The sequence below is a fragment of the Streptomyces wuyuanensis genome, from assembly GCF_900103455.1.
In the GTDB taxonomy this organism is placed as follows: Bacteria; Actinomycetota; Actinomycetes; order Streptomycetales; family Streptomycetaceae; genus Streptomyces; species Streptomyces wuyuanensis.
This window is the reverse complement of sequence record NZ_FNHI01000022.1, coordinates 57,672-159,146: the sequence shown is the minus strand read 5'-3', so window position 1 is coordinate 159,146 and position 101,475 is coordinate 57,672. Positions and strand designations below refer to the sequence as shown.

Below are 101,475 nucleotides of genomic sequence, written 5' to 3'. Positions count from 1 at the left end.
GGGCGGCAGGGGGCCGTGGGCCGGCGGGCGCGGTGCTCGCGGCGCGGAGCCCGGAACCCGCGCCAGTGGCCGGGCCCTCGCCGGGAGGGCCGTCGACCCCGGCCGGTAGGGTCGCGCCATGACTGCCGCCGAGCCCACCATCCTCGCCACCTCGGGCGGACACCGCGTCGGCGACCGCACGAGAGTGGCGTTCGGCTCGCTGGTCCACCACGCCGTCGAACTGTCCGGGGTCCACGGGCGCCGACCCAGGATCATGTACGTCGGCACCGCCATCGGCGACGCCGAGCACTTCGCCTTCCGCATGGGCGAGGCGGCCCGTGCGGCCGGCTTCGACCTGACACCCCTTCATCTCTTTCCGATGCCCAACCTCGACGACATCGAGGGCGCCGTCCTGGACCACGACGTCGTCTGGGTCATGGGCGGTTCGGTGGCGAATCTGCTGGCCGTGTGGCGGGTCCACGGACTCGACACCGTGCTGCGCCGCGCCTGGCGGGCGGGGGTCGTGCTCAGCGGGGTCAGCGCGGGCTCGATCTGCTGGTTCCGGGGTGGCACCACGGACTCCTTCGGACCGGAGCTGCGCCCGCTCACCGACGCCCTCGGATTCCTCCCCTACGGCAACGGCGTGCACTACGACAGCGACCTCGGCCGCCGGCCGCTGGTGCACCGCCTGGTCGCGGACGGTACCCTTCCGGTCACCCACTGCACCGACGACGGGGTCGGCCTGGTCTACCGCGGCACGGAACTCGTCGAGGCCGTCAGCGAACAGCCCGGCAAGGGTGCGTACGTCGTGCTCCGGGAGGGGGACAGGGCGGTCGAGGAACGCCTCACCCCGCGCCGGCTGCCCGCGCCGCGTTCCTGAACGCGCCCTGCCGTCGCACGTGCCGCGGCCCTGAACGCGGCCCCGGCCGGGCCGGCGGCGGCTACCCGCCGCGCGCGGGGGAGTGCGCGCGGGGGACTGCGCGCGGCACGCACGGGTCCGGCGGGCACCCTCCGTACGCGGGAGCGGCGTGCGCCGGTCAGGGCCGTACCAGGGCGCCGCGGATCTCCGCCGTCAGGGCGGCGGCCGAGGCGACCGCCTCGGGGCCGAGGCCGCGCAGGGCCGCTTCGACCCGGGGGACGAGGTCCGGCGGGGCCGCGGGCAGGGCCGCGGCGGCCGCCAGCGCGCCCTTCTCGTTGAGGCACCAGACACGGTGGTACGCGTGGAGGGACTGCACGAGCACCCCGAACGCCCTCGACAGGCACAGCCCGGCGTGCAGTACGTCGCCGCCCGGCGCCGACTTCGCCGCGGCGGCCACCGAGAACTCGGCCTCCCACGCCGCGCCGACCAGGGCCGCGCGCAGGGGTTCCGGATAGGACGCCGTCTCCGTCCGAAGCGCCGTCACCTCGCCCGCCGGGTCGGCGAGGACCCGGCACAGGGCCACCTCGCCGGCGTACGCGGGCGACCAGAACCCCAGCGGGTGACCGGCCTGCACTCCGACCTCGTAGCGCCCCGCCCGGCAGTCCGCCCAGACCCGCTCCACCCGGTCCAGATCGCGCAGGATCCAGTCGACGCCGGCCCCGTCCACGGTCAGCCAGGCGCCGCCGTTCACCCACGGCCCCCAGCCGCCGGGTCCCGCGACCTCCACGGGCCCGCCCGTCAGCTCCGCGGCGAGCCGGGCCAGGGCCGCCACGTCGACGCCGCCGCGGTAGTAGACGCCCAGGTCCCAGTCCGAGCCGGGCCGGTGCGTGCCGCGGGCCCGGCTGCCCCCGAGCACCACGGCGCGTACGCCCCGCACCTCCGCGAGCCGAGCGGCCATGGTCCCGATCACATCGTCCATCGCCGGGGAACCTACCCCCGGCGGCGTTGTCGGTGCGTGCGAATATCCTGGATTCCTTGGCCACCGGCTGACGAAGGAGTCCCAAGGTGCCGTCGATGCTCGATGCCGTCGTCGTGGGGGCGGGACCCAACGGACTGACCGCAGCCGCCGAGTTGGCCCGCCGTGGGTTCTCGGTCGCCGTGTTCGAGGCCCTGGACACCGTCGGCGGCGGCGCCAGGACCGAGGAGCTGACGCTCCCGGGTTTCCGGCACGACCCCTGCTCCGCGGTGCACCCGCTGGGCGCGGGCTCGCCCGCGTTCAACGCCATGCCCCTCGCGCGGTACGGGCTCGAATGGCTCCAGCCGCCGCTGCCCATGGCCCACCCGTTCGACGACGGCACCGCCGCCGTCCTCTCCCGCTCCGTCTCCGAGACCGCCGCCTCGTTCGGGCCGCGCGACGCGGGGGCGTACCGCCGTCTGGTCGCGCCGTACCTCGGCAGGTGGGAGACCCTCGTCAGGGACTTCATGTCCCTGCCGCTCAGCGCCCTGCCGCGCGATCCGCTCACCCTGGCCCGCTTCGGCCTCGACGGGCTTCCTCCCTCCACCTGGCTGATGCGGCGTTTCCGCGACGACCGGGCGCGCGCCCTGTTCGCCGGGCTCGTCGCCCATGTGATCGGCCCGCTGACCGGGATCGGCACCGGCGCCGTCGGCCTCGTCTTCGCCCTCGCCGCGCATGCGGTGGGCTGGCCGCTGCCGCGCGGCGGCTCGCAGTCGATCTCCGACGCCCTCGCCGCCTTCGTACGCGACTGCGGCGGCACGATCCACACGGGAACCGAGATCAAGCGTCTCGACGACCTGCCGCCGGCCCGCGCCTACGTCTTCGACACCTCGCCCACCGCACTCGCCCGGATCGCGGGCCTGGGCCGGGTCTACGACGGCTACCGGTACGGAGCGAGCGTCTTCAAGATCGATTACGCCCTGGACGGGCCGGTCCCGTGGACCGCCGAGGCACCGCGACGCGCCGGGACCGTCCAGATCGGCCCGAGCAGCCGCGAGATCGACACGGCGCTGCGCCAGGCTTCCGGCGGCCGCGTGCCCGGGACACCGTTCCTGATCACCGCCCAGCCCACGCTGGTCGACCCCTCCCGGGCCCCCGAGGGCAAGCACGTCTTCTGGGCCTACGGTCACGTCCCCCACGGCTGGGAGGGCGACCTCACGGACGCCATGGAGCGGCAGATCGAGCGCTTCGCCCCCGGCTTCCGCGATCTCGTGCTCGCCCGCGCCGTGGCCGGTCCTCCGCAACTGGCGGCACGCAACGCCAACTACGTCGGCGGCGACATCGCGTGCGGCGCCGCGAGCGGCCTCCAGCTGCTGCTGCGCCCCAAGCCGACGCTGTTCCCGTACCGGACCCCGCACCCCGCGGTGTTCCTCTGCTCGTCGGCGACCCCGCCCGGTCCGGGTGTGCACGGGATGCCCGGGCACAACGCTGCCAAGGCGGTGTGGCGGCACCTGCGCGCCGGCGACCGCTGAGCCACTGCCGTCCCCGAGGGGCGCCCACCGGCCGGCCGGGGCGCCTGTCGGCAGGCCGGGCCGTCGTTCGACGGGACGGGACCGGGGCGGCATGATGAGGCCATGACCGGTCGTCCCACGATCACGCTCGTCCGCGGTGACATCACCGAGCAGGACGTCGACGCCGTCGTCAACGCCGCGAACTCCTCCCTCCTCGGCGGCGGAGGGGTGGACGGGGCGATCCACCGGCGCGGCGGGCCCGAGATCCTGGAGGAGTGCCGGAAGCTGCGAGCCTCCCACTACGGAAAGGGCCTGCCGACCGGTCAGGCGGTCGCGACCACCGCCGGGAGGCTCCCGGCCCAGTGGGTCATCCACACCGTCGGCCCGGTTCACAGCCGCTCGGAGGACCGCTCAGAGCAGCTGGCCTCCTGCTACCGCGAATCCCTGCGGGTCGCCGACGAACTCGGAGCCCGCACGGTCGCCTTCCCCGCCATCTCCACCGGCATCTACGGCTGGCCGATGGACGACGGCGCCCGGATCGCCACCGAGACGGTCCGTGGCACCGGGACGGACTCGGTGGAGGAGGTCCGCTTCGTGCTCTTCGACGAACCGGCCTACGAGGCGTTCGCGGCGCACACGCGCTGACCCCCGCCGCCGCGGTGCGGTCTGCACCGGGGCCGGGCACCGGGGCCGGGCACCGCGGCGGGGCCGCGGACCTCCGCCGTGGGGGTCCCTCCGTTGGCCAACGCGGGTGACCGCGGCATGCCCTGACGGCGTGGCCCGGGCGTCCGGCGCCGACTCTTCCGATCGTCCGGTTAACGTCGGGCGTATTCGATGACGTTCCTCCCGGGGGAGTCTGATGCGCCGTCTCATCGCAGGACTGACCGTGCTGGCCGGCCTCGCCTCCTGGCCCTGGATCGGCGCGCAGGCCGCACCCGCCGCAGGCGGAGCCGTCGAGCGGAACCCCGGCCGAGGCACCAACATCCTGATCGTCGGCATCGACAGCCGCGCCGGTCTGTCGGCCGCCGAGAAGCGGCGACTGCACGTCGGCGGCGAAGGCTGCGACTGCACCGACGTGATGATGCTCGTCCACCTCTCAGAGGACCGCCGGCGCGCGAGCGTCGTCTCCATCCCCCGGGACAGCTACGTCCAGTACGCCACGCCCGAGGGCACGGCAGGGGAAGCCCCGCACGGGAAGATCAACGGGGCCTTCAAGATCGGCCGCGGTCCGCTGGCGGTGCGTACCGTCGAGAAGGTCACCGGCCTGAGCGTCGACCACTACCTGGAGACGGACTTCACCGGATTCGAACGGGCCGTCGACGACCTGGGGGGTGCGACCGTGTGCACGGACAAGCCCCTCAGGGACGAGAACTCCGGCCTCGACATCACCACGGGCACGCACCACCTCGACGGGAACAGGGCCCTCGGCTACGCCCGGGCGCGGCACCTCGACCCCCCGGGGGACCTCGGCCGGGTCCGCCGCCAGCAGCGCATGCTCGCCGACATGCTCGACGGGCTGACCGTCCGGGGAGCCCTGGCCGACCCCGTGAGGGCGGCGGACACGGCACGCCGGCTGCTCGGGTCCGTTCGCACCGACGAGCGCACGGGCATGAACGACCTCATCGGCATCGGCTGGACGCTGGGGCGGCTGCCGGCGGACCGGACGGAGTTCGCCACCGTTCCGATCTCCCACTTCGACCACCGCGTGCCCGGTGTGGGCTCCACGCTGCTCTGGCACGAGTCGCGCGCCAGGGCCCTGTGGGAGGCGCTGCGCGCCGACCGCCCGATCACCGGCGACACCCGCATCCTGCCCGTCCCCGAGACCCGTGCCGAGACCAACCCGGCCGGGATCAGGGTGCGCGTGGACGACGCGAAGGTCGCCACGGCGCTGGAGCGCAGCAGGTTCGTCGTGACGGACACCTCGGCGTCCGCCCCCGCCGTGCGGCCGGCGGGCCCGGCGGTGATCACCTTCCCGGCCGGACGCGAGGCCGACGCGGCCACCCTGGCCGCCGCCCTCCCCGGCGCCCGCCTCCGGTCGGCCGACCGCCCCGACGCCGTATTCGACGTCACCGTCGGCTCCGAGCCGGTCGTGGTCAAGACGGTCACCTACGACCGCAACGTCGCCGAGGGCGCGCCGGTCACCGCTGACCGGCTCCGCTGCTCCGGCTCGCCCGCACCGGCGTCGGACACGGCGCAGCACGGCTGACGCCCCTCACGGGGTCCGCGGGCGTCAGGCCCGAGGCATCCGGGACCCGGTCCGCGTGCCCCCGGCAGTCACCCGGGCCGACCGGACGTCCGCCCCGAGCACCCGAAGCGCCACGATCGCCGGGCCCGGCACGCCCGCGGAACCGGGCACCCCAGCCCAGCGCGGCGGGGCGGGTCGCGCACGGATCCGAGCCGCAGGCCCAGAGGCCCCGGACTCGTACGCCCGGGGAACCGGGCACCTCCGCCGGCAACAGTCCCACAGCCCCAGGGTCCGCACGCGCGGCGCGGCGCGGTCCCGGCCCGGACGCCGTGGCCCGTCCGCGGTGATGTCGTTTTCTCGCCAGCACCGCCCCTCACCATGCACGATGCTGGACCCATGCCTTCCGACGTGCACACGTCCATGCACACCGACACCGAGCGCTGCGTACGGGCCGTACGGTCCAGGGACGCGCGGTTCGACGGGTGGTTCTTCACCGCCGTGCTGACGACCCGGATCTACTGCCGGCCCAGCTGCCCCGCCGTGCCGCCCAAGGCCGAGAACATGACCTTCCACCCCAGCGCGGCGGCGTGCCAGCAGGCCGGTTTCCGGGCCTGCAAGCGCTGCCGTCCGGACACCAGTCCCGGATCGCCGGAGTGGAACGCCCGCGCCGACACCGTCGCCCGTGCGATGCGCCTGATCCAGGACGGAGTCGTCGACCGGGAGGGCGTCACCGGCCTCGCGGCCCGGCTGGGGTACTCGACCCGTCAGATCGAGCGGCAGCTGCTCGCCGAGGTCGGCGCTGGACCGCTCGCGCTCGCCCGCGCGCAGCGCGCCCAGACCGCGCGGCTCCTCGTGGAGACGACTTCGCTGCCCATGGCCGACGTGGCGTTCGCCGCGGGCTTCTCCTCGATCCGGACCTTCAACGACACCGTCCGCGAGGTGTTCGCGCTCGCCCCGGGCGAGCTGCGGACCCGAGCGGCCACCCGGCGAGGCGGGGCGCCGCTGCCGGCCGCGCCCGGGGCGCTCACGCTCCGTCTCCCGTTCCGTGCCCCGCTGAACCCCGACAACCTCTTCGGGCATCTGGCCGCGACCGCCGTCCCCGGCGTCGAGGAGTGGCGCGACGGCGCGTACCGCCGCACTCTCACGCTGCCGAACGGGCACGGGATCGTGTCCCTGGCCCCGCGCCCGGACCACATCGCGTGCCGGCTGTTCCTCACCGACCACCGCGACCTCACCTACGCCATCAGCGTCTGCCGCCGGATGCTCGACCTCGACGCCGACCCGGTCGCCGTCGACGACCAGCTCCGCACCGACCCGCTGCTCGCGCCGCTCGTGGACAAGGCGCCGGGGCGGCGCGTGCCGCGCACGGTCGACGCGGCCGAGTTCGCGGTACGGGCCGTCCTCGGCCAGCAGGTCTCCACCGCGGCGGCCCGCACCCACGCCGCCCGGCTGGTCACCGCCCACGGCACGCCCGTCCAGGACCCCGAGGGCGGCCTCAGCCACCTCTTCCCCGGTCCCGAGGCCCTGGCCGGCGTCGACCCGGAGACGCTCGCGTTCCCCCGCAGCCGGCGCACCACCCTCACCACCCTGTTCGGAGCCCTCGCCGACGGCACGCTCCGCCTGGGCCCGGACAGCGACTGGAACGAGGCCCGCGCCCGGCTGTCCGCGCTGCCCGGCTTCGGCCCCTGGACCGTGGAGGCCATCGCGATGCGCGCACTCGGCGACCCGGACGCGTTCCTGCCCACCGACCTCGGCATCCGGCACGCCGCCGCCGGGCTCGGACTTCCGTCGACGCCCGCCGCGCTCACCGCCCGCGCCGCCGCCTGGCGGCCCTGGCGCGCCTACGCCGTCCAGTACCTCTGGGCCACCGGCGACCACCCGATCAACCGTCTCCCCGCCTGAGGAAGCCGATGCGCCGCACCCACACCGTCACCGACAGCCCGTACGGCCCGCTCACCCTCGTCGCCACCGACTCCGGGCTCAGCGGCCTCTACATGACCGAGCAGCGCCACCGTCCCGGCGAGGAGACCTTCGGCGACCCCGATCCCCGGCCCTTCCGCGAGGTGATCCGCCAGCTCGACGCCTACTTCGCGGGCGAACTGAGGGAGTTCGACCTCCCGCTGCACCTCGCGGGCACGACCTTCCAGCGCACCGTATGGGAGCAGTTGCTGCGGATCCCGTACGGGGAGACCCGTACCTACGGCGAACTCGCCGGCGCGCTCGGCAACCCCGGTGCCTCCCGAGCCGTCGGCCTCGCCAACGGGAAGAACCCCGTCGGGATCATCGTCCCCTGCCACCGGGTGATCGGGGCCTCGGGCGGTCTGACGGGCTACGGCGGCGGGCTGGACCGCAAGCAGCGGCTGCTGGCCTTCGAGCGGGGCGTCCCCGACGACGGGCTGTTCTGAGAGCCGGGCCGGCGGCCGTACCGCCTCCGGTACCGCCGCCCCGCCCGGCCGGGTCCCGTCCCGCGGCCTGCCGTCAGCGCAGCCGAAGCAGCAGCGCGGGCAGCGCCGAACCGATGGGCTCGCGCACGACCTCGTCGGCCAGTTCGTCGTACGGGGTCGGCTCCGCGTTCACGATGATCAGCCGTGCTCCGTGCTCGGCCGCGATCCCGGCCAGCGAGGCAGCGGGCTGCACCTGCAGGCTGGAGCCCACCGCGACGAACACCTCGCAGGCCTTGGCGATGCCCATCGCCTCCCCGAGCACCACAGGGTCGAGACGCTGTCCGAACATGACCGTCGCGGACTTCAGAATCCCGCCGCACGACGTGCACGCCGGATCGGCCTCCCCGGCCCTCACCCGCTCCAGCGCGTCCTCCATGGAGGAACGGGCGTGGCAGCCGGTGCACACCACCGTCCGTGCGGTGCCGTGCAGTTCGAGCACCTTGCGGTCCGACACGCCCGCCATCTGGTGCAGCCCGTCGACGTTCTGCGTGATCACCCGGAGCGCGTGTCCGCTGCGCTCGAACTCGGCGATGGCGAGGTGCGCGGCGTTCGGTTCGGCGTGCAGGACAGGGCCGTCGAGGCGCATGCGCCAGGAGCGCCGGCGGATGTCCGCATCGGACATGTAGTGCTCGTAGGTGACCAGCTTCTCGGCCTCCGGATCGCGCCGCCACAGGCCGTTGGGCCCGCGGTAGTCGGGGATGCCGGAGTCGGTGGAGATACCGGCTCCGCTGAGAATCGCGACCATGGTCATGTCGCGAGCGTACGCAGCGGACCGCGGTGCGGGCGACTGCAATTCGCCCCCGCGGCCCCGGCCCGAGCGCGCCCCGGCCCCGGCCCGGCGCCGTCCCCGGTTCGCGCCGCCCTGATCCGCCCCGGCCCGCACCGCCCGCAACCTGCCCGGACCGGATCTTCCACGATCCGCCCGGTTCAGCCCACCGGCCGTCCGTCGACGAGTTCGACCGGAGCCGTGCCCGCCGTCAGCGCGTCCAGCGCGGCGAGCACGCGCAGGCCGAGGGAGCCGAGCAGATACAGGGTGATCTCGTGCCGCTCCACCAGCTTCCACGAGACCAGCTCCTCCTGCTGGAGCCGGATCGCCGAGAACTGCCCGTCGTCGAGCACCCCGCCGTCGTAGACGTACGCGACGATCGGCGGCCGCCCGGAGCCCCGGACCCAGTCGACGGCGAGCAACCGCCCCGGCTCGACGTCCAGGCCGATCTCCTCGAGCGTCTCCCGCCGCGCGGCCTCCCGGGGCGTCTCCCCGGCGTCGGATTCGATCGTCCCGCCCGGAAGCGCCCACCCGGGACGGTAGTTGGGCTCCACGAGCAGGACCCGCCCGCCGGCGTCCCGCAAGAGGGCCGCGGCCCCGGAGAGAACGCGCGGCAGGGCGGCGACGTAGGCGGCGTAATCGTAGGTGGTCACTCCGGAAGCGTAGACGGCGCCCGAGGACCGCCGATCGTGAACCGTCGGGAACGGGCCGCGGGCGGGACGTGCCGGACACGGCCTCACAGGGCAGTACGCCTGGGCACGGCCGGCCGGCCGGCGGATCGGCGGTGCCTACGGGCCGCCCGCCCGCGCGCGGGCCGATGCGGCGTCGCGAACTGCCGCCACCGTGTCGGCATGGCCCGCGCCCAGAGTGCGGGTCCAGCCCGCCGCCACCGTTCCGAACAGTTCGGCGGCCTCCTCCCAGCGCTCCAGCCGGGCCGTCGTGTGCGCCAGTTCGCGCAGGGTGACGAGAGTGTCGGCATGCAGTGGGCCCAGTACCTCGGTGCGGGCGCGCCAGGTCTCGCGCGCCACTCGGTACGCCTCGCTCAGCCGGCCCATCGCCCCCAGCGTGGAGGCGAGGTCGTGCCGGCACCGCATGGTGTCCTCGTGCGTGCCGCCCTGCACCCGCTCGCGCTTGGAGAGCACTTCGAGGTACTGCGACAGCGCCTCGCTGTGGCGGCCGAGCAGCCCGAGCGCACGGGCCGCCTGCTGGCGGGCGTCCAGCGTGCCCGTGTGGTCGGAGCCGAACACCCGGGCCCGGTCGCGTGCGACGTGCCGGTAGGCGTCGAGGGCCTCCGCGTTCCTGCCCAGCGCCAGCAGGGCGGAGGCGTGCTCGTGGCGGGAGGCCAGAGTGGCCTCGTGCTCCGCGCCCAGGGACTCCTTCCGTGCGGTGACGGCGTCACCGAGCATCCGCAGGGCGAGTTCGGCGCGGCCCTCGCGCAGCAGCGTCACGCCCCGGGCGTGGCGTTCGTCGTGGTCCCAGCCTCGGGCGGGCCCGCCGCCGAAGGGAGCGGGGCTGAAGGCCACGGGCGGTCCCCCGCCGTGGTGGAGCCGGGCCCGGGGTGCGGAGAGTTCGATCGTGTACGAGGGGTCGAGCAGATCCACCAGCGGGCTGCGGCCGGTGTGCTGGGCCACGAGCACATGGACGCCCGCGCAGCCGCTCAGGGCCCTGACCTCGTCGGCCAGGGCGAAGAAGGACTCCTCGGTGCCGGCGATCCGGTCGAACGAGTCGAGGACCACGAGGAGCCTTGGCAGGCCCGCCGCTCGGGACGCGGTCCCGCGCCGCCCTCGTTCCTTGAGCAGCAGGGCCGTCAGCTCCCGCAGCCGCGCGGGCCGGCCCCCGACGGTGTCGCACCAGACCACGTGCGGCAGCGCGGCGAGCGGGGAGCCGGGCAGCGCGCCGTCGTGGCCGGCGTACACGACCGTGAGGGTGTCCGGGGAGCCGGACTCGGCGAGCCGCCGCACGATTCCGGTGAGCACGGCCCGGCGTCCGGCGTCCGTCCCGCCCCGCACCAGGCCGTGCGGGCCGATGCCGCCGTGCTCCGGCCCGTTGACGTCCAACGGGACCGGCCGGCCCTCGTCGTCCCGGCCGAGCGGGACGGCGGGGAGCCCCGGGCGCGCGGGACGCGTCGCCGGGTCGAACGCCCAGAGCAGCTCGTCCGCCGACGGGCGGGCCGAGGGGTCCTGGGCGACGCAGTCGGCGAGCAGCGCGGACACCTCCGCGGGCACTCCCGGCAGCGGGGGAAGGGCGGTGCTGGAGAAGGACGTTCCCCATTCGCCGGTCACGGCCGCGAGGAGCAGCGCCCCCACCGCGTACATGTCCGAGGCCCGCGTGGGCCCCTCGGGGGAGCCGGTGAGTTCGGGCGCCTCGTACTCGACCGGCTGGAGGAACCTCGCCCGGTGCGGGCTGTGTTCGCCGTCCACGGACGCGACCATCCAGCCCGTGACCCGTACGTCGTCGCCCGCGATCAGCACCGAGCCGGGCAGGAGCGTGCCGTGCACCAGGTCCTCCCGGTGGGCCTGTGCCATGGCGGCGGCGAACTGCCGGCCCACGGAGAGGAACCGCCCGGGGGAGAGGACGCCGTTGCGGGCGCGGAAGGTGCGCAGGGTGGCGGCGGGCTCGCCGGTGGCCGGGTCCGTCACGCACTCGGTGGCCAGCCAGCCCGGGCCGCTGCGGGTGCTCACGCCGAGGAGCCGCGGCGCGTGCGCCGCGCCGAGCCGGATCAGCGCCTCGGCCTCGGTGGTCAGCAGGTGCACGGCCGTGTCCCGGTCCAGGGCCTCGGGGACGCGGAGCAGGACGTACGAGGCGTGGTTGCCGGCCGTGCCCAGGAAGAGGCCGATCCGCGGCCAACCGCCGACCCTGCGGGCGACGAGCCGGTAGGGGCCGGCGGAACGCGGTTCCTCCGAGGGAGGACGCGAGACCCAGTCGGTGCCGGGCCGGTCGACGAAGGACGGCAGGACGGGGGCCGGCGCCCCCGCGGGGCTCGGTGCCTCCTGCGGCTGCGGCTGCGCGTCCGCACGCGCCGGGGCCGCCGTGCGGGCCGGTGCGTCCGCAGCCGGTGCCGTGCCGTTCGCCGCCCGGGCGACGGCCGGGCCGGGGCCCACCGGACTCGCGGCGGCCGGTGCCGGCATGCCGAGCCGCCGCAGCAGCCGGGCGTCCACCCAGCCGAACGGCCGAGCGCCCACGGCCACCGTGTCCGGGCCCGAAGGGTGCGGCAGCCACGCCGGGAACCCGGCCGCACCGTCGACGAGTTCGGCCATGCGCCGGGTGACGGCGCGGGTGGCGCGCACCAGGTCCGAGGGCGGGACCGTGTCCAGCAGGATGCGCCGGGCGTCCTCGGCGAAGTCGAAGCCGCGGTGCTGCGGCAGCAGATCCCGTTCCGGCCGGTCGGCCCCGCGCATCAGCCCGCCGAGGAACACCTCCGCCAGATGGCCCGTGTCGACGTCCGGTCCCACCGCGTCCTGGACCAGCCGCATCGCCGGCACCGACACCGGCGCCACCGCGGCCAGATGCGCCGCCAGCCGGTACGCCTGGGGGGACGCGGCGTCGCGGAACCGCAGCAGGCCGTCCCCGCCGCCCGAGCGCGTCGCGGCATAGGGACGCGCCGGTGCTCGCGGCGCCAGCAGCGGCAGCACCACCGAGGTCCCGGACGAGCCGACGAGCCGTGCCCAGGCCCCCACCGAGTCGGGGTCGGGCGCCAGCACCGGCACGGGAACCCCGCTGTACGGGGCGAGTTCGGGCGGCAGCACGGGATCGGCGACCCGCCAGGTGCGGTTGGCCGCGCCGCGGCGCACAGTGGTGACGCGCCAGGGCTCGGCGCGGATGCCCGAGCCTTCCCACAGACGCCGCGGGAGGGCGTGCAGCACGGCCGTCGGGCCCAGCGCGGCGGCCCGTTCCAGGGCCCGGTGCATCCGCCCGTCCCGCCAGGCCGGCCCCACACCGTCGCTGACGGCGAGCAGCAGGGTGTGGCCGCAGGGGTCCGCGACCGCGGTGAGCGGGAGGGGCGCCGAGTCCGGGGCGAACGGATGGTGGCCCAGCACCGGGGCGTCGGCGCTCCTGCTGTCGAGCGAGTACACCCGGATGTCGCGGAACGCGCCGCTGCGCTCCAGCAGCCGCCGGGTCTCGGCGGCGAGACGCTGCCACAGCAGCATCGACACCCCGTCGTCCACGAGGAGCGCCAGGTCGAGCCAGCGGGTCCGGGCAGGGCGCAGCACCACGTCCGGAAGTCCCGTCTCGGCCATGGCGGCCACCGTGGCCGGCTCGTCCAGCTCGTCGGTCCGCCGGTCGGGCCGAAGCTGTTTCAGGGGCCGGAGCGCTCGGCCCAGGCGCAGCTCCGTGGACGCCAGCGCCCGGGCCTCCGGGGCACGCACGGGCACGGCGGGGCGCGGGGACATCCCCTCGGACGCGTCCGAGCGCAGCGGGCCCGAGCCCCGCGCGTCCGGGGCGCCGTGCAGTCCCGTGCCCGAAGGCGCGCCCGCCGGCCGGCGCGGAACGGTGCCGCCTCCCGCGTCCGGGGTGCCGTTCGTCCCGGCCGGCGGCGGTCCTGCGCCGGGCGGAGCACCGCCGGAGTGCGCCGCCTTGCCGGGCGGCTCGGCCGTGCCTTCGCCGGAGGGAGGCGCGGGGGACTGCGGCCGGGAGCCGGCCGCGCAGGCGAGGGCCGACGACGCACCCGGGGGCAGCCGGTCCGCCAGCCACAGCGCGTCCAGCAGCTCATCGTACGCCAGTTCGATCCCGCTGTCGCCGAGGATGCCCCGCAGCTCCCGCCACACCCGGCTACACCGTCCCGCCGAGCCGGTGCAGCACGGCGTCCAGCAGCCCGTCGGCGTCGAGGTCGACCCCGCCCCTGCGCAGGAACACGGCGTTCAGCAGCTGGTCGGTGGCCAGCTCCCCGCGTCCGCGCCGGGCCAGGAACGCGTGCAGCAGCTCGTCCGCGCCGTCCGGCGCGGCACCGCCGCCCAGATGGGCCCGGACGATCTCCAACAGCCGCTCCTCGTCGGGCTCGGGCAGGTCGAGCCGGATGCAGCGGCGCAGGAACGCGGGTGGGAAGTCCCGTTCGCCGTTGCTGGTGATGACGACGACGGGGAACTCGGAGCAGCGCACCCGGCCGCGCACCACCCGGGTCCGCGCCCGGGGGTCGGCGGTCAGCACGTCGACGGCGGCCTGCTCCTCGGGGAGCCGCGCGAGCTCCGGGATCTCGAACTCGCCCTCCTCGAAGACGCCGAGCAGATCGTTGGGCAGGTCCACGTCGCCCTTGTCGAGCTCGTCGACGAGCAGCACGCGCGGCCGGGAGGCGGGGACGAGCGCCGTGCCCAGCGGACCGAGGCGCACATAGGAGCCGATGTCCGGCTCACCGGCCTCCTCCCCCCGGTCGCGGCGGAGACCGGTCTCGCGCAGCCGGCCGATCGCGTCGTAGCGGTAGAGCGCGTCCTGGAGCGTGGCCCGGCTGTTGACGTGCCAGCTCAGCACCCGGCCGAGCTTCAGCTCATGGGCGACGGCGTACGCGAGCGACGACTTGCCGGTCCCGGGGCGGCCCGTCACCAGGAGCGGTCGGCGCAGATGCAGCGCGGCGTTGACCACGTCGGCCTCGGCGTCGCCGATCAGATACGGCAGCGGCCGCGGCGCGCCCGTGCCCCGTGCGGCCCCGGCCGCGCCGTCGAAGCGCCGCCACGGCGGGGGCTCGGGGAACGTCACCTCCCGGGCCCGTCCGTCGCCCCGGAACAGCCGCCAGCCGTTCGTCTCCTCGCCCTGACGCCCTGTCATCGGATGTCCGCTCCTTCCGCGGGATCGAGCAGTTCCAGCCCGCCGGGCAGCGGGAGTTCGGTGTCCTCCCACACCAGCGACGGTCGTGCGCCGCCGGGGTCGGGGGTGCCGTAGCGCTCCGCACGGAAGTGCCGTACGCGTTCGGGGAGCTGGTGCAGCGGACCGGCGGGCGCGACCGCGTCCAGCCGGTGCGCGTGCTCGTGCCCCTCCGCCCGCCGGTCCCAGAGCACCACGGGTACCCCGACGGCCAGGCACAGCTGCACCAGCCGCTCGCGGTCCCCCCGGGGGCCGTGCACCACGACCTGCGCGGTGTCCCGGTGCGTGCTCGCCAGCAGCGCGTACACCCGCTCGGGGGAGGCGGTCCGCTCGTCCACCACCAGCGGGCCGGCGTGCCCGCTCTCCCAGCGCCGCCGCAGTTCGGCCTCGCGGCGCGGTGCGCGGGCGCTCACCTCGGGGCAGCGCATGGCGACGCGGTACGTCACGCCCAGCGGCACCCCCGCCAGGAACTCGAACGGGCTGCCCGCGTCCCACTCGTCCACGTCGAGTTCGAGTCCGTCCCGGCCGACGACGACGTCGATCTGCTCCACGAGCGGCCCACCGCCGTCCGCCGCGCGCTCCGCGGCCTCGCGGATCAGCCGGCCGATCTCCGCCGGGCTCCGGGGCCGGTCCGCCGGAACGAGCCGGGCGGCCGTGCCGTCCCCGCGCACCTCCCACACCTCGCACCGGAACCGTCCCTCGTCGTCGGCCGGCGCGCCACTGAGTTCCGCCACCAGCCGGACGACGGGGGAGGGGCGGTGCGCGGCCCAGGCAGCGGCGTCGCCCCGGCGCTGCGAGAGCGCCGCCCGGTGCACGCCGAGACGCCCGGCGACGCGGTCCGACCACTCGGTCAGCGACCGGGCGCTGCCGGGGGACGCGCACGCGGCCGCGTACTCGACCAGTTTGAGCAGGGCGGGGACCGGCGCGGTGCCGTCCGGGAGCGGGCCGCCGTCGCGGTAGGCCTCCAGTTCGGCCACGACCGGGCCGATGCCGTCCGGTGACAGACGGGGCGCGTCCAGCGCCGCGGGCAGCGGTGTGTAGCGCAGGGCCTCCCGTGCCGCGCGCGGCAGCAGCGTCGCGTCGGCCGCCACCACACTCGCCAACTCGGCGACGAGGGCCCGGTGTTCGTCGACCGACAGCAGCCGCGCCCCGGCCAGCTGGCCGGCGATCAGCAGCCGGTCCAGGCTGTCGCGGCCCGTCCCCGGCGCGGCCGCGGCCGCGAGCGACTCGCTGAGCGTCGCCAGCGCCCGTTCCTCGGCCGCCAGTACCGCGGCCAGCTCCTCCACCGACGGGGCGGAGTCCCCGGCCGGTGGCTCGTACCCCAGCGCCGCGGCGAGCGCCCGGGCGTGCTGGGCCCGGCGCACGGGATCGCCCAGCAGCCGCCACAGTTCGGCGGCCAGTGCGCCCAGTGCGGGGTCGTCCCGGCCTGCCGGACCGTGTACCGCGCAGTCCGCGAGCACCTCCGCAGCGCCCGCCCGCCGCAGCTCCTCCTGCACGGTCCGCCACGGCACCGCCCAGCTGCGGCGCACCGTGTCCTGGGCCCCCAGAGGCCGCCCGCCTTCCGGGAGCACGTGCGCGACGACCAGTCCGACCACGGTTTCGTCGGACAGCGACCACAGCGGGCCGCCGCTGAACCCGGGGCCGATCGCGCCGCCGGAGAGCTCGCCGTCCAGATAGCCGACGGCGTCCTCCTGGAACTTGACCGTGGTGTCCGCGAAGGCGATCGCGGCCCCGCCGCCGTGCCAGGCCCTCAGCGCCTGGCCCTCGGCCATGTCACGCCAGACCACCGGGCGCGGCCCCGGCGGGGCGGGCTCGGTCAGTTCGAGTACCGCGAGGTCTCCCCGCCACACCGCCGTGGACGCGGCGGGCCGGGGCGGCACCCACACCGAGATCCTGGCCGCCCGGTGCTGGGGGCCGGGCCCGCCGTGGCCCGATCCGTGCAGGGCCACGGTCAGTTCGGCCGTCTCCGGCGTTCCGGTCTCGTAAGGGCCCCGTCCGAGCGCGTCGTTCACCACATGGGCGCAGGTCAGCACCCGGCGCGGGGACAGCAGTGCCGCTCCGCCCGCGGCCGCGCGCCCGTCGGCGTACAGCACCGAGAGGCGGGTGGCCGGGGCGGTCGGCCGTGTGAACCAGCCCATGGATCAGTGCTGCCGCTCCCCGGGCTGCCAGGTGGCCGACACCGTCATGGTGGCCTTGCCGTTCGCCCCGACGATGCCCAGCTTGAGGTCCTGGCCGATTTCCACCCCGAACGCGACCGTGATCTCGGACGGGGGGTTGCCGGCCCCCGCCACCGCGGAGTGGATCTCGTCCAGCAGTGGCCCCATCGGGCTGAGCGCCGTCCGCAGCGCCTCGGTCGCACGGGCGGCGGCCCGTCCCTCCCCGCCGCCGCGTGCCACGGGCACCACGGTTCCGAATCCCTCCGGGAGATCACCGGCGTCCGCGGGCCCGGGCGGCACGGCCAGTGCCTCACCGGCCCCGGACAGCTCCATCCGCACCTGCGAACCGTCAGTCAGTGCAACATCCATGTACTCGGGCACCCGGCCATTCTCCCGGTCGGGGGCCGCGCCGGGAGGTATTTTCCGGTCAGGCTGAGGCCAAACGAGCGGTCCGCTCGGCGAGTTCACCGATTCGAGTGCCGTCGAAACCGAACACGGCACTGCGCACGCGGTTCTCCAGCGGCCGGGTCCACTGCGGCGGAATGCCGGCGGCACCGCACAGCACACCGGCCACCGAGCCCGCCGTCGCCCCGTTGGAGTCGGTGTCGAGCCCGCCGCGCACGGTCAGCGCGATGGTGGAGGTGAAGTCCCCCTCGCCGTACAGCAGTCCGGCCGTGATGACACCGGCGTTCGGGACGGCGTGGATCCAGCCGAGGCGTCCAGTCTCCCTGTCGAGTTCCTCCAGCGCGGAGGACCAGGACACGCCCGCGTCGTACAGCGCCGTCGCCCGGCGGACGGTCCGGGCGAACCTGCTGCTCGCCGGAATCACGGCGAGGCCCGCCTCGATCGCCTCCCGCGCGTCGGCGGCCGTGAACGCGGCGGCGATCAGCGCGGCCGCCCACATCGCCCCGTACACCCCGTTGCCCGTGTGCGACAGCACCGCGTCCCGGCGGGCGAGCGACGCGGCACGCTGCGGGTCGCCCGGGTTCGTCCAGCCGAAGACGTCGGCGCGGATCAGCGCACCGATCCACTCCTGGTACGGGTTGTCGTACGTGGCCGTCAGCGGCGGCTTCAGCCCGGCGGTGAGATTGCGGTACGCGGCCCGCTCGGCCGTGAAGGTCTGCAGGAACGGCAGCCGCAGCAGCCACAGTTCGCCGACCTGCTCGGTGGTGAACGCGAAGCCGTGGGTCTCCAGCAGGTGCAGACCGAGGATCGCGTAGTCCACGTCGTCGTCGCGGCAGCTGCCGTGGATCCGGCCGCGCACGCACTCGCGCCACTCGGGCCGCAGCTCGAAGTCCGCGGCCCGGCCGGGAGGCGGCTCGGGGAGGTAGTCCGTGAGCGGCAGCGCGCCGGTGGCCCGCAGATAGCGGTCGATCCGGTCGCGCGTCCAGTAGTCGCCGCGCTCGACGGGTTTGCCGAGCATGTTGCCCGCGATCCGGCCCAGCCAGCCGCCGAGGATCCGGTCGGCGGTCGTCGGTCCCTGGGACGTGCCTGGAGGCGTCATGACTCGGGTGTACCCCGCCGGGGCTCAGGAACCGGGGAGGCCCGTCCGCAGCACGCCGGGGTAGTGCCGGTTGTACATGATCCCGAGCACGTTCCCGAACGGGTCCACGACCGACGCCGTGACGAAGCCCGCGCCGTGCTCCGTGGGTGCCTGGTGCGCCCCGGCGCCCGGCGACAGCAGCCTGTGGGAGCTGTCCAGCGTCCCCTCCAGATCGTCGACGTGCCGGTGGACGATCGCGCCGCCCGCCCCGGGGCGTGGTAGCGCGGGGCAAAGCGGCTGTCGGTGATCCCGAGCTCGTGCCGGCGGTCGCCGAGCCGGAACTCGACGTAGCCGGGCCGCTCGAAGAACGGGAGAGTGCCCAGCAGCTCCGTGTACCACTCCCGCGCCGCGCCGAGATCGGCCGCCCGGAAGCCGACGGTGGTGAGTCCTCGCCGCACGCCCTGCCCTCCTTCCCGGGCCTCCCCGGTTTCCGGGATTCCCGCGGTTGCTCCACTGCGCCGCAGGCCGGGGGCCGTATAGGCCAGTTTCCGTCCGCTTTAAAAACGGGGCTGCTGCGGATAGGGTCGGGTCGGCGCGACTGCCTGTTCGAAAGCAAGGGATTGATGGTGGCGGACGGAGCAGTTACTGCCCCACGCGTGCTCGTGGCGGCGGACAAGTTCAAGGGCTCGCTCACGGCCGTGCAGGTCGCGGAGCGGGTGACCGCGGGGTTGCGGCGGGTCGTCCCGGGGCTCGCGGTGGAGACCCTGCCGGTCGCCGACGGCGGGGACGGCACCGTCGCCGCGGCCGTCGCCGCAGGGTTCGAGCGCCGTCAGGCCGAGGTGACCGGCCCGCTCGGTGAGCCCGTGACGGCGGCGTACGCGCTGCGCGGCACCACCGCGGTGGTCGAGATGGCCGAGGCATCCGGCCTCCAGCACCTGCCCGACGGCGTCTTCGCGCCGCTCTCGGCGACCACGTACGGCTCCGGCGAGCTGCTGCGGGCCGCCCTCGACGCGGGCGCGCGGACGATCGTCTTCGGTGTCGGCGGCAGCGCCACCACGGACGGCGGCGCGGGGATGCTCGCGGCCCTCGGCGCACGTTTCCTGGACGCGGACGGCGAGCCCGTCGGCCCCGGCGGCGGCGCGCTGATCGACGTGGCCACAGCGGACCTGTCCGGGCTGGACGCCCGCTTCGAGGGCGTCGAGCTGGTTCTCGCCAGCGACGTCGACAACCCGCTGACCGGGCCGAAGGGCGCGCCCGCCGTCTTCGGACCGCAGAAGGGCGCCTCGCCCGAGGACGTGGCCGCCCTGGACGCGGCACTCGCCCACTACGCGTCGGTCCTCGGCCCCGAGCAGGCCGAACTGCCCGGCGCCGGCGCGGCGGGCGGCATCGGCTACGGCGCCCTGGTCGCCCTCGGCGCGGGCTTCCGGCCGGGCATCGAGGTCATGCTCGACATCCTCGGCTTCGACGACGCCCTGTCCCGGGCGACCCTGGTCGTCACCGGCGAGGGCTCACTCGACGAGCAGACCCTCCACGGCAAGGCCCCGGCCGGTGTCGCCGCGGCCGCCCGCGCGAAGGGCGTCGACGTCGTCGCGGTCTGCGGCCGGCTCGCGCTCGGCCGCGACGCGCTCGCCGGCGCGGGCATCCGCCGCGCCTACGCGCTGCTGGAGCTGGAGCCCGACCCGGCGGCCTGCATGGCGCAGGCGGGCCCGCTGCTGGAGCGGGCCGCGGAGTCGGTCGCGAGGGACTTCCTCTCCTGACCCGGTCCGGCGCCCCGGGCCCCTCGGAGCCCCCGGTTCACCTCCGGGGGCTCCTGTGTTTCCGCGGGCGGAAGCGCCGGATGGGGCACGGCGGGTGCCGGGGGAGGCGCGGCAGGGGGGGGAGCGCACGGCGATTGGCCGAAAGACGGCCCTTGGGGACCCGGGCTGTTCCCACGATCTGTACCCACTCCCCGGCGCTCCCTAGCATGTGCGTCCTACCCGACCCGATTTCCCATTGACGTGATTGAGGACTGGATGCAGAGCGAGTCGTGGAGCCCGGACGCCATCGACACCAAGGTGCCCAGCGTGGCGCGTATGTACGACTTCTTTCTGGGGGGCGACGACAACTACCAGTCCGACCGCGACGCCTGTGAGCAGCTGCTGAAGCAGGTGCCCAGTACCAAGGTGCTCGCCGTCAACAACCGCCGCTTCCTGCAGCGCGTCGTCCGCACGCTCGCCGAGGACTACGGCATACGGCAGTTCGTCGACCACGGCTCCGGCCTGCCGACGCAGAACAACGTCCACCAGGTCGCCCAGCGCGTCGACCCCGAGTCACGGGTGGTGTACGTCGACAACGACCCCATCGTGCTCGCGCACGGCCGTGCGCTGCTGGAGGAGAACGACCGCACCGCGGTGATCCAGGCGGACATGCGGGACACCGACGGCATCTTCGGCCATGAGGAGACCACCCGGCTGATCGACTTCGGCAAGCCGGTCGCCGCGCTGTTCGTTTCGGTGATGCACTGCATCCCGGACGAGGACGATCCGGCCGCTCTGGTCCGCCGGGTCGCCGAACGCCTGGTGCCGGGCAGCTTCCTGGTGGTCTGCCAGCTGGTCAGCGACCGTCCCGAGATCCGCAAGTTCGTCACGGACTTCATGGCCGAGGCCACCGGCGGGCACTGGGGCCGGGTCCGTGAGGAGCACGAGGTGACGGAGTACTTCAACGGGCTCCAGATCCTGGAACCGGGTCTGGTGGAGGTCTCCACCTGGCGGCCGGACACCGAACTCGCACCGGTGCAGCAGACCGACGAGTGGATCGAGTGGGGCGGCGTCGCCCGGCTGGTCTGACACCCCTGTGCACGCGCGCGGCCCCGGGCGTGAGAGTCCGGGGCCGCCCGCGTGTCACGCCGCCAGTGCGGCGTCGGGCACTAGAGACGGGACAGCCGCTCCTCGATGAGGGCCAGGGAGTTCTTCGGGGTGAGCGCGCAGGCGCCGAGCCGGTCCAGCATGTCCCGGTACTGCTCGACGACCTGGGGCTTCTGGCTGAAGGTGCTGTCGGTCAGGTGCTCGATGTAGACGGCGTCCTTCAGATCGTTCAGCGCGAAGCGCAGATAGGTCACTCCCGTGCCGACGCCGACCGAGGCCGTCACGTCCAGAGGGGCGATCTGCAGCGTGATCCGGGGCTCCTGCATCATCGCCGTCAGATGCTCGAGCTGTTCGCGCATCACCTTCGGCCCGCCGACCGTGCGCATCAGCACGGACTCGTCGATGACCGCCCACAGCCGGGGCGCGTCGGGCTGGTCGAGCTGGCGCTGCCGCTCCCGGCGCAGCTCGACCCTGCGGTGCACGTCGTGGGCGTAGAGCCGGGCGGGCCCGGACTCGATCACCGCGCGGGCGTACGCGGAGGTCTGGAGCAGACCGGGTACGTAGAAGGGTTCGTACGTGCGGATCGTCGCCGCCGCGCCCTCCAGGGCGACCAGCGGGGCGAAGAAGTCCGACAGCACGTCGCTGAAGCTGCGCCACCAGTCACTCCGGCGCGACTGCTCCACGAGCCGCAGGAACTCCGCGACGCTCTCCTCCCCGCTCACCCCGTAGAGCTCGAGCAGGGCGACGGCGTCGGCAGGCTTGCAGCCGTGCCGGCCCAGCTCGATGCGGCTGGTCTTGGAACGGGAGAAGCCGAGGCGGACGTCGACGGCGGAGGGGTCGAGCCCGGCGGCCGCGCGCAGTTCGCGCAACTTGCCACCCAGGATCACCTTCAGGGCGGTCGGGTTGCTCTCGACCGCTCCCAGTGGCCCGGCGAACAACGACGGGCTCGGTTCTACTGCAGCCATCGTGCGCTCCTGCGGACTATTGAGAAGACGTCGACACTATCCCGTACATCAGTGTGTGAGCCACGGCGAACTGGACGGGGAGGCACCTATTTTCAGCCAATCACGTCATCGAATTCCCCGCCGCGCGCCCCGGCGACGAAGGCCTCCACCTCGTCCCGTGTGTAGACGAGCGCGGGCCCTTGCGGGTCACGGGAGTTGCGCACGGCCACCTGACCGTCGGGGAGTGCTGCCAGCTCCACGCAGTTGCCGGTGGCATTGCTGTGGCTGCTCTTGATCCACGTCACCGAATTCAGCTCCCCCGCCGGCATGCCATTCGTGAACTCCATGCCCAACAACCCCTCTTTGTTCGCACGTTCGTTCGCCCCGTATCTGGTCAGTGCAATCCCAGATGCAATTGCATTTTCGGGGCCGGCTCGACAATACTCGGTCAACACCGGCTGCCGCAGCGTCGAACACCCAGGCCTGCAGGGGGACATGACCAGTGACGATTCACATGTCAACCATCTCCACCACGACGGCCGGGCACGGTAGTCGGCGCGCAACACAGCAATTCGGCCCGAAACCGCTGCCCGACAGCCCTCGTGCCACACCCCAGGACCCCGTCCTGGAGGGACTTCCGCCACTCGGCGGGTTCGCTGCCTGCGGGCTGGACGGCAGCCCCCGGAATCCGTGCCAGGCGAGGCGGTTCGTCGCCCACATGCTGCACTGCTGGGAACTGCCCTCCCTCGTCGCCGACATGTCGGTGGTCGTCAGCGAACTGGTGACCAACGCCGTCCGGCACGCGCTCGTCGCCGAACCACGGGACACCTCGCCGGAGTACCCCCTGTGGCTGGGGCTCGTCCGCCACCCCGGGCACGTCGTCTGCTCCGTCGCGGACCCGAGTTCCGAACCGCCCAGGCAGCGCGACGCCGACGCCGCGGACCTCGACGGCCGCGGCCTCGAACTGATCGGCGCGCTGAGCGAGAGCTGGTCCTGGTCGCTCACCGAGCCCAGGGGCAAGACCGTGTGGGCGAGCCTGGTCCTGCCCGGCGGCGACTGAGGCCACGGGCGCGCCCCGGACCGCTCTCCGCCCGGACGGGTCTTCGATCCGCGGCGGTGCCGTGCCCGATCCGCTTCGGGCGGCGCTCGTACGGTCCGTCGGCGTCAGGCGGCCGTCGTGAGTCCGCCGCCGGTCGGGCGGCTCTCACGGGCCGTCGATGCCGCCTCCGCCGTATCACCGCGTGCCCGGAGGCCCGCGGCTTCCCGCCGGCCGCACAGAGGCCCCGGCCCCTCAGCCCCGGTCGGCCCCCGCCCCCGCCCCGCCCTCGGCCCCGCCCCCGTCCTCGGCTCCCGGTCGGCCCTCCTGCCCGGTCACCCGCGGCGGTCCGTACCTGTCGCCGCCGCACCGGGACCGGCCCTGCGCCGTGCGTCGTGCTCTGCCGCTTCGGCGAGCCGCGCGAACTCGTGCGCGGCCCCTCAAGCCTGTGCCTCCGGTCCGCCCCTCAGGCCTGTGCGCCCGGTCCGGCCCTGAAGGCCGCCGCCCCGGGCCGGGCCCCGTCGGCCGGTGCGCAACGGCCGTCCCCGTCCGCGGCCGGGGACGGCGAAGGACCCGGGGCGCATGCGCCCCGGGTCCTTCGCCATGCCCTTGGATGAACCGCTACGGAAGCTGCGCCGAAGCCCGCGCCTCACGCCGGTTGTCCCGGAAGGTGTTCACCCGCCGAGCAGTGGCGAACAGCGGGATCGTCGCCGCCAGCACGATCTGCAGCGCGCACCCGGTCTGCAGCAGCAGCTGGCCGCCCGGCGCGTCGAACGCCCACGCCGCGAGCAGACCCATCGCCCCCACGATCCAGCTGAGCATCGCGACCGCCAGCTTGCCCCGCGGCTTCGGGTACTCGACCCGGCTCACCATCAGCCAGGCGGCACCGATGATCGCGAGCAGCGTCGGGATGAACGGCAGCTCCAGCAGGACGATCGACACGACCGTCAGCGCGCCGAAGGGGCTCGGCATGCCCTGGAACATGCCGTCCTTCATCGTCACGCACGAGAATCTGGCGAGCCGCAGCACGACCGCCAGCAGCACCACGATCGCGGCCACCGCCGAGACCTTCTGGTGGGCGTCGTCGGCGACCATGCCGTAGACGAGGACGAAGTACGCCGGAGCCAGGCCGAAGCTGATCAGGTCGGACAGGTTGTCCAGCTCGGCGCCCATCGGGCTGCTGCGCAGCTTCCGCGCCACGAGCCCGTCGAAGAGGTCGAAGACGGCGGCGCACAGCATGAGGATCACCGCGGTCGCGGCGGAGTGCCGCGCCATGCCGCTCTCGCCGCTGCCGACGAGGTGCGGGATCAGAATTCCGGTGGTGGTGAAGTACACCGCCATGAATCCGCACGTGGCGTTACCGAGAGTGAGGGTGTCCGCTATCGACAGCCGCAGCGAGAGGGGCATCTCCTCCGTCTCGTCCGCCGCCCCTGAGCCGGGCTCGGTCGTGTCGACCCAGCCCGTCTGTGTGTCGGGATCAATCACGGTCAATGCGAGTCACCCCCGCGGTCGTGACCTGACCGACTTCGACGCCGGCCTCGACACCTTCCGGCAGGTAGATGTCGACGCGCGAGCCGAAGCGGATGAGGCCGATGCGCTCGCCCTGCTCGACCTTGGTGCCCTGCGGGATGTACGGAACGATGCGGCGCGCCACGGCGCCGGCGATCTGGATCATCTCGATGTCACCGAGCTCGGTGTCGAAGTGCCAGACGACGCGCTCGTTGTTCTCGCTCTCCTTGTTGAACGCCGGAACGAATCCGCCGGGCACGTGCTCGACGGAGGTCACCGTGCCGGCGAGCGGAGCGCGGTTGACGTGGACGTTCAGCGGGCTCATGAAGATGGCGACGCGGGTCCGCCCGTCCTTCCACGGCATGATGCTCTGCACCACACCGTCGGCCGGGGAGATGACCCGGCCCTGGGCGATCTCGCGCTCGGGGTCGCGGAAGAACCACAGCATGCCCGCCGCGAGTGCGGTGGTGGGCACGGCGATGGCCGCGGCGCGCTTCGACCGGCGCGAGCGCGCCAGGCTGAGCGCCGCGGTCGCGACGGTCGGGAGGAGCCACGGCGATGCTCCGCGCGCGAGGCGGACGCGGCCGCGAGGTGCAGAGGTTTGGCTGTGGGGCATGGATGACCTTCGTAGCGGATGATGCCGCGCTGGCAACAAGGGGGACGGCGGCTTTCTGGCGATGTTATCGGTTACGGGCCGCAACTGGGAAAGCCAGAAGCCGAGTCGGTCGGCCGGAAGCCTTCGGCAAAGGCTGCCGGAATGTGATCTTCTTCGCGGCCGAACCGACTCAAAAGCCCCATTCAGCCCTGGAACCGGTATTCCTCGAGGAGGCGGCGCCCGATGATCATTTTCTGGATCTCGGCGGTACCTTCGCCGATCAGCAGCATCGGGGCCTCCCGGTAGAGGCGCTCGATCTCGTACTCCTTGGAGAAGCCGTAACCGCCGTGGATCCGGAAGGCGTCCTCGACGACTTCCTTGCAGTACTCGGAGGCGAGGTACTTCGCCATCCCGGCCTCCAGGTCGTTTCGCTCCCCGGAGTCCTTTTTGCGGGCTGCGTTGACCATCATCGCATGGGCCGCCTCGACCTTGGTAGCCATCTCCGCCAGCTTGAACTGGATGGCCTGGTGCTGGGCGATCGGCTTGCCGAAAGTGTGACGCTGCTGGGCGTATCCGACACCCAGCTCGAAGGCACGCTGGGCGACGCCGCAGCCACGGGCCGCCACGTTGACGCGGCCCACCTCGACGCCGTCCATCATTTGGTAAAACCCTCGGCCGGTCGTGCCGCCGAGGACGCGATTGGCCGGAATGCGAAGTCCGTCCATGATGAGCTCGGTCGTGTCGACGCCCTTGTAGCCCATCTTGTCGATCTTCCCCGGGATGGTGAGGCCGGGCCGCACCTCGCCGAAGCCGGGCTCCTTCTCGACGAGGAAGGTCGTCATCGACTTGTGCGGGGCCGTGCCCTCCGGGTGTCCTTCGTCACTCCGGACCAGAACGGCCACGAGCGTCGACGTGCCGCCGTTGGTCAGCCACATCTTCTGGCCGTTGAGGACGTACTCGTCGCCGTCCTTGACCGCCTTGGACGTGATGGCCGACACGTCCGAGCCGAGCCCGGGCTCGGACATCGAGAACGCGCCGCGCACCTCGCCTGCCGCCATCCGGGGGAGGAAGTACTCCTTCTGCTCCTGCGTGCCGTGCTGCTTCAGCATGTACGCCACGATGAAGTGCGTGTTGATGATGCCCGAGACGGACATCCAGCCCCGGGCGATCTCCTCCACGCACAGTGCGTACGTGAGCAGGGACTCGCCCAGGCCACCGTACTCCTCGGGGATCATCAGGCCGAAGAGCCCGAGCTCCTTGAGGCCGTCGACGATCTGCTGCGGGTACTCGTCGCGGTGCTCCAGCTCGGTGGCGACCGGGATGATCTCCTTGTCGACGAAGTCGCGGACCGTCGACAGGATCTCCTGCTGGACGTCGGTCAGACCGGCGGTCTGGGCGAGTCGGGCCATGGCTACTTCTCCGCCTTCTTCGTGGGCTCGATCAGCTCCGGCCGGCCGGGCTGCTCGCCGCCGCGCTCCTTGATGTACGTCTCGGTGGGGACCATCACCTTGCGGCGGAACACGCACACGAGCGTGCCGTCCTGCTTGTAGCCCTTGGTCTCGACGTGGACGATCCCGCGGTCCGACTTGGACCGGGAGGGCGTCTTGTCGAGGACCGTCGTCTCGCCGTAGATCGTGTCGCCGTGGAAGGTCGGCGCCACGTGCCGCAGCGACTCGATCTCCAGATTGGCGATGGCCTTGCCGGAGACGTCCGGCACGGACATGCCGAGCAGCAGCGAGTAGATGTAGTTGCCCACGACGACGTTCTTCCCGAAATCCGTCGTCTTCTCCGCATAGTTGGTGTCCATGTGGAGCGGGTGGTGGTTCATCGTCAGGAGACAGAAGAGGTGGTCGTCGTACTCGGTGACCGTCTTCCCAGGCCAGTGCTTGTAGACGGCCCCGACCTCGAACTCCTCGTAGGTGCGTCCGAACTGCATCGCTTACGCCTCCGGGGCTTCGAACTTGGAGGTACGGGCCATGCCGGCGGCGCGGCCCTTGCCGGAGACCACCAGGGCCATCTTGCGGCTGGCCTCGTCGATCATCTCGTCGCCGAGCATCGCGGAGCCCTTCTTCCCGCCTGCCTCCGACGTGTAGTAGTCGTACGCGTCGAGGATCAGCTCGGCGTGGTCGAAGTCCTCCTGCGAGGGCGAGAAGATCTCGTTGGACGCCTCGACCTGGCCCGGGTGCAGCACCCACTTGCCGTCGAAGCCCAGCGCGGCGGCGCGCTGTGCGACCTCGCGGTAGCCGTCGATGTTGCGGATCTGCAGGTAGGGGCCGTCGATCGCCTGCAGGTTGTTGGCCCGTGCGGCCATCAGGATCTTCATCAGGATGTAGTGGTAGGCGTCCGCCGGGTAGCCGGGCGGCTGCTCGCCGACGACCAGCGACTTCATGTTGATGGAGGCCATGAAGTCGGCCGGGCCGAAGATGATCGTCTCGACGCGCGGCGACGCCTGGGCGATCGCGTTGACGTTGTTGAGGCCCTGGGCGTTCTCGATCTGCGCCTCGATGCCGATCTTGCCGACCTCGAAGCCCATCGTCTTCTCGATCTGCGTCAGCAGCAGGTCGAGGGCGACGACCTGCTGGGCGTCCTGGACCTTCGGCAGCATGATGCAGTCGAGGTTCTGGCCCGCGCCCTCGACGACCGTGACGACGTCCCGGTACGTCCAGTGGGTCGTCCAGTCGTTGACCCGCACGACGCGCGTCTTGCCCGTCCAGTCGCCCTCGTTGAGGAACTTCACGATGGTGTGCCGGGCCTCCGGCTTGGCCAGCGGAGCGCACGCGTCCTCGAGGTCCAGGAAGACCTGGTCCGCGGGCAGCCCCTGGGCCTTCTCCAGGAAGCGCGGGTTCGAACCGGGGACCGCCAGGCAGGACCGGCGCGGTCGCAGCCGGTTGACGGGGCTTGTCATGCGGGGACCTCCAGGGGGTCGAGCTTGTTCGCTTGACGGATCTCGTCGACGATACGTCCGATGATCTCCGTGATACCGAAGTCCTTCGGGGTGAAGACGGCGGCCACGCCCGCGCGCTTCAGTTCCGCGGCGTCGCCGTTGGGGATGATCCCGCCGACGATCACCGGGATGTCGGCCGCGCCCGCCTCACGCAGGCGCTCCAGCACGTCCGGTACCAGCTCGGCGTGCGAGCCGGACAGGATCGACAGCCCCACGCAGTGCACGTCCTCCGCGAGGGCGGCGCTGACGATCTGCTCGGGCGTGAGCCGGATGCCCTGGTAGACCACCTCGAAGCCCGCGTCGCGGGCCCGTACGGCGATCTGCTCGGCACCGTTGGAGTGACCGTCCAGACCCGGCTTGCCGACCAGCAGCCGCAGCCGGCCCGAGCCGAGTTCGTCGGCGGTGCGGGACACCTTCTCGCGGACCAGGGCGAGCGGCGTGCCCGCCTCGGCGGTCACGGCCACCGGGGCCGACGACACTCCGGTCGGGGCGCGGAACTCGCCGAAGACGTCCCGCAGCGCCCAGGCCCACTCGCCGGTGGTGACGCCCGCCCGGGCGCACTCGACCGTGGCGGCCATCAGATTGGCGTCGCCCGCCGCCGCGGCCTTGAGCGCGGCCAGTGCGTCCTGGGCGCGGCTCTCGTCGCGGTTGTCGCGCCACTCGTGGAGCTTGGCGACGACACGGGCCTCGTTCGCCGGGTCGACCGTCATGATCGCCGTGTCGAGGTCCGCGGTGAGCGGGTTCTCCTCGGTGGTCTCGAAGATGTTGACGCCGACGATCTTCTCGTCGCCGGCCTCGATCCTGGCCCGCCGCTCGGCGTGCGAGGACACCAACTGCGACTTGAGGTAGCCGGACTCGACGGCCGCCATGGCGCCGCCCATCTCCTCGATGCGCTCGATCTCGGCGAGCGACTCCTCGACGAGGGCGTTCACCTTGGCCTCGACGACGTGCGAGCCGGCGAAGATGTCCTCGTACTCCAGCAGGTCGCTCTCGTGTGCGAGGACCTGCTGGATGCGCAGCGACCACTGCTGGTCCCAGGGGCGGGGCAGGCCGAGGGCCTCGTTCCACGCCGGGAGCTGGACGGCGCGGGCGCGGGCGTCCTTGGAGAGCGTCACGGCCAGCATCTCGAGGACGATGCGCTGGACGTTGTTCTCCGGCTGCGCCTCGGTCAGGCCGAGCGAGTTGACCTGGACCCCGTAGCGGAAGCGCCGCTGCTTGGGGTTCTCGATGCCGTACCGCTCGCTCGTGATCTTCTCCCAGATGCGGCCGAAGGCGCGCATCTTGCACATCTCCTCGATGAAGCGGACGCCCGCGTTCACGAAGAAGGAGATCCGGGCGACGACGTCGCCGAACTTCTCCTGCGGCACCTGACCGGAGTCGCGCACCGCGTCGAGGACGGCCATCGCCGTCGACATCGCGTAGGCGATCTCCTGGACGGGGGTGGCCCCGGCCTCCTGCAGGTGGTAGCTGCAGATGTTGATCGGGTTCCACTTGGGGATGTTCGCCACCGTGTAGGTGATCATGTCGGTGGTCAGGCGCAGGGAGGGCCCCGGCGGGAACACGTGCGTCCCGCGCGACAGGTACTCCTTGACGATGTCGTTCTGCGTCGTCCCCTGGAGCCTGGTGATGTCGGCGCCCTGCTCCTCCGCGACCACCTGGTAGAGCGCCAGCAGCCACATGGCGGTGGCGTTGATGGTCATCGAGGTGTTCATCTGCTCCAGGGGGATGTCCTGGAACAGCCGCCGCATGTCACCGAGGTGCGAGACCGGGACCCCGACCCGGCCGACCTCGCCGCGGGCGAGGACGTGGTCGGGGTCGTAGCCGGTCTGGGTCGGCAGGTCGAACGCGACCGACAGGCCGGTCTGGCCCTTGGCGAGGTTGCGCCGGTACAGCTCGTTGGACGCCTCGGCCGTGGAGTGACCGGCATACGTGCGCATGAGCCACGGCCGGTCCTTCTGACGCTCTGTCATCTGGTGGACCTCTGACTCAGATGTTCCGGAAGCGGTTGATGGCGTCGAGGTGCTTGGCGCGCATCTCCTCGTCGCGCACGCCCAGGCCCTCTTCGGGCGCCAGGCAGAGGACGCCGACCTTGCCCTGGTGCACATTGCGGTGGACGTCGTGGGCGGCCTGGCCCGTGTCCTCCAGCGCGTACGTCTTCGACAGGGTGGGGTGGATCTTGCCCTTGGCGATGAGGCGGTTGGCCTCCCAGGCCTCGCGGTAGTTGGCGAAGTGGGAGCCGATGATGCGCTTCAGCGACATCCACAGGTAGCGGTTGTCGTACTCGTGCATGTAGCCCGAGGTAGAGGCGCAGGTGGTGATGGTGCCGCCCTTGCGGGTGACGTAGACGCTCGCGCCGAAGGTCTCGCGTCCCGGGTGCTCGAAGACGATGTCGATGTCCTCGCCGCCGGTGAACTCGCGGATGCGCTTGCCGAAGCGCTTCCACTCCTTCGGGTCCTGGGTCCGCTCGTCCTTCCAGAACTTGTAGCCCTCGGCGCTGCGGTCGATGATCGCCTCTGCGCCCATGGACCGGCAGATGTCGGCCTTCTGCTCGCTGGAGACGACACAGATGGGGTTGGCGCCGCCGGCCAGCGCGAACTGGGTGGCGTACGAGCCGAGGCCGCCGCTGGCGCCCCAGATCAGGACGTTGTCGCCCTGCTTCATCGCCGCGCCGTTCCGCGAGACGAGCTGGCGGTAGGCGGTGGAGTTGACCAGGCCGGGGGCGGCGGCCTCCTCCCAGCTGAGGTGCTTGGGCTTCGGCATCAGCTGGTTGGACTTCACCAGGGCGATCTCGGCGAGACCGCCGAAGTTGGTCTCGAAGCCCCAGATGCGCTGCTCGGGGTCGAGCATCGTGTCGTTGTGGCCGTCCGACGACTCCAGCTCGACGGAGAGGCAGTGGGCGACGACCTCGTCGCCGGGGTTCCAGGCGTTGACGCCCGGGCCGGTGCGCAGCACCACGCCCGCGAGGTCGGAGCCGATGATGTGGTACGGCAGGTCGTGGCGCTTGGTGAGCTCGGAGAGCCGGCCGTAGCGCTCCAGGAAGCCGAACGTGGACAGCGGCTCGAAGATCGAGGTCCACACGGAGTTGTAGTTCACCGAGCTGGCCATCACGGCCACCAGGGCCTCACCGGGGCCGAGCTCGGGAATCGGGACCTCGTCCAGGTGCAGGGACTTGCGCGGGTCCTTCTCGCGCGTGGTGAGACCCGCGAACATCTCGGTCTCGTCCTTGTGCACGGTCACCGCACGGTACGACTCGGGGAGCGGCAGTGCGGCGAAGTCGGCGGACGTGGAGTCCGGCGACTGAATCGCGTCCAGGATTTCCTTCACGGTGTGCCTCCGGCGAATGGGGTCTCCCCGGTCCTGGGACCGGGGGAGGCGTCTCGCGGACGAGAGCGCTGAGGGGAACGTCGGGGAGTGCTGCTGCTGTGGAGGTGTGCCGTCGGTTCGGCGGGTGGTGCTGGCAGCGCTGGTGTGCGCGGGAGGTTGCCTGTGACGCAGGCGTCCGGGCGCGCGAGCCGGGGGGCTTGCGGGGACAGCCGGCGTACGAGAGTTCTCTGCACGCCGGCCGCCCGGACAACTTCAACGTATGGCACGCCGTGCCAGCTCGCAAGACACTGCGTGCCAACAATTTCACTCGCACGCAATCTCGTCGTCACATATGAGCGATGATCGATCGAATTACACGCTGACCTGCGAAAACGTCGCACCCTGCCGCGGGTTTCGTCGCTTGGTGTGCGCGATCCCTACCGGTCGGTAATGGCCGTGTGGTCTATGTCATGAACGCGGCCTCCGGCCCTCGGTGTCACGCGGGCCCCTGGCTCCGTGCCGCGCTGAAGGGGCCGGGCCGCGGTTCCGGCGCGGACACCGCGGGGGCGCGCCGGGGGTGCCGGGCAAGGGCCGACCGCGGCACACAAGGGGCGGCGGCGCGGGCGGGCGGAACCCGCGGATGGCACGGGCGGCGCGGGCGGGCGGAACCCGCGGGCGGCGGCGGACCGGGGTGCCGGTCCGCGGAACTCGTGCAGCTCGCCGCCCTGTTGCCGTGGCGCCCGCCTCGGCCGCGCGGCGGACGGTCCAGGCGTTTCGGCGCCGTCAGGGAGTCGTGGGGGTGCCGGGCGGCTCGGCGCCGTCCCCGGGCCGGGGCTCGGACCCGCACCCGGCCGGGAATCCCCCGCCGGGTGCGGTCGGCACCGGCCGGACCTGCCGGGTCAGCGGCGGCGCAGCGCTTCCTCGATGGTGCGCATCACCTCGGGCAGCGGGGCGTCGGTGCGGGCCACCGCGACGAGGACCTCGTCGCCCGTCTGCACCTGCGCGGAGGCCGGAGCGCGTTCCGTCCCGGCTCGTTCCGTCCCGGCGCGCCCCGCGCCGATACCGGAACCGAACGTGTCGCGGACGATGGCGAAGGCGTGGTCGAGCTGGGCCTCCACGTCGCCCTGGCCGCCCGCCCGCAGCCATCGCCTCAGCACATGGTTGTGGGCGGTGACCACGGCGGACGCTGCAACCTCGGCGAGCAGCGGGTCGTCGTTGCCGTCGTGGTGGTCGCGCTCGTCGAAGTGGCCCAGCAGATAGCGGGTGAAGAGCCGCTCGTAGCGGGCCACCGAGGCGATCTCCCGCTCCCGCAGCGTCGGCACCTCGCGGGTCAGGCGGTACCGCTCGACGGACACCGCCGGCGACGCCGCGTACATCTTCATGACTTCCTTGATGCCCCGGCACACGGTGTCGAGCGGGTGCTCGTGCGCCGGAGCGGCGTTCAGCACGGCCTCGGCCCGCACGAGCGTGTCGTCGTGGTCGGGGAAGATCGCCTCTTCCTTGGAACGGAAGTGCCGGAAGAAGGTGCGCCGGGCGACCCCGGCCGCCGCGGCGATCTCGTCGACGGTCGTCGCCTCGTACCCCTTGGTCGCGAACAGCTCCATCGCCGCCGCCGCCAGCTCCCGGCGCATCTTGAGCCGCTGGGCGGCGGCGCGGCTCCCCGCGGCGCTCTCGGGGGCGTCGGACGTGACGGGCGCGGAGGAGGAGGTCCGGGCGGTGCGTCGAGGGGCGTCAGCGGGCTGGGACATGCCCTGAACGTACTGCATCCGCGCAGGGGACTGCGCCTCCAGGGGCGGGCCGCCCGCTCCGTCCAGCAGCCCGCCCCAGGCCCGGTGGCCGACGCCCGGGTCGGCGGCGTCACGGGCCGACGGCTGTCGCCCGGCGGCGCTCTCGTCTCGCGCAGCGCCTCCCCCGTGGCCCTCCGGGCACGGGAGGGGCACCGAGCGTTCTCCTCCGCCGTTCTGCCGGGCCCGGCTCTCGCCCCGCTCCTTGACCCGCGCGCCCCGCCGTCGGCCGCCTGCTCCGTTGGCGCGGCCGGAATCAGCGCCGGGCATATTCGCGGAAGCCGCGGCCCGTCTTGCGGCCGAGGCAGCCCGCGGCCACGAGGTGCTCGAGCAGCGGCGCCGGGGCCAGCCCCGGGTCACGGAACTCCCGGTGCAGCACCTTCTCGATGGCGAGGGAGACGTCGAGACCGACCACGTCGAGCAGTTCGAAGGGACCCATCGGGTATCCGCCGCCGAGCTTCATCGCCGCGTCGATGTCGTCGAGGGTCGCGTAGTGCTCCTGCACCATCTTGATCGCGTTGTTGAGGTACGGGAACAGCAGCGCGTTCACGATGAAGCCTGCGCGGTCGCCGCAGTCGACCGGGTGCTTCCTGATCCTCGCCGTCACCCCGCGGACCGTGGCGTGGACGTCGTCCGAGGTCAGGACCGTGCGCACCACCTCGACCAGCTTCATCGCGGGGGCCGGGTTGAAGAAGTGCATCCCGATGACGTCCTGGGGCCGCGAGGTGGCGCGGGCACAGGCGACGACGGGCAGCGAGGACGTCGTCGTGGCGAGGATCGCGCCCGGCTTGCAGATCTTGTCGAGCGTCGCGAACAGCTGCTGCTTGACCTCCAGGTCCTCCGCGACGGCCTCCAGCGCCAGATCGACCTCGGCGAACGCGTCCAGCGAGCCCGCCGGAGTGATCCGCGCCAGCGTCTCGTCCCGGGCCTCGGCGGTCATCCGGCCCTTGTCGACCGAGCGCGAAAGCGATTTGGCGATACGGGCCTTGGCGGTCTCGGCCTTCTCCTGGCTGCGGGCGGCGAGGACCACGTCGTAGCCGGCCTTCGCGAACACCTCGGCGATACCGCCGGCCATCGTGCCGGAGCCTGCGACGCCGACGGAGCTCACCGGGCGGCCGGCGGCGGACTCGGCGGCCTCCGGCGGCGTCAGTGCGTCACGGACGACCGTGCCGCTGTCCGGGGCCTCGTAGCTGTAGAAGCCGCGGCCCGCCTTGCGGCCGGTCAGCCCCGCCTCGCTGAGCTGCTTCAGGATCGGCGCGGGCGCGTGCAGCCGGTCGTGCGACTCGGCGTACATCGCGTCGAGGACCGTGCGGGCCGTGTCGATGCCGATCAGGTCGAGCAGCGCCAGCGGGCCCATCGGCAGCCCGCAGCCCAGCTTCATCGCGGCGTCGATGTCCTCGCGGGACGCGTACCTCGCCTCGTACATGGCCGCGGCCTGGTTGAGGTAGCCGAAGAGCAGCCCGTCCGCGACGAAGCCGGGCCGGTCGCCGACGGCGACGGGCTCCTTGCCGAGGTCGCGGGCGAGTGCGGTGACGGCCTCCACCGCCTGCGGGGCGGTCAGCACCGAGGAGACCACCTCGACCAGCTTCATCGCGGGGGCCGGGTTGAAGAAGTGCATGCCGAGGACCCGCTCCGGGCGCGCCGAGTCGGCGGCGAGCCGGGTCACGGACAGCGCGTTGGTGCCGGTGGCCAGGATCGCGCCGGGGCGGACGATGGCGTCGAGCTCCCGGAAGACCTGCTGCTTCTGCTCGTACGACTCGGGCACGACCTCGATCACGAGGTCGGCCTCGGCGGCCGCCTGGAGGTCGGAGAAGGTACGGAAGCGGGCGAGCACGTTCCGCCGCTCCTCCTCGGTCAGTCGCTCACGCTGCACGGCGCGTGCGGTGGACGCTTCGAGGGCGGTGACGGCGTGGCGTGCGGCGGTCTCGCTGACGTCGATGCCGATGACCTCACGCCCGGCCCGGGCGAGCACTTCGGCGATACCGGTGCCCATGGTGCCGAGACCGACGACGGCGATGGTGGAGAGAGGGGTGTCCATCACGGGACTCCAGGAGTGAGTGACGACTGAGGGAGGGCGTACGTGCCGCAGGGCGCCGATGGCGGTCCGCGTCGCGGACCGGAGGGGCGCACGGCACGCGCAGAGTGCGTGTCGCGATGAAGATGGCGACGGACCCTGTCCCGGAGTCACGCCGTACTGAACTGCCGAACCGACCGGCTCTCCCGGGCCGTACGGCCTGGGAGTCACCCCCGGGCGGCTGCGTCACCAGGCCGCCGAGAGCAGAGCGGGTGTTGCCCGCTCACTTGAGATTAACTGGCGGGTAACGAGCGCGCCAGCCCTGCGCGGATGTGATCTGTGCCGCGACCGGACGAATCGCGCATGTCGGAACGCCGGGCCGCCGCTCGCGACCCGGGCCGCGGCTTCCGGGGCGCCCACGGGGCGGGCCGGAACCGGCCGGCGCCGCGCCGACCCCCACGGGTGGCGATCCGCGAAGAGCCCCACCGGGGAGCGCGGGACAGCCCTAGGCTGCTCGCATGGACGCGGACCTCGAGGATCTGGCACGCCGCACGCGCCGCGAGCTGAGCGGGCCGGCGGACGAGGAACTGCACCGGCGGCTGACCGCCATCGCGGATCCCGACGCACTGGCGACCGTACTCACCCAGACCCAACTGCCCCTGTGGGCACGGGAGATAGCGGCCTTCCGGCTCGGCTGCGCCGGCGACCGCCGCTCTTTCGAGCCTCTCGTGCTGCTGCTCAACCACCGCGACCCGGAGCGCTGCCTGTCGGCCTCGTACGCCCTGGGCAGGCTCGGTGATCCCCGCACCGCGGCGGCCGCCGCCGCCCTCGCCACCAACGAACTGCGCGTCGCCTACGCGCTCACCCCCGTGCGGCTCCTCACGACCCTGCGCGCACCCGAGTCCGCGCCCGCGCTCATCACCGCCCTCGGCCGGAGACTCGTCCCCGGCGACCCGCACTGGCGCGTCGCCCTCGCCTGTGTGGAGGGGCTCGGCGCACTCGCCGACGAGCGCGCCCGTCCGGTGCTGGAGTCGGCCCTGGCTCATCCCCGCCTGTCCGCCGCCGCCTCCGCGGCACTCAGCCGCCTGCCGTAGCGGACCTCCGGACCCGCCACACCGTCCACCTCGAACGGCTCCTCCGCTCCGTCCGGCAGGAATCCGGCCTTCTCGTAGAAGCGGCGCGCCCGCGCGTTCTCCTCGAGCACCCACAGCAGCAGCGCGGGCCGGCCGTCCGACTCGGCGCGCGCCAGCAGCGCGTCCATCAGCGCCCGCCCGAGGCCCGTGCCGATCCGCTCCGGCCGTACGTACAGCGCGTACACCTCGCCGTCGGCCGTCGTCGTGCCCTCCTCGCGGTACGGCCCGTAGCAACCCCAGCCGGCCACCTCGCCGGCGTGTTCCGCGACCAGATGCACCACGCCGGCGGCCCCGGCGGCGGCCAGGTGGGCCCTGCGCCGCTCGGCGTCCTCCGACACGTCCATGGCGTCGAGGTACGACTGCGGCATCAGCCCGGCGTAGGCGTGCCGCCAGCCGCCGACCCGAACGGCGGCGACCGCCTCGCAGTCGGCGTCCGCCATCTCCCGGACGAGGATCCGCGCAGGACCCGCCGGGGCCGGTCGATGCCCGCCGGGGCCGCGTGGTGGTGTCCCGTGCGTGCTCATGGGCTCATCCTCGCGCACGACACCGGCAGCGCACCGCCCGGTCCTCCCAGCGGCGGCGCCGGACCCGACGGCCCTGGGCAACGCCCCGCGAGGACCGGGCGGCGTCGCGTCACATCGGCGAGGACGACCGGCAGGTTGCCGCGACCCGCCGGTGACGCCGACCGGTCAGTTGCGGTGACCGAGGATCCGGTGCAGCGCGGCACCGGCCCTGTCCGCGTCCGGCACACCCGTGCGCACCCCGGGCTTCAGCGGCTCCGGCTCCTTGCCCGTCGCGCAGTACGCGTCCGCCTCGCCCGTGAGCGCGGCCGGAGGGAGCTTCCCGGTGGCCAGATAGTCCGTCACATGGCGGTCCATGCAGGCGTTCCCGCTCAGCGAGGTGGCGTGGTTGCCGCCGCCCTGCTCGACGACGAGACGGGAGCCCCGCAGCTTGCGGTGGACGGTGACGGCTCCTTCGTAGGGGGTCGCCGCGTCGTCCGTGGCCTGGAGGATCAGCACCGGCGGCACCTTGTCGTTGGCGACGTCGGTCCGCCCGAGAGGCGCGAGGGGCCAGAACAGGCAGGGAGCGTTGTACCAGGCGTTGTTCCAGGTGGAGAACGGGGCCTTGGCGTGGGCCGCCCCGTTGTCCAGGCGCCAGGTCCCCCAGTTCCGCGGCCAGGCGGCGTCCCTGCACTGCACCGCCGCGTAGACGGAGTAGGCGTTCTCGCCCTCCTTGTCGACCGCGGCGAAGGTCCGGTACACCTCCACCAGCGGCCTGGTGTCCCGGCCGCGGGCGAACGCCGCGAACGCGTCGGCGAGGTAGGGCCAGAAGCCGTTGTAGTAGCCGCCCGGCAGGAAGGTGTCCTCGAGTTCGGACGGGCCGATCTCGCCTCCCACGGGCGCTTTGGCGAGCGCCGAGCGCATCGAGTACCACGCGGCCTCCACCTGGGCCGGGTCGCTGCCCAGCCGGTACGTCGCGTGGTGCTTCGCCACCCAGGCCGTGAACGCCTTGTGGCGCGCGTCGAATCCCAGATTCTGGGCCAGGTTCGCGCGGTACCAGACCTTGTCCGGGTCGACCACCGAGTCGAGCACCGCGCGCCGCACCCGCTGGGGGAAGTATTTCGCGTACACGGCGCCGAGGTAGGTGCCGTAGGAGTACCCCAGGTAGCTGATCCTGGCGGCGCCCAGGGCCTGCCGGACGAGGTCGAGGTCCTTCGCCATGCTGACCGTGTTCATGTGGGGCAGCAGCTCGGTGTGCCGGGTCGCGCAGCCCAGCGCGAAGGAACGGGCCCTGGAGAGGTTGGCCAGTTCGGTCTTCCGGTCGAGCGGCAGCGAGTCGGGGCGTACGGGGGCGAAGTGCCCGGGGCGGCAGTCGAGTGCCGGCCGTGACCGGCCCACACCACGCGGGTCGAAGCCGATCACGTCGTACTGCGCCGCCAGTCCGGCGGGCAGCGAAGCGGCCACGAACCCGGCGGTCTTCAGCCCGGACGCCCCCGGACCGCCCGGGTTGACCAGCAGGGGGCCCTGGAAGGTCTTCGACGTGTGCCGGATCCGCGAGAGCGCGAGCGTGATCTTCGTGCCCTGCGGGTCGCCGTGGTCCAGCGGTACCTGGAGCGAGGCGCATTCGAGCCTCGGGTGCTCCTCGGTCGCGCAGCCGGTCCACTTCAGCGCGGCCGCGCGCGGGGCCACGGGGCCCGCGGTCGCGGCGGACGGCGCACCGGTCACCAGTCCGGCCACCGTCGCCCCCATGGCGACCAGCACTCCTGCCCGTCTGTTCACATGTCCTCCCGGGATGGCGGGGCGCGCCCGGGCGGCAGAGCCCCGGGGCAGAGTTCCCCGATATCACCTGGTACGGACATGTTTCTTGAGGAAACGACCCGTTTGGTGAGGGTCCGTTCGGCTCCGGCGGCGCGACGGGCGCGTGCTGCGGAATCCCCGAACGGCGCTCAGAGCAGGGTGAGCTGGGTGGCCTCCGGCTCGGCGAGGAAAGGCTCGGCAGGTGCCGGAACGCGCCTCGGGGCGCCCCGCCGTGCCGGTCCGATGCCGAATTCCGCGGCCAGTTCGTGCACATGGCGGGTGATGCGCCGCTGGTACCACTTGGGGGCGTAGGCGCCCTCCGCATAGAGCCGCTCGTACCGCCGCACCAGATGCGGACGCTCCCGTGCCAGCCACGCCATGAACCACTCGCGCGCCCCCGGCCGCAGATGCAGCACGAGTGGCGTCACGGACGTCGCCCCGGCCGAGGCGATCGCCCGCACGGTCGCGCGCAGCTGGTCCGGGTGGTCGCTCAGGAAGGGGATGACCGGCGCCATCAGGACCGCGCAGCCGATGCCGTGGTCCGCGAGCGTGCGGACCACGTCGAGGCGCCGCTCCGGGGCCGGCGTGCCCGGCTCGACGGACCGCCACAACTCGCCGTCCGTGAAGCCGACCGACACGGAGATGCCGACCTCGGTCACGTCCGCGGCCTGCCGCAGCAGGTCGAGGTCGCGCAGGATCAGCGTGCCCTTGGTGAGGATCGAGAACGGGTTGGCGTGGTCGCGCAGCGCGCCGATGATGCCGGGCATCAGCCGGTAGCGCCCCTCCGCGCGCTGGTAGCAGTCGACGTTGGTGCCCATGGCGACGTGCGCGCCCTGCCAGCGCCGGGAGCCCAGCTGCCGGCGCAGCAGCTCGGGGGCGTTGACCTTGACGATGATCTGGCTGTCGAATCCGTGCCCGGTGTCGAGGTCCAGATAGCTGTGCGTCTTGCGGGCGAAGCAGTACACGCAGGCATGGGTGCAGCCGCGGTAGGGGTTCACCGTCCACTCGAACGGCATGCGCGAGGCCCCGGGCACCCGGTTCAGGATCGAGCGGGCCCGCACCTCGTGGAAGGTCATCCCCCGGAACTCCGGTGTGTCGAAGGTCCGTGTGGTCACGGCGTCCGTACCGAAGAGCGCGGCGTCCCCGGGCAGGGCCGCGCCGTCGGGGTCCGTGGCGTTCCTGCTGTTCTCGGCGAGATTGTCCCAGCGCATGGGCGCCTCCTCGGTAGCACTGACCACAGAATAGAACACCTGTTCCCTTGATCGCCGCAACCCCGATTTTGGGCGGCCGCCGCGGAGGTGATTGGCTTGGCCGGACCGCAGGAACCGAGTGCTGAAGGAGAAGCGATGGCGCAGGTCGAGGCCACGACGGAGCGGATCGTCGCGGGGGGCGCGGAGGCCGTGTTCGACGCGCTGGCCGACTACAAGGACACCCGCGCGAAGCTCCTGCCCGGGCACTTCAGCGAGTACCAGGTGCGCGAGGGCGGCGACGGCGAGGGCACCCTCGTCCACTGGAAGCTCCAGGCCACCAGCAAGCGCATCCGCGACTGCCTCCTCGAGGTGACCGAGCCGACCGACGGTCAGCTCGTCGAGAAGGACCGCAACTCCTCGATGGTCACCACCTGGACCGTGACGCCCGCGGGTGAGGGCCGCTCCCGGGTCGTGGTCACCAGCGTCTGGAACGGCGCCGGCGGCATCGGCGGATTCTTCGAGCGCACCTTCGCCCCCAAGGGCCTCGCCCGGATCTACGACGAGGTGCTCGCGAATCTCGCCGCCGAAGTGGAGAAGTGAGTTCCCGGAGCACCGCTCGGAGCGAGCGCCGATTCCCTCGGATGCCGGGCCCCCTGGCGTGGCCCGTCGGGTACCGAACCCCTCGGGCGCCGCCCGTTCGAACACCGGTGTCTTCGGTGCCGGTCCGCTCGAACGGCCGCCCCGTCCACGGGCGATGTGGTCCCGCAAGGCCCCGGCACCCCAAGCGGCTTCGCTCTGACCGGAGGTGAACTCCCTTCTTCCGGAGCCTCGCACGGGTCACCGGATCGAGTGGTTTTCCTCGTGGGCCCGCGGGGTCCCCGGCGTACTCGGGAGACAGGAAAGCGCCTGATGGGCGACTGTTGTGCGCCCCCGGACCCCATCCGCCCCATCCGCGCCCCCTCCTCGCGGCAAGCGGCCCGCTTGATCCCTCTTGGCGTGTAATGCGAAGAATGGCGCGGCGCAACCGCGACGAGGGGAGCAGTACGTGGGCGGGATCACTCTGGTGAAGGACGGGCGGACCGCCGGGACGGCCGGTCCGCCCGCACCCCCCGTGTCCCCCGCCCCCGGAGCCGGCGACACGGCCGCGCTCAGCCCCCGGCGGGTCCGTCTCGTGTTCTTCGGTCTGATGCTCGCGCTGCTGCTCGCCGCCCTGGAGCAGATGATCGTCGCCACCGCCCTGCCGAAGATCGTGGGTGAACTCCAGGGCCTGGACCGGATGTCCTGGGCGATCACCGCCTACCTGCTCACCGCCACCATCGGGCTGCCGGTCTACGGGAAGCTCGGTGACCTCTACGGCCGCAAGGGCGTCTTCCAGTTCGCCATCGTCGTGTTCGTCATCGGTTCGGCCCTCGCGGGCTGGTCCCGCACGATGGACGAACTCATCGCCTTCCGTGCCGTCCAGGGAATCGGTGCCGGCGGGCTGATGATCGGCGTCCAGGCGATCATCGCCGACATCGTCCCGGCCAGGGAACGCGGCCGCTTCATGGGCCTCATCGGCGCCGCCTTCGGGCTCGCCTCGGTCGCCGGCCCGCTCCTCGGCGGCTTCTTCACCGATCACGTGTCCTGGCGCTGGTGCTTCTACTTCAACGTTCCGTTCGGCCTCGTCACACTCGCCGTCGTGGCCGTCGTGCTGAAGCTCCCGAAGCCGCCCGCGAGAGCCCGCTTCGACGTCCTCGGCGCCCTGCTCCTGGCGGCCGCGTCCACCTGCCTGGTTCTGCTGACCAGCTGGGGCGGCACCGAGTACGCATGGGACTCGCGCGTCATCCTCGCCCTCGCCGCGGGCGCCGCCGGAACGACCCTGCTGTTCCTGGTCGTGGAGCACTATGCGCCCGAACCGGTCATCCCCCTGCGGCTGTTCCGCGACTCGGTCTTCAACGTGACCGGTCTCGTCGGGGCGGTGGTGGGCGTCGCCCTCTTCGGCGCGGCCAGCTACCTGCCCACGTTCCTGCAGATGGTCGACGGTGCCAGCGCCACCGAGTCCGGGCTGCTGATGCTCCCCATGATGGGCGGCATCGTCGTCGCGTCGATCGTCTCCGGGCACCTCATCAGCCGCACCGGCCGGTACAGGATCCATCCGGTGGCCGGCACCGCCCTCTCGGCCGTCGGCATGTGGCTGCTGTCGGGTCTGGAGACCGACACCTCCCGGCTCACCTACTCGGTCTGGCAGGCGGTCCTCGGCATCGGCGTGGGCATGGTACTGCCGGTGCTGATCCTGGCGGTGCAGAACTCCGTACCGCCGGCCGACCTCGGCACCGCCACCAGCGCCAACAACTACTTCCGCCAGATCGGCGGCAGCGTCGGCGCGGCCGTCTTCGGCACCCTCTTCGCCGACCGGCTCACCGACGCCCTGGCCGACCGCATCCCCGCGACCCCCGAGGGCATGCCCGAGGCCGAGGCCATCACCCCGCAGCTCGTGCACGCGATGCCGCCCGCCCTGCGCGACGGCTACATCCAGGCGTACGCCGACGCGATGCCGCGGATCTTCCTCTACCTCGTGCCGGTGCTCGTCCTCGGCCTGATCCTCGCCTTCTTCCTCAAGGAGAAACCGCTGGTGACCCACAACGCCCCCACGGCCGCCGAGCCCACGTCCGTACCCCATGCGCGAACGGCGCCCGTCGCCCCCGCCCCGGCGCCGGCCCCCAGCGCGGGAGTGCCCGTCTGCGGCACGGTCCAGCACCACGACGGCAGCACGGTGCCCCGCGCCGCGCTCACCCTCATCGACATCCGCGGACAGCAGATCGGACGCGGGGCGAGCGGCGAGGACGGGCGGTACGCCCTCAGCGTCCCCGGCTCCGGCTCGTACGTCCTCATCGCCGCGGCCGGCGGCCACCAGCCGCAGGCCGTGTCCGTCACCGTCGGCGAACGGCCGGTCGACCTGGACGTCGTCCTCGGCGGCGCCGGCCGGCTCGCCGGCAACGTGGTCACCGCCGACGGCAGCCCCGTGCGCGACGCCGCGGTGACGCTGACCGACGTGCGCGGCGAGGTCGTCGCGTCCACCCGCAGCGGCCGTGAGGGCGGCTACGTGATCGGCGAACTGGTGGCGGGGGAGTACACCCTCGCGGCGAGCGCACCGGCGTTCCGTCCCGCCGCGCTGCCCGTCAGCGTGCAGGCGTCCCGGGAGACCCGCCAGGACATCGAGCTCGCCGGCGGCGCGGTCCTGCGCGGGACGGTGCGCGCGGGCGGCGGGCGGCCCGTCGAGGACGCGCGGGTGACCCTGCTCGACGCCGCCGGGAACGTCGTCGACACCCTCACCACGGGCCCCGAGGGGACCTTCCGCTTCGTCGATCTGTCGTCCGGCGAGTACACGGTCATCGCGGCGGGCTATCCGCCCGTGGCGACGGTGCTGCAGGTCGCGGCCGGGGGACGCACGGAGCGTGAACTCCAGCTGGGGCACGAGGACCGCTACTCCTGACCGGCGGCCGGCGGGTGCGCCTGACCGGGCCGGCGTCGCCCGCCGTGCCCTGACCGCCGTGTCGTGACCGGCCGGTGCCGGGGCCGGTGCGGATGGCGGGGGAGGGCCCGGCAGGGCGGACCGCAGGTGCGGAGTTCATCGTTCCGCTTCGCGCCGCGGCGGCACCCGGCCGATTCGCGCGATGACCGGCGAGCCGTGCTCGCGGGGGCCTACTGTTGAGTCACTTGCCACGGATCCCGCGCCGGAAGGAGCCTGTCAGCCATGGACGGTGGCGTTCCGCCGGCCCCGCGGCGGCGGTCGGCGGCGGTCGGCCCGGCGGGCCTCGCCGTGGTCCTCGCCGACGGTGACGGCTTCGTGTCGCACTGGTCGGCAGGCGCGCGTGCGCTGTTCGGCCACGACGAGGACGTGGCCGTCGGTCAGTCCGCCATGGAACTGCTGCCCGTGGCCGGCGCTCTGACGTCCGACGCCCCGCCCGGCTCGGACTCCTCGCCCGCCCTGCCTCCCCCGGCATCCTCGCCCGCCTCACCCTTCTCGGAGTTCCCGGCGCGGGGGCGTGGCGCGCCCGGCGCCGCAGCGGACCCCTGTGCCGAGCCCGCTGTCTTCTATCCGGCGGCGGGGCGCGCCCGGCTCGGCGTGGGCGGAGGGCGGCCGCGCGACGAGCGGGTCGACGTCCTGTGGTGGGCGTATCCGCTCACGGGACCCGGGCCGGAGCGGCTGCTCGTCCTGGCGGCCGACGCGGAACGGTTCGCTTCCGGCGGCGCGCCCGGCGCGGGCGCCGGTGACGGCGAGGTGCGCATCGCGCCCGGGTTCGCCCTGCACACCGAGTTGCCCGACTCCGGCGAACTCGTCCGGCGGCTCGCCGGGATACTGCCCGGCATGGGGGTCCGGGACCCCGGCGGGATCGTGGACCAGGTACGGCAACTGGGCTGTCCCGTCGTCGAGTTCAGACGCCACGAGCGGGTGGGCTCGACACCCGACCGGGGCGTGCCGCGGTGCCGGTCCTTCGTCCCCGGCGGTGCCGGGTGAGCGCACCGGGGAAACGGCTCGGCGAGACTGTCCCGAGCCGACCGCGCTGACGGCGAAGCGGCTGGTGGGAGGCCGGAACGAGTGATGTCACCGGTCTGAACCACCGGGAGTTATCCACAGGGCTGGTCGGCGCGGCGGACGGCGCGTACGGTTCCTGGCATGAAGATCCTGATCAGCGCCGACATGGAAGGCGCCACCGGTGTCACGTGGCCGGCCGATGTGCTGCCCGGCACGCCCCAGTGGGAGCGCTGCCGGTCCCTCTTCACCTCGGACGTGAACGCGGCGGTGCTCGGGTTCTTCGACGGCGGTGCCGATGAGGTGCTCATCAACGAAGCGCACTGGAGCATGCGCAATCTTCTGCTGGAGCGCCTGGACGAGCGTGCCGAAATGCTGACAGGGCGGCACAAATCGCTGTCCATGGTGGAGGGCGTGCAGCACGGGGACGTGGACGGCATCGCCTTTGTCGGCTACCACACGGGAGCCGGTGCCGAGGGCGTGCTCGCCCACACCTATCTGGCGAACTCGATCACCGGCGTCTGGCTGAACGGCACCCGGGCGAGCGAGGGCCTGCTCAACGCGCACGTGGTCGCCGAGTACGGAGTCCCGGTGATCCTCGTCACCGGCGACGACCTGGCCTGCGAGGACGCCCTGGGATACGCACCGGAGGCCCGCAAGGTCGCGGTCAAGGACCATGTCTCGCGGTACGCGGCGGTCTGCCGCACACCCACGCGCACGGCCGCCGACATCCGCGCCGCCGCCAAGGAGGCCACGGCCCTCGCCGTCCGCCACGAGCCGGTCCGGGGCGGCCCGTTCACCGTGGAGCTGGAGTTCGACGCGGAGCACCTCGCCGCGGCCGCCACCGTCGTGCCGGGCACCGCCCGCAGCGGCGAGCGCCGCACCGTCTACACCAGCGAGACCATGTATGAGGCCATTCGCACGTTCAAGGCCGTCACGACGATCGTCTCCGCCGCGGTGGAGGAGCAGTATGGCTGACGTGACCCGCCGTCCCACCAAGACCGCCACGCCCACCGCACCATCCGACATCCCGCACATGGACAGGTCCCACGACATGACAACGGCCGCACCCGTCGACGACACCGCCCTCGACGAGGTGGTGACCTTCACATCCGAGCTCATCCGCATCGACACCACCAACCGCGGCGGCGGCGACTGCCGTGAGCGCCCCGCCGCCGAGTACGTGGCGGAACGGCTCGCCGCAGCCGGCCTCGAGCCCGTCATGCTGGAGCGCACACCGGGCCGTACGAACGTGGTCGCCAGGATCGAGGGCACCGATCCCTCAGCCGACGCCCTCCTCGTCCACGGCCACCTCGACGTGGTCCCGGCCGAGCCCGCCGACTGGACCGTCCACCCGTTCTCCGGCGAGGTCCGCGACGGCGTCGTCTGGGGGCGCGGCGCGGTCGACATGAAGAACATGGACGCGATGATCCTTTCGGTCGTCCGGGCCTGGCACCGCACGGGAGTCCGGCCCCGCCGGGACATCGTCATCGCCTACACGGCCGACGAGGAGGCGAGCGCGGCGGACGGCGCGGGCTTCCTCGCCGAACGGCACCCCGGGCTCTTCGAGGGCTGCACCGAGGGCATCAGCGAATCCGGGGCCTTCACCTTCCACGCCGGCCCCGGCATGGCGCTGTACCCGGTCGGCGCCGGTGAGCGCGGTACCGCCTGGCTGAAGCTCACCGCCCACGGCAGAGCGGGCCACGGCTCCAAGGTCAACCGATCCAACGCCGTCACGAGGCTTGCCGCGGCGATCAGCAGGATCGGTGAGTACGAGTGGCCGGTCCGGCTCACCCCGACGGTGCGCGCAGCCCTGTCGGAGCTCGCGGCCCTGCAGGGCATCCACGCCGACCTCGACGCACCGGACTTCGACGTCGACGCGCTGATGACCAAGCTCGGCCGCGCCGCCGCGCTGGTCGAACCGGTCGTGCGCAACAGCAGCAACCCGACGATGCTGGACGCCGGCTACAAGGTCAACGTGATCCCCGGCCACGCCGGCGCCTTCGTCGACGGGCGGATGGTGCCCGGCGGCGAGGACGAGTTCCGCGAGACCCTCGACCGGCTGACCGGACCCGACGTCGACTGGGAGTTCCACCACCGGGAGGTCGCCCTGCAGGCGCCCGTCGACTCCCCGACCTTCGCCAAGCTGCGTGCGGCGATCGAGCGCTTCGACCCCGAGGGGCACGTCGTCCCGTACTGCATGTCCGGCGGCACCGACGCCAAGCAGTTCTCGCGCCTCGGCATCACCGGGTACGGCTTCTCACCGCTGAAGCTGCCCGAGGGCTTCGACTACGCGGCGATGTTCCACGGCGTCGACGAACGCGTCCCCGTCGAAGCCCTGCACTTCGGCGTCCGCGTCCTCGACCACTACCTGAAGTCCGCATAGGGGGAGTTGGCATGGTACCCACCGGGGCCTACGGCACCTGGCCGTCGCCGATCGACGCCGCGCTCGCGGCCTCGCACGACGGCCGTCCCGAATTCGCCGGCGTCGTCGGGGACGAGGTGTGGTGGACCGCGCCGCGCCCCACCGAGGGCGGGCGCAGAGCGCTGGTGCGGCGGAGAGCGGACGGCTCCGAGGAGTCCGTCCTGCCCGCCCCGTGGAACGTGCGCAGCCGCGTCATCGAGTACGGCGGCCGGCCGTGGGCCGCCGCCGCCCGCCCCGACGGCGGTCCGCTCGTGGTCTTCGTCCACCACCCCGACCAGCGCCTGTACGTCTTCGAGCCGGACGGCGGCGACGCGCCGCGGCCGCTCACCCCGCTGTCCGCGGTCGGCGGCGGACTGCGCTGGGTCGACCCGGTGATGCTGCTCGACCGCGGCGAGGTCTGGTGCGTCCTGGAGGAGTTCACCGGCGATGCTCCGACCGATGTGCGCCGCGTCGTCGCCGCCGTGCCGCTGGACGGTTCCGCGGCCGAGGACCGCGCCGCCGTCCGGGAACTGAGCGACGACCGGCACCGGTTCGTGACCGGCCCCCGGCTCTCGCCCGACGGGCGCCGGGCCGCCTGGATCGCCTGGGACCACCCGCGCATGCCGTGGGACGGCACGGAGGTCATGGTCGGCGAGGTCTCCGGCACGGGACCCTTCACCTCGGTGCGCTCCGTCGCCGGCGGCCCCGAGGAATCGGTCGCCCAGGTCGACTGGGCCCCGGACGGCTCCCTCCTCCTGGTGTCCGACCCCGGCAACTGGTGGGAGTTGCGCCGCGTCCGGCCGGACGCCCTCGACAGCGACGAGCCGACCGCGACCGGACTGTGCGAGGGGCGGAACGAGGAGTTCGGCGGCCCGCTGTGGAAGATCGGCCTGCAGTGGTTCCAGCCGCTCGACAGCGGACTGATCGCGGTGGTTCACGGCAAGGGCGCCACGGCCCTCGGGATACTCGACCCGGAGACGGGCGAACTGGTCGACGCGGCGGGCCCCTGGACGGAGTGGGCCCCGACCCTCGCGGCGCACGGCACCAGGGTCGTCGGCGTCGCGGCCAGCCCCCGCACGGGCTACGAGGTCGTGGAACTCGACACCTGCACCGGCCGGACCAGCGTCATCGGTGCGGCACACGTCGACGCCGTGGACCCCGCGTACTATCCCGAGCCCCAGATCCGCACCTTCACCGGGCCCGACAACCGGGAGATCCACGCCCACATCTACCCGCCCCACAACCCGGACCGGATCGCCCCCGACGACGAGCTTCCGCCGTTCGTGGTCTGGGCGCACGGCGGACCGACCGGCCACGCCCCACTCGTCCTCGACCTGGAGATCGCCTACTTCACCTCGCGCGGCATCGGCGTCGCCGAGGTCAACTACGGCGGGTCCACCGGCTACGGGCGTGAGTACCGCAACCGGCTGCGCGAGCAGTGGGGCGTCGTCGACGTCGAGGACTGCGCGGCGGTCGCCGAGGCCCTCGCCTCGGAGGGCACCGCAGACCCGGACCGGCTCGCCGTCCGCGGCGGCAGCGCCGGAGGCTGGACCACCGCGGCATCGCTCACCGGCACGGACGTGTACGCCTGCGGCACGATCATCTACCCCATCCTGGACCTGATGGGCTGGGCCACCGACGAGACCCACGACTTCGAGTCCCAGTACCTGGAGTCGCTGATCGGCCCGCTCGCCGAGGTGCCCGGCCGCTACCGGGAGCGGTCGCCGATCGAGCACGTCGACCGGATCTCCGTTCCCTTCCTGCTGCTCCAGGGACTGGACGACCCGATCTGCCCGCCGGTGCAGAGCGAGCGTTTCCTCGCCCAGATGGCGGGGCGCGGCATACCGCACGCGTACATCGCCTTCGAAGGGGAGAGCCATGGCTTCCGCCGTGCCGACACCATGATCCGCGCTCTGGAGGCCGAACTCTCGCTGTACGCCCAGACCTTCGGCATCAGGCGCACCGACGTCCCCCAGCTCGAACTGAAGAAGTGAACCCATGCACCAGCACTCCGGCGCGGCGGCCCTGACCGCCCTGACGCGCCCCCCGCGCCTCACCCCGGGCTCAAGGGTCGCCGTCGTCGCGACGAGCGGTCCCGTCCCGGCCGACACCCTGGAAACGGGCCTGGACGTTCTGCGCGGCTGGGACCTGGACCCGGTCGTCATGCCCCATGTGCTCGACGAGCACCCGGCCTTCGGCCACCTCGCGGGCCGGGACGAGGACCGCGCCCGGGACCTGGAACAGGCGTGGTGCGATCCGGCCGTGGCCGCCGTGATCTGCGCCCGCGGCGGCTACGGCGCACAGCGCATGGTGGACCTCGTCGACTGGGCCGCGATACGCGCGGCGGGGCCGAAGGTCTTCGTCGGCTACAGCGACGTGACCGCGCTCCACGAGGCCTTCGCCGTCCGGACCGGGCTGTCCACCCTGCACGGCCCCATGCCGGCCACGGCCGCGTTCCTCAAGGACACCGCCACCCAGGACTCCCTGCGGGCCACGCTGTTCGAGCCCGAGTCGGTGATGACCCTCGGCCCGGGCACGGCCGGCGGCGCGCTCGTCCCGGGGCGTGCGAGCGGCATCACCCTCGGCGGCTGCGTCAGCCTGCTCGCTGCCGACCTCGGCACGCCGCACGCACGGCCCTCGGCACGCGGCGGTCTGCTGCTGATCGAGGACGTGGGGGAGGAGGCGTACCGCCTGGACCGGATCCTCACCCAGCTGCTGCGCTCCGGCTGGCTGGACGGCGTGGCGGGTGTCGCCCTCGGCTCCTGGGAGGACTGCGGACCCTACGAGGGGGTCCGGGCACTGCTCCTCGACCGGCTGGCCGGACTCGGCGTACCGGTCGTCGAGGAGCTGGGCTTCGGGCACGGTCCCGGCAACCTCACCATGCCCCTCGGGCTGCCGGCGGTGCTGGACGCCGACGCGGGGACGCTGACTCTGGAGGTCCCGGCGCTGAGCTGACGCCAGACGGCGCCGGACGCCGGGAGTGCGGCCGGTCCGGTGCCTGCGCGGCCCCCCCCGTGACGGTCGCGCAGACACCTGCCGGGCCGTGGCGCGCCGACGGCGCGCCACGGTCAGCCGAGGGCCGCGTATCCGGGCCGGACCACCTCGTCGATGATGCGGCGGCGCTCCGGAAGCGGCAGGAACGCGGATTCGACGGCCGCGACCGTGAACCGCTCGAAGACCTCGGGCCCGTAGCCGAAGGCATCGGCCATGTGCTGGAACTCGCGGCTCATCGTGGTGCCGGAGACCAGGCGGTTGTCGGTGTTGAGTGTCACCCGGAAGCCCAGGCGGCGCAGCAGGTCGATCGGGTGCGTCGTGTAGTCCTTCGCCGCGCCGGTCTGCAGGTTGGAGGTCGGGCAGACCTCCAGTGCGATTCCGTTGTCGCGGACATAGGCGGCGAGATGGCCGAGCGTCGCCGTGCCGTCGTCGTGGACCTGGATGTCGTCGGTGATCCGCACACCGTGGCCGATGCGCTCGGCGCCGCAGACCTGGACCGCCTCGTGGATCGACTCCGCTCCGACGGCCTCGCCGGCGTGGATGGTGAAGTGGCAGTTGTGCCGCTTCAGGTGCTGGAACGCGGGCAGGTGGTCGGCCGGAGGGTTGCCGATCTCACCGCCGGCTATGTCGAAGCCGGCGACGCCGCGGTCCCGGTGCGCGACCGTCAGCTCGGCTATCTCCAGCGAGCGCCGCGTGTGCCGCATGCCGGTGAGCAGGGCCCGTACCGTGATCCGGCCCCCCGCCCGCCGCTCGCCCTCGCGGAGGCCCTCGTTCACGGCGTCCACGACCTCGTCGAGGCTCAGCCCCCGCTCCTGGTGCTGCTCGGGTGCGTAGCGCACCTCGGCGTACACGACGCCGTCCGCCGCCAGGTCCTCGGCGCACTCGGCCGCGACCCGGAAGAGGGCGTCGCGGGTCTGCATCACCGCGCAGGTGTGGGCGAAGGTCTCCAGATAGCGCTCCAGCGACCCCGAGTCCGCGGCGTCACGGAACCAGACGGCGAGCGCGGCGGGTTCCTCGGTGGGCAGATCGCCGTAGCCGCACTCCCGGGCCAGCTCGATGATCGTGGCGGGGCGCAGACCGCCGTCCAGATGGTCGTGCAGAACGGCCTTCGGCGCGCGGCGGATCCATTCGGCGACGGGACCGGGGGCGGCGGCCGACTCTGCGGTGGAGTTGTCAGACAAGTGCATGCAGCGGGAGTGTACGCCACGCCGGAACCGGCTGCGGCCGCGGTCCGCCGCGCTGCCCGAGTGGGTGGGGGCGATCCGCCCGGCCGGGCTCCCGCCGCGGCCCGAGTGGTGGGCGCCCTCCCGGTCGGCTGTGCCGCCCCCGGTCCGGGGGGCGCCCCGCGGTCCGGCAGTCCCGTCGCGCGCCCGGGTGCCCACCCGGCCGGACGGCAGCCGCCCGCAGCCCGGTCGTCCGTGCCCGTCCCCGCGCGGCGGGCCGCGCCGCAGCCTCGTCCTCCGTGCAGGCGGCGCGCGGCGGACGACCGCGACCGGGCCCGGGGGAGGGGCGTCAGGCCGACTGGAGGACGGGCAGCGCCGGGGCGCCCGTCGGGAGCATGTGCTTGGCGGCCAGGATCGGGACGTCGGCCGACCGTACGACTTGGGTGACGAGTACGGCAGGGGTGTCGGCGGGGCGGTTGAGCTGGGCTCCGCGACGCCGGCCGAGCAGCGTCGCCGTGATGCCCGAGTGCGCGGTCAGCGGCACACCCCGGGAGGCCCCGGTCAGCACCGCCAGCATCGACGTCCCGGCGTCGTCGCCCGCCTGGCCCAGGGCCTGTGCGAATGCCGGATGCGCCCGTTCCAGGACGTCGTCGGCGGCCGCCCACTCCTGGCTGAGCGCGGCCGCGGTGCCCTCGCCCGACAGCAGCGACTCCCAGAAGCGCAGCTCGGCCCGGGCGGGGGCGAGCAGGTGCTGGGTGGTGAAGTCGGTCGGTTCCTCGACCGTCCGCAGCAGCGCCCGTACCCGCAGGGGCGAGGTACCCGCCGAGAGCTGTTCCTCGAGCGGCAGTACGTGCTCGAAGCCCCGGCGCGGCGGGCGGTCGTTGACGGTTCTGCCGACCCCGCGCCGCACCGTCAGCAGCCCGTCCTCCTGCAGGAGCAGCAGGGCCTCGCGGAGGGCGGGCCGGCTGACGCCGAGTTCGGCCGCCAGCCTCGGCTCGGACGGCAGCGTGCAGCCCGGCGGATAGGTGCCGTCGTGGATGGCGTCCGCGATCCGCTCGTACAGGACGACGACCGGCCTTCGCTGCTGTCCGCTGACTGCCACGACCCCTCCTCGGCGCACTTGTCAGGCTGCGTCCCGGATGCTCGTCCCGAGACGGCACGGGGTGACGTCGGCGCGGGCAGTGCGTGCCCCCGGGCCGGCCCGTGCTTCGCCAGGTGCGCCACGGCTGTCGCACACCTCGCATCCTGCCGCCCACCGTAATTCACAGCGAGAGGGCCTTGACGTTCTACGCACGTAGATTCCAGTCCGTTCGACGGCGCTTGTCTGACAAGCGCTGATCGCCGTCACGGGTCTGCTCGGCGTTCGCCGCTGCGTCCCCGACGTGCCGCCGGCGACCACCGGCGTCCGCTTCGACTCCCGCGGCATCGCCGCCCTCTCCCTCGGTCTCACCGGCGTGCTCGTAGGCCTCGCCCAGGGGAGCGCCTGGGGCTGGACCTCCCCGCTCACCCTCGGCTTCCTGCTCGGTGGCGTCGCCTCCCTGGTCTCCTTCGTCGTCTCGCAGAAGTCCGCCACCGACCCGGTGATCGACCTCGAACTCCTGGCCTCCCGCCGCGCCTGGCCGCTGCTGATCACCACGATCTGCACGCCTCCGCCGTGATCACCGCGGGGAGCGACGCGAACGGGGTCACGGAGGCGGGCTACCGCAACGCGATGTCCGTCGCGCTCGCCCTGCTCGCCGTCGGAGTGGTCACATCGCTGCTGATCCGGCGCCCCGGGCCCGCGACGGCGGTGGGGGAGCCGGGCGAGGAATCCGAGGAGCAGCCCCGTCCGGTCCTCAGCCACCACTGAAGGACGCCGGGACGCCGTGCGCGTCACCCGTACGGTCCGCTCCGCACCGCCCGTGGGACCGGGATACGTCCATCCTGGTCCCATGAGCCGCAAGGACACATCGACCGGGGCCAAGGCCCGCAGGGGAAGCGGCGCGCACGGCGGTGAGGGTTTCCGCGGCAGGCTCACCCCGGGCCGGATCGCCGCCCTCGTCGTCGCGGTCCTCACTCTGGTCTTCATCTTCGAGAACACCAAGGAAGTGGAGATCAGGCTGCTGATCCCCGAGGTCACGATCCCCCTGTACCTCGCCCTGCTGGGCACGTGGGTCGTCGGCGGTCTCTGCGGTGCCTACCTCTTCCACCGCCGCCGCCGGTGACCCGGGGCTAAGGGCTGCCCCGCAGTCCCCAGCGGGCGCGCGAAGACAGCCACGGCACCTCGCTGCGTAGTCGGATCGCCCGAATGCGCCCGGTATGAAGGCGACCCTCCGCCTTGCGGTGCACCGCATCCGACGCCGCGAGCTGATCCACCGGTGATTGCGGGACAGCCCGTAGCCTTGCGCCATGGCCGCAGCACCCGACCCCCCTCCGGACCCGCGCGACGCCACCGCCGACCACGCCTCCGGCTCCGAGGCCGCCTCGGGCCCCCGGGCCGACGTCGGCGCCGCCGTCGCGGTGGGCCGGAGGACCTTCATACGCCACTACCGCCTCGACGACGCTGCGGAGTACACGGCGCTCGCCCGTGAGAGCACCCGGCTGCACCGGCCCTGGCTCTTCCCGCCCCGGACCCAGGCCGACTACGTCGCCTACGCCCGCAGGCTGCTCGAGGACCCGTCCAGGACCGGCTACCTCGTCTGCGACCGTGCGGACGGCCGGATCGCCGGGTTCATCAACATCAACAACATCGTCGAGGGCGCCTTTCTCAGCGGAGCACTCGGATACGGGGCGTTCGCCCACGCCGCGGGCCGGGGACTGATGACGGAGGGCCTCGGACTCGTCGTACGGCACGCCTTCGGGCCGCTCGGACTGCACCGGCTCGAAGTCAACATCCAGCCCCGCAACCAGTCCTCCATCGCCCTCGTGCGGCGGCTGGGCTTCCGGCTGGAGGGCTTCTCCCCGGACTTCCTGTTCATCGACGGCGCCTGGCGCGACCACGAGCGCTGGGCCATCACCGCGGAGATGGAACTCCGCGCACCGCGGCCGGCTCCCGGCGCCGGGGACGCGAACTGACCGCCGGAAGCCGAACGACGCACCGTCCCGCCGGCCACCGTCCCCGCCTGCGCGGTGAACGCACCGCCGGTCCCGCCCCGGCCCGCGCGATGACCTGACGGTCGGAGCCCGTCCCCGACCCGCCCCGCCCGGACGCGGATTCCGGTGCGCCCGCACCGGAATCCGGTCACGATCTCGTCAAGTCCCGTGTGAGAGCGTTCTCCTCGCCCCCGGCCGTCTGCAAGCATCCCGTTTCGAAAGGGCTTTCGGGGGACGTACACCGTGTGTGCAAGGGGGACCGGTGGCGGGGTTCGTGCTTCTGCGTGCGCGCGGTCACCGGCTGCTGCTCGCTGCCGCACTGCTCGCCATCGTGCTGACCACCGCCGTGCTGACGACCCTCGCGGCCTTCGCGGGATCGGCCGGCGACGCCGGGCTCCGGCACGCGCTGCGGACCAGGGACGCGGCCGACGCCGCGTTGTTCATCACCTCGGACGACCCGGGCACGGACCGAGAGGCGGAGACGGCCGCCGCGCTCCGCGCGGCGCGCAGGACGTTCGACGGACTCCCCGTCACCCTCCGCCAGTTCGACCGCTCGGGCCCGTACGGGCTGCCGCGCGACCTGCAGGAGCCGGCCGCCCGCGCGGGCGAGCCGGATCTGGCGGAGTTCGGCGTCGCCGACCGTTCCCGGGTCCGGCTGACGGCGGGAGCGTGGCCCGCCGCTGCTGCGGACGGGGCGACCGAGGTCGCGGTGCCCGAAGCGGCGGCCAAGCGGCTGCGGCTTGCGCCGGGACCGCGGGTGATCACCCTCGCCGACCGGCTCGGCGGCCCGTCCGCGCGCATCCGGGTCACGGCGGTGTACCGCCCCGCCGACGCGGCCGACCCCTACTGGCGGCTGGACGAGCTGCGCGGACGGGGCGTGCACAAGGACGCGTTCACCACCTACGGACCGCTGCTCGCCGATCCCGCCGCCCTCGGTGCGGGCGGCGGGATCACCCAGCGCACCCGGTCCTGGCTGGCCACCGCAGACTTCGGGGCACTGCAGGCGGACGACGTCGAGACCCTGCGCACCGCGGCGAAGGCAGCCCAGGAGCACCTCACCGCTCAGGAGGCGCTCGCCCACGGGGCCACGGCCCGCACCTCCCTGCCCGGTGTGCTCGACCGGCTCGAACGGGCGCTGCTGGTGTCCCGCGCGACGCTGCTGATCGTCGCCGCCCAGCTGGTTCTGCTCGCCGCGTACGCGCTGCTGCTCGTCGCCCGGCAGCTCGGCGCCGAACGTGTGGCGGAGACGCAGGTGCTGATGGCCCGCGGCGCGTCACGGCGCCGGATGGGCGCACTCGCCGCCGTGGAGGCGCTGCTGCTCGCGCTGCCCGCCGCCGTGGCAGCCCCGCTGCTCGCCGGGCCGCTCGCCGGGCTGCTCGCCGGGCAGGGCCTGCCGGGCAGGCTCGGGCTGCGGATCGAGACCGTTCCGGCCCCGGCGCTGTGGGCGGTCGCCGCGACCGTCGCGGCAGGGTGCGCGGTGGCCGTGGCCGCCCCGGCGATCACCGCGTCCGGGGCAGCCGGCGGCCGGGCCCGCGCGCTGCCCGGCCCGCTGCGGGCCGGCGCCGACATCGGCCTCCTCGTCGTCGCCGCGGTGGCGTACTGGCAGCTGTACCGGCGCACTTCGGGCGCGGGCGCCCTCAGCGGCGACAACGAGGGCACGCTCGGCGTCGACCCGCTGCTCGTCGTGGCGCCGGCGCTGGCCCTGCTCGCGGGCACCGTGCTCACCCTGCGGCTGCTGCCGCCCGCCGCGCGCCTCGCCGAGCGGCGCGCGGCGCGCGGCCGGGGGCTGACCGCCTCGCTCGCGGGCTGGCAGCTGAGCCGCCGGCCGATGCGCGGTGCCGGCCCGGTGCTGCTGCTCGTGCTGGCCGTCGCGACGGGCATGCTGGCGATCGGGCAGGGCGCTTCGTGGGACCGCTCGCAGGACGACCAGGCGGACTTCCGGGCAGGCGCACCGGTGCGCGTACTCGGCTCCACCGTCCCGCAGTTCGGCCAGGGCGGCGCGTACGACGGCACGCCCGGGCTGAAGACCGCCGTACCGGCGGCGCGCAGCACCCTCGGGCTCTCGGCCGGGCGCCAGGCCACCGTCCTCGCCCTCGACACGGGACTCGCGGGCGACGGCCTGCGGCTGCGGGACGACTTGGCGGACCCGACACTCGTCGGACGTCTCACCGCGGACCGGCCGGCGGCCGGCGGCGCGGGGCGGGCGTCCGCCGCGCGGACCGGGGTGGTCCTGCCCGCCGGCACGGAACGGCTGCTCCTCGACGTCACGCTCCGCGCGGCCGACGACGGCCCGTACGCCCAGTCCGGCTCGGCTCTCACCGTGACCGTCGAGGACCGGTACGGGGTGCCCTACCGGCTGCAGGCCGACACGCTGCGGTCCGACGGACGGCCGCGGCGCACCACCGTCGACTTCGCAGCCGCCGCCGGTGCCCCGACGGGCCGTCCGGCCGGGCCCCTGGTGCTGACGGCCGTCGAGTTCGACGAGACGGGCCATCCCGACCGGATCGCGCCCAAGCGGTTCACCATCGGCGGGCTGCACGCCGTCGGAGCGGACGGCACCGTCCGTCCGGTCGCAGTGCCCGAGGGCCTCGGCTGGAAGGCCACGGCGACGCTGACGAGCGGGCAGCCGATCGGCAACAAGGCGGCGCCCGCGATCACTTCCGTCCGCTCGTCGACCTTGGCACCTCTCGATCTCGCCTACCACAGCGGCACGTCGGTCCCCTCCTTCGCATGGGGGGACGAGCGCACGGTGACGGTCCGTTCGGCGGTCGGCCGGACCGCTCCGCCGATGCCTCTCGCGCTGGCGACCGACCGGTTCCTCGAGGCCGGCGGCGCCGAGGCCGGCGACGTGATCGAGGTCCCCATGCCCGGCGGGGCCATCAGGGTCCGGATCGCCGGCGTGCTGCGGGGCATGCCCACGACCGGGCCCGGCGCGGATCCGGTCGGTGCCGCAGCCGGAACCGCGTCCGCCGGCTCCGCAGCGGCCGGCTCGTCCGCCACCCCGGCCGACGGCGGCGCGCTGCTGCTCGACCTGCGGGCCGTCAATCGCGTGCTCGCCACCCGCCCCGGAGCCTCGCTGCCGCCCACCGAGTGGTGGATGTTCCCCGAACCCGGCCGGGCGGGCCAGGTCGCCGCGGCGCTCCGGGACCGGGCGGAGAGCGACCCCGGCCAGGTACGGGTGCGCGACGAGATCGCCCGTGACCTCCACGACGACCCGCTGGGTGCGGGCTCCCGCTCGGCGCTGCTGGCCGCGGCGTTCGCGGCCTCCGCGCTGGCCGCCGTCGGCTTCGCGGTGAGCACCGCGGGCACGGTCCGCGAGCGCGCGCGGGAGTTCGCCGTGCTGCGGGCGCTCGGCGCCCCGCGCCGGATGCTCGCCCGGCTGCTCGCGGTCGAACAGGCCCTGCTCATCGGGCTGGCCCTGGCGGTCGGCCTTGCCATCGGCACAGCGCTGACCCGTGCGGTCGTCCCCCTGGTCGTGCTCACCGGGCAGGCCACCCGGCCGGTGCCGGGCGTCCTCGTGGAACTGCCCGCCGGGTGGGCGGCCCTGCTCCTCGCAGGCGTCGCCGCCGCACCCGTGCTGATCGTGGCGGTGCTGGCGCTGCGCCGCGGGGAGTCCCCGACGCCGCTGCGCGGAGGGGACGGCGAGTGAGGTGAAGCAGACCTCGGGAAGCGGCGCCGACGGCCGGCCGGGCACGACCGGAAGGGCGGGAGCACCGGCGGTGGGGCGCACTTCGAAGGTCTCCGCACCGTGGGTACGGACGCGTCTGCGCACCGCCCCGGGCCCGGCCGTGGCGATGCTGCTGCTCACCCTGGTCACCTCGTTCCTCGCCGCCGCCTTTCCCCGGGCCGTGGACACCTACGAGAGCGAGGCGCTGCGCCACGAGCTCCGCGGTGCTCCCGCCGAACGCGGCAGCGTCCAGCTGTCCGTGGGCCCGCCCGCGCCGGACGCCGGTGACGAGGCCGTCGAGGCGCTGCGGCCGGCCGGCCTCGCCGCACGGAACCGGGCCGTGTTGGCGGCGATGCCGCGCGCGCTGCCCGCAGACACGGCGCAGTCCTCGTACGGCAGCCGCCTGCGCAAGCCGGAGCCGGCCACCGACGACTGGCTGCCCCGACTGGACGGCGGACCACCCGTGTTCACGCTCAGCGCCCCCGCCGGGCTGGCCGGCCACTCGGCGGTGCGGTCGGGGCGGCTGCCCACGGCCCCCCGCGACACGGACCCCACGGCCCGCGAGGTCGAGGCCGCCGTCACCACGGCCACCGCCCGCACCCTGCGCATCGGGACCGGTGCCCGGATCCATGTGAACCGGCCCGCCGAACTGGGCGGACCGCTCGCCGTGCACATCACCGGGATACTGGAACCGCGGCACCCGGAGGGCGCCTACTGGTCCGTCGAACCGGTCCTGCGCACCCCGGCGAAGCTGTACACCCCACCGCCCGTCCCGCAGCCGTACTGGCACGGGGCCCTGCTGCTGGCGCCGGACGCCGCACCGGTGCTGCTGTCGGTGTCCGCGCACGCCGAGACCTACTGGCGCGTCGCCGTGGAGCCCTCCCGCATCGGCGTGGACGAACTGCCCGGTGTCAGGGAGGCGGTCGCCTCGGTCGAGCACGGCACGGTGGGAGCCGCGCTGCGGAGCCGGGTGTCCCCCGACCTGGAGATCACCACCGGCCTGGACGACATCCTCGCCGAAGCGGACGGCGTGCTCGGCTCGGCCCGTCCCGTCGTCGCGGTCGCCGCCGTCGGCGTCGGCACGGTCGCGAGCATCGTCCTCGTGCTCGCCGGCGGTCTCGGCGCCGTACGCCGGCACTCCGAACTGGCGCTGCTGCGGGCGCGCGGGGCCTCGTTGCGCGGGATCGCGGGCCGGCTCCTCGCGGAGTCCGCCGTCCCCGTGCTGCCCGCGGCTGGGGCCGGCTGCGCCCTCGCCTTCCTCCTGCTGCCCGAGGGCCGGCCGCTGCCCGCGCTGCCCGCCTCCGCCGCCGTGGCGCTCGTCGGATGTGCGGCGCTGCCGCTGCACGCCGCGTTCCTGCACCGGCGGCCGCGGCTGCCCGGGCAGCGCGACGATCTCGTCCGCACCCGGCCCTCCAGGCGCCGGACCGTTGCCGAACTGACCCTGCTCGTCCTGGCCTCGGCGGCCGTGGCGGCACTGCGCAGGGGCGGGGCGCCGGACCGGCTCGCCGGCGCCGCGCCCGTACTGGTGGGGGTGATCGCCGCCCTGCTGCTCGTCCGGCTGTACCCGCTGCCGCTGAAACTCGCCGCCCACGCTGCCGCGAGGTGGCGCGGAGCGATCGGATTCCTCTCCGTGGCCCGCGCGGGCCGGGCTCCCGCCAGCGCCGGACTGCCGCTGCTGGCCCTGCTCGTCGCCCTGACGACGGCGGCGTTCGGCGGTTCGGTGCTCACCGGTGTCGGCGAGGCCCGTGACCGCGCTGCTCTGCTGGCGGTGGGCGCCGACGCGGGGATCGAGGCCGAGGAACTGCCCCGGGAACTGGCCGCGGAGGTGCGGAAGGCACCCGGTGTGCGCGACGTCGCCGTCGTGCACCGCTCGTACGACCTCGATCTGCGGGACGGGGGAGCCGAAAGCGTCACACTGCTCGCCGTGGAGCCCGGCTCCTACGCCCGCCTCGCCCGCTCCACCGGAATCGGCCCCTTCGCGCCCGGGCAACTGCGCGGCGCACGGGGTGAACTGCCGGCTCTCGCCACCCCGCGGGTCGCCGAACGCCTCGGCACCGGGCCGGTCGAGATCGGCCCGGTGGGCGCACCGTTCACCGTACGGGTGGCCGCCGTGCGGGACGTCACCCCGGCCGCGGCCGAGGGCGACTTCCTGGTCGTGGACGCGGCGGGACTGCCCGCCGGCCGGGCACCCACCACGCTGCTGGTGTCCGGTCCCTCCGTCACGGCGGCGGGTCTCGGCCAGGCCGTACGCGCCGCGGGCGCCGGGGCGGGCGTCCGGGTCGGGCTCCGCTCCGAGGAGCGCGCCGGACTCGTCGAGACCCCGGTCCAGCGCGGCGCGGAACGGGTCTACGCGGTGGCGGTGGCGGCAGGCGCCGGATACGCGGCGCTCGCCCTGCTGCTGTCCTTGCTGCAGGCCGCGCCGGAACGTACGGCGATGCTGGCGCGGTTGCGCACCATGGGGCTGACCCGGCGCCAGGGAAGGCGGCTGCTGATCCTGGAGTCCCTGCCGCAGGCGGTGCTGGCGGGCGCGGGCGGCGCGCTGGTCGGCTGGGCGGCGATCCGGCTGCTCGCGCCCGGCATCGATCTGGGCCGACTGGCACTGGCGGCGCGGGGCGGCGTCCCCTCGCTCGGCTCGGTGCGGCTCGGCACGGATCCCTGGAGCCTGCTGCTGCCCGCGGCCGCCGTGGTGGCACTGGCGGCCGGGGTGGCCGCGCTCCAGGCATGGGCGGCCACACGGCGTGCCACGACGACCGAACTCAGGGCAGGAGACGTCACCCGATGACCGAGTCCCGTACCGGCACCCCGGCCGGTTCCGCTTCTCCGGCCGGTTCCGCGACGCGGTCCGCCCGCGGGCCGTCCGAGACGGCCGTGTCGCCGACGGCGGCCCCGCCGCCGAGCGGCGCCGCGGCCACCACGCTCGGGGAGCTGGAGGCCCGGGCAGCGGGGCGCCGGGACCGGCCCCGGTACGGCCACGACGCGCTGATCACCTGCGACCGGCTGGTCCGGATCTTCTCCACGGACGGGGTGGAGGTCCAGGCGCTGCAGGGTCTCGACCTCCTCGTGCGGGAGGGCGAGTTGACCGCCCTGGTGGGTGCTTCCGGCAGCGGCAAGTCCACCCTGATGAACATCCTCGCCGGACTCGACGAGCCGACGGCCGGAGCGGCCGAGGTGGCCGGATTCGATCTGCTGGCGATGGGCGCGAAGGACCGTCTGCGCTACCGGCGCGACATCGTCGGCTTCGTCTGGCAGCAGACCGCGCGCAACCTGCTCCCTTACCTCACGGCGGCCCAGAACGTGGCCCTCCCCATGCAGTTGCGCGGCCGCGGCGCGAGGAAGGCGGCCCGCGCCGAGCGGGTGACGGGACTGCTGTCGCTGCTCGGCGTCGCCGACTGCCGGGACCGCCGACCCCGGGAGATGTCCGGCGGGCAGCAGCAGCGCACGGCGATCGCGGTCGCACTGGCCAACGACCCGAAGGTGCTCCTCGCCGACGAGCCGACGGGCGAACTCGACTCCCGGACCGCGGAGCAGATCTTCGCCGCGTTCCGCACGGCCAACGAGCGCCTGGGCACGACCGTCGTCATCGTCACCCACGACCAGGCCGTCGCCTCAGAGGTCCGCCGCACGGTCGCCATCCGCGACGGCCGCACCTCCACGGAGATCCTGCGCAGGACGGAGGTGGACGCGGCGACGGGCCAGGAGTCCGTGGTGGCACGGGAGTACGCGATGCTCGACCGCGCCGGGCGGCTGCAACTCCCCGCGGACCACACCGAGGCGCTGGGCATGCGCGACCGGGTCGTGCTGGAGCTGGAGGCGGACCACATCGGCATCTGGCCCGACGACACGGCGTCGTAGCCGGCCCGTCGGCGTCCGCGGCCGGGCGGCGACGACGCCCGCGGCGGTGCGCGGCGACGACGCCCCGGGCGCTGCGCGCGGCGTGGGCCCGAAGGCGGGCCGGAAGGTGGACCTGAGCCCCCGTACCCCCGTGGTGACGGGGGCTCAGGGTCGAGGGGTCTCAGGACGGCACGACAGGACCGACGAAGTTGCGGGGCGGGTCGGCCGACTCCTGCTCGGCGACGGGTCCCCAGCGCCAGCGCATGTTCTTCGACGCCGTGTTGTTCGGCGGGGTCACGATCGCCGTCACCGGCTCGACCACCCCGTCCTCGCCGGACTGGCCCTGCCGGAACGTGAGGGTGAACCGGGCGCTCGCCCCGGGTTCGAGGTCGACGGCCGAGTGCGACACCGACCGCTGGTCCACGAGGTTCTCCGTGGTGGCTCCCTGGGCGAGCGTCACCTTCGGGAAGCCGTCCAGCATGCATGTGGCCGTCCCCGCGTTCCGCAGGGAGACGACCGCGGTCCGGCTGCTGCCGGGCTCCGTGCCGCCGGAGACGGCCGTGCCGCCGGGAGCCCAGGACAGGGCCAGGTCCGAGGTCAGGCACGGCGGGGGCGGCGCCGCGATCGCGGGTGAGGCCGGCACCAGCGACGCGGCGACGGCCGCCACGGCCAGGGTGCCCAGGGCCCGCACTCCGGCGCGGGCCGCGGTACGGGCGCGGACGGCCGTACGGACACGTGCCGGACGGGCGCGTGCGGCGGGATCGGCGCCGGGGCGGACCCGTCCTGCGCGGCTGCCCGTGCGGGTGCGTATCGGCCATGACATGCGGTACCTCCGGGGTCGGCTGCTGGGGGTCTCTGCTCGCGGTGCCCGGGGCGGCGTCCGCTCCGGGAGGACAGGACCTCCCGGACGACTGGGGCGGCCGGAGGCCGGCGAAGCACGAACCGTCCGGAACACGGCTCCGTAAGCGGCTCCCCGGGCCCACTGCCCGGGCGTACTGCCCGAGCCCCGGCGCCAGGAGGGCGCGGCTCGGACACTCACAAGCACAGTCGCTTTTCACCCTAAACCAGCCATTCGAGTGATGCATCCGGACAATCTTCCGCCGGGTGTCCGGCGCGCGCGCCCGTGCGCGTCCGGCTCTTCGGGCTCCGCGACGGCGACGAGGACCGGGCGGAGCTCACCGCGCTCAGGATCCCCCACGTCACCGTCGGGGAGATCCGGCAGTGGGGCGGGGCCGGTCTCGCCGCGGCAGCCGCGCGGTCCTTCGAGACCACGGCCCTCTACGGCTTCTGGGCGCACCTGGACGCCGACGTGCTCGACCGTTCCTAATCAGTGAGCAGGAGTGAGTCTTGGACCCATTCCTGGTCACTGCGGACATCCCGAACGGTTTTGGATGTCCTGGTCGCCCGCGTGCTCGCCGCGTCCGGCGGCACGGATCGTGTCCGTGGTCCGGGGGTGCGGGGGCGGGGTTCCTCACGCCCCAGGGCACGCCGGTCGGCCTGGACGGTCCGATGCCCGAGCGCATCGCTCTGGTGTGCACGGGGCGGTGTCGTCCGTCGCCGGATCGGGTGTCCCTGGGCGCGTCGCCCGATCGCGATGCTCGCCGCATCGTGCCGGGTGGTCTTACGGGTGGGGCCGGCCATCGGCTGTTGCCAGTGCTGGGCGCCCCACTTGCTGGTGTAGGCCGGGTCGGCGATGATCGCGATACCGGTGGCGTCGGCCATGGAGGTCAGCCGGGCGCGGAGCTTGCCGGTCGGCATGCCGGAGATGAGCTGCCGGAATCGGCGCTTGCGCCCGTGCTTCTCTCTGGTTTTCTCGGCCTGGAAGTCGAGGTCTTCGACCGCGATGGCCTTGACGCCGCAGGTCTTGGCCCAGTTGAGCAGTCGGGTGAGGGCGTGGCGGACCTGGGCGTCGCGGTGCTGGGCGGTACCGGACAGGTCGTAGAAGAACCGGCGCGGGTTCCCGGTCGGGTTGCCGTGGGTGTCCAGGCGCCAGGCGGCGAGGTGGTCGGCGTTGGTGTCGACGCCGATCACACCGTGCGCGAGGGCGGCGGCCATCGGGATGGTCCGGGAGACCGGGATCTGCCAGGACGCGGTCACATACCAGCGGCCCCGTGCCACGTCGTAGTGGATGCGGTAGGCCACCGCGCGGTTCGCCTCCACTCGGTCTGCCCACTGCGGCCCGCGGTGCGCGAAGCCGACCCGGCAGCCGAGCGCGTACCGGCCGTGCGGGGCGTTGGCCAAGTCGGCGAGCGGGGCCGGGAGGTTGATGCTGACCTCGCCGTCCGGGCTGATCCGGATCGTCTCGTTGCCGTAGCCTTGCCGGATTCACCGTCGGCCTGCAGGAACCGGCGTGAGGCTTCCCACCGCGGGCGCCACTGGTCCTCGGTGAGCTGCGCGGTGTCGAGGTGGTGGCGGGTGCCGAGCAGACGTTTGCCGCCACGCACGACATGCACACGGCCCGCTTCCGGGTCGGCCCGGACCTTCTGGAGCCGGTCCTCCATCACATGCAGGCGTCGCGTCTTGTGGAACCACTCGTGAGCGCAGCGGTAGCCGCCCGGAGTCCGCTTGGTGCCCTTCTGGCCGACCGGCAGCGACAGCCGGTGCCGCATCGTCGTGATACCGGTTTCGAGGGACTGCACGTGCCCGGCCTGGCCGCGCCGGGCGAGCGCCCACTGGTCATGCGTGGCCTTCGTGATGGACCCGGCCCACCTGGACGACGACTCGGCCGTCAGGTCCCGCTTACGGGCCGCCCATGACCCGGCGCAGTGTTCCAGGCCGTCCGCGCAACGCGTTTTGAGGTCCTTCGAGGCGAGCGAGCCCAGGTGGGCCCCCACCAAGCGCAGTACCTTCTCGTCCTCAGGCGTGAGGTCCTTCAGCCGGGTACGTACCGCCACACCGGACGGGCCGAGGGCGACGAACGGTCCGGCGACCGGCCGCAGGTCAGCCATGTTCGGCGGCCTCCAGTGCCTTGCGGGCGCGGTTCTTCGCCGACCTGTGCCCGTACAGGCGGGCGCAGAAGCGGACTCTTGCCGGAGGAACTCGTCCCGGTGCTGCGGCCGTTGCTCCGCTCCGAGCGGGTGCGTCGGCCTCGACGTCACCGTCTACGCCCCCGATCTGGACCCCGACGGCGCCGCGGGCCGGCTCCTCGCGGATCTCGTCGTGGCGGCCTTTGCCGAAGCCTGACCCGGAGAACCCCTGGCCGCCCCGGCGAGCACCGTGTTCCATGGTCGACGGGGCCGCCTGCCCGACGCAGCCGCAGGGCCGAAGCGCGACCCCGCGCGAACGACGCGAGACGAAGCGAGGTTGCCTTGGCCACGACCGTGCGACGTGCCGTACTGACCCTGCCCGCGGCCCCGTTGGGACCGGAGAACCCGCTGCCCGCCCTGCGGACCCCCGACGGGCTCCACCGGCCCGACGAACGCGCCCTGCGCGAACTGCCCCGCGCCATGGCCCGCCGCATCGCGTACGAGCCGCTGCGCACCATCCTGCCGGCGCGGCTGCGCGACGGGTACGGGCGGGAACGGACCCAGACGGACCTCGACGCGATCGTCATCGAGAACGACCTGCTCCGGGCCACCGTGCTGCCGGGCCTCGGCGGGCGGGTCCACTCGCTGCACCACAAGCCCACCGGCCGGGAACTGGTCCACCGCAACCCCGTCCTCCAGCCGGCCGGCTTCGCCCTCAACGGCGCCTGGTTCGCCGGCGGCATCGAATGGAACATCGGCGCGATCGGCCACTCCCCGCTCTCCTGCGAGCCGCTGCACGCGGCCGTCGTCGCGGCGCCCGACGGCGGCGACATGGTCCGGCTCTGGGAGTGGGAGCGGCTGCGCGACCTGCCGTTCCAGGTCGACCTGTGGCTTCCCGACGACTCCGCGTTCCTCCTCGTCGGGGTCCGGATACGCAACCCCCACGAGCGACCGGCGCCCGTCTACTGGTGGTCCAACACCGCCGTGCCGGAGGGGGAGCGGACCCGCGTCCTGGCACCCGCCGACGAGGCGTGGCACTTCGGCTGCCAACGCCCCCTGCGCAAGGCGCCGGTCCCCGGGCACGACGGCGCGGACCGCACGTACCCGCTGCGCAGCGAGCACTCCGCCGACTACTTCTACGACGTGCCCGAGGACTCCCGCAAGTGGATCGCCTCGCTAGGCGAGGACGGCCGCGGCCTCGTGCAGACCTCCACGGACCGGCTCCTCGGCCGCAAGCTGTTCGTCTGGGGCGCGGGCCGCGGCGGGCGCAACTGGCAGCAGTGGCTGACCGGGCCCGGCGGACCCGGCTACGCGGAGATCCAGGCCGGGCTCGCCCGCACCCAGCTGGAGCACGTACGGCTCGAAGCCGAGGAGGAGTTCAGCTGGCTGGAGGCGTACGGCCCGCTCGACGCCGACCCGGCCGTCGTGCACGGCGACGACTGGGCCGCCGCGCGCGCCGGGACGGAGGCGTGTCTCGAACGGGCCCTGCCGCGCGCCCAGCTGGAGGCCGCGTACACGGCGTGGCGGCCGCACGCCGACACCGAACCCGGCGAGCAGCTGGCCACCGGCTCCGGCTGGGGTGCTCTCGAAGTCCTGCGCGCCGGGCACAAACTGCCCGGGACCCCGTTCGACCCCGCCACGCTCGGCGACGAACAGGCGCCCTGGCTGGCGCTGTTGCGCACCGGCGTCCTTCCCGCACCGCGCCGGGCCGCCCCGCCGGGCCCCACCCTCGTCGCGCCGCACTGGCGCGACATGCTCGAGACGGCGCCCGCCGAGCCGCACACCGAGTACCACCTCGGGGTGGCCCAGTGGCACGCCGGCGACCACGCCCAGGCCGTACGGAGCTGGGAACGGGGCCTGAGGCTGGCCCCCTCGCGCTGGCCGCTGCTGCGCTGCCTGGCCCTCGCCGACCGCGCCGGCGGCCATCCCGAGCGGGCCGCCGACCTCTACGCGGAGGCCTTCGACGACCTCTGCGCCGAGCGCCGTGACCACGGTGAGTCCTGGACGGCGGCGACGGCGGCGCTGGCCCGGGAGGCGATCGAGTCGCTCCTGGGCACCGGCCGCACGGCCGGTGCCCGCTCGGTACTGGACCGGCTGTGGCCGGCCCTGCGCGAGCGGGGCCGGTTCCGGCTGCTGGAGGCCCGGCTGCTGCTCGCCGAGGGGGACCGGGCCGGGGCGAGGTCCGTCTTCGACGAGGGCTTCGAAGTGGCGGATCTGCACGAGGGGGCCGAGATCCTCGGCGAGACCTGGTCGCAGCTCACCGGCGAACCCCTGCCCGAACGCTACGACTTCCGGATGCGTCCTCCGCACCAGGGGACGTGAGTCCTGCCCGGCAGGCGACGGCGGGGGGAGACGCGGCCGGTGTGACAGCGGCGGCGGCCCGACCCGCGGCGGGACGGCCTGGGTGGGGTGTGCCGGGGCGCGGGTCGGCGGGGGGTTGGCAGCGGCGGCTCGACGACGGCGCGGACGACGTCGGCCCGGAGGCCGCAGGGTCTCGGCGGCGGTGAGCAGGGCCCGGCGCCGCCGCGCGGTGCGGTCCGCCGAACTCCGGCCCGCTCTCAGCGGCCCGGGGCGTCGGCGGTGTCCGGGGCGGCGGCTTTCCGGTCGGCGTACTCGAACACCGACCCGTCCGGGTGGACCGCGATGAGGTTGCGGCCCACCGGCGTCGGCACCGGCCCCGCCACCACTTTGGCCCCGACCTCGGTGAGCGTCGCGCACGCCGCGTCCACGTCCTCGACGGCGATGGTCGCGGAGACCTTGCGGAGGATCTCCAGCTCCGACTCGGGACCGCTCATCAGCAGGAAGCAGCCCACCGCCGCCACCGACACCCCGCCGCGCTCGAAGCGGAGCGCAGGCGTGCCGGTGAGGCGTTCGTAGAAGCCGGACGCGGCCTCGAGGTCGTCGACGCAGATACGCAGCGTGGTTCCGAGGATCTCCATACGGGCGAGGGTAGTTGGCGCCGCCGCACCACGAGATCGATTCCCGCCCCGCGGCCGCCGGGGGGCGCCATCGGCCACGGGCACCGCCGCACGGCGCGGCGGGGCACGGACGGTTCGCGGTCGGAGGGTGCCGCGAGGGACGGCACGTCCCGGCGGCAACCGACGTCGGGTCCCGGGCGCCCGGGTCCCGACGGCCGCAGGGATGCCGCCACGATGTCCGCGCCCCTCACCGGGAATTGTCGGACGGCTCTGGCACGCTGCGGTCATGAACGACGAGTCGATCGGCACACAGACGCCGGCCCGCCGCATCACGGATCCGCAGGAGGCCCTCGCGGCGCTGGAGTCGGCCGTCCCCGGCCTGCGCGGCCTGCGCAGAGCGGAGCCCGTCGTGCCGGACTGGGCCGTGCTGGAGGACGGCCTGGGCACCGCCCTCCCCGCCGACTACAAGCGCCTCGCCGAGTGGTATCCGACGTTCGCCCTCGGGGATTTCGTCCTCGTCGCTCTCCCCGAGCCGGGCGGGGAGCACCATCTGCTCCACGGTGTGCGCGGCGCCCTCGATGTCCTCGCCGACGCCTGGCTCGAACCCGGCCGCGGTCCGACGGCCCATCCCGCCCCCGGCGGCCTGCTGCCCTGGGCGGAGTCGAACGAGAGCGACAAGTTCCTGTGGACCACGGCCGGCGACACCCCGCAGGACTGGGTCGTCACGGTTGCCTCCCGCAGCGGCGGCTGGTGGCACTACGCCGGTGGTGCGGTCCAGTTCCTCGCCGAGTACGCCGGGGGGACGCTGGAGCCGTGGGCGCTGCCGTCGCTCGGGCCCGAGGTGACGCCCTGCTGAGCAGCCTCAGGGCACCCGGCAGATCAGTTCGCCGTGCGGGACCATGAACCACCCGTCGTCCTCGCGGCCCCAAGAGCGCCAGGCCGCGGCGATGCCGTCGAGTTCCTCCCGGCGGGCGTGGCCGCCCTCGACGGCGAGCGAGGCGTAGGCCGACGCGGTCGTGCGGTCCGCCCACAGGGCGCTCCACCACGCGCGTTCGTCCGGGGTGGTGAAGCACCAGGCGGATGCGGTCGCCGTGATGTCGGTGAAGCCGGCGGCGCGCGCCCACGAGTACAGCCTGCGTCCGGCGTCCGGTTCGCCGCCGTTGGCCCGGGCCACGCGGTGGTAGAGCTCCAGCCAGGCGTCCAGCACCGGTACCTCGGGGAACCAGGCGAAGGCGCCGTAGTCGCTGTCGCGGACGGCGACGACACCGCCCGGCCGGCACACCCGCCGCATCTCGCGCAGCGCCGCCACCGGGTCGCCCACGTGCTGCAGCACCTGGTGGGCATGGACGACGTCGAACGAGTCGTCGGGGAAGTCCAGTGCGTGCACATCGGCGACCGCGAAGCGGACGTTGTCCCTCCCCCGGGACCGCACCGTCTCCCGCGCCTGCTCCAGGACGTCGGCCGCGGCGTCGACCGCCGTCACCGTGCCGGGGGCGACCAGGGAGGCGAGATCGGCCGTGATCGTCCCGGGGCCGCAGCCCACGTCCAGCACCTCCGCCCCGGGCCGCAGTTCGGGTGTCAGGTACGCGGCCGAGTTGGCGGCCGTGCGCCAGCGGTGCGAGCGCAGCACCGACTCGTGGTGGCCATGGGTGTAGACGGCGGTCTCCTTCTGCATGCGGCCGTACCCCTCTCGAGACGTGGTACGGCCACCGTACGCCGCTGCTCCGGATGTTGAGATTGGTGTCTTGACATGTGGACGCGGCCGGGGGCGCCGTGCCGGGAAGCGGCACCCGCGCGCCACCCGGCTCCGGAACGGTCGCCGGACCCGGGCCGCGCGGGACGGGGCCCGTCAGAGCAGCGGTGAGGCCGGCGACGGACGGTAGACGACCAGCGCCTCCGTGAGCTTGTCCACCGTCAGGTCCGCCGGCGCTCCGGCGATCTCGCCGTCGTACGCGAGCAGTGAGCCCGGCGCCAGGCCGGAGATGCGCAGCTTCCGCAGCCGTCCCGCGGCATGGAACGGCGACCGGCTCAGCGGGCCCGCGAGGGCCGCGGCGAACAGCCGTACACCGGGGAAGCGGCCGCCGTGCACCGCCCGTACGTCGAGCAGCCCGTCGGCGAGGTCGTAGCGGCGCCCGGGGGTCGGGCCGACGCGCTGGTAACTGCCGTTCCCGGCGAACAGCAGCCAGAGCGGCCGCCTGCGCCCGGAGATCTCCGCCTCCAGCGGGTGCTCGCCGCGCAGGGTCCGCACGGCTGCCAGCACACCGGCGGGCCAGCCGCCGATCCGCGGCGCCCACCGCTCGCGGATCCGCACCATCTCCGGGTACACGCCGAGGGAGAAGGTGTTGACGAAGTGGCCCTCCCGCGCGCCGTCCGGGCCCGGGGTGAACCGGCCCAGGTCGACCCGCACCGCATCGCCCGACGTCAGGGCCTCGCAGGTGTCGTGCACGGTCTCGAGACCGAGGTCGTGCGCGAAGTGGTTCAGGGTCCCGCCGGGGAACACGGCGAGCGGCAGGCCGTGCCGGGCCGCGGTGGTCGCCGCGCGGTTCACCGTGCCGTCCCCGCCGAGCACGCCGAGCGCCCGGCAGCCGCTCCCGGCCGCCTCCTCCAGAGCGCTCTCGATCTCCTCCGGCGCGCACTCGACGATCCGCGCCAGCGGCAGTGCGTCGCGGACGAGTGCCGTGGCGTCGTCCCCCGCCGAGAGCGCCCCGAGCGGTCCGCCGCCGGACCCGGAGGAGCGGTTGGCGACCACGACGAGGTCCTTGCCGGCCGGCAGCCGCGGCGCCCGGGTGTGCGGCCGCCCCGGCGGCGGCAACTGGTCGCGGGTCGGCACCAGCCCGCGCACCGCGAACGCCGCACCGACACCGAGGGCCGCCCCCACGAGCACATCGCTCGGATAGTGGACCCCGGTGTACACGCGCGACAGCGCGACGGCCGCCGCGACCGGCGCGACCACAGCCCCCCACCCCTTCGACTCCATCGCCACTCCCGCGGCGAACGCCGCAGCGGACGCCGAGTGCCCCGAGGGGAAGGACGTGGTGAACGGCTGCCGTTTCAGCTGCCTGACGAGCGGCACGGTGTCGAGGATCGGGCGCGCCCTGCGCACCGACCGCTTGGCCACGGTGTTGATCGTCGCGGAGGCGAGCGCCAGCGAGGCCACACCCCGCACCGCGGCCCTCCGCGACCGTGCGCCGCGCCCGAAGACGGCCATCCCGGCGGCCGTGCCGAACCACAGGAGCCCGTGGTCGGCGGCCCTGCTGAGCCTCGGCAGCACGGGGTCGGCACCCGGCCAGTGGCGGTTCGCGACGGCGTGGAGGACCCCGCGGTCCCATCCCGTGAGCGTCGAGGCGATCCGCCGGCCGCGCGGCGTGCGCTGCGGCAGCCCCTCGGGGACGGACACCAGGCGCGACACGGCGCGGGTGAAGGACTGGGGGAGCGAGTGCGCGGCGGACTGCGGCGCTCTGTCTCGGTGGAAGGCCGGCATGGAACGCGGGTACCCCGCCTCCCCGCGATCCAAGCGGCCCCCGCGCACATGCCACCCGCGCCGCGCAGAGCAGCCGCGGCGCGGGCCCGGATTTCCGGGAACGCAGGGCCCTGCCGGTGCGGCGGCCTCCGCCCGCGACCGGGTGGCCCCGCGTGCGTTCGCGGCGGCCGGACGGCCGGAGCACAGTGGATCCCATGGACAATCCCCTGCTGGACCGGCATGCCGAGGCCCTCGGGCTGTTCACGGAACGGGTCCACGCCGTCCGCCCGGAGCAGTGGGACGCGCCGACGCCCTGCACCGGATGGTCCGTACGGGATCTCGTCAACCATGTGACCGCCGAGCAGCTCTGGGTGCCGCCCCTGGTCGGCGAGGGCCGGTCGGTCGCCGACGTCGGCGACTCCTACGACGGCGACGTGCTCGGCGGGCATCCCGCCGTCACCTGGGACCGGGCCGCCTCCGCCGCCAAGGCCGCCTTCCGCGAGCCCGGCGCCCTGGAGCGCGGTGTCGGGCTGTCGTACGGAGAGAGCACCGTCGCCGCCTACTGCGCGCAGATGACGGCCGACATGATCGTGCACGCGTGGGACCTCTCGCGGGCCATCGGCGCCGACGACGCCCTCCCGGAGGCGCTGGTGGGCTTCGCCGCCGGGGAGGTGGCACCGTACGCCGCCGAGCTCGCCGGGAGCGGGATGTTCGCGCCCGCGGTGGAACCGCCGGAGGGTGCCGACCCGCAGACGAAGCTGCTCTGCCTGCTGGGGCGCCGTCCGTGACGTCCCACCCTCCGTCGCGCTCCCCCTCGCGCTGGATGCGACCGGCACCGTTCCGCCCGATCCGCTGACGCGGCACCGGGCTCACGGCACGACCGCCGACAGGCAGGACCTCGTGGCCCGCGCCGCCCCTGCCGCGGTCAGGCCCGGCCTTCCGCCGCCGCGCGCCTGTTGCCGCTGTCACTGTCGCCGACCGCCCGCGCGGCCCACCGCCTCCACCGTTCCGCGTTCCCGGCGGCCGGCCTCCCGTTCGCGCCCGCCGCTCCCTCCCGGTCTTCGCGCCGGCCGGTGCTTCCGGCCGCTTCCCGCCAGTTCGAGTGCGTTTCGGCTTGCTTCGGAATCTTCTGCTTTCTGCCGTTTCTCCGCCCTTCCCCGGGCTGTTCACCCTGAGCGGCCGCATTCAGCGTCGCACCGCCGGCGGTCCGCCGGGCCCGCCGTACCGCCCCGCCACACTTCCGAGGAGTGCCGTGCCGATTCCTTCCTCCCGTACGCCCGCCCGACGTTCCGTGCTCAAGCTGCTCGCGTCCGCGCCCGTCGCGGCGGCCGTCCCCCTGGCGACCGGGGGACCGGCCGCCGCGGCGGGCCCCGGCATCGTCAAACCGCTGCCGCCGGGGCTGTTCACCGTTCGCGGCACCAACGCCGAGACCGACTTCGCGGCCTTCCGGGACACCGGGCTCCTGACCCCCGCCGACCGGTTCTTCGTCCGCAACCACACCTCGACACCCGTGCTGAGCGAGACGGACTGGAAGCTCACCCTGTGGGGCAGCGGCCTGATCGGAAGCCGGGCCGTCGAGTTCCGCTACGGCGACCTCCGGTCGATGCCGTCCGTCACCCGCACCGCCTTCATCGAGTGCGCCGGCAACGGCCGCAGCTTCTACGCCTCCCAGCAGGGCGAGACGGTCACCGGCACCTCCTGGACGCTCGGTGCCGTCGGGACCGCGCGCTGGCGCGGAGTGCGCCTGGCGGAGGTGCTCCGGCGCGCGGGCGTGGCCTCCGACACGGTGGACGTCATGCCGAGGGGACTGGACGACCCGCACGTCTCGGGCGGGGTCTCCCTCGGCCGGGTGCGCCGGCCCATCCCGCTCGCCAAGGCCCTGGACGACGTGATCCTCGCCTACGAGATGAACGGCGAACCGCTGCCGTACGACCACGGCTTCCCCGTCCGGGTCGTCGTGCCCGCCTGGGTCGGCATCGCCTCGGTCAAGTGGGTGGGCGACATCGAGGTGAGCACCACACCCCTGCACTCGCCCTGGAACACCGGCACCTACCGGCTGTTCGGGGACGCCTATCCGCCCGGAGGCAGCGCCCCGCTGACCCGGCAGACGGTCAAGAGCGCCTTCGAGCTGCCGTTCCAGGGGAGGCTGGCCGCAGGCCGGACCCGGCTGCTCACCGGACGCTCCTGGTCCGGGGCGGCGCCCGTGAGCCGGGTGGAGATCAGCACGGACGGCGGGGAGCGATGGCGGCCGGCCGTCCTGCGGGACGCCCCGCGCCGCGACGGCTGGGTGCGCTGGGCGGCGCCCTGGCAGCCGCGCCGCACCGGTGACACGGTGCTGATGGCCCGCGCGACGGACGCGGCCGGCAACACCCAGCCGGCCCGCAGCGTCCACAACACCCAGGGCTATCTGTTCGACGCCGCCGTCCGCCATCCGGTGACCGTGCTCTGAGCGGGCCGCCGGCCGGCGGCGGCGCACGACCGCGCGCTCCCGGACGCCGGCGGCGGGGGACTGCCGAACGGCCCGCCCGGAGCGGCGGGCGGGCCCGAACCTCCGTATAAAGGGCTCGTGGGGCCGGGCAGGGATTCCCGGGCCGTGAGCACGGGAGGTGGGCGCATGCGGCGGACGGAGCCGGAAGGCCGCGGCCCGGTCCGCTACGGCCCGCCCGCGCCGGACCCCGGCCTGCCCGTACTGCCCGAACTCGCCGACGTGCTCGCGTCCGCCGCCGGGCGTACGTATCCCGAACCACCGGGCGGGGGACCGATCCTGCGCGAGGCCGCCGCCGGCTACTGGTGGCGGCGCGGACTGCGCAGCCGTCCCGAGGACGTCGCCGCCGCCCCCGGCGCCCAGCCGCTGCTGCTCGCGCTGCTCGCCGCGCACGGCGGCGACGTCCTCATGCCGCGGCCCTGCCCCGCGTGGTGGACACCGCAGGCCCGGCTCCTCGGCCGCCCCGCGTTCCACGTGCCCACCTCGGCGGAGAGCGGGGGCGTGCCCGATCCGTACGCCCTGCTGGAGACCGTGCGCAGGATCCGGGCGGAGGGCGGCAGCCCGCACGTCATGCTGCTGTCCGTCGCCGACGACCCCACCGCCACCGTCGCGCCGCCCGAACTCGTCCGCGAGGCCTGCGAGGCGGCCGTCGACGAGGGGCTGCACATCATCAGCGACGAGACCTGGCGCGACACGGTGCACGAGCCGCTCGACCGCCCTCTGCTCAGCCCCGCCGAGATGTGTCCCGACGACGTGACCGTCATCAGCGATCTGTCCGGGGCCCTGCTGCCGGCCGCGTGGCCGGTCGCCGTGGCCCGGTTCCCGACGACGGGGCCCGCCGCGGACCGGAGGGCCCGGGTGCTCGACATCCTCACCGCCCTCGGGGGATTCGTCGCCGGGCCGGTGGCGGCGGCCGCAGCGCACGCGCTGGAGGAGCCGGAGCCGGTCACCGCCCGGCGGGCCCGCGCGAACGCCCTGCACGCCAAGGTCGCCGACGCGGTCCACCACCTGATCCTCACCTCGGGAGCCCTCGCCGGGCCGCCGCAGGCGGGCCGCCATCTGTACGCGGACCTGGGCCCGTTGCGCGCCCGGCTCGCCGGGCTCGGCGTCACCGACTCGATGGAGCTGGAGGACTACCTCAGCGAGCGCCTGCACACGCCGGTCCCCGGCGGCCACCGTTTCGGCGACGAACTCGGGGCACTGCGCGTCCGTGTCGACACCGGCCCCTTCCTCGGGGCGAGCCCGGAGGAACGCCTCGAAGCCCTCGAGGCCGACGACCCCCTCGAACTGCCGCATGTCGCCAAGGCGCTGAAATCCCTCGGATCGGCCCTCCGGGAACTGCGATGAGGCCGCAGCCCCGGAGACCGCGACCCGCGAGCCCCCACCGCGATGAACGGAGCCGCAGATGACGGAACAGACGGAGCAGCCCCCTCCCACCTCCCCGGCCGCCCACACCCGCCGCACCACGGGAACCTCCCCGGCCCTGACGCCGGCCCACCGGTCCGCGGCGTCCCGCGCCGGCGCGGCGGACGGCGCGCTCCGCGGAGCGGTCCCGCCGGCCGGAGCCGCCGCCGGGGACGGGGCGTTCGGCGGGACGGCGCCCGGGGCCCCGACCCCTGCGGCAGGAGCGGCACGCGGGGGCGGGAACGGCGGGCCCCGTGGGGCCGGCTCGTACTCCCCTGCGCACCCGGACCTCGCCGCCCACGAGGGCCGTTCGCACACCGGGGCCGGCACGGCGGCCGAGCGCGGGCCGGCGCCCGTGACCGGGCTGCGGCCGCTGGGGCTCACCCGGCGGTGGCCGCGTTCCTTCGCCGACCGGCTCACCTCGCCGCTGCCCGGAGTACGCGCCATGGCTCGGCTGGCGAGGGAGGGCGCGCTGCGGCCCGCGGCCGCGGGGCTCAAGGACATCCCCCAACTGCCCTTCGCCCCCGGGACCCTGCCGGAGGCGGAACCGGGCACCGTCGCCGTCACCTGGGCGGGCCACTCGAGCTGGATCGTCGGGATCGGGGAGCTCACCGTGCTCACGGACCCCGTCTGGTCCCGCAGGATCCTCGGCACCCCCGCCCGGCTCACCCCCGTGGGCGTCCGCTGGGAGGACCTGCCGCCGGTCGACGCCGTCGTCATCAGCCACAACCACTACGACCACCTCGACGCCCCCACCATCGCCCGGCTGCCGAGGCGCACCCCGATGTTCGTGCCGGCGGGGCTCGGCGGCTGGTTCCGCCGCAGACGGTTCACCCGCGTCACCGAACTCGACTGGTGGGAGACGGCGGAGCTGCCGGCCGGCAGCGGGGTCGGCTCCGTCCGGTTCGAGTTCGTGCCCGCGCACCACTGGTCCAAGCGCACGCTCACGGACTCCTGCCACTCGCTCTGGGGCGGCTGGATCCTCACCGACCAGCGCGGCCGGCAGGTGTACTTCTCGGGCGACACCGGATACGGCCACTGGTTCAAGGAGATCGGCCGCCGCCACCCGGACATTGACCTGGCGATGCTGCCGATCGGGGCGTACGCACCGCGCTGGTGGCTCAGCGCGGTGCACACCGACCCGGAAGAGGCGGTACAGGCGTTCGAGGACCTGGGCGCGCGGAACATGGCACCGATGCACTGGGCCACCTTCGTGCTCTCCTCCGAGCCGGTGATGGAGCCGATCCGACGGCTGCTGACCGCCTGGGAGCACACGGGCCGCCCGCGCGAGCAGCTGTGGGACCTGCCCGTCGGCGGCTCACGCGTGCTGACCGCCTGAAGAGCGGCGCCCGGGCGGTCTTCGCCATCTGCGCAGTCTTCGCCACAGCGCGGGCACCCCGCTCAGCAGCAGCGTCAGGCCCACGGCCGCCAGCACGCCCTCCCACGGCTCGTCGAACAGCGAGCCGCCGAGGATCCCGATGACCCCGTAGGTGGCGGCCCACGCCAGACAGGCGGGCGCGTCGCCGCGCGCGAACCTGGCCATCGGCATCCGGGACATCAGGCACGCGAGCATCACCGGAATCCGTCCGGCCGGCACCAGCCGGGACAGCACCAGCACGGTCCCGCTGTGGTCGTCGAGTTTCCGCTGCGCCTGCTCCAGCCGGTCCGGGGCCGCGCGCGCCCGCAGCGCCTCCAGCCACTTCGAGCCGTTCCTCGAACCGACGCCGCGCCTGCCGAGCCAGTACAGCGTGATGTCCCCGAGGAACGCCGCGGACGCGGAGACCACGAACACGAAGAACACCGAGAGCGGCGCGGTCTGATGGAGAGCCACCACCGCCGCCGTGCTGACCACCGCTCCCGTCGGCACCACCGGCACCAGCGCGCCCAGCGCCACCAGCAGGAACAGCGTCGGATAGCCGACGGCCTGCTGGGTCGACTCCGGCGGCAGCTGACCGACCACGTCCTGGAGCGTCACCGGGAGACCTCCGGCCGCACGCTCTCGCAGTGCCCCAGCCTGTGCACGGCCACCTCCGGCGCCAGACGTGCCGCCTTGCGCACGAACTCGTCGCCCGGCGCATGGAACTCGTGCGGCCTGACCGCGTCCATCCCGATCGGCCAGTACGTGCCGTAGTGCACCGGCACCGCCGAGCGGGGCGCGAGCGCCGCGAGCGCGCGGGCGGCGCGGTCCGGGTCCAGATGGCCGTGACCGAGGAACGGCCCCCAGCCGCCGACCGGCAGGAGCGCCACGTCCACCGGACCGACGGCGGACGCCATGCCGTCGAACAACCCGGTGTCCCCGGCGAAGTAGGTGCGCGCGGCGCCGTGGACGACGAAGCCCAGCGCGGGGGAGCGGTGCGGTCCCACCGGCAGCCGCCGCCCGTCGTGTGCCGCGGGCACGGCCCGTACCCGCAGGTCCGCCACGGCCACCTCGTCGCCCGGTGCGACCTCCTCGATCCGCAGTCCGTCCAGTCTGCGCAGTCCCGGGACGGCGCGTGTGGCGCCGCGGGGCACGATCAGCCGGGTGCCCGGGGCGAGCCGGGCCAGCGAGGGCAGATGCAGGTGGTCGGAGTGCAGATGGGAGACGACCACGGCGTCCGCGACCGCGGCCGCGGGCGGCGGCAGCTTTCCCCGCCGCCGGCGCAGATGCGCGAGCCTGCCGACGAACAGCGGGTCGGTGAGCACCCGCACGCCCGAGTCCTCGACCGTGCAGGTGGCGTGACCCCACCAGGTGACCTCGACCGTCACGCACCGCCTCCTCGCCGGCGACCCGGCCCCGTCCGGACCTCGGCGGGCCGGCCGCCGTCTCCGGTACGAGCGTAGGCGCTCGGGCGTCCGGCGGTCTCCCGCGCGCCCCGAAGTGCGCCTCCCCCGCGCGGCCGTACCCGAGTAGGGTCGGGCCACGACAGCCGACGCAGGGGGACGGTCCATGACAGGCGCTGGGGACGGTGTGCGGGTGGCGGCCATCGCGAGCCTGACCCCGCTGGAGGAGCTCGACAGCGACCCCTTCCTCGTCGACACGCGCAGCCAGCACGCGATGTGCGCCCGCTGGGCGGCGGACAAGGGCTACGTGGTCGCCCGCGAACTGCTCTTCTACCGGCTGCGCCCCGACCACTGCGGCCTGTGGGCCGATGTCGAGGCGGGCCTCGTCGACCTCTTCGTCGCCCCCAACGAGCGCGTGCTGGCGCGCGCGCTGACCTCCGTCCCCGAGTTCTTCGCCGAATGCGAGCGCCGAGGTGTCCGGCTGGCCACCGCCGGTCTGGACGAGCCCGCGTACGACGCCGCCATGAAGGCGAGCGTCCACCGCCGGCTCTCGATGCCGACCGCGGGCTACAACGGCTGCTGACCCCCGGCCGGGAACGGGGTCGCACCGGACCCGCTCGCGGGCCCGGTCCGGCCGCCGGGGTCCGGTCCGCGATCCGGAGCCCCGGAGGAGTTCCGAGACCCGGCCCGATTCCGAGCCCGCGGCGGGTCGCCGAATCCCCGGCCACGGCGGGTCGTCGTCCCGATGCGCGGTTCCGTCCCGCCGCACGGTCCCGCCACACGTCCCGGCCCCGCCCCCGTCGGGCAGGCCCGGTGCCGATCGGCGGCCCCGTGCGGCGGGGGCCCGGGCAGGGTGCGGGTCCCGGTCCGCGGGACCGCGCCTCCTGCGGGGGACCCGCAAGGCCCCGGCGTCCGGACGGCCGGGCCCCGTGACACGCTGGACGCAGGCGAGGTGAGAGGCGGTGACGCGCGTGGGCGAACCGGGGGTGGGCGCGGCGCGGTGGAAGGCCGCCGGCGGAGCGCTGCTGCGGGTGATCGTGGTGTGGGCGGTGTCCACCCTGACGCTGCTCGCGCTCGCCGGGATCCTGCCCGACTTCCAGCTCCGGTCGGACGACGGCGAGAGCATCACGCGGACCGCCGTCACGGCCGCCTGGGGCGCGGGCGCGTTCGGTCTGCTCAGCGCCCTGGTGTGGCCGCTGGTCGTGCGTGCCCTCCTGCTGGTGCCCGCGCTGGTGCTGGGGCTGCTGGTGTTCTTCCTGAACGGCTCGCTGCTGCTCCTGGCCCTGAGACTGATCCCCGACGGGGGCGGCGCGGCCGCTCCCGAGACCGCCGTGGTGGTCGCGGCCGTGATGTCCGCCGTCGCCTCGGCCACCTCCACCGCGCTGGCCGTCCGCGACGACAACGCCTACCGCCGGCGGCTGTCCCGTCTCGCCACCCGCCGGCGCCGCAGACGCGGCAGGCAGGCGGAGGGCGAGGCGGCTCCCGGCACGGTGTTCCTCCAACTCGACGGCGTGGGCCACGCCGTCCTCGTCCAGGCCGTGAAGGACGGGCTGATGCCCACCGTCGCGCGATGGCTGGACACCTCGCACCGGCTCACCCGCTGGCGCACCGACTGGTCCAGCCAGACGGGCGCGAGCCAGCTCGGCATCCTGCACGGCTCGAACCACGACGTGCCCGGCTTCCGCTGGTACGAGAAGGACACCGGCCGGATCATGGTCAGCAACCGGCCCGCCAGCGCCGTCGAGCTCCAGCGCCGCGCCGTCCTGCGCACCAGGGACGCCGGCCTCCTCAGTCTCGACGGCGCCAGCCGGGGGAACCTCTTCACCGGCGGCGCCGACCAGCTCGCGCTGGTCCTGTCCGTGGCGGCCCGCCGCGGCCGCGCCAACCGCTCCCGGGCCGGCTACTTCGCCTACTTCTCGGATCCCGCCAACGCCGTCCGGACCGCGGTGTCGTTCGTCGCGGAGGTCGGCCGCGAGATCGGGCAGTCCGTCCGCTCACGGATGCGGGGCGACCGGCCGCGCACGGGCCGCGGCGGGCTCTACCCCTTCATCCGTGCCTTCGCGACCGTCGTCGAACGGGACGTGGTGGTCGCCGCCGTGATGGGGGACATGCTCGCCGGGCGCACCGCCGTCTACGCCGACCTCGTCGCCTACGACGAGGTGGCCCACCACTCCGGACCGCACAGCCGTGACGCCGCCAAGGTCCTCCAGCGGATCGACCGGGCCGTGGCGCTGATCGCGAAGGTCGCCGAACACGCTCCCCGCACCTACCGGATCGTCCTGCTGTCCGACCACGGCCAGAGCCCGGGAGAGACGTTCGAGGGCGCCTACGGGCTGACCCTGAAGGACCTCGTCCGGGCCGGCTGCGGACTGCCGGTCTCCCGCCGCGCCGGACGGACGAAGAGCGGCGCCGAGGCCCGGGACGCAGCCCGGCACGCGCTGCTCGGCGCACTGCACCGCCCGATCGGCGAGGACGCGGCCGAGGAGCGGACCGCGCGCGGCTCGGAGCCGGTCGTGCTCGCCTCCGGGAACCTGGGCCTGATCTCCTTCCCGGACCGCCCGGGCCGGCTCAGCCGGGAGGAGATCGACCGCCGTCACCCGGCGCTCCTGCACACCCTCGCCGGGCACCCCGGCATCGGCTTCCTCCTGGTGCGCAGCGAACGGCACGGCTCGGTGGTGCTCGCCCGGGACGGGGCCGGGACCGTGGAACTGCCGCTGGCCGGACTCGACGGCTCGGGGCCGCTCGCGGTGTTCGGGCCGGGAGCCGCCGACGCCGTCCGGCGCACCGACGCCTTCCCGCACGTCGCCGACATCATGGTGAACTCGATGTACGACCCGGCCACGGGCCGGGTGCACGCCTTCGAGGCGCAGATCGGTTCGCACGGCGGACTCGGCGGAGAGCAGTCCCTCCCCTTCCTCCTGTCGCCGCGCGAGCTGTCGGAGCCACTCCCGGGCGGCGGCGAGCCGGCCGGGGCGGAGCAGGTGCACACCGTGTTGCAGCGCTGGCTGGACGAGTGCCGGGGCGACCCCTTCGGCCCGCAGGTCCCGCTGGGTCCGGCGGAGGACTCCGGCCCGCAGGTCCCGCTGGGTCCGGCGGAGGACTCCGGCCCGCGGATCGCGTTGGATCCGGCGGAGGATCCTCGGTCGCCGGGCCGCCAGGATGAAGCTTTTCCCGTGACCGGTCCGGTCGTGCAGGACAAATCCGACTGATTTGGCGGGGTGCCGAACCGTCCCCGACCATGTTCGGGTTTGCACGGAGAAAGGCGCACCACCCCCCATGACCACCACAGTTCCCCGGACCGAACCCACCGCCGTCACCACCGGGGAGCCGGCCGGGAAGCGCAGCAGGCACACGCGTAGCTTCGGACTTCCCGTCGCCACCGCGCTCGTCATGGGCAACATCATCGGCGGGGGCATCTTCCTGCTGCCCGCCTCCGTCGCCCCCTTCGGCACGGTCAGCCTCGTCGCCTTCGCCGTCCTCACCGTGGGCGCGATCGCGCTCGCCCTGGTCTTCGGCCGACTCGCCGAACGCCATCCGCGCACCGGCGGCCCGTACGTGTACGCCCGCGAGGCCTTCGGCGACTTCGCCGGCTTCCTCGCCGCCTGGTCCTACTGGATCACCGCCTGGGTGTCGAACGCCGCGCTCGCCGTGGCGGCCGTCGGCTACCTCGACGTCCTCGTACCGCTGCACGACTCCAGGCCGGCGACCATGGCGGCGGCGCTGCTGCTCCAGTGGCTGCCCGCCCTGGCCAACCTGGCGGGCACCCGCTACGTCGGCGCGGTGCAGCTCGTCGCCACCGTCATGAAGTTCGTGCCGCTGCTGCTCGTCGCCGTCGGCGGCCTGTTCTTCTTCGACGCGGACAACCTCGGGCCGTTCGAGGCCAGTGGCTCCGGCACCCTCGGTGCGCTCTCCGCCTCCGCCGCGATCCTGCTCTTCAGCTACCTCGGCGTGGAGTCCGCGGCGGTCAGCGCGGGCGAGGTCCGCGACCCCCGGCGCAACGTCGGACGCGCCACCATCCTCGGCACCGCCGGGGCCGCCGTGATCTACCTCCTGGGCACCCTCGCGGTCTTCGGCACCGTCGCCCACGACGAGCTCACCGGCTCCACCGCGCCCTTCTCCGACGCCGTCAACGCCATGTTCGGCGGAGCGTGGGGCGGTACGGCCGTGGCGTGCATGGCGCTCGTCTCCATGGTCGGCGCGCTCAACGGCTGGACCCTGCTCAGCGCGCAGACCCCGTACGCGGCCGCCCGGGACGGCCTCTTCCCGGCGTTCTTCGCCCGCAAGCGGCGCGGTGTGCCGACCGCCGGGGTGCTCGTCACCGTCGTCCTGGCCTCGCTGCTGACGGTCTACAACTACACGGCGGGCTCCGGCGGGGTGTTCGAGGTCCTGGTCCTGGTCACGACCTTCACCGCGACGGTTCCCTACCTGCTGTCGACCGCGGCGCAGATCCACTGGCTGGCCTCGGGCCAGGGGCACCGTGTCAGCACGGCCCGGCTCGTGCGCGACGGAGTGCTCGCGGCGGTCGCGGCGGCCTTCTCCCTCTGGCTCGTCGCCGGTTCCGGCTACGCCGCCGTCTACCAGGGCGTGCTGTTCCTGTTCGCCGGTGTGCTCGTGTACGCGTGGATGTCCGCACGGAACCGCCGGAAGGCGGCGAGTGCCGGGGACTCGGCCGGTCGGGCGTAGCCCGATAGGGCGGATTCCGGGCACCGGCGGTGCGTCGGGGGCGCTGCACGGGCACAGCTGGCATGTCCAGGAGGTTGTGCCCGTGACCCGACCCGTGCGCTGTGCCGACCGTGTCGTGCTCGCCGTCCTGATGGTGCTCGTCGCCGTACTCGGGACCCGGGCGGGCGCCACGGCCGTCACCCCGCCCGGCGCGGATCGCCCGCCGGCCTCCGTGCCCGCCGACCCCGCGGGAGAGGCACCGCAGGACACCTCCGTCACGCAACAGCCCCCGCCCGCCCGGGCGGAGGGGCGGACCGCACGGACCTGCGCGCCGACCGAGGACGGGCCGGCGGGGGATGCGGCCCCGGGCCCGTACGTCGGCGAAGTCGCCGTGTCCGCCCCTCCGCCCCCGCCCCCGGCCATGAGGTCCGTGGTCCTGCGCTGCTGAGGACCCGTACGGGAACGGCATCTCGTCGTGCCGCCTCTCGAACGGATGTTCATCTCTGCTCGAACACCTCGTCAAGCGCAAGGAGACAGCCATGCCCATCGACCCGCTCGCCGCCGTGAACGCCCTCATCCGTGCCGAGGTCGTCCGTACCGGTCCGGACGACCACCGCACCCCCGGAGCGTCCGAACGAGAACCCGAACCTCCCGAGCACTCCGACTCCCACGGCCGGGACTCGGGGGCGCACGAAGCCCACTGACCCCGCCGCAGCCGGGCCGGCGGAGGGCATGGCGGCCCTCCGCCCCCGGCTCGGCGGGCCGGTGCGCCCCGACCGCCGCGGCCCCGCGAGCAGGGCCGCGCCGGCGCGCCGACCGGATGCGGACGTGGCACCATCGGCGGCATGACCGCCTGTCAGGAGAGCCCCGTCGCACCGGTGAGCCGGCCGCTGCCGGCCGGCGCGGCAGGCAGCGCGGTCGCGGCCCTCGTCACCGGCCCTGCGACGGGCACCGCTTCGGTCCCTGCCGTGCGCCCGGCGGCGGCCTCCTGGCGTACGGCGCAGCCCGCCGGCCCGTCCGGGCCGTCGCAGCCGTCACGGAGGGCCCGTACCGCCATCCGCACGGGGCCGTCCGGCACTGCCTTCGGGTGGCACGGGCCACCGACACCCGCGAAAGCGGACCAGGCGCCGGTCTGAGCCACCGAGGTCAAGGGCGGCGGCTCAGACCGGCTCGCGGCACGCGGGCCGCGGCGAACCGGACGACGGTGCCGACCGCGCGACCCGGCGGTTTGGTCCTCGGGGGTGCGGAGACCGCCGCCAGAACCCTCGACCCCGTACGGCCTCCCGCGCCCGCGCGACGTCCCGCGCCCGTGTGTCCCCCGGCCCCGTCATGGCCCCCTGACCCCTTCATGACCTCCCGGGTAATCGACCCCGTGACCCTTCCCCGGCATCGTGAAGGCATCGGGCCCCGGGCAGCGCAGCGGCGCACTCGGTCCGGCGCCCGGTCCCGACCCGCTCCCACCACCTCGACGGAGGTTGATCCGCCATGTCCCAGGCCCTGCTCGCCGGCCTCTCCCGCACCACCGACCCGCGGGGAACGCTGCGCCGTTTCCTCGCCCTCGACGCCGTCGTCACGGGCCTCAACGGAGCGGCCTACCTCGTCGCCCCGGGGCCGCTCGGACGGCTGCTCGGCATCGACAGCGGCCTGCTCGCCGCGCTCGGCGCCCTGCTCGTCGCCGTGGCCGCCGGCATCGGCTTCCTGGCCTCACGGTCGGAGCCGCCCGCCACCGCCGTCCGGGCCGTCGTCGACGTCAACGCGGCATGGGCGCTCCTCGGCATCGCCGCGGTGGTGCTCTGGCTGGAGCCCACGACGGCGGGTGCCGTCTGGGTACCGGCCCAGGCGCTCACCGTCGCCTGCTTCGCCGCCCTGCAGTGGTCGGCGCTGCGCGCCGCGGCTACGGCGTGAGGGACCGCAGGTACTCCACCGTCGCGGGGTCGGCCGGCAGCAGCGTCTCGATGGCCAGCTCGGCGACGGTCACGTCCATCGGCGTGTTGAACGTCGAGATCGACGAGACGAACGACAGGACCCTGCCGTCGTGCTCGATCCGCAGCGGCAGCGCGAAGGACGCGTACGGCGCATCGGCCCCGCCGGCCCCGCCGTCCGCGGTCTCCTCCGCCGCCACCCCGGCGGCGGAGGAGACCGCGAGCGGGTAGGCGGCGACCTCTTCGTACAGCTCCCGCAGCTCCTTCGAGCGGACCAGGGCGATCTGGCGTTCCATCTGGGCCAGCAGATGGCCGCGCCACTCGCGAAGATTGCGGATCCTCGGGGCGAGACCCTCCGGGTGCAGGGTGATCCGCATCGCGTTCAGCGGAGGCGTGAGCAGATGCTCCGGAAGGCCCTCCATGAGCATCGCGATGCCCCGGTTCGCGGCCACGACCGAGTAGGTGCCGTCGACCACGAGAGCCGGATACGGCTCGTAGCCGCGCAGCAGCTGCTCCACACCCGCTCGCAGGGAGTCCATCGCCGGGTCGTCGAGCGGCGTCCGCGCGAACCGGGGAGCGTAACCGGCCGCCAGCAGCAGCGCGTTGCGGTCCCGCACCGGCACGTCGAGCTGCTCGGCCAGCCGCAGGACCATCTCCTCGCTGGGCCGGGACCTGCCCGTTTCGACGAAACTGATGTGACGGGCCGAGGATCCGGCACGCAGCGCCAGCTCCAGCTGGCTCAGCCTGCGCCGCTCCCGCCAGCCGCGCAGTAGTGGCCCTACTCCCGTGTCGGGCGCGACAGTTGTCATGAGTGAACCGTAACGTCGCCGACAGACACATCCGGAGGGAGCCCGCCCATGCCCACAGAGCCGCTGTCCCAGAAGGAGATCGAGGACAGACTGCGTGAACTGCCAGGCTGGTCCCAGGAAGGCGACCGGATCGCCCGCACCTACCGGCTCGGCAGCCACTTCGCGGCAACCGCGCTCGTCGTCCACGTCGCCCAGATCCAGGAGGAACTGAACCACCACTCCGATCTGCTGCTCGGGTACAACACCGTCAATCTGACGGTGAACACGCATTCCGCTGGTGGTGCGATCACCGAACAGGATTTCGAGCTCGCTCATCGCGTCGAAGCCGTCGCGGCGAGCCACGGCGCGAGCTGACCGTGCTGCACGACGAAGAGTCCCGCGACTCGGCCGGCTCCGCCGGTGCCGGCCGTGACGCGCTGCTCGACCACGACCTGGAGGCGGCCCTCTACGACGCCGTGCGCGGAGGGGTGCACCGAGCGGCCGCGGCCGCCGCGGCGGTGCTCTCCCTCGTTCCGCACCCGGCCCGGTCGCTCCTCGACGTCGGCTGCGGCACCGGCCTGGTGACCGAGCGGCTCGCCAGGCCCGGGCTGCGACTGCTGGGCGCGGACTCCGCGCCCGGCATGGCCAGGGCCGCAGCCGGGCGGGTCCCGCGCGTAATCCTCGCGGACGCGCGCCGGCTGCCGCTGCCCGACGCGTCGGTGGACGCGGTCAGTTCGGTGTGGCTGCTGCACCTGGTGCGCGACGCGCGGGCCGTCGTGGCGGAGGCCGCACGCGTACTGCGCCCCGGCGGGGTGTTCGTCACCACCGTGGACATGGACGCGGCGCACGGTCCAGGCGACGACATCGAGGCGGTCCTCGCCCCGTACCGGGCCCTGGCCCCGTACGACCGGGCCGAGCGCATCGAGGCGTTCGGGGCGGCGCACGGCCTGGCCCCGGCCGGGGAGACCCGCTTCACCGGGCACGGTCAGGGCAGATCGCCCCGGCGCACCGCCCAGGCGCTGCTCCGTGGGGACTACGCCTCCCGTCTGACGGCCCGCGGTCCGGTCGCCGAGAAGCTCGCCGCCGAACTCTGCGGGCTGCCCGCCCCGGACGAACCCCGCCCCGAACCGCGCTACCGCGTCATCGCCCTGCGCCGCGCCGCCGCCTCCTGACAGCTCCTGTCCGGGCGCCGCACCGCCGCGCGGGCACCCGCCGGGTGGCGGGTGCCCGCCCCCGGCCGGTGCCCGCGCCGGGCACCCGCCATGCGTCATGGGTGCCGGTCCGGTGCGGACGCAGTCGCCCGCACCGGGTCCCGGGCACCACCTCCGCACGCCCGCGGCCCGCCGTGTTTTGCCGGAACGGCAAGAAAACTCGCCAAGCCGGTCCTCGGGCGCGCACGCTGACGCCATGAGTCCTCACGACCACGAAACCCCCGCCGGCGGCCATGCCCACGGCGGCCACCACGGCCACGACACGACGCACATCGACTGGGAAGAGTTCGCCACCCTGCTCGAAAGCGAGGCCGCACTCAGCCTCCCGCTGTACGAGGAGGTCGCGCACTGGGTGCGGGAGCAGCTCCCCGCCGGATCCGTGCGCCGCGTCCTCGACATCGGCAGCGGCCCCGGCGCGGTCAGCTGCCTGCTCGCCGAGGTCTTCCCACAGGCGGAGGTCGTCGCCGTCGACGCCACCCCCGGCCTTCTGGAGCTGGCCCGGGCCCGTGCCGACCGCACCGGCCTCGGCGACCGGGTCGGCACCCGCCTCGCCGAACTCCCCGAGGGCATCGCCGAGCTGGGCCCGGCGGACCTCGTGTGGGCGAGCGGTTCCCTCCACCATGTGGGTGACCAGCGCGCCGTCCTCACCGGACTCGCCGGGCTGCTCCGTCCCGGAGGGCTGCTCGCGCTGCTCGAGGGCGGACTGCCGGCTCGCCATCTGCCGCGCGACATCGGCATCGGACGGCCCGGCCTGGAGAGCCGGCTCGAGGCAGCCGCGGCCGCCTGGTTCGCCGACATGCGCGCCGCACTGCCCGGCGCGAAGCCGGAGGTCGAGAACTGGCGCGCCCTGCTCGCGGCCGCCGGCCTCACGCCGACCCTCACCCGCTCCTTCCTCCTCGACGTGCCGGCCCCGGTCACCGACGCCGTGCGCGAAGGACTGGTCTCCGGCCTCTCCTGGCAGCGCGGGGCCCTGGAGGGACGGCTGGACGCGGACGACGCCGCCGTACTGGACCGGCTGCTCGACCCGGACGACGAGGAGGGCCTGATGCACCGCCCGGACTGCTTCATGCTGGCGGTCCGCACCGTGCACACGGCCCGGCGCGGCTGAGAGGTTGTCTCACGTGGTGAGCTTCGCGAGCTTCCTGTAGCAGGTCAGGCGGCGGCCAGGCCGAGCAAGGCGTGGAAGTGCGAGCCCTTTCGTTCGTCTCGGACGGTCCACACCGTGAAGCGGCGATGCGCGGTGGCGGGCGACGTGCCGAACGCCTGCGGCAGATGCCGCCAGGCACAGCCGCTGGTCAGCGCGTACACCACTGCCGTGACACGGCCCGCTCGTCACACGGGGCGGTCCCGCCGTCTCGCGGACGAGCCGTGAACGACGGCAGCAACGGGGCGGCCGGCTGTTCATCGGGAACCGGACGCTTCGACAGGTCAGCACCCACGACCGGCATCGTGCCGCTCGAACATCGAGTCACGTGAGACGACCTCTAAGCCTCGATTGGTGCGGCCGACCTGGCAGCCTGCTCGATCTTGGCGCAGTAGGCTGCACGGGCTTCCTCGTCGATCTGCTGCTCGTTTTCGGCGCGCACCCCGGTCCGGCCGTCGAGGCCCTCGCGCAGGATGTCGGCGTGCCCGGCATGCCGGATGGACTCGCCGAGGACATGGACCATGACGGCGAACAGGTTCGTGTTGGGATAGGGCTCCGGCCACCACGGCACGTGGCCGGGGGCGTCGAGGGGGAGCTCGTTGATCGTCGCGTCCGAGTGTTCCCACGTGCGCCGGTAGAACCCGATGATCTGATCGCGGGTCTCGTCCTCGGTCGCCCACTGATCGATGCCGTCGTGGTCCTGCCATCGGGGCAGCGGTTCCGGGGAAGGGCGGTCGAAGACCTCGCCGAAGTACCTGGCCTCGACGGTGGCCACGTGTTTGACCAGGCCGAGGAGGTTGGTCCCGGTCGCTGTCAGAGGTCGGCGGGCGTCGTATTCGGACAAGCCGTCGAGTTTCCAGAGCAGCGCCTTGCGGTCCCGCCGCAGTCTCCCGTGCAGGTTGTCCTTCGCGAATTCATCGATCATGCGGCACGAGCCTGCCATCGGCTGCTCGTGGTCTCAAGATCCCAGGGAAGCCGGCACCTTGACTCCCTGCAAGCCCCCGAGGGCCACAGCGCCCGCGTCTCCTCGGGCACGCGAAGCGGCGGCCGGCGCGGGCGCCCCGGAGTCAGGCGGTGAGCAGGACCCCCGCGTACGCCGCCGTCGCGATGAGCACCCAGGCGGTCAGTCCGAGCAAGGCCACCTTGGGGCCGGTGCGGGACAAGGACGGCAGATGGACCGCGCTGCCGAGGCCGAACAGCGCGGCGGCCAGCAGCAGTTCCTGGACCGTACCGGCCACCGCGAGGGCCTGCTCGGGCAGCAGGCCCGTGCTGCGCAGGGCGACCGCGGCCAGGAAACCCACGACGAACAGCGGGACGAGCGGTGGCCGCCCCGACCGGGGGGCGTCGCGGCCGCGACGGCGGGCGGCGACGACGAGCACGGCGGCCAGCGGTGCCAGGAGCGCCACGCGGAGGAGTTTCACCAGCACGGCCTCGCCCAGTGCCACCGGTCCGGCCGTCTGGGCGGTGGCGACGACCTGACCCACGTCGTGGACGCCGGCGCCCACCCACCGCCCGAACTCGGCGTCGGTGAGCCCGAGCGGCCCGTGCAGGAGGGGCAGGACGGCGATGGCGAGGGTTCCGCAGAGCGTCACCAGCGCGACGGACGTGACCACGTCCTCGTCGTCGCTGTCGTGCACCGAGCCCACGGCCCCGATCGCCGAGGCTCCGCAGATGGAGTAGCCCGCGGCGATGAGCAGCGGCTGGTCGCCCCGCAGCCCCAGTCTCCGGCCGAGCCACCAGGTGCCGCAGAAGGTGGCCGCCACCACGGCCAGCACCATCGCGACCGTCGCCCACCCCAGCCCCAGCACGTCCGCCAGGCTCAACTTGAGCCCGAGCAGCACGATCCCCGCGCGCATCAGACGCTTCGCGGCCAGCGTCAGTCCCCCGCGGCAGCGGCCGCGGACCCGTGCGGCCAGCCACGGGGTGTGGGCGGCGGCGATGCCGAGGACGACGGCCGCGGTGAGCATCGGCAGGGCGGGCACGGCGCGGTGCACCAGCCAGGCCGCGGCCACGCCGGCCGCGGCGAGCACGAGACCCGGCAGTGGCCCGGCCGGGCCGGCGGGCCGCTGCCGGGGTGCGAAGCGTCGGGTGTTGGAGCCGGTGAGGGCCGTCACCGGTCGGCGGGCAGGTCGTAGACGCGCCGGATGCTGGTGCCGAGGCGGGCGATGTCGGCGCCGTACACGTGCAGGGACAGGGCCGGCTCCGTCCCGGAGTTGCTCACCAGATGGATGTCGCCGGGCGGGGCGAACGCGGCGACGGTCCCGGCCGGGTTCACCACGTCCCCGGTGGCGACGAGCCGGGCGGTCGGACCGTGCGGCACCAGCCGGTAGCGCCGCTCGTGCTCCTCGCCCCGGTGCACACCCGTCACGCACCACGACACATGGTCGTGGACGGGCGTGCGCTGGCCCGGCAGCCAGACCAGGGCGACCACGGAGAAGCTGCCGTCGCGCTCGGCGTGCAGAACGTGCTGGCGGTAGTTCCCCGGGTCGCCCTCGCACTGCGCGTCGGTGAGCAGATCGGTTCTGCCGAGGTGCGGCAGCAGCCGTTCCGCCACCATGTACGCCGTGGGCTCGGGAGGAAGGCCGCGGTTCACGGTCTCCCGTATCTCCGCCACCAGGGAGCGGAGGCGGGCGGTCGTGGGGGGAGCGGTGACGGTGGCCGGGTTCGCAGTCGTCATGCCCGCAGCGTCCGCCCGCCCGTCCCGGGGCGTCCAAGCACGATCGCTTGCAGGGTCCTCAACGTCCGCTTATGGATGGGGAGAGCGGTCCGGCGGGGGCGCCCCGCGGAGCGGCCCCCGGACGGGGGCCGCCCGGGCGAGCCGAGCCCAGCCCAGAAGGCCCCGGGCTCAGCAGCCGACCTTGCGCCCGGCGACCGCGACGAGACGGTCCAGCACCAGTGCGGTGGCCGGGATGCGCAGTTGTTCCCGGAGCGCGTACGCACCGACCCGGCGGCGGGTGTGCGGTTCCACGATCCGCCCCGTCACCTTGGAATGGCACAGGAACGACAGCACGAGCTGCGGCACCATCGCGATGCCCACGCCCGACGCGACGAGGCTCTGCATCACGAGGTTGTCGTCAGTGGTGCAGGCGATGTCGGGTGCGAAGCCCTCCTCGGCGCAGGCGTGCAGGAAGTTGGCGCGGCAGCGCAGGCATCCCGCTATCCACCGCTCGCCGGCGAGATCCGCCAGCCGCACGGCCCGCCGTCTCGCCAGCGGGTGCCCGGTGGGCAGCAGCACCGTCAGCGGGTCCTCCAGCAGCGGCACCTCGGCCAGTTCGTCCGGGACCTCGGCGGTGTGGCCCGGGTAGCTGAAGGCCAGTGCGATGTCGCAGTCGCCCCGGGCCACCAGCCGCAGGGACTCGGGTGGCTCGCTCTCGGTCAACTCGATGCGGATGCCGGGGTGTTCCGCCGCGAGGGCGGCCATCGTCTCCGGGATGAGGGTCGCGCAGGCGCTGGGGAACGCGCACACCCGCACCCGTCCCGAGCGCAGCCGGGCGATGGCGTCGATCTGCTGCTGCGCCGCCGAGAGGCTGTCGAGGATCGTCCCGGCGTGCCGTGTCAGCGCCTCGCCGGCCTCGGTGAGCCTGATGCCCCGGCCGACGCGGGTGAACAGGGGAGTGCCGACATCCCGTTCCAGCGCCTTCATCTGCTGGCTGACCGCGGGCTGGGTGTAGCCGAGCGAGCGGGCGGCTGCCGAGTACGAGCCGGTCCTGACCACCTCATGGAAAGTCCTGATGTACCGGGAGTCGAACACGGCAGAAGCATAAGCAGAATTTGGGTGGCCGCAGGCGGCGAATGCCGGCCGTCCGCAGCGGGTTCGGGCCCGCACCGGACGCGCGCACCCGGTCGCGGACGCAGATCGGCGCGGCCGCCTCGACGGCGGCCGCGCCGGGCCCGGCTTCCGGTCCTGCCGGTGTGTCAGGCGCCCATGTCGAACGTCGCCGGGTCGGGGCCCAGCCGCCGGCCCTCGTCCAGGGCGGCGAACGCGGCGAGGTCGTCGTCGTCCAGCTCGAAACCGAAGACGTCGATGTTCTCCCGGATCCGCGACGGCGTCACGGACTTGGGGATCACCACGTTGCCGAGCTGCAGGTGCCAGCGGAGCACGACCTGCGCCGGGGTCTTTCCGTACTTCTGCGCGACGGCGACGATCGTCGGGACCTCCAGCAGCCCGCGGCCGGAGCCCAGCGGCGACCACGCCTCGGTGGCGATGCCGTGCTTGGCGTGGACGGCCCGCGACTCGGTCTGCTGCAGCTGCGGGTGCAGCTCGATCTGGTTCACGGCCGGGGCGACCGAGGTCTCGCCGAGCAGCCTCTCCAGGTGCTCGGGAAGGAAGTTGGAGACGCCGATGGCCCGGGCACGGCCCTCGGCGAGGATGGTCTCGAACGCCTTGTACGTGTCCACGTACGCGTTCTTGGACGGCACCGGCCAGTGGATCAGGTACAGGTCCACGTAGTCGAGGCCGAGTCGGGACAGGGAGGCGTCGAAGGCGCGGAGCGTCGAGTCGTACCCCTGTTCGCGGTTCCAGAGCTTGGTGGTGACGAAGAGCTCCTCGCGGGGGATCCCGGCGGCCGCGACGGCCTTGCCGGTGCCCTTCTCGTTCTCGTAGACGGCAGCCGTGTCGATGCTGCGGTAGCCGGCCTCCAGGGCCGTGCCGACGGCCTTCGCCGCCTCGTCGTCCGGCACCTGCCACACGCCGAAGCCGAGCTGCGGCATGGCGACGCCGTTGTTGAGGGTGATGGAGGGGACCTTGCTCACGAGCGGTCGATCCTTACGTCGGTCGGGTGTTGCTCCCATGGTCAACGATCATTTCGGCGGACGCATTCCCGATCGCGGAAGGGCTGTCTCCTCGGCCCGCTCCCGCCGCGGAATCGGTCGGAACCATTGACCGTCGGTCCGTCTGCCGCGACTCTATTGCACACTGCTGAACGTGGTACATGAATGTGAACGCCGCGTTCGGTCCTGTCTCACCGCGCTCCGGTGACCGGGGGCTCCTGAACCCCACCTCTCAGGAAGGCAGGCACCGCCGTGCAGCACCCCGAGCACTCCTCGCAGCCGTCGCAGCCGTCCCGCCCGTCGCGCCCCACCTCGTCGTCCGCCGTCCGCGGCGCCTCGCGGCGAACCGTGCTCGGCGCCGTCCTCGGCAGCGCCCTCGCCGCCGCAACGGCCGCGGCGCCACCGGCGTCCGCCGCCGGATGGCAGCTGCGCTGGTCTCCCTCCGCACGGTCCGACGGGCTGAGGGCCTTCGAGACGGTCGAGGACGACCGGGCCGGCTCGCACCCCGCCGGCAGTCCCCACATCCGCACCGAGGGCGACAACTGGCGTTTCACGATGCACACCGCGGACCGCGACACCGGCACCGACCGCCAGCGCCAGGAGGTCAGCGGCTGCCGCAGCGGATCCTCGTACCTGAGGTGGCTGCCGGGGGAGACCTGGCGGCTCACGTATTCCATGCACATCCCCGCCGCGCTCAAGGCCACGACGTCCTTCACCCACATCATGCAGATGAAGCAGCCCGGCACCGGCACCTCGCCGATCGTCGTGCAGTCGCTGCGCCGGGTGAACGGCGTGCAGACGATCGAGCTCAAGCTCTTCGAGTCCGACACGCTCGTCGGCCGGACCGACCTGGCTCCCCTGCACGACAGGTGGATCGACGTCGACTTCAGGATCGGGATAGGCAACGGCTCGGCCGGTTCGGTCCGCTGGATCCTGAAGAACGGCGGCACGACCGTCGTCGACGGGTCGAGGAACGGCGTCGACACCTTCCTCGCCGACCGGGTCCGCCCCAAGTGGGGCATCTACCGCTCTCTCGGGGACGGTTCGGGCTCGCTGCAGAACTGCCATCTGCTGCTCACCGGCCTCCGGGCCTACCAACTCGTGTGAAAGGGCGCCCCGGCGGCCGCGGCCGGGTGTTCCGGCGCCCGGCCGCGGCCGACGACTCAGCGGTACAGCGCGTCCACCTCGGTCGCGTACGCCGTCTCGATCGCCTTGCGCTTCAGCTTCAGCGACGGCGTCAGCAGTCCGTGCTCCTCGCTGAACGGATGCGCCAGTATCCGGAAGGTCCGGATGGACTCGGCCTGTGACACGAGGGTGTTGGCGGCCACCACCGCCCGCCGGATCTCCATCTCCAGGTCCGGGTCGCGCACCAGGTCCACCGGCGCCATCGGCGGCCGGTTCCGCATCGCGAGCCAGTGCTCCACGGCCTCGTGGTCGACGGTGACCAGCGCCGCGATGTAGGGGCGGTCGTTGCCGACGACGATGCACTGGGCCACCAGGGGGTGCGCCCGCACCCGCTCCTCCAGCCCGATCGGCGACACGCTCTTGCCGCCCGACGTCACCAGGATCTCCTTCTTCCGCCCGGTGATCGTCAGATAGCCGTCCTCGTCCAGCGCCCCGAGGTCGCCGGTGGCCAGCCAGCCGTCCTTGAGTACGGCGTCCGTCGCCTTGGGATCGTTGAGATAGCCGGAGAAGACCTGCGGTCCGTGCAGCCACACCTCGCCGTCCTCGGCGATGTGCACCGTCGTGCCCGGGATCGGCTGGCCGACCGTGCCGTACTTGGTGCGTTCCGGGGGGTTGGCGGTGGCCGCGGCGGAGGACTCCGTCAGCCCGAAGCCCTCGAAGACGGTGACGCCGGCACCCGCGAAGAACAGGCCGAGCCTGCGGTCCATGGCCGAACCGCCCGACATCGCGTGCCGTACCCGGCCGCCCATGGCCTCGCGGACCTTGGTGTAGACGACCTTCTCGAAGAACTGGTGCTGCAGTCGCAGGCTCGCCGACGGGCCGGGGCCGAGACCGAAGGCGCGGTGCTCCACGGCCTCCGCGTACCGCACCGCCACGTCGACGGCCTTGTCGAACGGCCCGGCCTTGCCCGCCGCCTCCGCCTTGCGCCGCGCGGCGTTGAAGACCTTCTCGAAGATGTACGGGACGGCCAGGATGAACGTCGGCCGGAACGAGGCGAGGTCGGCGATCAGGGCGGTGGCCTGGAGCACCGGCTGGTGGCCCAGCTTCACCCGGCCCAGGATCGCGGCGACCTCCACCATCCGGCCGAAGACGTGCGCGAGCGGCAGGAAGAGCAGCGTCGCGGCCTCGTCGCCGGGCTTCGAGTGGAACACGGGTTCCCAGCGGCCGACGAGCGTCTCCGTCTCGTACATGAAGTTGGCGTGCGTGAGGACGCACCCCTTGGGGCGGCCGGTGGTGCCGGAGGTGTAGATCACCGTGGCGGTGGACTCCGGGGTGACCGCCCTGCGGTGCCGGTGCACCACTTCGTCGTCGATGTGCGCGCCCGCCGCGACGAGCTCGTCGACCGCGCCCTTGTCGAGCTGCCACAGCCGCTTGAGGTGCGGCAGGCGGTCGATGACCGAGCCGATCGTCATGGCGTGGTCCTCGTGCTCGACCATGCAGGCCGAGACCTCGGCGTCGTGCATCATCCACAGGACCTGCTCGGCGGACGAGGTGGGGTAGACGGGTACGGACTGGGCACCCACCGCCCACAGGGCGAAGTCGAAGAGCGTCCACTCGTACCGGGTACGGCACATGATCGCGACGCGGTCGCCGAACCGGACCCCTTGCGCGAGCAGTCCCTTGGCGAGGGCGAGCACCTCGTCGCGGAACTCGGCCGACGTCACGTCGTGCCATTCGCCCTCGTCGTCCTTGCGTCCGAGGGCGACCCGGCCCGGATCGGTCTGGGCGTGGTCGAACACGGCATCCGCCAGCCCGCCGACAGGGGGTGCCGTCGCCAAGGGGGGAACCGTGAACTCACGCAATGACCTGCTCCTTGTGGCGCTCCGCACAGCGCCGGTGACGGTACCCCACCGGGCGGTCGTGCGGGAGAGCCTTCAGCAACTCGGCACATTTCGCATCGACGCTGGTCAGCCGTACGAATTCGGCCAACCCCGTTGTGGGCGTGCCGGGTTCTGACCGAGGAGTAAGTGACCCTCGCGCGAATCTGCACCGAATCTGTACGCGGCAAACACGCCCGGTCTGTCTTCTGTGTCTGGTTTGGGTGTCCATGGCTGGAGTGCGGAAGTCCCGCCCGGCTCCCCGCCCCCGCTGTCCCGGAGGATCGCCGGCGCTCTCCGCCGCCTCCTCGCTGCCGCTCGTTCCCCGCCGTTCGTTCTCCGCCGCGCGCCGCGCCCCTTGCCGCCGGCGCGCCGCGTCAGTGCGTGCCGTCCGCAGGGCGTTGCAACCGGTCGACGCCGGCGAGGATCGCGGCGGCGAGCGCGTCCGCCGGCTCCCGGGTGCCGTGGCGGGCGCCGGCCCGGCGGCCGTGCAGCAGGACGAAGTCCACGTCCCCCAGCTCCGGCAGCCCCGCCCGGTTCGGCACCGGGACCAGTCCGGGCGGGATCAGCCCGCGCGAATGGGCCATCACGCCCAGACCCGCGCGTGCCGCCGCGACCAGTCCGCTCAGGCTGCCGCTCGTGCAGGCGATGCGCCACGCCCGGCCGTGCGCCTCCAGGACCTCCAGCGCCCGCGCCCGGGTGATACCCGGCGGCGGGTACACGATCAGCGGCACCGGCCGGTCCGGATCGAGCCGCAGCTGCGATGCGCCGATCCAGGTCAGCGCGTCCTGCCAGACCAGTTCGCCGTGGGTGCCGCCCGTACGGCGCTTGGCGAGGACGAGGTCGAGCCGGCCCGCCTCCAGCCGCTCGTGCAGCGTGCCGGACAGTTCGACGGTCAGCTCCAGGTCGACCTCGGGATGGTCGCGGCGGAACGTCTCCAGGATCTCGGGGAGCCGTGTCAGCACGAAGTCCTCGGAGGCGCCGAAGCGGAGCCGGCCGCGCAGCCGGGTGCCCGTGAAGAAGGCGGCCGCCCGTTCGTGCGCGTCCAGGATGGTCCGGGCGAAGCCGAGCATCGCCTCGCCGTCCCCGGTGAGCTCCACGCTGTGGGTGTCGCGGGTGAACAGCTGCCGGCCCGCCGCCTCCTCGAGCCGCCGCACGTGCTGGCTGACCGTGGACTGCCGCACGCCCAGCCGGCGTGCCGCCTGGGTGAAGCTGAGGGTCTGCGCCACGGCGAGGAAGGTACGCAGCTGACCGGGGTCGTACACGCGAGCCATGCTAGCCGCGCTCATCGCGAATCGTGATGGCAGTCAGATCGGTGTACGGGATTCCCGATCGCCCATGGGCCGGTGACCATGGAGAGGGCACGATCCGTACCGAGAGCAAGTGGAGCACATGAGCCGCCGCACCCCCCTGCGACCGCCGTTCCGGCCGCCGGTCGATCCGTACGTCCTCATGCTCCTCGGCACCGTTCTCCTCGCGGTGCTGCTCCCCGCCTCCGGCACCGCGGCCGACGTCGCCGGCGGGGCCTCCACCGGGGCGGTCGCCCTGCTCTTCTTCCTCTACGGTGCGCGGCTGTCGGCCCGCGAGGCCCTGGACGGCCTGCGCCACTGGCGTCTGCACGCGACGGTGCTGGCCGCCACATTCGTCGTGTTCCCGCTGCTGGGGCTCGCCGCGGGCGGTCTCGTCCCCGCCGTGCTGACCCCGTCGCTCTACGGCGGGCTGCTCTTCCTGTGCCTGGTGCCGTCGACGATCCAGTCCTCGATCGCCTTCACGTCGATGGCCCGTGGCAACGTGTCCGCGGCGATCTGCGCGGGATCCTTCTCCAGCCTCGCCGGGATCGTGCTCACGCCGCTGCTGGCCGCCGTGCTCCTCGGCCGCGGCACGGGCGGCTTCTCGGCTGACGGGCTGCTGAGGATCGCGCTCCAGCTGCTGGTGCCGTTCCTGGCCGGGCAGTTGCTGCGCCGCTGGATCGCGGGCTTCCTCGCGCGGCACCGGCGGCTCCTGGGCGTCGTCGATCGCGGCTCGATCCTGCTGGTCGTCTACACCGCCTTCAGCCGGGGCATGGTCGCCGGCATCTGGCACCAGGTCACCCCGGTGCGGCTCGGCGCGCTGCTGCTCGTCGAGGCGGTGCTGCTCGCGGTGATGCTCACCCTGACCTGGTACGGGCCCGAACGCCTCGGCTTCGGCCGCGCGGACCGGGTCGCCATCCAGTTCGCCGGCTCCAAGAAGAGCCTGGCCGCGGGGCTCCCGATGGCGAGCGTCCTCTTCGGCGCGCAGGCGAGCCTGGCCGTGCTGCCGCTGATGCTGTTCCACCAGCTGCAGTTGATGGTCTGCGCGGTCATCGCCAAACGGCGGGCGGCCGACCCCCGTCCGGTGGAGGCGGCGCCCGGGAGCGGCCCGGCCCGGGTCCCCGCGCGCTGAACCGCGCCCCGCGGGCAAGGACCCGGCCGGCGCAGGGGGCGCTCCCCGCCGGCCGGGCCCGTCAGACCCCCGAGTGAAGGGCGATGCGTTCCTCGCCCGCGTACACGTTCATGTCCGGGCCGCGCAGAAAGCCGACCAGGGTCAGCCCGGTCTCGGCCGCCAGGTCGACGGCCAGCGAGGACGGTGCGGAGACCGCCGCGAGTACGGGGATCCCCGCCATCACCGCCTTCTGTGCCAGCTCGAACGACGCCCGGCCGGACACCAGCAGGATCACTCGCGACAACGGCAGCAGGTCCTCGCGCACCGCGCGGCCGATCAGCTTGTCCACGGCGTTGTGCCGGCCGACGTCCTCGCGGACGTCGAGCAGTTCGCCCTCCTCCGAGAACAGCGCCGCGGCGTGCAGGCCCCCGGTCCGGTCGAAGACCCGCTGCGCGGCGCGCAACCGGTCGGGGAGGCCGGAGAGCAGTCCGGGCTCGATCCGGACCGGGGGAGTGTCGGCGATGGGGAACCGGGCGGTGGTGCGTACCGCGTCGAGGCTGGCCTTGCCGCACAGTCCGCACGACGACGTGGTGTAGACGTTGCGTTCGAGCGTGATGTCGGGGACCGGGACGCCGGGCGCGAGCTGTACGTCGACGACGTTGTAGGTGTTGGTGCCGTCGTCCTTGGCGCCGGCGCAGTACACGATCGACCGCAGCTCCGACGCGGAGCCGATCACGCCCTCGCTGACGAGGAAACCGGCCGCGAGCGCGAAGTCGTCGCCCGGGGTGCGCATGGTGATCGCCAGTGGGCGGCCGTTCAGCCGGATCTCCAGGGGTTCCTCGGCGACCAGGGTGTCCGGCCGGGCCGTCACCGCGCCGTTCCTGATCCGGATGGTGCGGCGGCGCTCGGTGACCCGTCCCATGGTGATCAGTCCCGACTCTGTGCGTTGGAGCGTGCGCGGTACCGCGCGCGGCCTCGCGCGGGTGCGGCGAGACTTTCCCGACGATCTCATTGTCCTGCACGGTCCGCCGAGTCCGGCACGGGCGGAGGCCGCCCGTGCCGCCCTCATGCCGCGCTCCGCGTCGCCAGCAGGTCCGAAATGGCCGCCACCGTACGGAGCGTGGGCACCGGCACCCCGGTGATCCCGGCGAGTTCCACCACGGCGGCGAGCAGCACGTCGAGCTCCAGCGGCTTGCCCTTCTCCAGGTCCTGGAGCGTGGAGGTGCGGTGGTCGCCGACCCGTTCCGCGCCGGCGAGGCGCCGCTCCACGGAGATCTCGGGGCGGCAGCCGAGGGCGGCCGCGACCTCCAGCGTCTCGGTCATCATCAGTCCGATGACCTCGCGGGTCGTGCGGTGGTGGCACATCTCCCGCATCGTCGCCCGGGTGAGCGCGCTGATCGGGTTGAAGGAGATGTTGCCGAGCAGCTTGATCCAGATGTCGTGGCGCAGCTCCGGTTCCACCGGGCACTTCAGTCCGCCCTCGCGCATCGCCTCGCTGAACCCGAGGCAGCGTGCCGAGACCGAACGGTCCGGTTCGCCGATGGAGAAACGGGTGCCTTCGAGATGGCGGACAACCCCCGGGCCCGCCAGCTCCGTTGCCGCGTAGACGACGCATCCCACCGCACGCTCGGGGGCGAGGACGGCGCTGACGGCACCGCCGGGGTCCACGCTCTCGACGCGCCGGCCGTCGTACGGGCCGCCGTGCCGGTGGAAGTACCACCAGGGGATGCCGTTCTGCGCGGCGACGATCGTGGTGCCGTCCTGGAGCAGGGGCTCGATCAGCGGCCCGCACGCCGCGTACGAGTTGGCCTTCAGGCCCAGGAAGACGTGGTCGACCGGGCCGACGTCGGCCGGGCGGTCGGTGGCGTGGACACGCGCGGTGAAGTCGCCGCGCGGACTCAGCACCCGTACACCGTGCCGCCTCATGGCCGCCAGATGCGGTCCACGGGCGATGAGATGGACATCGGCTCCGGCGCGGTCGAGCGCGGCTCCGACGTAGGCGCCGATCGCTCCGGCGCCGACGACTGCGACTTTCACGTGGGGCTCTCCGTTCGGTCGAGGGGAACCGAGAAACCGGGAAGGCTGGGCACTGCGCGCAGCAAGGTCACTGCATGTCGACGATATATTGTCTACAGTATGGATTTGCCCGCGACAAGGTGTGTGACAGCGTGGACGGCGACCACCCTCGTCGGACGACAGGAGCCAGCGATGGCCGGGGAGATCTCCTTCTTCGAACTCGGCGTGGCGGATCCCGGGAAGGCCCGCACCTTCTACGGCAACCTCTTCGGCTGGACCTTCGAGGACGTGCCGGGCGGCACCGGCTTCGCGATCACCACGCCCACCGTGCCCGGCGGAGTGCACGGGGACGACGCCGAAGCCGTGCCGTACGTCTTCTTCAAGGTCGACGACCTTGCCTCGGCGCTCGAACGGATCACGGAGCTCGGCGGCACGGTCGAAGGGCCGGACACCGAGACCGACGCCGCCGCCGCACGTTTCGGCCGCTTCCGCTTCTGCCGCGACGACCAGGGCTCGCCCTTCGGCGTCCACGAGCCTCCGGCGGGTTGAGCCCCCGCGCCGGCCGCCGGGGGCGGGGCGGGCGGCGGGTCCTGCCGTCCGCCCCCGCGTTCCCGGCGCGCGGCGCGGATCGCGCCCCGGCGTACCGGCGCTCCGTGCTCCCGCCCTCCGGGCACCCCGCGGTCGCGCGGTGCGCCCCGCGTTCCCGGCGCCCCGGCGCGTTTCGCGCGGTGCGTCCCGAGGCCGCCGACTGGGCGGAGCCTCCAACCCGCGCGGGTGAATCCTGTCGGATCGGCCGCCCTCGTACCCACCGGTCACTGACAAGACTGGAGGGCTCCTGACCTCGACACAAAGGGGGTGCCCGGGCATGACCGGCACTCGTATCGCCGCGCTCGGGCACCACCGGCCCGCCCAGGTGCTCACCAACGACGACCTGGCGCGGATGGTCGACACCAGCGACGAGTGGATCACCAGCAGGGTCGGCATCCGGACCCGCCACATCGCGGGACCCGACGAGCCGGTGGACGAACTCGCCGCCCACGCGGCCGGGAAGGCCCTCGCCGCGGCCGGACTCACCCCCGCCGACATCGACCTCGTCCTCGTGGCCACCTCGACCGCGATCGACCGCTCCCCGAACACCGCGGCCCGCGTCGCCGCCCGGCTCGGGATGGCCTCCCCGGCGGTCATGGACCTCAACGTCGTCTGCGCCGGATTCACCCACGCTCTCGCCACCGCCGACCACGCGATCCGGGCCGGCTCGTCCGTCCGCGCCCTCGTCATCGGCGCCGACAAGATGTCCGACGTGGCCGACTGGACCGACCGCACCGCCTGCGTCCTCGTCGGTGACGGGGCCGGTGCCGCGGTGGTCGAGGCGTGCGACGACCGCGACGCGGGCATCGGTCCCGTGCTGTGGGGCTCGGTCCCCGAGATGGGGCACGCGGTACGGATCGAGGGGACGCCGCCTCGTTTCGCGCAGGAGGGCCAGTCCGTCTACCGCTGGGCGACCACCCAGCTCCCGCCGATCGCGCGCAGGGTCTGCGAACGGGCCTCGGTCGCCCCCGAGGACCTCGCCGCCGTCGTACTGCACCAGGCGAACCTGCGGATCATCGAGCCCGTCGCCGAGCGGATCGGCGCGGTGAACGCCGTGGTCGCCCGCGATGTCGTCGACTCCGGCAACACCTCGGCCGCCTCCATTCCGATGGCCCTGTCCCGGCTGCTCGAACGAGGCGACATCCCGTCCGGCGCTCCCGCGCTCCTCTTCGGATTCGGCGGAAACCTGTCGTACGCGGGGCAGGTGGTCCGCTGCCCCTGAGGGATTGCGCTCGGTAGACTGTAGACGATAGCCAATTGCCGTCCCGTAGTGCCGAGGACCGAGGGGGACCCGATGTTGTCCGCAGGACTGCCGCAGGGAACCGTGCCCAGGCTGGAGCGGCCGGGCCCGCTGCGCGAGCGCGTGTACGAGGCGTTGCTCGAGCTCATCACCACCCGCGCACTGCAACCCGGCCAGCATCTCGTCGAGAGCGAGCTCGCGGGTCACCTGGGCGTGTCGCGCCAGCCCGTGCGAGAGGCGCTGCAGCGGCTCAACACCGAGGGGTGGGTCGACCTGCGCCCCGCCCAGGGCGCGTTCGTCCACGAGCCCACCGAGGAGGAGGCCGACCAACTGCTGTCGGTTCGCACCCTGCTGGAGGCCGAGGCAGCCCGG

General features: G+C 73.8%; 85 protein-coding genes and 3 pseudogenes (1 of these 88 cut by a window edge). 46 read left to right on the top strand and 42 right to left on the bottom strand.

Translation table 11 applies throughout. From position 1 onward, the window contains the following. Positions 1-118: 118 nt before the first annotated feature. Complete coding sequence (locus tag BLT82_RS28175; protein WP_093659828.1) at positions 119-859, top strand: Type 1 glutamine amidotransferase-like domain-containing protein; 741 nt, start codon at positions 119-121, stop codon at positions 857-859. Between the two features lie 157 nt (positions 860-1,016). On the opposite strand, the gene BLT82_RS28170 is transcribed toward BLT82_RS28175, so the two are convergent. Beyond that, positions 1,017-1,817 (bottom strand): nucleotidyltransferase domain-containing protein, encoded by an 801-nt coding sequence (locus BLT82_RS28170; protein WP_093659826.1) that lies wholly within the window; start codon positions 1,815-1,817, stop codon positions 1,017-1,019. Between the two features lie 86 nt (positions 1,818-1,903). On the opposite strand from BLT82_RS28170, the gene BLT82_RS28165 reads away from it, so the two are divergent. From BLT82_RS28165 to BLT82_RS28145, 5 genes are all read left to right on the top strand, one after another. Then, the gene (locus BLT82_RS28165) at positions 1,904-3,325 is read left to right on the top strand and encodes a phytoene desaturase family protein (RefSeq protein ID WP_093659824.1); all 1,422 of its coding nucleotides are present in this window, start codon (positions 1,904-1,906) and stop codon (positions 3,323-3,325) included. Between the two features lie 102 nt (positions 3,326-3,427). Then, the gene (locus BLT82_RS28160) at positions 3,428-3,949 is read left to right on the top strand and encodes an O-acetyl-ADP-ribose deacetylase (RefSeq protein ID WP_093659822.1); all 522 of its coding nucleotides are present in this window, start codon (positions 3,428-3,430) and stop codon (positions 3,947-3,949) included. Positions 3,950-4,163: 214 nt separating this feature from the next. After that, entirely contained in the window at positions 4,164-5,510 is a 1,347-nt protein-coding gene (locus BLT82_RS28155) for an LCP family protein (protein ID WP_093659820.1), read from the top strand. Between the two features lie 399 nt (positions 5,511-5,909). Next, positions 5,910-7,391, top strand: a complete 1,482-nt coding sequence (locus BLT82_RS28150; protein ID WP_208868064.1) for an AlkA N-terminal domain-containing protein — start codon at positions 5,910-5,912, stop codon at positions 7,389-7,391. Positions 7,392-7,399: 8 nt separating this feature from the next. Then, positions 7,400-7,894, top strand: a complete 495-nt coding sequence (locus BLT82_RS28145; protein ID WP_093659816.1) for a methylated-DNA--[protein]-cysteine S-methyltransferase — start codon at positions 7,400-7,402, stop codon at positions 7,892-7,894. A 73-nt stretch (positions 7,895-7,967) separates the two neighbouring features. Here the strand turns inward: BLT82_RS28145 and BLT82_RS28140 are convergent, their stop codons facing one another. From BLT82_RS28140 to BLT82_RS28110, 7 genes are all read right to left on the bottom strand, one after another. After that, positions 7,968-8,684: an SIR2 family NAD-dependent protein deacylase gene (locus tag BLT82_RS28140; RefSeq protein WP_093659814.1), complete on the bottom strand. Its 717-nt coding sequence runs from the start codon at positions 8,682-8,684 to the stop codon at positions 7,968-7,970. A gap of 176 nt (positions 8,685-8,860) precedes the next feature. Beyond that, positions 8,861-9,352, bottom strand: a complete 492-nt coding sequence (locus tag BLT82_RS28135) for an NUDIX domain-containing protein (protein ID WP_093659812.1) — start codon at positions 9,350-9,352, stop codon at positions 8,861-8,863. 135 nt (positions 9,353-9,487) lie between these two features. Further along, on the bottom strand, positions 9,488-13,465 hold the full coding sequence (locus BLT82_RS28130) for a tetratricopeptide repeat-containing protein kinase family protein (protein WP_093659810.1): 3,978 nt from the start codon (positions 13,463-13,465) through the stop codon (positions 9,488-9,490). A 4-nt stretch (positions 13,466-13,469) separates the two neighbouring features. Next, positions 13,470-14,456: an AAA family ATPase gene (locus tag BLT82_RS28125; protein WP_093659808.1), complete on the bottom strand. Its 987-nt coding sequence runs from the start codon at positions 14,454-14,456 to the stop codon at positions 13,470-13,472. Beyond that, positions 14,453-16,630 carry a VMAP-C domain-containing protein gene (locus tag BLT82_RS28120; protein WP_093659806.1) on the bottom strand — a complete coding sequence of 726 codons (2,178 nt, stop codon included), beginning with the start codon at positions 16,628-16,630 and terminating at the stop codon, positions 14,453-14,455. The genes BLT82_RS28125 and BLT82_RS28120 overlap by 4 nt, the downstream gene beginning before the upstream one ends. 3 nt (positions 16,631-16,633) lie before the next feature. Continuing rightward, the gene (locus BLT82_RS28115) at positions 16,634-17,017 is read right to left on the bottom strand and encodes a CU044_2847 family protein (RefSeq protein ID WP_244529665.1); all 384 of its coding nucleotides are present in this window, start codon (positions 17,015-17,017) and stop codon (positions 16,634-16,636) included. 58 nt (positions 17,018-17,075) lie between these two features. Next, positions 17,076-18,152 (bottom strand): ADP-ribosylglycohydrolase family protein, encoded by a 1,077-nt coding sequence (locus BLT82_RS28110; RefSeq protein ID WP_093659802.1) that lies wholly within the window; start codon positions 18,150-18,152, stop codon positions 17,076-17,078. Between the two features lie 602 nt (positions 18,153-18,754). Between BLT82_RS28110 and BLT82_RS28100 the strand changes: the two genes are divergently transcribed. Further along, a complete protein-coding gene (locus BLT82_RS28100) occupies positions 18,755-19,888 on the top strand; it encodes a glycerate kinase (RefSeq protein WP_208868063.1) in 1,134 nt (377 codons plus the stop codon). A 255-nt stretch (positions 19,889-20,143) separates the two neighbouring features. Beyond that, positions 20,144-20,956: an SAM-dependent methyltransferase gene (locus BLT82_RS28095; RefSeq protein ID WP_093659798.1), complete on the top strand. Its 813-nt coding sequence runs from the start codon at positions 20,144-20,146 to the stop codon at positions 20,954-20,956. A gap of 80 nt (positions 20,957-21,036) precedes the next feature. On the opposite strand, the gene BLT82_RS28090 is transcribed toward BLT82_RS28095, so the two are convergent. Together BLT82_RS28090 and BLT82_RS28085 are read right to left on the bottom strand one after the other, a co-directional pair. Beyond that, positions 21,037-21,939: a helix-turn-helix domain-containing protein gene (locus BLT82_RS28090; protein ID WP_208868062.1), complete on the bottom strand. Its 903-nt coding sequence runs from the start codon at positions 21,937-21,939 to the stop codon at positions 21,037-21,039. Between the two features lie 92 nt (positions 21,940-22,031). Then, on the bottom strand, positions 22,032-22,265 hold the full coding sequence (locus BLT82_RS28085; RefSeq protein ID WP_093659794.1) for a DUF397 domain-containing protein: 234 nt from the start codon (positions 22,263-22,265) through the stop codon (positions 22,032-22,034). Between the two features lie 167 nt (positions 22,266-22,432). Here BLT82_RS28085 and BLT82_RS38225 point away from each other — a divergent pair, with 167 nt between their 5' ends. Next, positions 22,433-22,978: an ATP-binding protein gene (locus BLT82_RS38225; protein WP_093659792.1), complete on the top strand. Its 546-nt coding sequence runs from the start codon at positions 22,433-22,435 to the stop codon at positions 22,976-22,978. Positions 22,979-23,575: 597 nt separating this feature from the next. Here the strand turns inward: BLT82_RS38225 and pssA are convergent. The 9 genes from pssA to BLT82_RS28035 all read right to left on the bottom strand — a co-directional run bounded on the left by pssA (position 23,576) and on the right by BLT82_RS28035 (position 35,127). Continuing rightward, positions 23,576-24,445: a CDP-diacylglycerol--serine O-phosphatidyltransferase gene (pssA, locus tag BLT82_RS28075; protein ID WP_208868061.1), complete on the bottom strand. Its 870-nt coding sequence runs from the start codon at positions 24,443-24,445 to the stop codon at positions 23,576-23,578. Continuing rightward, complete coding sequence (locus BLT82_RS28070; protein WP_093659788.1) at positions 24,432-25,079, bottom strand: phosphatidylserine decarboxylase; 648 nt, start codon at positions 25,077-25,079, stop codon at positions 24,432-24,434. The genes pssA and BLT82_RS28070 overlap by 14 nt, the downstream gene beginning before the upstream one ends. 182 nt (positions 25,080-25,261) lie before the next feature. Then, entirely contained in the window at positions 25,262-26,467 is a 1,206-nt protein-coding gene (locus BLT82_RS28065; RefSeq protein WP_093659786.1) for an acyl-CoA dehydrogenase family protein, read from the bottom strand. A gap of 2 nt (positions 26,468-26,469) precedes the next feature. Continuing rightward, positions 26,470-26,994, bottom strand: a complete 525-nt coding sequence (locus tag BLT82_RS28060; RefSeq protein WP_093659784.1) for a MaoC family dehydratase — start codon at positions 26,992-26,994, stop codon at positions 26,470-26,472. Positions 26,995-26,997: 3 nt separating this feature from the next. Continuing rightward, on the bottom strand, positions 26,998-27,963 hold the full coding sequence (locus tag BLT82_RS28055) for an HpcH/HpaI aldolase/citrate lyase family protein (RefSeq protein ID WP_093659782.1): 966 nt from the start codon (positions 27,961-27,963) through the stop codon (positions 26,998-27,000). After that, positions 27,960-29,972 carry a protein meaA gene (locus BLT82_RS28050; protein WP_093659780.1) on the bottom strand — a complete coding sequence of 671 codons (2,013 nt, stop codon included), beginning with the start codon at positions 29,970-29,972 and terminating at the stop codon, positions 27,960-27,962. The genes BLT82_RS28055 and BLT82_RS28050 overlap by 4 nt, the downstream gene beginning before the upstream one ends. Before the next feature lie 16 nt (positions 29,973-29,988). Continuing rightward, positions 29,989-31,326 carry a crotonyl-CoA carboxylase/reductase gene (gene ccrA, locus BLT82_RS28045; protein ID WP_093659778.1) on the bottom strand — a complete coding sequence of 446 codons (1,338 nt, stop codon included), beginning with the start codon at positions 31,324-31,326 and terminating at the stop codon, positions 29,989-29,991. An 878-nt stretch (positions 31,327-32,204) separates the two neighbouring features. Further along, positions 32,205-33,053: a TetR family transcriptional regulator gene (locus BLT82_RS28040; RefSeq protein WP_244529663.1), complete on the bottom strand. Its 849-nt coding sequence runs from the start codon at positions 33,051-33,053 to the stop codon at positions 32,205-32,207. Positions 33,054-33,345: 292 nt separating this feature from the next. Beyond that, complete coding sequence (locus tag BLT82_RS28035) at positions 33,346-35,127, bottom strand: 3-hydroxyacyl-CoA dehydrogenase family protein (RefSeq protein ID WP_093659776.1); 1,782 nt, start codon at positions 35,125-35,127, stop codon at positions 33,346-33,348. Positions 35,128-35,621: 494 nt separating this feature from the next. Here BLT82_RS28035 and BLT82_RS28030 point away from each other — a divergent pair, with 494 nt between their 5' ends. Next, complete coding sequence (locus tag BLT82_RS28030; protein WP_093659774.1) at positions 35,622-36,197, top strand: HEAT repeat domain-containing protein; 576 nt, start codon at positions 35,622-35,624, stop codon at positions 36,195-36,197. Here the strand turns inward: BLT82_RS28030 and BLT82_RS28025 are convergent. The 3 genes from BLT82_RS28025 to BLT82_RS28015 form a co-directional block, all read right to left on the bottom strand. Continuing rightward, entirely contained in the window at positions 36,146-36,760 is a 615-nt protein-coding gene (locus BLT82_RS28025) for a GNAT family N-acetyltransferase (protein ID WP_093659772.1), read from the bottom strand. The genes BLT82_RS28030 and BLT82_RS28025 overlap by 52 nt on opposite strands. A gap of 165 nt (positions 36,761-36,925) precedes the next feature. Beyond that, positions 36,926-38,515 carry an alpha/beta hydrolase gene (locus BLT82_RS28020; RefSeq protein ID WP_093659770.1) on the bottom strand — a complete coding sequence of 530 codons (1,590 nt, stop codon included), beginning with the start codon at positions 38,513-38,515 and terminating at the stop codon, positions 36,926-36,928. A 167-nt stretch (positions 38,516-38,682) separates the two neighbouring features. After that, positions 38,683-39,744, bottom strand: coding sequence for an Rv2578c family radical SAM protein (locus BLT82_RS28015; protein ID WP_093659768.1), 1,062 nt, complete (start codon positions 39,742-39,744; stop codon positions 38,683-38,685). Positions 39,745-39,879: 135 nt separating this feature from the next. On the opposite strand from BLT82_RS28015, the gene BLT82_RS28010 reads away from it, so the two are divergent. From BLT82_RS28010 to BLT82_RS27980, 7 genes are all read left to right on the top strand, one after another. Then, a complete protein-coding gene (locus BLT82_RS28010) occupies positions 39,880-40,323 on the top strand; it encodes an SRPBCC family protein (RefSeq protein ID WP_093659766.1) in 444 nt (147 codons plus the stop codon). 445 nt (positions 40,324-40,768) lie between these two features. Next, the gene (locus tag BLT82_RS28005) at positions 40,769-43,195 is read left to right on the top strand and encodes an MFS transporter (protein WP_093659764.1); all 2,427 of its coding nucleotides are present in this window, start codon (positions 40,769-40,771) and stop codon (positions 43,193-43,195) included. 261 nt (positions 43,196-43,456) lie between these two features. Next, entirely contained in the window at positions 43,457-44,221 is a 765-nt protein-coding gene (locus BLT82_RS28000) for a PAS domain-containing protein (RefSeq protein WP_093659762.1), read from the top strand. Positions 44,222-44,380: 159 nt separating this feature from the next. Then, positions 44,381-45,214 carry a M55 family metallopeptidase gene (locus BLT82_RS27995; protein ID WP_093659760.1) on the top strand — a complete coding sequence of 278 codons (834 nt, stop codon included), beginning with the start codon at positions 44,381-44,383 and terminating at the stop codon, positions 45,212-45,214. Positions 45,215-45,290: 76 nt separating this feature from the next. Continuing rightward, positions 45,291-46,622, top strand: coding sequence for a M20/M25/M40 family metallo-hydrolase (locus tag BLT82_RS27990; protein WP_093659852.1), 1,332 nt, complete (start codon positions 45,291-45,293; stop codon positions 46,620-46,622). 11 nt (positions 46,623-46,633) lie between these two features. Then, positions 46,634-48,634, top strand: coding sequence for a S9 family peptidase (locus BLT82_RS27985; RefSeq protein ID WP_093659758.1), 2,001 nt, complete (start codon positions 46,634-46,636; stop codon positions 48,632-48,634). A 4-nt stretch (positions 48,635-48,638) separates the two neighbouring features. Beyond that, positions 48,639-49,595: a S66 peptidase family protein gene (locus BLT82_RS27980; RefSeq protein ID WP_093659756.1), complete on the top strand. Its 957-nt coding sequence runs from the start codon at positions 48,639-48,641 to the stop codon at positions 49,593-49,595. Between the two features lie 113 nt (positions 49,596-49,708). Here the strand turns inward: BLT82_RS27980 and BLT82_RS27975 are convergent, their stop codons facing one another. Both BLT82_RS27975 and BLT82_RS27970 read right to left on the bottom strand, forming a co-directional pair. After that, positions 49,709-50,821 (bottom strand): adenosine deaminase, encoded by a 1,113-nt coding sequence (locus BLT82_RS27975; RefSeq protein WP_093659850.1) that lies wholly within the window; start codon positions 50,819-50,821, stop codon positions 49,709-49,711. 325 nt (positions 50,822-51,146) lie between these two features. Beyond that, a complete protein-coding gene (locus BLT82_RS27970) occupies positions 51,147-51,899 on the bottom strand; it encodes a GntR family transcriptional regulator (protein WP_093659754.1) in 753 nt (250 codons plus the stop codon). A gap of 280 nt (positions 51,900-52,179) precedes the next feature. On the opposite strand from BLT82_RS27970, the gene BLT82_RS27965 reads away from it, so the two are divergent. The 7 genes from BLT82_RS27965 (at position 52,180) to BLT82_RS27935 (ending at position 61,388) form a co-directional block, all read left to right on the top strand. Next, positions 52,180-52,455 carry a hypothetical protein gene (locus tag BLT82_RS27965; protein WP_093659752.1) on the top strand — a complete coding sequence of 92 codons (276 nt, stop codon included), beginning with the start codon at positions 52,180-52,182 and terminating at the stop codon, positions 52,453-52,455. Continuing rightward, complete coding sequence (locus BLT82_RS27960; protein WP_093659750.1) at positions 52,452-52,646, top strand: hypothetical protein; 195 nt, start codon at positions 52,452-52,454, stop codon at positions 52,644-52,646. Before BLT82_RS27965 ends, BLT82_RS27960 begins: the two co-directional genes overlap by 4 nt. A gap of 82 nt (positions 52,647-52,728) precedes the next feature. Then, a complete protein-coding gene (locus BLT82_RS27955; protein ID WP_093659748.1) occupies positions 52,729-53,001 on the top strand; it encodes a LapA family protein in 273 nt (90 codons plus the stop codon). Positions 53,002-53,185: 184 nt separating this feature from the next. Next, entirely contained in the window at positions 53,186-53,851 is a 666-nt protein-coding gene (locus BLT82_RS27950; protein WP_093659746.1) for a GNAT family N-acetyltransferase, read from the top strand. 280 nt (positions 53,852-54,131) lie between these two features. Continuing rightward, entirely contained in the window at positions 54,132-57,518 is a 3,387-nt protein-coding gene (locus tag BLT82_RS27945; protein WP_093659744.1) for an FtsX-like permease family protein, read from the top strand. 70 nt (positions 57,519-57,588) lie between these two features. Next, positions 57,589-60,318 (top strand): FtsX-like permease family protein, encoded by a 2,730-nt coding sequence (locus BLT82_RS27940; RefSeq protein ID WP_167746107.1) that lies wholly within the window; start codon positions 57,589-57,591, stop codon positions 60,316-60,318. After that, the gene (locus tag BLT82_RS27935; protein ID WP_093659742.1) at positions 60,315-61,388 is read left to right on the top strand and encodes an ABC transporter ATP-binding protein; all 1,074 of its coding nucleotides are present in this window, start codon (positions 60,315-60,317) and stop codon (positions 61,386-61,388) included. Before BLT82_RS27940 ends, BLT82_RS27935 begins: the two co-directional genes overlap by 4 nt. A gap of 160 nt (positions 61,389-61,548) precedes the next feature. On the opposite strand, the gene BLT82_RS27930 is transcribed toward BLT82_RS27935, so the two are convergent. Next, positions 61,549-62,190 carry a DUF4232 domain-containing protein gene (locus tag BLT82_RS27930; protein ID WP_093659740.1) on the bottom strand — a complete coding sequence of 214 codons (642 nt, stop codon included), beginning with the start codon at positions 62,188-62,190 and terminating at the stop codon, positions 61,549-61,551. 306 nt (positions 62,191-62,496) lie between these two features. Between BLT82_RS27930 and BLT82_RS27925 the strand changes: the two are divergent. Continuing rightward, positions 62,497-62,691 (top strand): annotated as a pseudogene (locus tag BLT82_RS27925) (arginase family protein); the annotation flags it as partial. Here BLT82_RS27925 and BLT82_RS27920 read toward each other — a convergent pair. Then, positions 62,691-64,315: pseudogene (locus BLT82_RS27920) on the bottom strand (IS200/IS605 family accessory protein TnpB-related protein). The pseudogenes BLT82_RS27925 and BLT82_RS27920 overlap by 1 nt on opposite strands. Positions 64,316-64,387: 72 nt before the next feature. Between BLT82_RS27920 and BLT82_RS38220 the strand changes: the two are divergent. Continuing rightward, positions 64,388-64,550 (top strand): annotated as a pseudogene (locus BLT82_RS38220) (arginase family protein); the annotation flags it as partial. Between the two features lie 125 nt (positions 64,551-64,675). Further along, positions 64,676-66,655, top strand: coding sequence for a DUF5107 domain-containing protein (locus BLT82_RS27910; RefSeq protein ID WP_093659738.1), 1,980 nt, complete (start codon positions 64,676-64,678; stop codon positions 66,653-66,655). A 236-nt stretch (positions 66,656-66,891) separates the two neighbouring features. On the opposite strand, the gene BLT82_RS27905 is transcribed toward BLT82_RS27910, so the two are convergent. Next, positions 66,892-67,272: a VOC family protein gene (locus BLT82_RS27905; RefSeq protein ID WP_093659736.1), complete on the bottom strand. Its 381-nt coding sequence runs from the start codon at positions 67,270-67,272 to the stop codon at positions 66,892-66,894. Positions 67,273-67,537: 265 nt separating this feature from the next. Here BLT82_RS27905 and BLT82_RS27900 point away from each other — a divergent pair, with 265 nt between their 5' ends. Next, positions 67,538-68,107, top strand: a complete 570-nt coding sequence (locus BLT82_RS27900) for an SMI1/KNR4 family protein (protein ID WP_093659734.1) — start codon at positions 67,538-67,540, stop codon at positions 68,105-68,107. A gap of 6 nt (positions 68,108-68,113) precedes the next feature. On the opposite strand, the gene BLT82_RS27895 is transcribed toward BLT82_RS27900, so the two are convergent. Together BLT82_RS27895 and BLT82_RS27890 are read right to left on the bottom strand one after the other, a co-directional pair. Next, positions 68,114-68,926, bottom strand: a complete 813-nt coding sequence (locus BLT82_RS27895) for a class I SAM-dependent methyltransferase (RefSeq protein ID WP_093659732.1) — start codon at positions 68,924-68,926, stop codon at positions 68,114-68,116. 174 nt (positions 68,927-69,100) lie between these two features. Next, entirely contained in the window at positions 69,101-70,732 is a 1,632-nt protein-coding gene (locus BLT82_RS27890) for a bifunctional phosphatase PAP2/diacylglycerol kinase family protein (protein ID WP_093659730.1), read from the bottom strand. A gap of 194 nt (positions 70,733-70,926) precedes the next feature. Here BLT82_RS27890 and BLT82_RS27885 point away from each other — a divergent pair, with 194 nt between their 5' ends. The 4 genes from BLT82_RS27885 to BLT82_RS27870 all read left to right on the top strand — a co-directional run bounded on the left by BLT82_RS27885 (position 70,927) and on the right by BLT82_RS27870 (position 75,939). Continuing rightward, positions 70,927-71,499: a TIGR03086 family metal-binding protein gene (locus BLT82_RS27885; RefSeq protein WP_093659728.1), complete on the top strand. Its 573-nt coding sequence runs from the start codon at positions 70,927-70,929 to the stop codon at positions 71,497-71,499. 470 nt (positions 71,500-71,969) lie between these two features. Continuing rightward, positions 71,970-73,160 (top strand): sulfite oxidase, encoded by a 1,191-nt coding sequence (locus BLT82_RS27880; RefSeq protein ID WP_093659846.1) that lies wholly within the window; start codon positions 71,970-71,972, stop codon positions 73,158-73,160. A 165-nt stretch (positions 73,161-73,325) separates the two neighbouring features. Then, a complete protein-coding gene (locus BLT82_RS27875) occupies positions 73,326-74,543 on the top strand; it encodes an aminotransferase class I/II-fold pyridoxal phosphate-dependent enzyme (protein WP_093659726.1) in 1,218 nt (405 codons plus the stop codon). A 412-nt stretch (positions 74,544-74,955) separates the two neighbouring features. Continuing rightward, the gene (locus BLT82_RS27870; RefSeq protein ID WP_093659844.1) at positions 74,956-75,939 is read left to right on the top strand and encodes an MBL fold metallo-hydrolase; all 984 of its coding nucleotides are present in this window, start codon (positions 74,956-74,958) and stop codon (positions 75,937-75,939) included. On the opposite strand, the gene BLT82_RS27865 is transcribed toward BLT82_RS27870, so the two are convergent. Further along, positions 75,919-76,575, bottom strand: coding sequence for a DedA family protein (locus tag BLT82_RS27865; protein WP_093659724.1), 657 nt, complete (start codon positions 76,573-76,575; stop codon positions 75,919-75,921). The genes BLT82_RS27870 and BLT82_RS27865 overlap by 21 nt on opposite strands. Then, positions 76,572-77,345: an MBL fold metallo-hydrolase gene (locus BLT82_RS27860; RefSeq protein WP_093659722.1), complete on the bottom strand. Its 774-nt coding sequence runs from the start codon at positions 77,343-77,345 to the stop codon at positions 76,572-76,574. Before BLT82_RS27860 ends, BLT82_RS27865 begins: the two co-directional genes overlap by 4 nt. Before the next feature lie 181 nt (positions 77,346-77,526). Between BLT82_RS27860 and BLT82_RS27855 the strand changes: the two genes are divergently transcribed. The 6 genes from BLT82_RS27855 (at position 77,527) to BLT82_RS27830 (ending at position 83,927) form a co-directional block, all read left to right on the top strand. Then, a complete protein-coding gene (locus BLT82_RS27855) occupies positions 77,527-77,943 on the top strand; it encodes a recombinase family protein (protein WP_093659720.1) in 417 nt (138 codons plus the stop codon). 403 nt (positions 77,944-78,346) lie between these two features. Beyond that, a complete protein-coding gene (locus BLT82_RS27850; RefSeq protein ID WP_244529667.1) occupies positions 78,347-80,569 on the top strand; it encodes a phage holin family protein in 2,223 nt (740 codons plus the stop codon). 67 nt (positions 80,570-80,636) lie between these two features. After that, positions 80,637-82,043 (top strand): amino acid permease, encoded by a 1,407-nt coding sequence (locus BLT82_RS27845; protein WP_093659718.1) that lies wholly within the window; start codon positions 80,637-80,639, stop codon positions 82,041-82,043. 82 nt (positions 82,044-82,125) lie between these two features. Continuing rightward, the gene (locus BLT82_RS27840) at positions 82,126-82,470 is read left to right on the top strand and encodes a hypothetical protein (RefSeq protein WP_093659716.1); all 345 of its coding nucleotides are present in this window, start codon (positions 82,126-82,128) and stop codon (positions 82,468-82,470) included. 91 nt (positions 82,471-82,561) lie between these two features. Beyond that, the gene (locus tag BLT82_RS37325; protein ID WP_167746106.1) at positions 82,562-82,726 is read left to right on the top strand and encodes a hypothetical protein; all 165 of its coding nucleotides are present in this window, start codon (positions 82,562-82,564) and stop codon (positions 82,724-82,726) included. Positions 82,727-83,507: 781 nt separating this feature from the next. After that, positions 83,508-83,927, top strand: a complete 420-nt coding sequence (locus BLT82_RS27830; RefSeq protein ID WP_093659712.1) for a hypothetical protein — start codon at positions 83,508-83,510, stop codon at positions 83,925-83,927. Here BLT82_RS27830 and BLT82_RS27825 read toward each other — a convergent pair. After that, complete coding sequence (locus BLT82_RS27825; protein WP_093659710.1) at positions 83,917-84,753, bottom strand: helix-turn-helix domain-containing protein; 837 nt, start codon at positions 84,751-84,753, stop codon at positions 83,917-83,919. The two genes, BLT82_RS27830 and BLT82_RS27825, sit on opposite strands and share 11 nt — an antisense overlap. A gap of 48 nt (positions 84,754-84,801) precedes the next feature. Here BLT82_RS27825 and BLT82_RS27820 point away from each other — a divergent pair, with 48 nt between their 5' ends. The 3 genes from BLT82_RS27820 (at position 84,802) to BLT82_RS27810 (ending at position 87,051) form a co-directional block, all read left to right on the top strand. Beyond that, entirely contained in the window at positions 84,802-85,107 is a 306-nt protein-coding gene (locus BLT82_RS27820) for a 4a-hydroxytetrahydrobiopterin dehydratase (RefSeq protein ID WP_093659708.1), read from the top strand. A gap of 62 nt (positions 85,108-85,169) precedes the next feature. Further along, positions 85,170-85,904, top strand: coding sequence for a class I SAM-dependent methyltransferase (locus tag BLT82_RS27815; RefSeq protein WP_093659842.1), 735 nt, complete (start codon positions 85,170-85,172; stop codon positions 85,902-85,904). A gap of 235 nt (positions 85,905-86,139) precedes the next feature. After that, positions 86,140-87,051: a class I SAM-dependent methyltransferase gene (locus tag BLT82_RS27810; RefSeq protein ID WP_093659706.1), complete on the top strand. Its 912-nt coding sequence runs from the start codon at positions 86,140-86,142 to the stop codon at positions 87,049-87,051. 44 nt (positions 87,052-87,095) lie between these two features. On the opposite strand, the gene BLT82_RS37615 is transcribed toward BLT82_RS27810, so the two are convergent. From BLT82_RS37615 to BLT82_RS27780, 6 genes are all read right to left on the bottom strand, one after another. Then, complete coding sequence (locus BLT82_RS37615) at positions 87,096-87,251, bottom strand: transposase (protein ID WP_208868060.1); 156 nt, start codon at positions 87,249-87,251, stop codon at positions 87,096-87,098. Between the two features lie 176 nt (positions 87,252-87,427). Further along, on the bottom strand, positions 87,428-88,012 hold the full coding sequence (locus BLT82_RS27800) for a DinB family protein (protein ID WP_093659704.1): 585 nt from the start codon (positions 88,010-88,012) through the stop codon (positions 87,428-87,430). 142 nt (positions 88,013-88,154) lie between these two features. Beyond that, the gene (locus tag BLT82_RS27795; RefSeq protein WP_093659702.1) at positions 88,155-89,201 is read right to left on the bottom strand and encodes a YeiH family protein; all 1,047 of its coding nucleotides are present in this window, start codon (positions 89,199-89,201) and stop codon (positions 88,155-88,157) included. After that, on the bottom strand, positions 89,198-89,764 hold the full coding sequence (locus tag BLT82_RS27790; RefSeq protein ID WP_093659700.1) for a cysteine dioxygenase family protein: 567 nt from the start codon (positions 89,762-89,764) through the stop codon (positions 89,198-89,200). Before BLT82_RS27790 ends, BLT82_RS27795 begins: the two co-directional genes overlap by 4 nt. A gap of 168 nt (positions 89,765-89,932) precedes the next feature. Beyond that, on the bottom strand, positions 89,933-90,838 hold the full coding sequence (locus BLT82_RS27785; protein WP_093659698.1) for a LysR family transcriptional regulator: 906 nt from the start codon (positions 90,836-90,838) through the stop codon (positions 89,933-89,935). A 164-nt stretch (positions 90,839-91,002) separates the two neighbouring features. Beyond that, entirely contained in the window at positions 91,003-91,839 is an 837-nt protein-coding gene (locus tag BLT82_RS27780; protein ID WP_093659696.1) for an aldo/keto reductase, read from the bottom strand. 366 nt (positions 91,840-92,205) lie between these two features. On the opposite strand from BLT82_RS27780, the gene BLT82_RS27775 reads away from it, so the two are divergent. After that, positions 92,206-92,964 (top strand): Tat pathway signal sequence domain protein, encoded by a 759-nt coding sequence (locus tag BLT82_RS27775; RefSeq protein ID WP_093659840.1) that lies wholly within the window; start codon positions 92,206-92,208, stop codon positions 92,962-92,964. Positions 92,965-93,020: 56 nt separating this feature from the next. On the opposite strand, the gene BLT82_RS27770 is transcribed toward BLT82_RS27775, so the two are convergent. Together BLT82_RS27770 and BLT82_RS27765 are read right to left on the bottom strand one after the other, a co-directional pair. Then, positions 93,021-94,820 (bottom strand): AMP-dependent synthetase/ligase, encoded by a 1,800-nt coding sequence (locus BLT82_RS27770; protein ID WP_093659694.1) that lies wholly within the window; start codon positions 94,818-94,820, stop codon positions 93,021-93,023. A 416-nt stretch (positions 94,821-95,236) separates the two neighbouring features. Beyond that, complete coding sequence (locus BLT82_RS27765; protein WP_093659692.1) at positions 95,237-96,133, bottom strand: LysR substrate-binding domain-containing protein; 897 nt, start codon at positions 96,131-96,133, stop codon at positions 95,237-95,239. Positions 96,134-96,251: 118 nt separating this feature from the next. Between BLT82_RS27765 and BLT82_RS27760 the strand changes: the two genes are divergently transcribed. Next, positions 96,252-97,280 (top strand): bile acid:sodium symporter family protein, encoded by a 1,029-nt coding sequence (locus BLT82_RS27760; protein WP_093659838.1) that lies wholly within the window; start codon positions 96,252-96,254, stop codon positions 97,278-97,280. Positions 97,281-97,341: 61 nt separating this feature from the next. Here BLT82_RS27760 and fdhD read toward each other — a convergent pair whose 3' ends face one another. After that, positions 97,342-98,181 carry a formate dehydrogenase accessory sulfurtransferase FdhD gene (fdhD, locus tag BLT82_RS27755; protein ID WP_093659690.1) on the bottom strand — a complete coding sequence of 280 codons (840 nt, stop codon included), beginning with the start codon at positions 98,179-98,181 and terminating at the stop codon, positions 97,342-97,344. Positions 98,182-98,324: 143 nt separating this feature from the next. Further along, complete coding sequence (locus tag BLT82_RS27750) at positions 98,325-99,296, bottom strand: 2-dehydropantoate 2-reductase (RefSeq protein WP_093659688.1); 972 nt, start codon at positions 99,294-99,296, stop codon at positions 98,325-98,327. Positions 99,297-99,467: 171 nt separating this feature from the next. On the opposite strand from BLT82_RS27750, the gene BLT82_RS27745 reads away from it, so the two are divergent. From BLT82_RS27745 to BLT82_RS27735, 3 genes are all read left to right on the top strand, one after another. After that, a complete protein-coding gene (locus BLT82_RS27745; RefSeq protein ID WP_093659686.1) occupies positions 99,468-99,824 on the top strand; it encodes a VOC family protein in 357 nt (118 codons plus the stop codon). Between the two features lie 316 nt (positions 99,825-100,140). Further along, a complete protein-coding gene (locus BLT82_RS27740) occupies positions 100,141-101,085 on the top strand; it encodes a beta-ketoacyl-ACP synthase III (RefSeq protein ID WP_093659684.1) in 945 nt (314 codons plus the stop codon). Between the two features lie 72 nt (positions 101,086-101,157). Then, on the top strand, positions 101,158-101,475 hold the 5' end (the start) of the coding sequence (locus tag BLT82_RS27735; RefSeq protein WP_093659682.1) for a GntR family transcriptional regulator. The gene runs 357 nt beyond the window's last position; only the first 318 of its 675 coding nucleotides appear in the window; its start codon is at positions 101,158-101,160; the stop codon falls past the right edge of the window.

What these genes read in the sequence shown, in the direction of transcription:
- BLT82_RS28175 (WP_093659828.1), top strand. Translation starts at nt 119, where the DNA reads ATGACTGCCGCCGAGCCCACCATCCTCGCCACCTCGGGCGGACACCGC.
- BLT82_RS28170 (WP_093659826.1), bottom strand. Translation starts at nt 1,817, where the DNA reads ATGGACGATGTGATCGGGACCATGGCCGCTCGGCTCGCGGAGGTGCGG.
- BLT82_RS28160 (WP_093659822.1), top strand. Translation starts at nt 3,428, where the DNA reads ATGACCGGTCGTCCCACGATCACGCTCGTCCGCGGTGACATCACCGAG.
- BLT82_RS28155 (WP_093659820.1), top strand. Translation starts at nt 4,164, where the DNA reads ATGCGCCGTCTCATCGCAGGACTGACCGTGCTGGCCGGCCTCGCCTCC.
- BLT82_RS28150 (WP_208868064.1), top strand. Translation starts at nt 5,910, where the DNA reads ATGCACACCGACACCGAGCGCTGCGTACGGGCCGTACGGTCCAGGGAC.
- BLT82_RS28145 (WP_093659816.1), top strand. Translation starts at nt 7,400, where the DNA reads ATGCGCCGCACCCACACCGTCACCGACAGCCCGTACGGCCCGCTCACC.
- BLT82_RS28140 (WP_093659814.1), bottom strand. Translation starts at nt 8,684, where the DNA reads ATGACCATGGTCGCGATTCTCAGCGGAGCCGGTATCTCCACCGACTCC.
- BLT82_RS28125 (WP_093659808.1), bottom strand. Translation starts at nt 14,456, where the DNA reads ATGACAGGGCGTCAGGGCGAGGAGACGAACGGCTGGCGGCTGTTCCGG.
- BLT82_RS28120 (WP_093659806.1), bottom strand. Translation starts at nt 16,630, where the DNA reads ATGGGCTGGTTCACACGGCCGACCGCCCCGGCCACCCGCCTCTCGGTG.
- BLT82_RS28115 (WP_244529665.1), bottom strand. Translation starts at nt 17,017, where the DNA reads ATGGATGTTGCACTGACTGACGGTTCGCAGGTGCGGATGGAGCTGTCC.
- BLT82_RS28110 (WP_093659802.1), bottom strand. Translation starts at nt 18,152, where the DNA reads ATGACGCCTCCAGGCACGTCCCAGGGACCGACGACCGCCGACCGGATC.
- BLT82_RS28100 (WP_208868063.1), top strand. Translation starts at nt 18,755, where the DNA reads ATGGTGGCGGACGGAGCAGTTACTGCCCCACGCGTGCTCGTGGCGGCG.
- BLT82_RS28095 (WP_093659798.1), top strand. Translation starts at nt 20,144, where the DNA reads ATGCAGAGCGAGTCGTGGAGCCCGGACGCCATCGACACCAAGGTGCCC.
- BLT82_RS28090 (WP_208868062.1), bottom strand. Translation starts at nt 21,939, where the DNA reads ATGGCTGCAGTAGAACCGAGCCCGTCGTTGTTCGCCGGGCCACTGGGA.
- BLT82_RS28085 (WP_093659794.1), bottom strand. Translation starts at nt 22,265, where the DNA reads ATGGAGTTCACGAATGGCATGCCGGCGGGGGAGCTGAATTCGGTGACG.
- BLT82_RS38225 (WP_093659792.1), top strand. Translation starts at nt 22,433, where the DNA reads ATGTCAACCATCTCCACCACGACGGCCGGGCACGGTAGTCGGCGCGCA.
- BLT82_RS28070 (WP_093659788.1), bottom strand. Translation starts at nt 25,079, where the DNA reads ATGCCCCACAGCCAAACCTCTGCACCTCGCGGCCGCGTCCGCCTCGCG.
- BLT82_RS28065 (WP_093659786.1), bottom strand. Translation starts at nt 26,467, where the DNA reads ATGGCCCGACTCGCCCAGACCGCCGGTCTGACCGACGTCCAGCAGGAG.
- BLT82_RS28060 (WP_093659784.1), bottom strand. Translation starts at nt 26,994, where the DNA reads ATGCAGTTCGGACGCACCTACGAGGAGTTCGAGGTCGGGGCCGTCTAC.
- BLT82_RS28055 (WP_093659782.1), bottom strand. Translation starts at nt 27,963, where the DNA reads ATGACAAGCCCCGTCAACCGGCTGCGACCGCGCCGGTCCTGCCTGGCG.
- BLT82_RS28050 (WP_093659780.1), bottom strand. Translation starts at nt 29,972, where the DNA reads ATGACAGAGCGTCAGAAGGACCGGCCGTGGCTCATGCGCACGTATGCC.
- BLT82_RS28040 (WP_244529663.1), bottom strand. Translation starts at nt 33,053, where the DNA reads ATGTCCCAGCCCGCTGACGCCCCTCGACGCACCGCCCGGACCTCCTCC.
- BLT82_RS28035 (WP_093659776.1), bottom strand. Translation starts at nt 35,127, where the DNA reads ATGGACACCCCTCTCTCCACCATCGCCGTCGTCGGTCTCGGCACCATG.
- BLT82_RS28030 (WP_093659774.1), top strand. Translation starts at nt 35,622, where the DNA reads ATGGACGCGGACCTCGAGGATCTGGCACGCCGCACGCGCCGCGAGCTG.
- BLT82_RS28025 (WP_093659772.1), bottom strand. Translation starts at nt 36,760, where the DNA reads ATGAGCACGCACGGGACACCACCACGCGGCCCCGGCGGGCATCGACCG.
- BLT82_RS28015 (WP_093659768.1), bottom strand. Translation starts at nt 39,744, where the DNA reads ATGCGCTGGGACAATCTCGCCGAGAACAGCAGGAACGCCACGGACCCC.
- BLT82_RS28010 (WP_093659766.1), top strand. Translation starts at nt 39,880, where the DNA reads ATGGCGCAGGTCGAGGCCACGACGGAGCGGATCGTCGCGGGGGGCGCG.
- BLT82_RS28000 (WP_093659762.1), top strand. Translation starts at nt 43,457, where the DNA reads ATGGACGGTGGCGTTCCGCCGGCCCCGCGGCGGCGGTCGGCGGCGGTC.
- BLT82_RS27995 (WP_093659760.1), top strand. Translation starts at nt 44,381, where the DNA reads ATGAAGATCCTGATCAGCGCCGACATGGAAGGCGCCACCGGTGTCACG.
- BLT82_RS27990 (WP_093659852.1), top strand. Translation starts at nt 45,291, where the DNA reads ATGACAACGGCCGCACCCGTCGACGACACCGCCCTCGACGAGGTGGTG.
- BLT82_RS27985 (WP_093659758.1), top strand. Translation starts at nt 46,634, where the DNA reads ATGGTACCCACCGGGGCCTACGGCACCTGGCCGTCGCCGATCGACGCC.
- BLT82_RS27980 (WP_093659756.1), top strand. Translation starts at nt 48,639, where the DNA reads ATGCACCAGCACTCCGGCGCGGCGGCCCTGACCGCCCTGACGCGCCCC.
- BLT82_RS27975 (WP_093659850.1), bottom strand. Translation starts at nt 50,821, where the DNA reads ATGCACTTGTCTGACAACTCCACCGCAGAGTCGGCCGCCGCCCCCGGT.
- BLT82_RS27955 (WP_093659748.1), top strand. Translation starts at nt 52,729, where the DNA reads ATGAGCCGCAAGGACACATCGACCGGGGCCAAGGCCCGCAGGGGAAGC.
- BLT82_RS27950 (WP_093659746.1), top strand. Translation starts at nt 53,186, where the DNA reads ATGGCCGCAGCACCCGACCCCCCTCCGGACCCGCGCGACGCCACCGCC.
- BLT82_RS27935 (WP_093659742.1), top strand. Translation starts at nt 60,315, where the DNA reads ATGACCGAGTCCCGTACCGGCACCCCGGCCGGTTCCGCTTCTCCGGCC.
- BLT82_RS27930 (WP_093659740.1), bottom strand. Translation starts at nt 62,190, where the DNA reads ATGTCATGGCCGATACGCACCCGCACGGGCAGCCGCGCAGGACGGGTC.
- BLT82_RS27905 (WP_093659736.1), bottom strand. Translation starts at nt 67,272, where the DNA reads ATGGAGATCCTCGGAACCACGCTGCGTATCTGCGTCGACGACCTCGAG.
- BLT82_RS27900 (WP_093659734.1), top strand. Translation starts at nt 67,538, where the DNA reads ATGAACGACGAGTCGATCGGCACACAGACGCCGGCCCGCCGCATCACG.
- BLT82_RS27895 (WP_093659732.1), bottom strand. Translation starts at nt 68,926, where the DNA reads ATGCAGAAGGAGACCGCCGTCTACACCCATGGCCACCACGAGTCGGTG.
- BLT82_RS27890 (WP_093659730.1), bottom strand. Translation starts at nt 70,732, where the DNA reads ATGCCGGCCTTCCACCGAGACAGAGCGCCGCAGTCCGCCGCGCACTCG.
- BLT82_RS27885 (WP_093659728.1), top strand. Translation starts at nt 70,927, where the DNA reads ATGGACAATCCCCTGCTGGACCGGCATGCCGAGGCCCTCGGGCTGTTC.
- BLT82_RS27875 (WP_093659726.1), top strand. Translation starts at nt 73,326, where the DNA reads ATGCGGCGGACGGAGCCGGAAGGCCGCGGCCCGGTCCGCTACGGCCCG.
- BLT82_RS27855 (WP_093659720.1), top strand. Translation starts at nt 77,527, where the DNA reads ATGACAGGCGCTGGGGACGGTGTGCGGGTGGCGGCCATCGCGAGCCTG.
- BLT82_RS27845 (WP_093659718.1), top strand. Translation starts at nt 80,637, where the DNA reads ATGACCACCACAGTTCCCCGGACCGAACCCACCGCCGTCACCACCGGG.
- BLT82_RS37325 (WP_167746106.1), top strand. Translation starts at nt 82,562, where the DNA reads ATGCCCATCGACCCGCTCGCCGCCGTGAACGCCCTCATCCGTGCCGAG.
- BLT82_RS27830 (WP_093659712.1), top strand. Translation starts at nt 83,508, where the DNA reads ATGTCCCAGGCCCTGCTCGCCGGCCTCTCCCGCACCACCGACCCGCGG.
- BLT82_RS27825 (WP_093659710.1), bottom strand. Translation starts at nt 84,753, where the DNA reads ATGACAACTGTCGCGCCCGACACGGGAGTAGGGCCACTACTGCGCGGC.
- BLT82_RS27820 (WP_093659708.1), top strand. Translation starts at nt 84,802, where the DNA reads ATGCCCACAGAGCCGCTGTCCCAGAAGGAGATCGAGGACAGACTGCGT.
- BLT82_RS27810 (WP_093659706.1), top strand. Translation starts at nt 86,140, where the DNA reads ATGAGTCCTCACGACCACGAAACCCCCGCCGGCGGCCATGCCCACGGC.
- BLT82_RS27800 (WP_093659704.1), bottom strand. Translation starts at nt 88,012, where the DNA reads ATGATCGATGAATTCGCGAAGGACAACCTGCACGGGAGACTGCGGCGG.
- BLT82_RS27790 (WP_093659700.1), bottom strand. Translation starts at nt 89,764, where the DNA reads ATGACGACTGCGAACCCGGCCACCGTCACCGCTCCCCCCACGACCGCC.
- BLT82_RS27765 (WP_093659692.1), bottom strand. Translation starts at nt 96,133, where the DNA reads ATGGCTCGCGTGTACGACCCCGGTCAGCTGCGTACCTTCCTCGCCGTG.
- BLT82_RS27760 (WP_093659838.1), top strand. Translation starts at nt 96,252, where the DNA reads ATGAGCCGCCGCACCCCCCTGCGACCGCCGTTCCGGCCGCCGGTCGAT.
- fdhD (WP_093659690.1), bottom strand. Translation starts at nt 98,181, where the DNA reads ATGGGACGGGTCACCGAGCGCCGCCGCACCATCCGGATCAGGAACGGC.
- BLT82_RS27745 (WP_093659686.1), top strand. Translation starts at nt 99,468, where the DNA reads ATGGCCGGGGAGATCTCCTTCTTCGAACTCGGCGTGGCGGATCCCGGG.
- BLT82_RS27740 (WP_093659684.1), top strand. Translation starts at nt 100,141, where the DNA reads ATGACCGGCACTCGTATCGCCGCGCTCGGGCACCACCGGCCCGCCCAG.